Genomic DNA, 115,343 nt, shown 5'->3' on the forward strand with positions numbered 1-115,343 from the left:
CACGAGGCCCTCCGGGATGAAGCGGAACGTGAGGTGATCGAGCGTCGGCGCCGCCCCCTCGAACTCGCGGGTGTGGCGGATCGCGCCGGTCGACTCCGTCTTGCACGCCTCGACGCACAGGCCGCAGTACATGCACTTGCCCATGTCGATGTCGAAGCGGCTCATCGCCTGCTTCTTCGTCGCCGGGTCCTTCTCCAGATCGATGGCGATGCACTCGATGGGGCACGCGCGCTCGCAGCGCTTGCAGCCGGTGCAGATGTCCATCTGCACCTCCAGGAAGCCGCGGTACCGCGGGGGGAGCATCTCGCTGACGGGGCGGTCCGTCTTGTCGGGGTACTGGACGGTGATGGGCTCCCGGAACAGATGGGAGAACGTGACCGCCATCCCCTCCAGGATGGTATTGGCCGCGCTGGAGATGCTCTTGATGTACTGGGCGAGATCCATGGCCGGTGCCTCTCAGGGACCTGACGCGCTCGGGCAAATCCCCCGAAGGAGCGAGGCGCTACACCGCGGACGATAGCAGACGCGGACCTGCCCTGGAGCGTCCAGCCCGCTCCCCGCGGGGCCCGCCGGCCCGCGCCATACAAGCCCCGCGGGCTCCCGCCAGCCCGCCCCAAGGCCGCGTCCGTGCGGCGTCGCCCCGCGCGGAAACCAGCGGAGAGCGGGGAGTGCGCGGCGAACCTGTCCTCTCCTGTTGACGCGCACCCGGGGTGGCGATCATGGTCGTCTGATGTCGCAGCTCCCCTTGTCGGGAACGTTCACCGCCCTCGTCACGCCATTCACGCCCGATGGCGAAGCCGTCGACTTCGACGCGCTCGACGCGCTCGTCGAGGCGCAGATCGCGGGCGGCGTCAGCGGGCTCGTGCCGTGCGGGACCACGGGCGAGTCGCCGACCCTCAGCGAAGCCGAGACGACCGCGGTCATCCGGCGCGTCGTCGAGGCGGCGCGCGGCCGCGTGCCGGTGATCGCGGGGACGGGCTCGTTCTCCACGAAGAAGACGATCGAGGCCTCGCGCGCCGCGCTCGCCGCTGGCGCGGCGGGCGTGATGATCGTGATGCCGTACTACAGCAAGCCCTCGCAGGACGGGCTCCGCGAGCACACGTTGGCCGTGGCCAGGGCCGTCCCGGCGCCGATCGTGCTCTACAACATCCCGGGTCGGACGGTGGTCGACCTCTCCGCCGAGACGACCGAGCGCATCTGCGCCGCCGCGCCGAACGTCGTCGCCATCAAGGACGCCTCGGGCAACGTGTTCCGCTGCCAGGAGCTCGTGCGGCGCCTCGGCGACCGGCTCGCGATCCTGAGCGGCGACGACGCGCTGACGCTCGCGATGATGGCGCTCGGCGCGCAGGGCGTCATCAGCGTCACGTCGAACGTGCTGCCGCGCGAGACCAGCGCGGTGACCCGGCGGTTCCTGGCCGGCGACCTCGCGGGCGCGCGCGCAGCCCACCTCGCGCTCCTCGAGCTGCACGGGCTCCTGTTCGTCGAGCCGAACCCCGCCCCCGCGAAGGGCGCGCTCGCCGCCCTGGGCCGCATGAGCGCCGCGGTCCGGCTGCCCCTCGTACCGGCCGGAGAGGCGACCCGGCAGCAGATCGCCGAGGCGATGAGGCGGCTCGAGGCGAGGCGCGAGGCGTCGTGAAATCGAACGGAGATCATCGAGGCGTGCCGATGAGCGCGCTCGTGGGGCCCCCCCAGGGCGACGACGCCCGGCTGCTGAAGGTCGCGATCCACGGCGCGAGCGGCAAGATGGGGCAGGCCATCGTCCGGCTCGCGGCGAACGAGCGAGCCCAGGTCGTGGGCGCGATCGTGTCGCGCGGCTCCTCCCGCATCGGCCGTGACGTCGGCGAGCTCGCGGGGACAGGCACCGTCGGCGTCGCGATGAGCGACGACACCAGCGCCGGGCTGCTCGGCGCTGACGTGGTCATCGACTTCTCGAGGCCCGAGGCGCTCCCCCGTCTCCTGCACCTCGCGATGCGCGCCAAGGTCGCCGTGGTCAGCGGCACGACGCGCCTCGACGGCACGTGCGAGCGGCTGCTCGACGAGACGGCGCAGCACGTCCCGGTCCTCTGGTCGCCGAACACGAGCATCGGCATCCACGTGCTCGCAGAGATCGCGGCGAGCGCGGCGCGGCGGCTCGGGCCCGGCTACGACGTCGAGATCGTGGAGGTGCACCACCGCGCCAAGGTGGACGCGCCGAGCGGCACGGCCGTGCGGCTCGCCGACGCCGTACGCGCGGCCCTCGAGCCGGCCGGGACGCTCGCCGACGTGCACGGCCGCGAAGGCAACGTCGGCCCGCGCAAGCCGAACGAGCTCGGGATCTTCGCCGTGCGCGGCGGCGACGTCATCGGCGACCACACGGTCCACCTGCTCGGCCCCGGCGAACGCCTCGAGCTCACGCACCGCGCGACCAGCCGCGATCTCTTCGCGCGCGGGGCGCTGCGCGCGGCGTGGCACCTGCACGGGAAGCCGCCCGGCCGATACACGATGGCCGACGTGATCGGCGGCTGACCGCGGCGCTCCAGGGCCAGACGCGGGCGATCCGCGATCCGGCGTGCCGCGAGAGAGCCACAATGTGGTCAGCGGCGGTTCGCCGCACTACGCTGCGGCGCTCGTATGGAGACGCTCGCTGCGAGGATCGCACGCGCCGGTCCGTTGCCGGACAGGGACGCGGTCGGCTGGGTCGTCCGCCTGGCGAAGCGCGTCGAGAGCCTGCACGCGCGCGGGACGGTGCACGGCCGCCTGTCGGCCGCGTGCGTGGTCATGGAGGGCGAGCCGTGCACGTCGACGGGGTGGCTCTCGGATCCGCTCGCCACGCCCGCCTTCGTGGGTTACCGGTCGCCGGAGCGGGCCGCGGGTGAGGGGCCGTCGCGCCGGGACGACACGTGGGCGCTCGCGGTCACCCTGTACACGGCGCTGTCGGGAGCGCTCCCGTTCCCCGCCGAGAGCGACCAGGAGCTCCGCCGCAAGCAAGGCGCCGGCGCCGCGCCGCGGGTAACGCCGCCCGGCGAGGCGGGCGACGCGCTGTGGCGCGTGCTGGACCAGGCGCTCGCGCGCCGCGCTGAGCAGCGGATCACCGAGGTCGCGGCGCTCCGTCGCGCGCTGGAGGCCGCGCGGCCGGGCGAAGGCCTGGAGGAGCTGCCGCCGCTCGATGAGCACGCGCTCGCGGCGCCGGCGAGGACCATTCCAGCGCCGCGCCCGTCGAGCAGCGGGGTGCGGGGGACGTCGAGCTCGCAGCCGCCCCGCAAGAGCGCGCCGCCGCGCGAGGGCACCGGCTCGCAGCCGCCCCGCAAGAGCGCGCCGCCGCGCGAGGGCACCGGCTCGCAGCCGCCCCGCAAGAGCGCGCCGCCGCATGGCCACTCGAGCTCGCAGCCGCCGCCCATCGCGAGCGCCTCGGCCCGCCGGACGCCGTTGCCGCTCCACGGGCTCGCGAGCCTGGGGCTCCGGTCGACCATCGGCGTGCCGACCACCCCGCCTCCGGAGGCGCCAGACCGTGCCTCAAAGGCGCAGACCGCGTTGCCTGCCGCATCGCCGCGGCTCGCCGGCGCAGCGACGGAGGACCGCTCGCGCGCGGGCGCCGTGGCTGCCCCGACCGCGCACGTGCAGCCACCGCCGCAGCCGCCCGTCGTGCCCGCAGCGACCGCGCAGCCGCCCGTCGTGCCCGCAGCGACCGCGCAGCCGCCCGTCGTGCCCGCAGCGACCGCGAAGCCGCCCTTCTCCCCCAGCGCGGTGCCTCTCTTCGACGCGGATGCCCCGGCGAGCCCGCGAATGGTCGACGACCTCCCCTGGCTGGGCGAGCACGACACGCACGAGCCGTCGCACCCCTTCCCGATGGCGCCCGGCAGCGTCGCCGTGCGCTTCGGCGCGCCCGGGCCCGGCGCGCCGACGCCCCACGTCCCGGCCGTCGATCTCCCCTGGCTGGGCGAAGACGACACGCACGAGCCGTCGCACCCCTTCCCGATGGCGCCCGGCGGCGTCGCCGCGCGCGGCGGCGCGTCCGGGCTCGTCGCGCCGCCGCTCCGGGCGCGGGCGCCGGCGCCAGCGTCCGGAGCGAGCCGCGAGACGCCGTCCCCGGCGCGCCGGTGGGTCACGCTGGCCCTGGGGGTCGTGGCCATCGCGGGCGCCGCGGGGGGAGCCTGGTTCTGGCTTCGCCACCGCGACGCCGCGCCGCCGTCCCTCCCGGCGCCGCCGTCTGCGGACGCTGCGCCCGCCGCATGCGCCGCCCCCGCAGAGCCGAGCGCCCCGGCGCCCGGTGACGCGGGCGCGGAACAGGCACGCACGGCGGCGCCGGCGGACGCAGGCACCGCAAGCACAGCGCCGGATCCTGCGGCCACGGCGGACTTCGCCACATGCGCGATGCCGCTCTTTCCCGGCAAGAGCGTCGACGCCGCCATCGCGGGCCAGCTGTCGTTCGTCTGCGCCGAGACCGACCCGATGAAGGGCGTCGCGGCGCTCAAGAGCCACCTCGCCCAGGCAGCTGGGCCCAAGGGCGTCTCGGACGCCACGAAGGAATGGGCCGTGCTCGGCTGGCACGACATGGCGACCGTCGCGACCCTGCGCGCCCGCTGCTGCCACGCCCCGCCCCCCCTCGAGCTGCCCCCCACGCCCGAGGGCTGCGCGCCGCTCGATGAGGCCCTGAACGAGCTCGGCGCGGCCGTCGCGTCGGCGTCTGCTCCGGGCGATCGGGCGGTCGCGAAGGCGGCGCGGCGGTACATGCGCGCGGCCCAGTGCGTCGCCCGGGTCGGCGCGGCGACCCGTTACGGGCGCAAGAGCAAGCCCAACGGAGGCGAGGCGACCGCGTTCAAGAAGGTGCTCTCGCGCGCGCTCCGGAGCGCGGCACAGGCGCGCTGAGCCGCGCGAACGTCACGTCGCCCGTGGCGCGCGCCCATGGTGCGCGCCGTGCCACGGCGTGACGTCGCGAGCGACGCGGACGGCGCAAATGGCGTGAACGAACGTGAACAGGCGTGAACGGGCGTAAACAGCGCGGATCGATCGCTCGACCACCTCGCCGAACGAGCGGTTCTGGGGTAGCGTCCGCGGTCCCATGTCCAACGAAGCGAGCGATCTCCTGCTCGAAATCGGCGTCGAGGAGCTCCCCTCGTCGTTTGTCGAGGCCGCGCTCCGCGCGCTCCCGGATCTCGCGACGAAGCGCCTCGCGGAGCTCAGGCTCCGCCACGGCGCGGTGCGCGCGCTCGGCACCCCGCGTCGGCTCGCGCTGCTCGTCTCCGGGGTCGCGGCGCGCCAGCCGGACCTCGAGGAGGAGGTCACCGGCCCGCCGGTCAAGGCGGCCTTCAAGGACGGCGCGCCCACGAAGGCGGCCGAGGCGTTCGCGCAGAAGCTCGGCTGTACCGTCGCGGATCTGCGCCGCGTCGAGGGGCCGAAGGGCGAGTACCTCGCGGGCACCCGCCGCGAGGCCGGCAAGCCCGCGGCCGAGCTCCTCCCGGAGGTCCTGGCGTCGCTCGTCGCGGCCATCCCCTTCCGCAAGTCGATGCGCTGGGGGCAGGGAGATTTCGCGTTCGGCCGCCCCATCCAGTGGCTGGTCGCGCTCTCCGGCGGCGAGGTCATCCCCGTCGAGATCGCCGGCATCCGCAGCGGGCGCACGAGCCGCGGCCACCGCTTCCTCGGGCGGGCCGAGATCGCGATCGGCGCCGCGAAGGACTACGTCGAGGCGATGCGCGCGGCGCACGTGCTCGTCGACCCCGAGGCGCGCGCGAAGCTCATGCGCGAGCGCCTGCTCGCCGCGGCTCGGGACGCGGGCGGCGTGCTGATCGAGGACGACTTCCTGATCGGCGAGAACCTCTCCCTCGTGGAGGAGCCGCACGTCATCGTCGGCAGCTTCGAGGAGCGGTTCCTCGAGCTGCCGGAGCGGGTGATCCTCGAGGTCGCGCGCGGCCACCAGCGCTACTTCGGCGTCCGCGACGCGAGGACGGGGGCGCTGCTCCCGAGGTACCTGGCGGTCGTGAACACCGCGGAGGCGCCCGAGAAGATCAAGCGCGGCAACGACAACACGATGCGCTCGCGCCTGTCGGACGCGCAGTTCTTCTACCGGGAAGACGTCAAGATCCCGCTCGCGAACCGCCGCGAGAAGCTCGGCGGGATCGTGTTCCAGAAGCGGCTCGGCAGCGTGCTGGCGAAGGCCGAGCGCGTCGAGCGGCTCGCCCGCGAGCTCGGCCTGCTCCTGATGCTGCCCGAGCAGACGCTGGTGGCGGCGGCCTCGGGGGCGCACCTCGCGAAGTGCGATCTCGTCGCGCTGATGGTGGGCGAGTTCCCCGAGCTCCAGGGCGAGATGGGGCGGGCGTACGCGCTCGCCCAGGGGGTCAGCCCGGAGGTGGCCGACGTCATCCGCGATCATTACCTGCCCAAGGGCGCCGCGGACGCGACGGCGCCGACGAACGCCGGCGCGCTGGTCGCGATGGCCGATCGGCTCGACACGCTGGTCGGCTGCTTCGCGATCGGGCTCGTCCCCACGAGCACCGCCGACCCGTACGGGCTGCGCCGCGCGTGCCTCGGCGTGCTGCGCACGCTCCTGGATCGCGATCTCGATCTGCGCCTCGGCGCCGCGTTCGGGGCCGCCTACGACGGCTACGCCGGGGTGGAGCTCAACGTCTCGCGCGAGGAGCTCGCGACCCGCCTCGGCGAGTTCTTCTCCGAGCGGCTGCGGGGCCTGCTGTCCGACCGGCTCCCGCAGGACGCGGTCCTCGCGTGCCTGCGCGTCGCCGCGGATCGCCCGCTCGATCTCAGGGCCCGCGTGCGCGCGATCGACGCGCTGAGCCCGGAGGTGCGGGCGCGGGTGGGCGAGGTCTTCAAGCGGGCCACGAACATCGCCGACAAGGCGCCTGCCGGCGAGCCGGTGGCGCCGTTCGGGCAGGACGTGCACCCGAGCGAAACGGCGCTGTTCGCGGGGTACCTCAAGCTGCGCGAGCAGATCGCGTCGGACGTCCGGAGCGGCTCGTACGACACCGCGTTCAGGGCGGTGGCGGACTTCGCCCCGCTCTTGCACCAGTACTTCATCGACGTGTTCGTGATGACCGACGACGCGGCCGTGCGGGACAACCGCCTGCGGCTGATGCGCGCCCTGTCGGAGACCTGCGGGAGCCTGGCCAGGCTGGAGCTCCTCGGCGAGGCGCCGCGCGCGGCGTCGTGACGCGACGGGCGCGGCGCCTCGGCGGCGCGCCCGACGCCACGCTACCTTTTCAGCTCAGATGGGCGCTCCCGCGGGCGCCTCGGCCGGCGGCTCTCCTGGAACTGGCTTTGCGGGCGCGGCGATGCGCTCTCAGCATGACAAGAGGAGGGTGTTCGGCGCCGTCGAGCAAACATGGTCGATCGAGGACGTGATCGCCGAAGGGGACAAGGTGGTCGTGCGCGCGAAGAACACGTGCGCACAAGCGAGCTTCCTGGGCATCCCGAGCCACGGACGGCAGCAGACGTTCACCGCGATGTTCATTCACCACATCGTTGACGGCAAGATCGTCGAGACATGGCGGAACGCCGACGATCTCGGCCGGCTCCTGCAGCTCGGCGCGCGGTTTGAGCCAGGGATGCCCCAGGCTCCGACGTGAGCAGGCTGGCCGCGTCTGGCGTCGATCTTCGCCTGGTCAGCGCTGCTGTCGAGTTGAACAGCACTCCATCCGGGCCACCTCGATGGATCATGCAACGGCGACTCCGAAAGCGCCGTGAAACCACGTCCATGCACCTCACTTCGCGGAACCAATAAGCAACCAATAAGCCCGCTGGGGACGATGAGCAGCGCCTCCGGCGCCTCGCCGAGCCGCCGGGCGTCTGGACCTGCACGCTCGCCATGAGCTGCTGTACCGTTCGCCCCCATGCCGGGATCTCCGCCCTATCCGTTCGCGTTCTTCGGGGCAGCGCCGAGCGACTGGTTCGACCTCGAAGGGGACCTGTTCTCCTATGAGCTCTGCTTCGTGGCGCCCCCGGACGCGGCGGCGCGGCGCGCCGTCGGCGAGGCGTGGGAGCGGGCGCTCGACGCGCGCGCGGTGGAGCACTGCGAGCCCTTCCAGTGGGCCGATCGCTGGGCGCTCGTGCGGGTGCGGCCGGCGGGGTGGAGCAAGGCGTGCGTCGCCGACATGGCGCGCGCGGTCCAGCAGGCCCTCACGGCGGTGCACGGCGCGCGCCCGATCGAGGTGGCCTCCCTGGCCGAGGCGATCGAGAGCGACAGCGACTGGGACGCCTGGTCCGCCGAGCAACGACCCGAGCCCCCGACGGGCCCGAGGTGGCCCGTCGAGCTGCCCCGCTTCGGCGGAAGCGAGCGCTTCGAGGCCGCGTGCGCGGTGGATCCGGCGGTCGAAGCCGCGCGCGAGGCGGCGCGCGCCGCGGCCCCCGAGGAGGAGCGCTCGTCGGAGCGCGCGGCAGGCGACGACCACGACGCGGACGAGGCGGACGCCAGCGACGATGACGACAAGCCCAGGGTCATCTCTGGCGGGCTCCGGCTGGAGCTCGTGCCGGGCTACAAGGCGCCCGGGCCCTCCGACGAGCAACAGAGGCTCTTCGGGCGGAGCGGCGAGGTGCTGATCGCGCCGAACGGCCTCGTCTTCGGCGTCGCCAAGCCGAAGCGAAAGCCGCCTGTCCCCGCGTGGATCGAGAACGGCGAGCTCCGCACCGCTCAGGGCGATCCGCTTGCCACCACGACCGGCGCTCACCTCGCCGCGCGCGACGACGGCGGCGCGGCGCTGATCGGGGAGGATTCGGAGGCCGTATGGGAGGTCGTGTTCGCGGAAGGCTCCGTGCGGCGCCTCATCCAGCACGACGAGCCCTTCTCCGACGTCGCCTACGGCCCGGAGGGCCGGGTGCTCGTGCTCGCGAGCTCGATCGACGTCTATCGGCGGGAGGGTTCGGGCGCCGCGCTCGAGGGGCGCTGGGACCTCGACGGCTACGGGATGCACTCGGTCTTCGGCGGACGCCTGCTCCTCTTGAAGTGCTTCGACGACGAGGACGAGAGCGCGGACGGCGTAACGATCCTCGGCTACGACGGATCCACGATGCGCCGGCTGGCCCGCGTGCGCATCTCGATCGGCGACATCGTGATCGACGGCGCCCGCGTCATCGTGGAGGACGGCAGCGAGTACTACGAGCTGCTCGGCCTTGATGTGCTCGCCGCGCGCTTCTCCGCGCAGCCGGACTCCTTCCCCGAGCTGAAGAAGCACGAACCCGGCAACGAGGACGAAGACGAAGACGAGAGCGCGTCCGACGAGGGCGAGAGCACGTCCGGCGACGGCGACGACGAGGACTCCCGGCCAGAGGTGCTCGAGGGGGCGCTCCGCGTGGAGCGGCGGAGGTCGCGCGAGGTGCCCCCGGAGCCCGAGATCGAGCGCGCGGAGCGCGAGCTGTTCGGGTCGACCTCCTGCGTCGCGGTGGCGCCCGGCGATCGCGTCTACGGCATCGCGAAGCTCCGGCGCAAGCCGGCGACGGCCGCCTGGATCGAGGGCGGGGAGCTCAAGCGCGCCGAGGGCGAGGCGCTGCCCAGCCCCCACGGCTACATCGCGGCGCGGGAGGACGGCGGCGCGGTGCTGTACGGGTTCGACGACAAGCTCGTCGCCGAGCTCTCCTTCGCGGACGGCAAGCTGCGCCGCCTCTTCGAGCACGAGGCGTCGATCTCCGACATCGCCTACGGCCCGGAGGACCGCGTCATCCTCGCCACGGGCGAGTCCCTCGACGTCTACCGCCGCGAGGGAGAGGGCGCCGTCCTCGAGCAGCGCTGGGACGTGGGCGGTTACGGCCTGACCCCCGCCCTCGGCGGCCGGCTGCTCCTCGTCAAGAGCTACGAGGGCGAGGATTCCGAGGACGGGCTGACCATCGTCGGCTTCGACGGGAGCAAGCTGCGCCGCGTGGCCCGCGTGAAGGCCTCCGTGGGTGAGGTCCGGATCGCCGAGGGCCGGGCCTTCATGGATCACGTCGGCGACACCTACGAGCTGCTCGGCCTCGACGCGCTGTTCGAGCGGCTCGCCACGAACCCCGACGCGTTCCCCGAGGTCGCCGTGTACACGCCGTCCGAGGAGAACGATGACGACGACGAGGCGCCGGAGTCAGGCCCGAGGAAGGCGCCCGAGGAGTACGCCATCGAGCCCGCCCCGGGCCGCGTCGGCGTGCGCTACCTGGGCAAGCAGCGCCCGCTGCCGGAGGACGAGGAGGACGTCCCGAAGGACGTGCGCGCGCGTTTCGGAGCGGGCGCGCGGGAGCTCGAGCGCTACCGCCCCGCCGACGTGTACATCGGGTGGAAGAAGGAAGCCCGGCGCTCTTTCGTCTTCGCCGTGCTGAAGGACGGGGAGCTCATCGAGACCGCGGTGAAGGCGAGCTCCCCCTCGTCGACGGGCCTGGTGAACGCGGATCGGAGCGCCGCCCTCGTGGCGACCGACGGCGACGCCAAGCTCTGGTGGGTGGACCTCCCGCACGGCAAGCCGGTCCTCGTGCACGACTTCACCAAGGAGGAGAGCGAGGACGAGATCTACACGCTCGAGGCGCTCGCCTCCGGGCGGGTGATCGTCGGCACCTCGTCGGAGACCTGGATCTTCTCGGTCAGCGGCGGCGCCTCCAGGCTGGAGGCGCGAGGCGACCTGGATCTGCGCGTCGTGGAGAGCGCCGCGGGGGGCCGCGTGGCCGTGCTGGAGGTCTCCGAGGGCAAGCCTATCCGGGTCTGGGGCGTCTACGACGATGGCGTCCGCACGCTCGCCGAGCTCGAGCCGGAGCCCCTCAGCTTCGAGCCGAGCGCTGATGACAAGTTCTTCTTCGAGGCCGTGAATCGCCTTGGCTGGTATGAGCTCGTCAACCTCGAGGACGCCTGGGAGGCCGGGCGCCGTGACACCTCTGGCGAGCGCTACCCGCGCGTGGCGCTCGCGCCGAAGCCCCCCGACCAAGACGAGGACGACGGCGAGGAGAGCGAGGACGGTGACAGCGACGACGACGAGGAGCCGCAGTCCGTGGAGTGAAGGCGGCCGCTGCCCGCCATCAGGCCATCACCCTCGAAAAACCCCGCGCCGTCCGGCCGCTCGACGCCATCGAGAGCAGCCGGCTCACGCGCTCCTCGGTCGTCGGGTGCGTCGAGAACCACTTCAGCACCGAGCCAGCCCCGGCGAGCGGGTTGACGATGAAGAGGCTGGCCGTCGCCGGTCGCGCCGCCTCGGGGGGCACGAGCGCCACGCCGTGCTCCAGCTTGGACAGGGCGCTGGCGAGCGCCTCCGGGTCCCCGGACAGCCTGGCGCCGAGCTCGTCCGCCATGTACTCGCGCGACCGCGAGATGCCGAGCTGCACGAGGGTCGCCGCGATCGGCGCCACGATCGCGAGGGCCAGCCCGCCGAGCGGGCTCGCGCCTTCCTCATCGTCCGACGATCCGCCGAATATCCCGGCAAAGCTCACGGCATGGGCCACCCACGTGATGCCCGAGGCGAACGCCGCCGCGATCGTCGACACCAGGATATCGCGGTTCTTGATGTGCGCGATCTCGTGCGCCAGCACGCCGCGCAGCTCACGCTCGCTCAGGAGCTGCATGATGCCCTCGGTCACCGCCACGACGCCGTGCTCCGGGTTGCGCCCCGTGGCAAAGGCGTTCGGCTGCGCGTCCGGGATGACATAGACGCGGGGCTTCGGGATCCCCGCCCGACTCGAGAGCTCCTCCACCATCCGGTGCAGCCCCGGGGCCTCGGAGGGCGAGACCTCGGCGGCCCGGTGCACCGCGAGCACGATGCGGTCGGACATGAAATACGCACCCAGGTTCATCGCGAGCGCGAGCACGCCGAACAAGACGAGGTACCCGGGCCCCAGCGCCCCGCCGATGGACACCAGGATTGCCGACATGACGCCGAGCAACAGGATCGTCTTGATCTGATTCTTCATGAACTTCGTATCCTCCTCGAAGCGGAGCGCTGCAAGAGCCGCTCCCCGGAGATCGATGTGTCGCGCGTCGTCGCATTGCAATCCCCCGCGCACCCGATCAGCAGACGTCGTGTCCGGCGGATTCCCGCCTGTGGCTCTCCTGACCGCCACCCCTGCTGGCTCGCCCCATTTCGCCCCACCGCCCCATTTCGCCTCGCGGCCCATTCCACCTCTGACACCGCATCGTCAGGCTCATCCTTCGTCTGCAAATGCCGTGAGCCCTCGGCGCCCGTGGTCGTCGCGCGGCGCTGGGAGGGCTGATGTCCGAGCCCATTTGACGTCATTCCTCTGGCGCTGCCGGAGGAGTCACGTCTCAGGCGAGTTCAGCTCTCCCTGCGCCGCGCGACGACCACGCTCCGAGGGCCGGTCAGCTCGGCAAGACCTCCCGGCACCGCGACGCGCGAGCTCAGCGTGGAATACGCCCGCCAGCGCGCCTCACGCCTGCCAGATCGCCAGGAGCCACACCGCGACGCCCGCCGCGCACACCGCGAGCCCCGGCGCCGCCAGCGGCCACACCCACTGCCCCGTCACCGTGACCCCGCGCCGCACCACCCAGACGGCGCCCGCGACCCACGCCGCGAACGCCCCGACGAGGGCGACCACCCAGCCGACCCGCGGCGCGTCGTCGCGCGCGAGCGCCGCGAGGTGCTGCCGCTCGACCGCCGCGGCAGGCTCGGTCCGGGTGCCCGGCGGGCGCGGCGCGGCCGCCGAGAGGCGGGCGATGGCCGCGTTGGCCAGCTCTAGGTCCTCCGCGTGCGGCGTCGTGAGCCACCGCGTCTCCAGGGCGGCCGTGCGCACCGCGCGCCACGCGAAGAGCGCCGTGTCGGCCCGACCGAGGCCCTCCGCGGCCGTCGCGAGCGCGATCAGCCGCTCGTACGCCACGCGGACGTGCGGCGCCCCGGGGGCGTACCAGCCCGCCGCCCGCCGCGCGTGGAGCGCCGCCGCGTGCGCGTCGCCGGCGCGCAGGGCGTCCGTGCTCTCCGCGATCTCCCGCTCGCCCGCGGCCACCACCCGCAGCGACGCCGCGCCGACGAGGAAGCCGGCGACCGCGAGGCCGCGCAGCACGCCGAGCACGACCGAGCGCCTCACAGAAAGTCGCGTCTCTTGAAGACGAACGCCGCCACCAGCAGGAGAATGAGCGCCCACCCCGCGCACGTGATCGCCGCCCAGCCGAGGTACACGAGGAGGTTCGCGTCAGCGACCTCGCCCGCGAGCAACGGGCGCGGCGGCACGTAGATCTGAAGGTTCGGGACCACCTTGGAGAAGGCGTGCGCCGCGGCGCTGATCTGGGGGCCGAAGTACTTCACAGGCAGCCGGGCGAGCGAGTCCGCGTTGCGCCCGATGAGGAAGACGCCCAGCGTGAGCAGCGAGGACAGGAACGGCGTCGAGAACGACGAGAACAGCGTCGCCACCGCGGCGACGATGCCGACCTCGAGGAACGCGAGCGCGCTGCCCGCGAGCACGACGCGGCGCTCGGTCGGCGCGCCGTCCGAGAAGAGCACGCCGAGCACGAGGAAGACCGCCGCCCAGGGGATGAACCCGTACGTGCGCGCCAGCGGCGAGCGCCACGCCACGAGCCCGAGCGCCGCGAGCGAGGCGGCCCCGGCGCCCGCCACGAGGGCCAGCGAGCGGCCGGCCAGCACGGCGCTGATCTGCAGCACGAGCCCGGCGTCGGCCAGGATGAACACCCCGAGCGTGAGCAACGTGCCGAGGTACTTGCCGACGAGGTACTCGCCGCGGCGCACCGGGCGGGCCAGGATCGGGAAGATCGTCTTCTGCTCGAGCTCGCGGTACAGCGACGTCGCGCCGATGATGACCGCGACCGCGATGCTGAAGAGCGAGATCGACGCGACGCCGAGGTCGCTCACGACCCGCGCCCCGTTGCGGAGCGTGTAGGCGCCGACGATGATCGAGTAGAACGCGACGGCGAAGGCGACGCCCGCGAGGCCGATGAGGATGCGCGCCCGAAGCGATTCCCGGTAGGTGTTGAGGGCGATCGCAGAGATGCGGCCGAACATCGGGGCGACGTTAGCAAGGGACGGGGGGAGCTTGAAAGGGCCGCCGGTCAGGGGGCGGCGCCGTCCCCGGGGTCGACGACCCGCACGTCCAGGAACCAGAGGCCGTGCGCGAGCGCGTGGCCGTCGATCTGGAGGTGATACACGCCAGGATCGAGCACGAGATCGAGGAAGCTCCGCTGGGGATCCGCACCGATCGTGCAGGAAAGCGGCATTTCGACGCCGGGACAGCCCGGGCCGCGGCGGACCGAGAGCAGCGTGTCGTAGCTCGAGCCGGCCATGTCGAGCACGACGCGCCTGCGCGCGGTGAGCGTGAGCCGGAGGAGCTGGTCCCGGGCGCCGCCCTCCTCCGTGCCGGCGCGGTCGCAGCCGGCGTCGAAGTCCGCGGCGGCGTTGGCCGTGTTGCCCTGGAAGAAGCCGCCGCTCTCCGGGATCTCCAGCGCCCCCTCGCACGCGTCGGAGAAGGGCACCAGCGTGGGCGGCACCGCCGGCCGGACGAACGCCGTCACGCTCACGGGCTGGCCGAGCTGCGCCTCGGCCACGACCCGGTACGACCCGGGCGCGACGTTGCGCCGCGCGCTCCGGAGCGGCGTGACCTCCCCCTCGCCGCACGCGAGCCGATCGCCCTCGCCGCCGCACGCCGGCGCGGACAGGGCGATCGCGCCGGCGTCGCCGGCCGACAGCTTCTCGACGAGCAGCACGTCGGACGCGACCGGCAGCTCGAGCGTGTACACGGCGTCGACGGCCGCCGGGCCGCAGCCGAGATCCACGTCGTCCTGGTGGCCGAGCAGCGACACGGAGACCGTCCGGTTCGGCGCGAGCTCGGCCGCCCCTTCGCACCCCTCGTCCGGCGGCGGCTCGGTCGGCGGCGAGAGCTCCAGCGTGACGAGCACCGAGGTCGGCGCCGTCGCGGAGACCGCGACGGCGTACACCCCCGCAGGCAGCGCGCGCCGGAAGAGGTGCGGCGCCGCCGCCGTCTGGCAGGCGAGCTCGTCCTCCGGCAGCGCGCACGCGGCGCTCCGCAGCGAGAGCGAGGGATCGCCGTCGCCGTCGGTCGAGATCGCGTAGAGGTCGACGTCCTGGGGCTCGGCGAGCTCGAACGTGTACACGAGCTCCCCGAGCCCGGTCTCGCACGCGGTCCCGAGATCCAGGGCGGCGTCGAGGATCGTCGCCAGCGCCGGCGCGCCCGGCGAGAGGGGCGCCGCCGTGCCGCACGTCTCGTTCTCCGGCGCCGGCGCCGGCGGCAGGAACGCCACGTCGACGATGACCGGCGCGCCGACCTTCGTCGTCACGTAGAGCGGCAGCGCCGTCGCCCGCTCAGGATCGCCGAGGCCGCGGGCCCGGAGCTTCGCGAGCTTGCCGCCGTCCGCCGTCTCGTGGGGCCCCCCGCACGCGAGCTCGGTCGCGGCGTCGCCACACTGGCCGGCGAGCGTCACGGCGACGTCGGGGGCCTCCGTCTCGTCGTCGGGGGCCTCCGTCCGCGCGGTCACCTCGACGTCGACCGGCGGCCCCGGCGGCAAGATCACCGCGGCCACGACGTCGTGCGTGCTCGCAGGGCGGGGCAGGCCGCACGAGCTCGCGTAGTGGAAGCCCGCGCCCGCCGTCGTCATCGCGTACGAGCCCGGCGCGGAGATCTCCAGCGCGTCCAGGCACGTGTCGTGCTCCGGAGACACGCAGCCGCCCTCGTCGGCGCGCCCGTTGCAGTCGTCGTCCCGATCGTTGCCGCAGACCTCGGGCTGCGCCGACGACACCGTGGGATCGGCGTCGTCGCAGTCGCCCCCGCCGCAGTGCTCGTCAGGATCGCCGTCGAGATCGGCGTCGCGCGGCGCGCTCGAGCACGTCTTGGTCGCCTCGTCGCAGGCGTCGATCGTGCATGTGCTCTGATCGTCACACGCGACCGGCGCGCCGGGCACGCAGCCGAGCCGCGGGTTGCAGCGCTCGACGCCGTCGCAGTGGACGTCGTTCTGGCAGGCGCTGTCGTCCGGCGTGAAACGGCACCGCCCGAGGGCGGTGTCGCACGCATCGAAGGTGCAGGGAAATCCGTCCTCGCACTGATCGTCGTCGACGCACGGGCCGCCCAGCGTCGGGTCCGCTGGAGCCTGCTCGCCGCCGGCGCCGCCGGCGCCGCCCTCACCGCCCGCCCCGCCGTTCGACGGGAAGGGGCTCGGGGCGCTCGAGGCGCAGGCAGCGCCGGAGAGCGCCGCCGCGGCGACCGCTCCGCAGAGGAGAGCGAGACGCGTCAAGGAGGAAGGCATCGAGAAGGAGGAAGTGTGAGTCCGCATCGAACGAGGTGAGCGGCAATGAGCGTAGCAGGGCACCGCCACGTCTGGCATCATGGCGCGCGATTCCGCAGAGCGTCGCGGATAGAGGGAAAAACAGGGTGACCAGCGACAGATTGACCCGACCCGAGCTGACGTGGCTGCTGGCGCAGGAGGCGCGGAGCGCCGCTCAGAAGCTCCGCCAGGGCGTGGGGATGATCGCGACCGAGAGCGCGCCGCCGCCGACGCCATCGCCGGACGACGCCTCGGGCGGCGGCGTCGAGAGCACGCTCAACCGGCTCGACGAGGCGGTGAGCATGCTCGCCTCGCTCCACGGCCGCCCCCTGCCGCGCGGGCGGCGCGGCCGCGTCGACCTGACGGCGCTCCTCTGGGAGGTCGCGCCCGAGGCGCGCGTGCAGATCGAGATGGGCGAAGGGACCACCGTGTTCGGCGACGAGACCGAGCTCCGGCGGATGCTCCAGGTGCTCATCGCGCAGGGCGGCGACCCCTCGAGCCTGACCGGGGCGCCCGACGTCAGCATCCACCGCGTCGGCGACGAGGTCAGCGTCCGGGTCAACCTCGGCCCGGAGACGCCCGTGAACTTCGAGACCGAGCGGGTGTGGCTGTCGCGCATGGCGCTGCGCTACGGCGGCCGGCTCGAGCTCGACGGCCAGATGCAGACGCTGACGCTGCCCGCCGAGGTCGATCTCCAGCGCCTCGAGGTCGAGAGCCTCAAGAAGGAGCTCGCCGCCGCGCAGGCCCAGGGCGAGGCTTACGCGCGCGAGCTCGCCGCGGTCTTCTCGCGGGCCGAGGGCGAGCGCGAGCGCGGGTCGCTGTCCGGCGTCATCTCGCGGCTCGGCGGCAGCGAGCCGGTGTCTCACCTGCCGCCGAGCGGCGACAGCCTCGCGGTGCTCGTCGCCGCGGTGCGCGTGCTCGGCACGCAGCTGCGCGGCATCCTGTCGGCGATCGGCCGCGACATCGCGCCGCTCCGGACCCACGGCGGCGACGCGGGCGAGACGGCCTCGTCGGTGGGGCGCCACGTGACGGCGGCGTCAGAAATCGTCAGTGATCTCGCCAGGTTGGGGGCGTGTCCGCTCCACGAGTTCCCGCGCCACTGCGACGTCGCCGACGTGCTGCGCGACGTCGTGAAGGACGATCTCGCGCGCGCGGCCCGCCACGACGTGCGCGTGGTGGTCGAGGCGCCGGAGACCGCGCAGGAGGTGGTGCCGCAGGGCGCGCTGACGGTGCTGCTGCACGCGCTGCTCGATCACGCCATCAGCGCGTCGCCGCCGGGCAGCGAGGTGCTCGTCTCCCTCTCCGAGGGCCCGAGCGGGGTCGAGATCACCTTCGACGACGCCGGGCCGCCGCTCCCGGCCGCGGCGCGGAGCGTCGTGCTGAGCCGCGACTTCGAGGCGGTCGCGCAGGGCCGTCCGCCGGCGCTGCCGCTCATCGCGGCGCACGCGATCGCCGCCCACACGAACTACGGTATCGCCATCGAGGACGGGCCGCGGGGGGAGACGCGGGTGCGGCTCACGATCCCGCGCTCGGGCTGACGCCTCGTCGTCCACATCCAATGGAGCGACCTGCTAGCGCAGGAACGAGCTCGGCGGGAAATCGACGTCGAGGTTGAGCGTGGCGCCGCGCACGATATTGATGTCCTCCACCTGCAGCGTCGTGGTGACGGGGCGGTCGTTGCCACGCTCCACGAGCGTCGCCGTGGCCGTGTATTCATCGGGCGGGAGATCCACGGTGATGCTGAAGTCGTCGCAGCGCGCGTAGTCTCTCGCCACCTCGCGGCTGCCCCGGTAAACGATCAGCTCGAAATCCGCTCCTCCGCGGCTGTGCTGGGAGCACGCCCGCGAATCGATCCGGTTGGCCACGGTCCACTCCATCGTCAGGCTCCCGACGGCCTGCACGGGCCGCGGCCGGCGCTGGGAGCTGGGCTCCACGTCGACGATGCACCCCAGGGCCAGGAAGCTCGATAACGCGAGGCCGCAGAGGGGAAAGACGCTCTTCTCCTGATTCATCCTCGTACCCGTCCTTTCGCTGCTGCCCCGCTGTCAACGCGGTGTGTAGTAACGGCGCCCCCGCTCGCGCGGATAGCTCAGCTCGCGCTCCGGCACGTACCGCGGCGACGTCCGGTACGTCTGCCTGTAGTGCTCGAGCTCCGTGGGCTCCTCCTCGAAGATGACCCAGCCGCGGTTCGTCGGGTAATACCAGCGGCCGTCGACCAGGTACGCATACGTCCCGCGGAAATAGACGCGAGGATACGCGGCGATCTCCACCGGGACGACCTCGGCGCGCACCGCCGGAACGCCGGACACGACGAACCCCCCTTCGGTCCCGACCGTGCCCATACACCCCATGAGCAGCGAGGCGCCGACCGCGAGCGCAGCCGCGGCGAGCGAGGCCCTCGTCACACCGAGAGATCTGGACCGCCCTCGCACGGGCGGAGTCACGTTGTTGCTCTGCTTCACGTCATTGCTCCTCGGAGCGCAACTCAGCAACGCGAGTGCCAGCGCGGCGCGACTCGAGATCTCCGGATCTCCGCCGGCGCGCCGCTCACCGGGCCGCGCGGAGCGCGCCGGCGAGCGCGAGCGCGCGCTGGATCTCCGCCGACGTCACCAGGCCGATCACGCGCTCGCCCTCGTCGAGCACCGCGATCACGCTCGCCTCGCCGCTCGCCAGCGCGTCGAACGAGCGGGACGCGTCGTCGTCCGCGTGCGCCCTCGGCACATCCACGGGCATCACCGCGCCGACCGTCGCCGGCGCGGCGCCGCCCTGCAGCTGGCGCGCGAGATCCCAGACCGTGACGACGCCGATCTCGCGGCGCCCCGCGCCGTCCCGGGGATCGTCGATGACCCGCGCGCCGACCAGGTTGTGGCGCAAGAGCCGCTCGGCCACCGCGCGAGGGCTCTCGTCCGCATACGCCTCGCCGAGCCGATCGGTCATGAACCGCGCGACCGGGATGCCGCGGAGGAGCTCGTTCGTGCTGGAGCGCGCCTGCTCGGCCGACGCCCCCATGTAGACGAACACCGCGATGAGCACCAGGATCAGGTTCCACGAGAGCAAGCCGAAGAGCCCGAAGGCCACCGCCATCACCTTGCCTGTCGCCGTGGCGATGCGCGTCGCGCGGGTCCGCCCGAGACGGCGCAGGAGCAGCCCGCGCAGCACCCGGCCGCCATCCATCGGGAAGGCCGGCAGCAGGTTGAACGCGCCGAGGAGAGCGTTCGTGATCGCGAAGGCCACGAGCGCGGCGCCGATCTCCGCCGGCGCCGGGAGCAGCCGATACGCGACGTAGCTGGCGAGCGCGATAACGAAGCTCACGAGCGGCCCGGCGAACGCCATCCACGCCTCGTGCTCGGGATCGTCGCGCTCCATCTGCGAGACGCCGCCCAGCATCATCAGCGTGATCGCGCGCACCCGGATCCCGTTCTTGAGCGCGACGAACGAGTGGGCCAGCTCGTGCACGAGCACCGCCACGAACAGCCCGACAGCCAGGATCGCCCCCCAGGCGAGCGGCGGCAGGCGCATCTCCTCGCGCGGAATCCCGAGCGACGACGCGATCACCGAGAACTGCGACGACGCCGCCCACGCCACGTACGGCAGGAAAATCAGCAATGTGATGTGCAGCCGTACCGGGATTCCACGGATCCGCAGGACTGTCAGCCCCTGGTCGAACATGTGCCTCCTGATCCACAGGTACAGATGGGGCCGACAAGCACCTTCGCAAGCCGCCGAGACAGCGCCAATGCGCGGAAGACCAGGGCAGCCGCGCGGCGCCGCCACGCAATGCAGAGAGGCGCGCGGCGCTGCGAGGGCCCCAGCGCGCGTCCGTCCCAGGCGGGAATCACGGGGAGGGGAGCGTGTTCGGAGGCGCGCGGCGCAGCGCGGCGCCCACGCGGCGCGCGGATTGGCGTAGCGTGGTGTGACCGAGGTCATCATGCGCCAGCGCGTCCCCGATGCATTGATGGCTGCGAGCACGGAAGAGCTGACGAAGGTCGAGCTCGCGGTCCTGGAGTCATCCCACGCGGGCGGCGTGCCGAGGGACCTCACGGGCCACGTGTTCGCGATCGGGCCCGTCGGCTCGGTGGACGGCGACCTGCCCAGAGCGGACGGCGCGCCGATCCTCAATGGCAATGGGATGATCTACCGCCTCGACTTCGGCCGCGGCGGGGCGGTCCGGCTGACCTCGAGGATCGCGCGCACGCCCTGTTATCACGCGGACGCCGCCTCGCGCCCCGGCACGCGCTTCGAGGCGCTGGGCTTCCGTGACGCGGGGCTGCTCCGCTTCTCGCCGCACCTCGGCCTGCGGAACCACCTCAACACCGCGTTCGTGCCCATGCACGCGCCGCGCGCGCCGGCGCGCCTGCTCGTCACGAGCGACGCGGGCAGGCCCTACGAGATCGACCCGGCCACGCTGGAGCTCGTCACGCCGGTCGGGCGCAACAGCACGTGGTACCCGGCCGCGCCCGTCGATCACCCCTTTCCGATGACGCTCTCGAGCGCGCACCCATGCTTCGACGCGGAGCGGGGCGAGCTCCTCACCGTCAACTACGGCCGCTCGCTCCTCCACCTGTTCGTCGCGTCGCTGCCGCGGCTCGACGAGCTCGGCGCGCTCCCGCGCTCCTGGGATCGGCTCGCCGCGGCGGCCGCGTCGATGATCGAGCAGCAGCTCGTCCGCCCGAGGGCGGACCGGATCGAGGCGTTCGCCAAGCGGGCGCTCGAGCTCCTGCCCGCGCGCCTCCGCCCGAGCGCGCCGTCTGGGCCGGGCGACCTCCTCGCGCGGCAGGCGGCGCGCTTCGGCGGCGTGGCGCTCGACGAGCCGGCGGGCGACTTCGTGCATCTCTTGCGATGGGACGGCCACAACGAGCCCGAGCGGCACGCGCTGGTCCTGCCGAGCGGCGCGCCGGTGCGCATCGAGCAGAGCGTGCACCAGATCGGCCTGTCGCGGCGCTGGGTCGTGCTCGCGGACACGGCGTTCAGGATCGGCCTGGAGAGCGTGGCGTTCCGGGGCTCCAGGGAGAGCCCCGGGGTCGAGCGCCTCGTCCGATCGCTCCTCACGATGCCCCACGAGCCGAGCACGACGTTCTACCTGGTCCGGAGGGACGCGCTGCGGCCGGGCGGCGGGCCGGTCGTGGTGAAGCGGGTCGTCGTCCCGCTGGAGACTCTCCATTTCCTCGTCGACTACGAGGACGCGGGGGACCGCATCACCGTGCACGCGGCGCACAACTGCGCGACCGATCATGGGGAGTGGCTCCGGCCCTGCGATCGGCACGCCGCCGACAAGACGCCGGCGCCGCCGCGCCTGCGCGGCCTGTTCCCGCTCGGGCAGGCGGACGTGAACCGGATCGGCCGGTATACCCTCGACGCGGCGGCCGAGCGCGTCGTGGACCAGGCGGTGTTCGCCGATGCCGCGCGGGCGCTCGGCGTCGGCCTCTATGCGTACCGGGAGACGGGCGCGTCGTGGATGCCGCCCGATCGCCTCGAGAACGTCTACTGGCGCGGCGGCGGGATATGGGATGAGCTGTCGACCGAGTTCATCGACCGGCTCTATGCGGCGCACCCGCACAGGTCGCTCCCCCTCCCGGCGCTCCGCCGGATGCGCGCGGAGGGCGGCCACCCCGACAGCCTGTTCCGGTTCAACCACCGCGCGATGCGGATCGAGGATCGCTACGAGTTCCCGCGGCGCGCCGTGGGGACCTGGCTCAGCTCGCTGCAGTTCGTCCCGCGGCGCGGCGGCAGCGGGGCCGACACGGACGGCTACGTCGTGGCGATCGTCGCGACGCCGTGCCGCGCGGAGGTCTGGATCTTCGACGCGACGAACCTGGCGCGAGGGCCGCTCTGCAAGCTGGGACACCCGACGTTCCGGCCGGGGCTGACCCTCCACACGGCGTGGCTCAACTCGGTCGCGCCGTGGAGGGGTGGATACAGGGTGCCGGTGCGGGAGGATTACGAGGAGTTCGTGGCAGAGGCCCCCGGGGACCAGGTGAAGGCGCTCTTCGAGGAGGAGGTCTATCCGCGGTTCGCGTGAGCCGCGGAGAGGAAAGGCTGGGAGCCGCGGGACGAGGGCGGCTCGGCGCAGCGCGGGGGGACCTCGGCCCCGAGGCCGTCGACTCGCTCGAGCAGCACGCCCGTGGCGCCATCTCCCAGGATCTCCGTGATCTGGTGGTTGCCCCACGGCTGCCCCTCGCGCAGGCGCCGCGACCGCACGTCGCTCGCCACGATGAGCACGCGCCGACACCCCCTGTCGAGGTGCCGATTCGCCAGCTCGACGGCCGCGGCAAAACCGCCCTGAGCGGGCGTGAGATCGATCGTCAGCGCGGGCACGAGGCCGGCCATGCACGCGGCGAAGGCCGCCCCGCCGGCGTCCCCGCCGTCGTCGCCCGTCATGATGAGGACATCGACGAAGGGATCGCGGAGCCGCCCCACCTCGATGAGCTCCCGCAGCACCGCCGCGGCCATGGAAAGCGTGGTCTCCGTCGCGCCGGCGAAGCGCCGCTCCGCGACCCCCGTCGCCTCGTGCAGCCAGTCCGCAGCGTGAGGGAGACCGTAGCTGGTGATGAGCTCCTGGTTCGTGACGACGCGCTCCGGCAGATAGGCGGCGACGGCCGCGATGCGACGCTGGACCATGTTTCTGCTCTGTTACGGCGCCGCGACCGATGCGCGCCGATGCTGCAAACCTTGGCCAGGGCAGCTCGATCCGGCGCGCCACCACCGCCGTTCGGCCAACGCCGAGCACGCTGGAGAGCCAGCGTCCCGGACGACATGAGACAACCCGCCACCGAGTCGTCGAGAGCCGTGGGGCAGACTACACAATCAGATGCTCCCTCCCCGTCACCGACATCTTCCACTGGACCATTTACAGAACGTCCTGCGCAAGTGGGAATAACAGCCGATTCGACTCCGTCCGCCGCCGGAGCAGGAAAGCGGCGCAGCGGGAGTGGCTTGTTGCGACGCGGGCGGTCTCGTCGCCCGCTCGCCGCGTCGCGTCGCGCTCCAGCGGCCGATTCCGACCGGAAGCGACAATTCCGCTCTCACGGGCAGAGGGATGCACAAACGTGTCGGAACGCGAGGCGCTGAGCAGGCGGGGCGCAGGGCGCATGTCTCGCCTGGACGGCGCCATCGAATTCGCCCGATCACGTCCGGTTGTGTCCGATCCCATCCGCCTGCGTCCGATCACATCCGATCACGTCCGTTTGGGTTCGATCACGTCCGTTGACGTCCCGTGATGTCGACGCGTCGTGAGCCCGCTCTTTTCTGGATCCGGAGGGAGGTTCACCCTGTTTTGAGGACACCTCCGCTCGCCACGGCCACCGCGCGGGAGCGCGCGATCCGCGCCGCGGGGCGCCGCGCTCGCGTCTTCCTTCCTCCCGCGCGGCCCCGCGGCGCGGGGCGGGGCGCCTTCTATCCTATCCATCGTCATCGCGACGCCGCTCCAGCGATCGCCGCGCTCGCCCGGATCCACCGCGATTGAATCGCGGAGAAATCCCAGGGGAGCGCAGATGCGAGGAGCGCCTGATTCGCGGGCGCCATCCCGCGAATCCATGCTGTGCGAAGCGGCAGCCTCTGCACAGAAGAGCGAGGCACACAGCCTGCTCTTGGGTGCACCAAGGTGTTCGGGGGCCGCAAGGCTCATCAGGGACACCGGGGAGGACCAATGATCTCGATGCACAAGACGATGGGTTTCGCGATGATGCTGGCGCTCGGTGCCGGGTGCGCGGTCGGCGCGGACGACGACTTCGATATGGATGACGAGAGCGTCGACTCCGCGAACAGCGCGCTGGAGGCGGACGAGCGCGGCGGGTACGCGACCCAGTCGCAGGCGCAGGCTCAGGTCGGCCAGATGGGGCCCAGCAAGCTCGGTCTGCCCCCCAGCAAGGGTCTGCCCTCGAAGGGCGAGCCGATGCTCCCCAGCAAGGGCGAGCTGCCCAGCAAGGGCGGGCTCCTTCCCAGCAAGGGCGAGTTTCCGACCAAGGGCCTCCCGAGCAAGGGCGGCTACCCGACCAAGGGCGGATACGCGCAGCAAGGCCCGGCGCAGCTCGGCCAGGCGTCCGATCTCTCGCAGGCTCAGATCGGCCAGGCGGGCCCGGCGCAGATTGGCCAGGCGGGACCGGCGCAGATCGGCCAGGCGGGCCCGGCGCAGCTCGGCCAGGCCGGCCTGGGGCAGACGGGCGTGGTCGGGCAGGAGACCGGGCAGCGTGAGGGCGAGCGCTTCTTCGGCGGCTGCGGCGGCTTCGGCGGCTGGGGCGGCTTCGGCTGGGGCGGCTTCGGCCTCGGCGGCTTCGGCGGCGGCTGCGGTCTGACGGCGATCACGACGTCGATCACCAGCTTCGTGCCGGCCTTCAACCCCTGCTTCAGCCCCTGCGGCATCGGCGGCTGGTGAGCTGACCCCACCCTGCTGGCCGGCGCCAGGGACTCCACGTCGCAGGATCCCTCGGCGCCGCGCCAGTCCCCTCCTTTGACGAGGCTCGCGGGCGCCGGCCGCCCGGGGTTGGATATCCCGGGCTGCCGGTAGCCGCTCTCTCCCTCCCACCGCTCGCGCAGGAGCCGCGCCCCGCCGGTCGCCGGCGGGAAACGCGCGAGGACCCAGATCCGACCTTCAGCCGCCCTGACCGAGCGCGCGATCCAGGTAGAACGCCGCGCTGACCAGGCCGAGGTGGGTGAACGCCTGGGGGAAGTTGCCGAGCAGCTCTCCGCTCGGCCCGATCTGCTCGGAGTAGAGCCCGAGGTGGTTGGCGTACGTCAGCATCTTCTCGAAGATGAAGCGCGCGTCGTCGAGGCGGCCAGCGCGCGCGAGGGCCTCGACGAGCCAGAAGGTGCAGATGCTGAACGTGCCCTCCCTGCCGGTCAGGCCGTCGCCCGCGCCCTTGCCGAGCTCGTAGCGGTGGACGAGCGTGTCGCTCGCGAGCTCCTCGAGCGTGCGGTCGAGCGTGCCGAGCATGCGCGGATCGGTGGGGGAGATGAAGCGCATGAGCGGCATGAGCAGGTTGCTCGCGTCGAGCGCGCTCGAGCCGAAGGCCTGCACGAACGTCCTCCGCTGCGCGTCCCAGCCGCGCGCCATGATCGCCTCGTAGATGTCGTCGCGCGCGCGCGCGACGCGCTGCCGGTCGAGCGGCAGAGAGCGCTTGTCGCTGAGCCGCAGCGTCCGGTCGAGCGCGACCCAGCACTGGAGCTTCGAGTAGACGAACTGCTGCTTGCCGCCGCGCACCTCCCAGATGCTCTCGTCCGCCTGCTCCCAGCTCTGACATACCCAGGTTGCCATGCGCCGGAGCTCGCGCCAGAAATCATAAGAGATGGGAGATCCGTATTTGTCGAAGAGATATACCGAGTCGATGAGCTCGCCGTAGATGTCGAGCTGGAGCTGCGTCGTCGCCCCGTTGCCGACGCGGACCGGCCGCGACCCGCGGTAGCCGTCGAGGTGGGTGAGCGCGACCTCGGGCAGCTCGTGGCGTCCGTCGATGCCGTACATGAGCTGCAGCGGCCCGGTGGGGCCGTCCTCCTCGGAGACGCGGGCGCTCAGCCATTCCATGAAGCGCGCGGCCTCCTCGGTGTAACCGAGCCGGAGGAAGCCGTAGAGCGTGAACGCGGCGTCGCGCACCCAGACGTAGCGATAGTCCCAGTTGCGGACCCCGCCGATCTCCTCGGGCAGGCTGGTCGTCGCCGCGGCGACGATCGCGCCGGTCGGCTCGAACGTGAGCAGCTTGAGGACGAGCGCCGAACGATCGACCATCTCGCGCCAGCGCCCCTTGTAGCGCGAGCGGGCGAGCCACGACCGCCAGAAGGCGACCGTGCGCCGGAGGGCGTCGTCGCCGTCGATCGGCCTGGCGAGCAGATCGGCGCTCTCCGTCCAGTCCTCGACCTGGCGCAGCGAGAACGTGGCCGACTCGCCGGGCTGGAGCACGAAGTCGGCGGTGACGCCGCCGGCGCCGTCGCTCGACAGGGGGACCGGGCTGATGAGCGCCAGGTCGACTCCATCGGAGTCGAAGACGGCGCCGCGCGGGTCGTCGAGGATCAGGCGGTGGGGGCGGCGGGCGAAGTCGATCGCGGGGCGGCAGGCGAGCCGGAAGCGCACCGCGCCGCGGACGGCCCGCGCGACGCGGACGATCTGGTGCATCCCGCGGCGGTAGGCGCCGTACGTGTCCCGGTGGATCGGCATGAAATCGCAGACCTCGCCGACGCCGTCCACGTCGAGGAAGCGCGTGAGCAGGACGTTGGTGTCGGGCATGTACATCTGCTTGTTGCGCGACGCGCCGTTCGCCGCGGAGAGCGCGAAGCGGCCGCCGCGCTCGTCGTCCAGGATGGCCGCGAACACGCTCGGGGAGTCGAAATGAGGGAGGCAGCACCAGTCGATGGATCCATCCATCCCGACCAGCGCGACGGAGTGCATGTCGCCGATGACGCCGTAGGACTCGATGGGTTTGTAGGGCATGGCCTCTCCATAGGGCCCGCTCGACCGAGCGGAACCGCCTCTCGTGGATCCTCCCCGCCACGCCCTCACGATCTCGGCGGCAGGCGCGAGAGCTTCCGCTGGAGCGAGCGGCGGTGCATCCTGAGCTTGCGCGCCGCCTCCGAGATGTTCCCCTCGCAGTCCGCGAGCACGCGCTGGAGGTACTCCCACTCCACCCGATCGAGCGACGGCAGGTCCTCGTCGTCATCGCCGCGCGCGGCCGGGGCGACGCCGAGCAGCGACCGCGCGCACTGGGCGGCGTCCACCGGCTTGGTCAGGTAGTCGACCGCCCCGGCCCGGATCGCCGCCACGGCGTTCGCGATGGTGCCGTATCCGGTGAACACCACGATACGGATGCCGTCATCCATGCTCCGCAGCGTCCCCACGAGGTCGATCCCGCTCTGCCCTGGCATCCGGACGTCCACGAGCGCGTACTCGAACACGTGCCCTCGCGCCATCGCCGCGGCCTCCTCGGCGCTGGCGGCGAGGGACACCGCGAACCCGCTCTTGCCGAGGGCTTGCCCGAGCGCGGTCCGGAAGGTCGCGTCGTCGTCGACGATGAGCAGCGTCGGCTCGCCGGCGGCCTCGGAGCTCATGAGTCCACCGGCGCGAGGCGCAGGGCGACGCGCGTGCCGCGCGCGCCGCGCTCGTCAGGCCCCTGCCTCGGCGACACGGTGAGGCAGCCACCGACCTGCTCGATGAGCGTCCGCACGAGGTAGAGCCCGAGGCCCATGCCCTCGCCGGGCGCCTTGGTCGTCACGAACGGCTCGCCGAGCCGCCCCTCCAGGCCGGGCGCGACGCCCGCGCCGCCGTCCTCGACGCTGATCACCGGCGCGCCGCCCTCGTCCCCGACGGTGACCACGATCGGCTCCGCGGCCGCGGGGCTCGGCCCGAGCGCCTCGAGCGCGTTGTCGAGCAGCGCGAACAGGGCCGCCTCGACGTCGGCCGCGTCGAGCGGCACCGTGCGGCGCGGCGCGAGATCGCCGCGCACCTCGACCGCGACGCCGGGGTGCGCCGCCTGCCACGCCTGCACGCCGCGCCGGGCCGCCTCGCCGACCTCGACGCCGGCGCGCAGGTCGTTCGCCCGGACGTCCGCCCGCATGCGCGCGATCACCACGCGGCAGCGCTCGACCTGCTCCGCGATCGTCCGGGCGCGGCGCTGCGCGGCGTCGCTCGATCCGGGGTCGCGGAGGCTCTCCCCGGCGAGCACCGCGATCGTGCCGAGGGGGGTGCCGAGCTCGTGGGCGGTGCCGGCCGCGAGCGTGCCGAGCGCCTGGAAGCGGGACGCCTCCTCCGCGCGCCGGCGCAGCGCCGCGTTCTCGGCCGCGCTCTCGTCGAGCGCGCGGCGGATCTTCAGGAGGACGTGGGCGACGAGCGCCGCGCTCAGCACGAAGGCGAGGAGCATCCCGTAGAGGTGGGTGGAGAACGCGCCGTGCTCCGGGTGGCTCGGGCAACACGCGCCGGCGGGGAGCGCGAAGAGCGCGGCGAAGAGGCAGGCCGCGAGCGCCGCGAGCGCGAAGGTCGTCCGCGGCGGCAGGAGCGCCGCGGCGAGGGCGACGTGCACGAAGAAGAGGGCGCTGAACGGGTTGCCCGCGCCGCCCGACGCGGCGAGGACCCCGGCGATCGCGACGAGATCGAGCGCCACGACGCCGGCGACGAGGGCCGTCTGCGCGCCCCGCTGCGACCGCACCCGCCGGTCGAGGGCGAGGTTGAGCCCGGCGGCCAGCGCCAGGATGGGCACGGCGATGCCGTACCGGACGTGATAGCCGAACAGCGCCTCGTCGACGGCCAGGGTCGCCGCGAGCAGCGCGAACACCGCCCAGCGCAGTCCGACGAGCCACCGGAGGACGATCCCGCCCGCCGGCGCCCGCTCCAGGGAAGCTTCGTGCGTCACGGCGGGATCATAGCGCGAACGCCGCGGGGGCCGCGCTCACCGCGGCGAGGACACGGCACGAACACGGGCGATCCTCCCGTGCGACGGCGCGCCACCCGGCCCGCGCCGGTCCGCGCCGAGCGGCGGATTGCGATGCCGAGCCCCGCGTCATCGTATAGGAAAGGGAGCCCATGGCGACGTGTCCCCACCTCCGACGCGCGCGCGCGGCCGCGCTGCCGGCGCTCCTTGGCCTCAGCCTGCTCCCCGCCGCCGCCGCGGCGCAGCCGGCGGCGTCCGGAGAGACGCCCGCCGACCCGCTGTTCGCGCCCAGATCAGCCGTGCGGCGCAGCGGGCTCGCCGCGGGCATCGCCGGAGGCCTGGCGCTCGGGAGCGCCGCCGGCTTCCAGAACGACGTCCAGAAGATCGGATTCCAGCGTCATTACACCGAGACCGGCGTCGGGATCGGCGCCGGAGGCTATGTCTGGATCGGCGGCGCGCTCGCGGACTGGCTCACGTTCGGCGCGGCCTTCGGCGGACACGGCCTGAGCGCGGCGGAGCACGCCTCCCTCGCCGGCGGGTTCATGCTCCACACCGAGGTCTTCCCGCTCTTCTCGCTCGCGGATCGGTGGAGGGACGTCGGCGTCACCTTCGACGCCGGCACGGGCGTCGCGTACACGACCGCCGACGCCGACGGCGCCGAGGTCATCGACGGCGCCCTGCCGGCCCGCATCGGAGGCGGCGTGTTCTACGAGGGGATCCGGCTCTGGAAGGTGGCGATGGGCCCATGGCTCTACGCCGACTACACCTGGAGCACGTCCGTCCGCCAGCCAGGGTTCTACCTGGGGTGGCGCACCGCCCTCTACACCGGGCCCTGACCGGACGGCGGCCTGGTCCTCGACGCCGCGGCGCTGAGCTCGAGCGGGCTCCGCCGCGCCTGCGCGTCCCCCTCCGGGAGCGCCAGCGTGAGCCGGACGCCGCGCCGGATGAGCTGCATCGCCACGTACGACGCCATGCCCACCAGGATCCTCCGGCCGATCTCGCGGGACACGCTCGGCTTGCCGCGCGGCGCCACCCACTCCGGGTGCCGCCAGAAGCGCACGAGCGCGCGGAGGCGCTCGCCGCCCAGCCGCTCGCTACGCGCGCGCGCCTCCTTGATCAGCGCGATCGCCGCCGCGCCGCCCGCGATCGCGAGCAGGAGCCCGCCGGCGAGCACCTCGGGGCCGTGCCGGCGCACCCGCGACCGCACGTCGACGAGCGCGTGGCGCCGCCGATCGAGCGCCTCGATCGTGTGCATCAGCCGATCGCGCAGCTCGTCCGCCCTGCGCTCGAAGTCCGCGCGTTGACCGTTCAGCCCCTTCATACGAGCTCCCGGACCAGCCGGACGTCCGCCCCGAGGCGGCCCCGGGTCCTCTCGAGCGGCCTCCTCGGCGCGCGCTGGTAGCCGACCACGCCCACCACGATCGCCAGCGCGATGAACGCGAGCCCGATCAGCAGCGCCGGCAGCGGCTCCGGCGCGATCGCCAGCGCGATCGCGACGAGCACCAGCGCGACCCCGAGGAGCGCCGCGGCCGCCGCGGCGCCGAGAGCGACGCACGACGCCTTCGCCCGCGCGATCTCCTCGTTCATCTCGTCGCGCGCCAGCGCGACCTCGACCTGCATCAGCTCCCTGGCCTCGGCGATCGCCTCCTTCACGAGATCTGCCGTCGAGCTCTCCGGCCTGGGATCCACCTGCCTCATGGGACACCTCTTCGCCTCGCGGCGTGAACGCGCTCGGGGGCGGCGCAGGCAGCCAGCGGCGCGCGGGTCACCACCGAGCCCCCGCCACCGACTGCGCCACGCCACCCTCGCCGTGCGTCGCTGTGCATACAGCGCGCCAGCCCCATCCTCGCGGAGGCACGGGCGCTGCGCGGCCCTCGCGGACGCGCGCGGCGCGGCCGCGGCGGCCGCCCGTCCCCCCGGGCGGCGGGCGATCAGGGCAGGACGCCGGAGACCACGCGCTCGTGCCCGCCGTAGTCGAGGTGCCTCGAGACGCCGCCGAACCCCGCCGCGGCGAAGAGCTCTGCCACCGCGCCCGCCTTGCCGGCCTCGACCTCCATGGCCAGCACCCCGCCGGCGGCGAGCAAGGCCGGCGCGCCCGCGACGATCCGGCGCGCGAAGACGAGGCCGTCCGGGCCCCCCGCGAGCGCGAGGTGGGGCTCGTAGCCGCGGATGTCGATCTGCAGCGCGGCGACGTCCTCGTCCGGAATGTACGGTGGGTTCGCGGTGATCAGGTCGTAGCGAAGGCCGGACGGCACGCCGTCGAAGAGATCCGAGCGCAGGAACCCCGCGTTGACCGCGCCGAGGCGGAGCGCGTTCTCGCGGGCGACGGCGAGCGCGCCGTCCGAGATGTCGACGCCGAGGACGCGGCTGGTCGGCCGCTCGCACGCGAGGCTGATAGCGACGCAGCCGGACCCGGTGCACAGGTCGAGCACGCGCGCGGAGAGGGCGAGGTGCCTCGTCCGGGCGAGGCCGACCTCGACAAGGATCTCGGTGTCGGGGCGGGGGATGAGCACGCGCGGATCGACGCGGAACGGGCGGCCGTAGAACTCCCGCACACCGAGGAGATAGGCGACCGGCTCGCCGGCGCGGCGGCGCTGGTGCAGCTCGCGGTAGGCGGCGAGCTCGGCCCGGTCGAGCGGCCGCTCGGCGTCGATGAGCAGCCCGACGCGATCGATGCCCAGCACCTTGCCGAGCAGGAGCTCGGCGTCGAGGCGCGCCGAGGACGCGCCGCGCTTCTTCAGGTCGCCCGTGGCCCAGGTGATCACGCGCCGGATCGTCCAGGCCTCGCTCTGCTGCTCGCCTTCGGACATGGTCACGGGAGCGGGGCGGCGGCGACGGCGTCGCGGACGGCGGCGGTGACGACGGCCTCGACCTCGGCGCGGGCCGCGTCGCGGTCCGCGACGGACCGCCCCTCGAACCGCAGCACCAGGATCGGGCCGGTGTTGGAGGCGCGGCAGAGGCCCCAGGCCCCGCCGCCGAAGTCGATGCGCGCGCCGTCGATGTCCACGACCGGACGGGCGCGGCGGAAGTGCTCGGTCACGCGGCGGACGACCTCGAACTTCACGGCGTCGGGGCAGTCGACGCGGATCTCGGGGGTGGCGAAGGTCTCCGGCACGTCGGCGAGCAGCTCGCCGAGGGGCCGTCGCGCCCGGGCGACGATCTCGAGCAGGCGGACCGTCGCGTAGATCGCGTCGTCGAACCCGAACCACCGATCGGCGAAGAACATGTGCCCGCTCATCTCGCCGGCGAGCAGGGCGCCCTCCTCTTTCATCTTGGTCTTGATGAGCGAGTGGCCCGTCTTCCAGAGGATGGGGCGCCCGCCGCGCGCGGCGATGTCGGCGTAGAGCGTCTCGGAGCACTTCACCTCCCCGAGCACGGCCGAGCCGGGGCGCTCCGCGAGGAGCGCGCGCGCGAACAGGAGCAGCAGCTTGTCCCCCCAGAGCACCTCGCCGCGCTCGTCGACCACGCCGATCCGATCGCCGTCGCCGTCCCACGCGACGCCGAGCGCGGCGCCGGTCGCGAGCACGCGGGCGCGGAGCGCCTCGAGGTTCTCGGGCACGGTCGGGTCCGGGTGGTGGTTCGGGAAGAGGCCGTCGATGTCGCAGAAGAGCGCGTCCGGCGCGAAGCCGAGCGCCTCGAGCGTCCGGACGCCGAGCGGGCCGGCCGCGCCGTTGCCGGCGTCGATCACGAAGCGGACGTCGGTGCCGGGCAGGCGGGCCGCGGCGCGCACCGCCGCGATGTAGTCCTCCGTGAGCTCGACCTCGGTGAGCGCGCCCCGCGCCGCCGCGGCGCTCCGGCCATCGGCGCCCCCCTCCTCGATGAGGTCGGCGAGCGCCTGGATGTCCTCGCCGAAGAACGAGGCCTTGCCGCGCATGAGCTTGAACCCGTTGTCCGGCGCCGGGTTGTGGCTCGCCGTGATCATGATCGCGCCGTCCGCGTGGAGGTGGTGCGCCGCGAAGTAGAGCAGCGGCGTCGGCCCGACCCCCGCGGAGATCACGTCGGCGCCGCCCGCGAGCAGGCCCTCCGTGAGGGCGGAGAACAGCCGGTCGCTGGAGAGGCGGCCGTCCCGGCAGACCGCCACCTCCGGCCGAGCCCGGCGAGGAGGCGCCCCCGCGGCGAGCTCGCGGCCGAGGAGCAGGGCGAACGCGGCGCCGAGCTCGCGCGCGAGCTCGCTCGTGAGGTCGCGCTCGGCGGCGCCGCGGATGTCGTACTCGCGGAAGATGTGTCGGGGGACCTTCATGGACCAGGCAGAGGAGCGCGCGGCGCCCGCGCTGCAAGGCGGGCCGGCGCCTACGACGCTCTGACACGGCGCAATCGTGGGCGAAACGAAAAACGCCGCCCGCGCAGCGTGGGCTCGCCGGCTCGTCGTCGCGATCGCCGCGGCCTCGCCGCGCCGTCACCGCGATCACGCCCCCTCGCCTCGCCGACATCGCGATCGCGCCGCCGCGCCGCCGCCTCGCCGGCTCACGGATTGCCTTCCTGGCCGCCGGGCGGGTAACTTGGGCGCGTGGAGCCCAGGACCACATGATGACGCGCGCACAGAGGACCGGTCTCGCTGCCGTGGTGGCCCTCCTCGCCTGCAGCAACGCCGCCCGTGCGGCGGAGCCGTCGCCCACCGCCCTACCGATCACCGTCGTCGTCCTCCGGACAGACGACGCCTACGACCAGGCCGGCGCGCTGACCCAGGCGCTCCGCTCCGCCATCAAGGAGGCCCCGGGGTGGTCGGTCCGCGAGGAGGATTTCTCGCTCGAGGTCCTGACGCTCTCCCTCCAGTGCGACGATCGTCCCGACGCGGGCTGCCAGGCCCGCATCGCCGACCAGATCAAGAGCGACCGCTACATCTGGGGCATGCTCCGCAGGAGCGACACCGAGGTCGAGGGCGAGCTGCACCTCTGGACCCGCGGCAAGCCGGAATCGAGCGTGCCGGTGAAGTACAGCGCGAACCTCACCGAGGCCAACGACGAGCCGCTCCGCAAGATCGCCACGCAGGCGATCGCGACGCTGACCGGCGGGCCGCCGAGCGGGGCTCTCCGCGTGAGGACGGGCGCCGCGCAGGCGAGCGTCTTCATCGACGGAAAGCCCGCCGGCAACGTGCACAACGGCGAGGCGACCTTCACGGTCACCGCCGGGCCGCACGACGTGCGCGTCAAGTCGGCCGGCTTCCTCGATTCCCAGGCGTCGGTCGTGGTCCTGCCCGTCGCCACGACGGACGTCGCGCTCAGCCAGATGCCAGCCGAGTCGACGCAGACCAACTGGAAGCGCATGGGCGGGTTCATCGGCCTCGGCGCGGGGGCGGTGTTCGGCTCCGTCGCCGTCATCAGCTCCGTCCAGGTCGCGAGCATCCAGAGCGACGCGCGGTACGTGGCCTATCGAGGTCTGTTCACGGAGAACGTCGAGGACGTCTGCGCGCTCGAGAACCGCAGGGCCATCCAGGACGACTTCACCGCCGACGCGAAGACGGCCCGCAAGGGCATCGAGCTCTGCGAGAGGGCCGACACGTTCATGGCGCTCCAGTACGTCTTCTACCCGCTGGCGGTGGCGTCCGCGGGTGTCGGCGCGTACCTGCTCGTGACGAGCGACGGCCAGACCGCGGAGCGCGCCGGCTGGAGCGTGCAGCCCAGCGTCGGCCTCGGCGGCGGCGGCGTCGACGTGACGTACCGCTGGTGAGCTCTGCCTCGCTGCCCGCGATGACGGGGGGACGACCGTGCGGGTGATCGCCGGCCGGCTCGGCGGGCGGAGGCTCGCCGCGCCGCGCGGCGAGGGCACGCGGCCGACGGCGGACCGCGTGCGCGAGGCGCTCTTCTCCTCGCTCGGCGACGTCACCGGCGCGCTCGTCTGCGACCTGTACGCCGGCACCGGCGCGCTCGGCATCGAGGCGCTCTCGCGCGGCGCGCGGCGCGCGGTCTTCGTCGAGAGCGGCCGCCCCGCGCTCGCCGTGCTCCGCGAGAACCTCGCCGCGCTCGGCCTCGACGAGGCGGCGCGGGTCGTCCCGCTCCCCGTCGAGCGCGCGCTCGATCTGCTCCGCGACGAGGGCCCCTTCGACCTCGCGCTGCTCGATCCGCCCTACGCCGTCCTGGCCAAGGCCGCCGCGGCGGCCGCGCGCCTCGCCGGCCCGCTCGGCTTGCTCGCCCCGGAGGGGCGCCTCGTCCTCGAGCACGCGCGCCGCGATCCCTCCCCGGAGATCGCCGGGCTCACCTGCACCGCGAGCCGCGCCTACGGTGACACCGCGGTGTCGTTCTACGCGCGCTGAGCCGCCTGCGCGCGCCAGCCACGCGCGCTGAGCCGCCTGCGCGCCAGCCACGCGCGAGCAGCCCTCCGCGCGGCGCTGTCGTGTTCATCCGGGGCGCATCCAGTTTCCTGGCGCGCTTCCCTGCCCGCCCTTGTAGACTCGCCCCCGCCGGACGCGCCCGCGTCTCGGCTCCGGCGCACGACGGTCCCGCCGAAGCGGCCGGACCTCGCGCGTCTCTCCGGGAGGACTTCTCAACGTGTCCGCATCGATGCCTCCGTCATCCCAGCAGATCCCGGGAAAATCCGGCGGCCCTGGGCCTTACATCGCAGGAATGGTCGTCCTTGCTGCGCTCATGGCGGGCCTGCTCTACTGGAAGCTGCGCCCGGAGCCGGCCGCGCCGCCTGCCGCGCCGACCGCCGCTGTCCCCGCCGAGAAGAAGCCCGCGGAGCCTCCGCCGCTGTTCGCGCCCCCGCCGCCGCCGCCCGTCGAGGAGGTCGAGGACGCCGGCGTGGACGCCGGCAAGGTCGCGTCGGGGCAGGGCCCGGCCACCACCGGCAAGTCGCCTTGCTCCGGCAAGTGCGGCGACGGCGCGACCTCGCCCGCGCTCGACTCCGCCGTCCTGGGGCTCGCTCGCTCGGCGCAGGGTTGTTATAACCGCGCGCTGCGCACCTCGGAGGTCTCCGGCAAGCTGACGGTGAGCGTGCAGGTCGCCTCCAACGGCGCGGTGTGCAGCGCCTCGATCCTCAACGACACGGTGGGCTCGGGCGAGATTGCGTCTTGCGTCCTGGGACGTTTCCGCGGCAAATCACTGCCTCCGCCGCAGAGCGGATGCGTCGTGGTGAACGTTCCGATCAACTTCACCATCAAGCAATAGGAAGCAGCCGATGCGAACGCTCCCCCCCCGGATGGCCAGCTTGCTCCTCCTCGCGCTCGCGCCGCTCGTCCTGCAGAGCGCCGCGTGCCACGTCGATGAAGGAACCACGGCGCTCTGCGACAACAACCTCGACGCCGACCAGGGAATCGAGAACGATCCGGACGGTTGCTATCAGCTCCCGGCCTGCGTGGTGAATGGCCAGCTGGCGGCCCCTGAGGAGTGCTGCAAGAACGCGGAGGGCCTCGTCAACCCGGAGTGCGTCAAGGGGTATGCGTCGCGGACCTCCTCGGCCAGCACGGGCGGCGACGGCGGCTCGGACGGCGACGGGGGAGGCGGCGGTGCGGGTGGTGCCGGCGGCGCGGGTGGTGCCGGCGGCGCGGGCGGCTCGGGCGGCGCGGGCGGCGCCGGGGGGAGCGGCGGCTAGGCCGCGCGCGTCGATCGCGCCGTGGCGAGGAGCGCCGCTTCGAGCCGGGGGATCCTGCTCTCGGTCGCCTACGATGGGCGCCCGTTCGCGGGCTTCGCCCGCCAGCGCGACCAGCGCACGGTCTCGGGAGAGCTGCTCGGCGCGCTGCGCGTCATCGACCCCGGCATCCGCGAGATCCGCGGCGCGAGCCGCACCGACGCGGGCGTCCACGCGCGCGACCAGCGGGTCGCCTTCGACACGACGGCGCCGCTGCCGCCGCGCGGCTGGGTCCTCGCGACCGCGCGCCACCTCCCGGAAGAGATCGTGATCCGGCGCGCGGCCGTGGTGCGCCTCGGGTTCTCGCCGCGCTTCGAGAGCCTCCGCAAGCGCTACCGCTACCTGGTCCTCCGGGATCTGGTCCGCGACCCGTTCCTCAGCCGTCGCGCCTGGCGGGTCGAGGGCATCACGGACGAGGCGATCGAGCGGGCGCGCGCCGAGGCGCTCGCCGCGAAGGGCACCCACGACTTCGCCGCGTTCCGGACGAGCGCGGACGAGCGGACGACCACGGTGCGGACGCTGTACGGCGTCGAGCTGTCGCTCGATCCCGCGGACCCGCGCGTCGTGCGGATCGACGTCGAGGGGAACGCGTTCCTGCACAACATGGTGCGCATCCTGGTCGGCACCTTGATGGACGTGGCGCGCGGCCACCTCGCGCCCGGCGCGATCGCGCGCGCTCTCTCGTCGCTGGACCGGCGCGACGCAGGGATCACGGCGCCGCCGGACGGGCTCTATCTCGAGCGCATCCACCTGCGCGACGACGGGCAGGAGGCGTGGCCGGCGGGGCCTTCCGACGGAGGCTCGGCGGACGACGCCGCGCCGATGGACCTCGACGCGCTGGCGGAGAGCGCCCCCGAGGAGTGACGCCGCCCGTCGCCGCGCGTCACACAGAATCCACCGCGGACGCATGGACGGCACGCGCTCGCCTTGGTAGCACAGCGACGTGCACGTCGGACTGGACCGCCTCCCGGATCTTCCGCAGCTCCAGCGCCTCCGTTCGACTCGCCTGGGGGTCCTTGCGCACCCGGCGAGCGTCGATCGCGAGCTGACCCACATCGCCTTCGTCCTCGAGCGCCTCCGCGTGCGCCCGCGCCTCTTCTTCGGCCCGGAGCACGGCTATGGCGGCGAGGCGCAGGACATGGCGACGGTGATGAGCAGCGTCGACGCGCGCTCCGGCGCGGGCATCGTCAGCCTGTACGGCGAAAGCTTCGAGGATCTCTCGCCTTCCGCGGCGGATCTCGCGCAGATCGACGTGCTCCTCATCGATCTCGCCGACGTCGGCGCGCGGTACTACACGTTCGTCTGGACGGCGCTCCTCGCGCTGCGGGCGGCCCACGCGGCGGGCGTGCACGTCGTGCTGCTCGACCGGCCGAACCCCCTCGGGGGCGCGGCGGAGAGCGTCGAGGGCGCGACGCAGGCGCCGGGGTTCCTGTCGTTCGTGGGCCTGGAGCCGGTGCCCATCCGCCACTCGCTCACGGTGGGCGAGCTGGTCGCGCTCTTCGCGCGGCGCGAGGGCATCCCGCTCGGCGACGTCGCCTGCGGGCTGCAGGTCGTGGCGGTCGAGGGTCATCGCCGGGAGGCGCTCGCGTCCGGGTGGGATCGCCCGTTCGTCTTGCCGTCGCCCAACATGCCGACGACGGACACCGCGCTCGTCTACCCGGGCGGCTGCCTGCTGGAGGGGACGAACCTGTCGGAGGGCCGCGGCACGACGCGCCCGTTCGAGATCGTCGGCGCCCCCTGGCTCGACGGCCGCGATCTCGCCGCGCGCCTCGCGTCCACGGCGCTGCCGGGCTTCGTCGCGCGGCCGCTCACCTTCCGGCCCACCTTCCAGAAGCACGCGGGCAAGATCTGCGGCGGCGTCCAGATCCACGTCACCGATCCGCGCGCCTTCCGCCCTGTCGCGACGTACGTCGCGCTCATCGCGTTCGCCTGCAGGCAGCAGCCCGAGCAGTTCCGCTTCCGCACCGAGCGGTACGAGTACGTCGACACGATCCCGGCCTTCGATCTGCTCACCGGCTCCGCTGCCGCGCGCCTCGCCATCGCGGCCGGCGAGGATCCGCTGGCGATCGCCATGGAGGTGTCGCGCGCGGATCCGGCCTGGCCCGAGGTGATGCGGGAGGCGCAGGCGGCCGTCTCCGCCTGCTGAGCGCCGCCCGCGCGGCTCAGCGATCGTAGCGGTCGTACGGCTCCTGCCGGGAGGCGGCGCCGGTCGAGTACCTCGTGGTGAGGGCGACGAGCACGAGCGCGAGCCCGGTGACCACGAAGAAGGTCCGCGCCGGGAGCTCGGCGGAGAACCCGAACAGCCAGGGCGACGCGAGCAGCGCGGCGGCGAGGGAGGTCTCCAGCGCGCCGTGCACCGAAAACGGGATCATCCTGGCGGCGCCGAGCGGCTGATCGGACAGCAGCGTCACGACGAGGTGCGCCACGGCGGCGACGTAGCAGACCGCCGTGGGCACCGGATCGAGGCGGAGCGCGAGCGGCGCGAGCGCGAGCAGGACGACGACCGCGTAATCGACGTATCCATGATGGCGGGGAGATAGAAGCTTCATCGGTGCCTCCTTGGAGGAGCTCCCCTCACCCGGTGCATCGCATGTGCCGGTGAGCGGCTGTCGGCGCGCGCGCCCCGGCCGCTCCGGAACGCAGCGCCGGCCAGGATCAGGGTGGTTGTCGCTCGCCCGGGACGGGCAGGAGGGGTGCTCGTCGTGCTCACATGAAGGGAGCGGAGGGCGCGAGTGAACCCGATCCGGCACGGAGCGGGGCAGGGTGGCTCACGGGAGCGCTGGACCCTTCACGCTTGCTCTCACCGAGCGCGCAGCCCCGAGAGGGCCTCTCCGGAGTCCAGCGCGCGTCGCCGTCACCTCGCGCACGTTCGAGACACACCGTGTCTCCGAGGCCTCGATTTTCAGGATCTCCTGGCCGCGGGCGGAGCTCCGCTCGCCGCCGAGCCCGAGGCCCCGGAGCGCGTCGCCGAGCCCCCCGCGGATCCGGCGCTCAGCCCGTCGACAGGAGCTCATCGAGCACGGCCCCGTACTCGTCGAGCAGCGGGTGCGGCGGCAGGCCGCGGCACATCGCGCGCAGCTCTTCGAACCTCGCGATCTGCATGTCCCTGCCGCGCTTGAACATCGACCACGGATCGCCGTGCTCGCGCGCGCAGACGATGATCGACTGGAAGTTGTCTATCTTGTCAGCCAGCGTGATCGCCTGCGCTTCCCAGGGCTTCTTCGGGAACGCCTCGAGATAGAGCCGCTTGCGGTCTTCCCAGGGCAGCGCCCTGTCCTGCTCGGTCACGTGGCGGACGAGCGTGGCGACGCGATCACCGAAGCGCTGGCTCAGCTCGTCGAACGTGACGCCCTGGTCCTCCATGGCGTCGTGCAGCGCGCCGGCCGCGACGACCTCGTCGTCGAAGCCGTGGCGCGCGAGCAGGACCGCCACGCCGGCGAGGTGGCTGATGTAGGGGACGTCGGCGTTCGGATACTTGCGCTTCTGGGCTCGATGCCAGACCGCCGCCTGGTCGAGCGCACGCTTGAGGAGGGTGCCCATCGCGATGTCCCGCCAACCATAGCCGCTCGGCGTCCAGAGCGCAGGCGCCCGAGCGCCCCCTGTGCCGTCCAGCAGGTCCTCCGTCCGGATCGGACCCCGCGCCGTTCGAGGCTCGCCCTCGAAGGCCGCGGCGGTTCGAGCGCCCGGCGTGCCACGAGCTCGGTGAGCGGCGTGCGCCGAGCGCGCTCGCTGCGCGGCGGGCAGGCGCCACGAAGGGCGCGCCGGGCGAGGTGTGCGGCGCGCCGCCGCATCGCCGGCGATCCCGCGCTGCCGGCCCGGGCGCCCGCCTCGCGCCAGCGCGACGGGGCGCCGGAGCGGTCGCGCCGTCGCGCTGGCCATTCGCGAGGGTGGCTGGAGCGACCGACCCTGGAGTCGGACCGCATCGCGCCGGGGCCGCCGCGACGACATGGGTTCTCCCGGCCCTCTCTGCGGCTCGACGGTCCCTCTCTTTACAGTCGTCCGGCGGGCAGCGCGGGATATGCGCTCTTCGACGAGGTCGACTTCGCCCGCGCGGCACGGCCCGCTCGCGGCGGCGTCGCTGCGATGAAGCGCGCGCCGCCTGCGCGCGATCGCCTCTCGTTCGTTCAGCGGATCGGGAAATGCGCTGGGGGTGGCGCGGAATGGTCGGGGAAAATGGTCGGGGAATGGTCCGGGGAGGTGCGCGCAAGTCCTACGAACATGCGGACGACGTCGCTCGTTGTTCAAGACTCCGCACTTGCCGACCTGTATACTCATCCGCGACAGCGTCTTATATCGTCATGCGAAACCCGCCGATGCAGGGTGCCACCTCATGAGACTTTGGCCTCTCCGTTCGCTTGCCACCGCGCTGGCCGCCCTCGTCGTCGTCCCTCTCCTTCCCGCGCCTGCGCACGGGCAGGACGCGCCGGTCAACCCCGGAGGCATGGCCCTGAGCCGCTTCGTGCCGGCGCCGGCCGGGGACCGCATGTTCAGCGTGCCGTCGCCGTTCGTGGCAGGGCACCTCACACCGCACGTGATGCTGCTCGCCGATTACGCGAGCAACCCGCTGGTCCTGCGGCGCGAGCGCGACGGCGCCGAGATCGGCGCGGTCGTCAGCGATCAGCTCACGTTCCGCCTGGGCGCGTCGCTCCCGCTCTGGAACAAGCTGAGCGTCGACCTCGATGCGCCGCTCACCGCGCTGCAGTCCGGGGACAGCCCGAGCGGCGGCGGCCAGCAGTTCCCGTCGCCGAGCGGCGCGGCGCTCGGCGACGTGCGGCTCGGCGCGCGCTTGCAGCTCCATGGTGCGTACCATGACCCGTTCCAGCTCGCCGTCGGCGCCTACCTCTGGTTGCCGACCGGCGCGGACGACTCGTTCGTGAGCGACGGGAGCATCCGGGCGATGCCGTACGTCGCGGCCGGCGGCCGCATGGATCGGCTCGTCTGGTCGACCGCGCTGGGCACCGAGGTCCGGCGCTCCCAGTCGTTCGGCGGCGTGGCGCAGGGGACGATGCTCACGCTGGGCGGCGGCGTCGGGTTCCTCGCGCTGGACGGCCGGCTCCAGGTGGGGCCGGAGCTCAGCGCCGCGATGGTGCTCGAGGACATCAGCAGTCGCTCGACCAACGCGGAGCTCCTCCTCGACGCGAGGTATCGATTCCTGCCCTTCATGGAGGCGGGCATCGGCGTCGGGCCGGGGATCACCTCGGGCATCGGGACGCCGGACGTGCGCGCCGTCGCGATGGCCGCCTTCACGCCGGAGCAGCCGACCGACCAGGACAGGGACGGCATCGGCGACCCCGAAGACGCGTGCCCGAGCGTGCCGGGCGTGCGCAGCGGCGACCCGAAGAAGAACGGCTGCCCGCCGCCGCCGGACCGCGACGCCGACGGCATCGTCGACGCCGAGGACGCCTGCCCCGTCGTCGCCGGCGTGCGCAGCGACGACCCGAAGAAGAACGGCTGCCCGCCGCCGCCGGACCGCGACGCCGACGGCATCGTCGACGCCGAGGACGCCTGCCCCGCCATCGCCGGCGTGCGCAGCGACGACCCGAAGAAGAACGGCTGCCCGCCGGACCGGGACGACGACGGCGTGGCCGACGCCGAGGACGCCTGCCCCGACGTCAAGGGGGTCCGCTCGAAGGATCCGGCGAAGAACGGCTGCCCGCGCGACACCGACGGCGACACGTTCCGCGACGACACGGACGCCTGCCCGAGGGAGAAGGGCTTCGCGGATCCGGACCCGGAGAAGCACGGCTGCCCGAAGGCGGTGCGCGTGACCGAGAAGCACGTGGTGATCCTCCAGCAGGTGCAGTTCGACACGGACAAGGCCACCATCAAGCCGGTGAGCGATCCGCTGCTCGACGAGGTCGCCGAGGTGCTGAAGGAGCACCCGGAGATCGTGCTCATCGAGATCCAGGGTCACACCGACAACCGGGGCACGGTGGAGCACAACAGGATCCTGTCGCAGAACCGCGCCAACTCCGTCATGGCGGCGCTGGTCCGCCGCGGCATCGATTCGACGCGGCTGACGGCCCAGGGCTACGGCCGGGAGCAGCCCATCGACGACAACGCGACGGAAGCCGGGAGGCAGCGGAACCGGCGAGTCCAGTTCAACATCATCAAGAAGGCCGCGTACAAGCCGCAGGCAGAGACCGGAGAGGATTGATGAGAAAGCAGTTGAGCATCACGGGGCTCGCGTCCCTCACGCTGATCGGGCTCACGACCGCCAGCGCGACGGCCGAGCCCAAGCTGCGTGTACAGGTCGATCAGCAGGGCGACTTCGCCCTCATCGGGAGCTCGATCGGGCAGGAGTGCCGCTCCGCGACGCCGAGGCCCACGGAGGGCACGATGGGCGCCTGCGGCCAGTCGACCGTCGAGTCGGGGCCCGATCTCTTCTGGCGGTCCGACTCGCCTGCTGACGGCAGGGCGGAGGCGAGCCTCGATATCACCCCGGAGATGGCGCGCACGACCGCGGTGCTGACGCTGCCCGAGGGGGCGGCGGTGACCCACGCGTTCCTGTACTGGGCCGCGCGCAACACCGCCGGCGCCGATCCGGAGGTGGAGCTCCACCACGCGGGCGGCTACGACGGCACGGTGACCGCCATCGACTCGGTCGAGACGGTGATCAACCAGGGGAAACCCAACGAGTCGCACAACTACCAGTCCGTCGCCGACATCACCTCGATCGTGAAGGAGAGCGGCGCCGGGGCCTACCGGGTGGGCGGCGTGGACGTCGTCGACGTGAGGGACAGCGACGACGACGTGGTCTTCGTGGCGTGGTGGATGGTGGTGTTCTACGAGGCGCCGAGATCGCCGATGCGCAACCTCGCGCTGTTCGACGGGCTCGACCGGGTCTCCGACGTGGGCTGGCAGCAGGTCGAGCTCTCGGGCTTCAAGGTGCCCGACGCCGGCTTCGTGGCGAAGCTGGGCATCGTCGCGTTCGAGGGCGACAACTCGAACACCGGTGACAGCGTGTTCTTCAACCCCAAGAACCCGGGGAAGCCCGATCTGGCCGAGGCGCTGAGCGACGAGCTGAACCCCGCCGACAACTTCTTCAACAGCACCCGTTCGGCGCTCGGAAAGGCGGTGTCGGTGGAGGGCGATCTCCCGAGGATCCCGGGCACACCTCAGAGCATGTCGGGGGTCGACATCGACATCGTGGACGTCAGCGCGAAGCTCACGCCGGGGGACGATCGGGCCACGCTCGTCGCCACGAGCAGGGACGAGCTCTATTTCCTCGCGGGGTGGGTGACGTCGATCTCCAACTATGGGCCTGATTTCAGCAAATCGAGCAAGGTGGCCACGGACCTCGGCGGGCTGCCGACCTACCGCGGGGACGCCGTCGAATACCGCATCACGGCGACGAACACGGGCAATGACGAGGCCGTGGGCGCGGTGCTGACGGACGCGCTGCCTGCTGGGGTGACGTTCGTCCCCGGCTCGCTGTCGATCGTCGACGGGCCGAACGCCGGTCCCCAGACGGACGCGCCTGGCGACGACCTCGGGGAGTACGATCCCGCGACGCGGACCGTCACGTTCTGGCTCGGGAATGGGGCGGACGGCGCGCAGGGCGGGAGCATCCCTGTCGACGGCAGCGTCACGGTGCGCTTCGAGGTGACGGTCGACGCGGACGCGCCGGACCTCATCAAGAACCAGGCGAAGATCGCCGCGGCGGGCGCGTTCGGCGCGCCGGTCAGCGACGATCCGACGGACGGCAACGGCGACGCCCCGGGCGCGCCGCCGACCGAGGTCGCCGTGGTGCCGGAGTCTTTCTACGCGGCCGGCAGCGGCATGCTCGGCCCCTGCGCGGCCAGCCCGCGAGGCCGGGATGGGAGCGCCGGCTGGCTCGCGGGGCTCGCGCTGGCCGGTCTGCTCTGCCGGCGGCGCAGGGGGTAGACGTTCACCGCCGCGTCAGCGCTCGGCCAGCGCGTCGTCGAGCGTGGGCGCGGTGAGCACACGCTCGGTCCAGCCTTCGATCTGCGCGGCGTCGGCGGCGCGGATGCGCGCCTCGATCGGCTGCGGCAGCTCGCCGAAGCGCAGCCGGAGCTGCTTCAGCAACGTGCTCCGCTGCCCCTCGAGCCGGCCCTCTCGCTCGCCCGCCAGCCGGCCCTCCCGGCGCCCCTCCTCGCGAAGGTAATCTGCGATGGTCACGATCTCCTCCTCGGCATCCGGTCCCGCCGCCACGAGCAGCCTCGGCAGCAGCTTGTCGGGCTCGCGCGGGTCGGCGATGCTCAAGATATACCGCCACACGCGCACGAGCGCAGCCCCTCCGTCGGGCGCCCGACGCACCTCCTGGACCACGTCGCGCCACGCCGACAGGCGCTCCACCAGATCCTCGGGATCGCGCGCATGCCGGAAGCACCACAGCACCAGCCGCCCCAGCGCCGTCATCGCCCGCGCGCGCAGCGCCGCGTCCGTCTCCTGGCTGATGTCGTCCAGCACGAAGCGGAACTGCGGCACATACTCGGCCATCAGCGCCAGCGTTTCCGGCGGCACCTCCAGCAGATCCTGGAACGAGACCGCCGCGCTCCAGCCACCCTCGCTGTGATGCAGCACCACGGGCAGGATCGCCGGGAGGAGCGTCGCCCTCGGGTGGCGCTCCAGGTAACCTTGCCAGATCCGCACCATGTACGTGAGCAGCCGAAACGCCATCAGCGGGTGCGTCGTGCTCTGATGCTCGAAGAGCACGTAGATGAACAGCGACGCTCGCTCCAGCCTGACGGTGAAGAGCAGATCGCTGTGGCTCGCGGCGAGCGCCTCGTCGATGAAGCTGCCAGGTTGCAACGCCAGCGACGCGAAGTCGATGCGGGCCGCCAGGGCTGCAGGCAGCGCCTGGCGCAGCGCCCCGGCCGCGTGCTCCGGCTGGCTGAACGTGGACTTGAACAGGGCGTCATGAGGGGTGGGTGTCATCGTTCACCACCGCCGCCGGCGCGCACCTTGGCAGCGAGCTCGCCGAGCTCACGCATCTCCCGCTCGTCACGGCCGATGGCGATCGCATAGGCCCGGAGCTCCGCGTTCTCGAGAAAGGCACGGCAGACCTGCGACGCGTGCAGCTCGCTGGCGCGCATGCTGACGAGCGCGACCCACCACGCGATGACGTCTGCCTTGCTCTCTGCAAGGACACCATCCCACGCGTCCTCGGTGAGCACCGGGGATCCGTCGGCCAGCATCCGTACGAGCAGACGCTTCCCCTGTTCCGCGTCGTCGAGGGCCTCCGCGATCTTCGAGTTCCCGCCACGGAGGCCCGCGAGCACCGTCATCACACTCCACGCCATCGCCCGCACCCAGGTTCGCTGGTTCGGGCCCATCGCATCCGCAGAGCGGAGCACCGCACCCCCTCGATCGAGCGCCAGCCCCAACCCAGGAGGCGCGGCTGCCACGCCGAAAGGAGCGCGAGCGTCTCGTCGTAGGTGGCTGCCCACTCGGCCTCGTCGATGCCTCGCGGATCGATGTCGAGAATCACGTGCACGCCCATGGGTCGATCCTCCTGGCCGGCGGGTGCAACCGGCCGTCGTGATGGGGCAAGCGCCTCCGCGGCGCGGAAGGACAAGCATCGGTCTTGCACCGCCCGATACGGCGTCGGCGGCGCGCCGTCTCTGAGGCCGATTCGCTAGCAAGTCGCAGACAGGTTGACCATGAGAAAGAAATCTATTTTTGGACGCGATTCATGAGATGGCATCGAGCGGTGTCGCGCAATTACGACAAGGCAAACCATCTCATCTCTCAATCGTCCCTCACACGCGCCCGTGCTTCTGGCCCAACCTGGGTCGGTTGCCTCAGGCCAACGTTGCCGTCCCGCAGGCCAACGGAAGGAGTGGGTGCCATCGGGTGCCCCCGAAGACGCCGCACCGGCGACGTGGCTCCACCCATGAATTACGGGGATATCTGCCGAGTGATTTGGGATTGCGCCGAACAGGCGCTTTGCTCGCCATGCCCGGGAACCGTCCCCCTGGACCGCACCGTGGCTGCCGCCCGAGCCGCTCGGCCCTGGTCACGAGCACCGCCCATGTCGCCTCCTCCTCCCGGTGCAGACGATCTTCATCTCCCGCATCTCGGAGCTCATGGCTCTCCTCGAAGCCGCCCCCCCGGCTCACGGCTCTGCCACCGAGGCCATGCGAGCGCCGCGTGGAGTCTGGTGCCGCTCGGAGCCGACCTGGAACGCCAGCTCTGCGCGGCCCCGCTCCTCGCTGGCGATCACGAAAAAGACCGAAGCTCCGGGCGCGCATCGGAGGTCTTCCCGCGCCGCTGGCAGAGACCTTGGTGCGCGCGTCAGAAGCCTCCCGGCGCGCAACGCAGGCTCTGCGCGCGACAGGAGCCCTCGGCCCCGCTGCCGCGGGCCCTCGCGCTTGAAGAAAGCCCTCCAGCACGCCGCGAGGGCCACTCGCGGGAGCGCCCGTGCTCGGGCCGCGATCAGTTGATGGTGAAGGACTTGCTGACGGAGACCGAGCCCCCGCCGAAGGCAGGCACCCGCGCGCCGCGGAACAGCCTGGCGACGCAGCCGCCGACGCTGGTCCCGGCGAAAGGCGCCCCCTGGACTTCGGCCGACGTGACGCTGCCGCTCGGCGCGAAGGTGACCTTGACCCTGCCGGTCCCGGTCGGTCCGCCGGCCTTCTTGCAGCTCTTGGCGGAGCCAGCGGCCGCGCCGAGCGCCGAGCTCGCGGCGCCACGGTTGAACTCGGCGCCTCCGGACGCCGCCGGCTCCGGCTTCGATGCCGCCGGCTTCTCCGCCGCGGCGGCGGGCGCGGACGCCGGCTTCTCCGCCGCGGCGGGCGTCGCCGCGGCGGGCGCCGCGGCAGCGGGCGTCGCGGCGCTCGGGGCCTCGGCGCTGGCGGTGGGCTCCGCGGACGGCGCCGCCGTCTCCGCCGTGGACGGCGTTGCGGCCGCAGCGGTCTCGGCAGGCGGCGGCGCCGGCGTCGCCGTCTGCGCAGGGCTCGGCACCTCGGCGGGGGCGGTGTTCGCCTGCTCCGGCGTGACCGTCGACGCCTCTTGCGTCGGCGACTGCATGAAGAAGAAGGCGACGCCGCCAATCAGCACGACCGCGGCGATCGCGGCCGCGATCAGACCCGTGCGGCCCTTCTTGGTCGAGGCCTCCGGCGCCGTGAGCGGAGAGAGCGACGAGAGCGACGCGGGCGGCACCGACGCCTTGGACGGAAGCGACATCGAGGGAGGCGGCCGCGAGTCCGTCACCGGCGCCAGCAACGGCGGCGGCGCGAGCATCGGCGCGGAGGCGATGGCGCCGCCGCCGAGGTTCAGCAGGTCGTCATAGCCGGCTCGACCGTTGTTCTTCGAGGGGCGGTTCGAGGGACGCCGGCCCGACGGGAGCTCGTCTTCTTCCTTCTGCTTGGCCGCCGCCGCGTTCTCGGTCGCGGTGAGCGCCGAGAGCGAGAAGAGGACCGAGTTCTCGTTGCGCTCGCCCACCTGGCGATCGAGGCCCGGCGGCGGGGCGGACCCGGCGGGGTCCTCGGCGCGCTCCGCGGCGCTGAAGACGTCGACCGCGGCCCCCCGGGCCGCGCGACGCGCAGCCGCTGGCGCCGGTGCGCCGCCTGGGGCCGGCGCCGCGGCCGCTGGGCTCGCCGGCGCCGCAGCCGCTGGGCTCGCCGGCGCAGCAGCCGCTGGACTTGCCGGCGCAGCAGCCGCTGGACTTGCCGGCGCCGCAGCTTCCGGGACCTTCGCCGATGCGACGGCTGCAGGCGCCGGGGTCGCGGCCCCCGCTTGGTTCAGGGCGCGCCGCGAGTCCTTCATGACCACGGTCCCCTCGGGCCCGAACCTGAGCCCAGCAGGCGCCGGAGCCGTGGGGACCGGCACAGCTGCGGCGGCAGGCGCCGGAGCGGCGGCCGGCGCGGAGACCGCTGCGGGCGGAGGCGCCGCTGCGGCCGCCGGTGCAGCTGCAGCAGGGACGGCCGCGGCAGCGGGCGCAGCGGCAGCGGGCATGGGCGTCGCGATCGCGGGCGCAGCGGCAGCGGGCGCCGCCGCGGCGACGGCTGCTGCGGGCGCGGGCGCCGCGTCTTCCTGCGAGGAGAATCGCTCCTTGAGCTCCGGGACGCTGGCGATCGGCAGCCAGTCGCCCATCCCGTCCTTCCACACGTACGTGTCGTTGCTCAGGCCTCCGCGCGCGTACTCGGCCACGAGCTCGGCGGTCGTCATGGTCCGCTCGTCGCCCTCGGCGACGTTGACGGTCCACGTGTCGGGCGCCGCCGCCGCGGGCGCGCCGCCCACGTCGGCCACGAGCTTCGCCTCGGCGTCATCCGACAGGTCGCCCTGCTGCTCCACGGTCGCGTCCTGCGGTGCGGCCGGGGCAGCCTCATTCGCGCCGTGGACCACCATCGAGTGGTTGCACTTCTTGCATTTGATCTTGACCGTCTTGCCGGCGACTTTCTCGTCGGCAATCGTGTACTTGGCCTGGCACGACTCACACGTAATCTTCATGCGACTGTCGCCCTTCCCGTTCCGGCATGCGGGCATGGGTTCAACGACCACACACGCGCACGATCACGCGGCCCGGTCGGTCGACGCAGAATAGCGGGACGGCGCGAGGCCGATCAAGGCGGCGACTTCTTTTATGATCGCCGCCGGCGCAGCGCCGCGCGATGACGCAGCGCGCGTCCACGTCCTCGCGCAGCGCGCGCAGTGTGGCGCGATCAATTGAGCAGCAGCAGCTGCGTGCCGTCCTTCCCGCAGAACATCGCCTCGCTCGGATAGCGGTCGCCGCAGGTTGGGCAGATCTTTCCACGAGCCCGCAGCGTCGGCCGGACCGGCGCCGCGGCTGGCCCTGCGGCGCCCGCGAGCGAGGCCCCCGAGGGCGCCGGCGCGCCCTCGGCGCCTGCGCTGTCGCGCTCGCCGGCGGCGCCGGCCGTGGAGGCCGGGCCTTCCACGTCGCTTCCTGTCCGCCGGCGGCCTCGGCGGAGCAGGATCAACCCGGCAAATCCGAGGCAGGCCGCGACCCCGCCCACGATGGCCACGAACAGGTTCTTGCGCTGGCGTCCCAGGTCCTCGCCCGAGGTCGTGCGCCCGCCGATGGTGCCGGCCGCGATCACCACGACGGCGGCCTGCTCGCTCTCGCCGGCATCGTTGAGCCCGCTCGCCGCGAGGAGCGCGTCGTAACGATCGGGGCTCGTCACCTCGATCGCGACGGTCACCCCCTTGCCGGCGACGGACGCGACGAGGCCGAGCGCCCCCTCGCCCGCACCGGCGCCGAGCGAGAGGGCGCCTGTCGCGTCGACCGCCGCAGCGGAAGCGAGCGGCCCCGGCGCGATCGACCACGTGGGCCTCGTCGGGAGCGCGCACCCCTCCGCATCCATGACCAGCGCGCGGAACTGAAAGCGTTCGCCCGGCCGCATGAGCTTGCGCGACGGCGTGACCTCGAGGCGGGCCGGGTCGCCGGGGGCGTCGCAGGTGCGCGACGCCGCGGGCTTCTTCTCGGCTGCGGCGGGCGCCGCGGGCGGAGCGCTCACGACCGGCGGCGGAGCGCTCGCCACCGGCGGCGGGGCGCTCGCCGCGGGGGGCGCTTCGCCCTCGCGCCGGACGAGCGAGTAGGTCCGCGTCCTCGTGACGGACGCGCTGCAGGTCGTGTCCTGGATGATGAACTGGTACTGCCCCGTCTCCACCATGTTGATGCTGGCGTCGGTCGCCTGGGTCGTGGTGGTGACCACGGCCCGGCGGGGATCGCTGGCCGGCGTCGTGCAGCGGGTCTGCCAGGAGCGCGCGTTGCCAGACGCCGAGTGCTTGCTCCGCGCGAGCCCGGGCATCTGCTCCCAGCACTCGGCGGTGCTCCACGACCGTCCGGCGCCCGAGATCGAGAGCTCCGAGCCGTGCTGCTGGATCTGCACGGCGCCGCCCGGGGCACCCTGCGGGCGAGGCCTGGGCCCGCACGCCTGCCCCCAGGCGGAGACCGACCACTGTTCAGTGAGGGCGCTCGCGGTCCAGGACCCGCTCAGCGTCGGCAGGTCCTGCGCGGCGCCGGCGCGAGGGATGGCGACGGCGAGAGCAATGGACGCGAGCGACGCGAGCGACGCGAGCGACGCACGGCGAAGCGCGTGGAGCAGGGCCGACGAGGCGAGCAGCGGGCGTCGCACAGGCGAACCGTAGCAGCGCCCGCGCGCGGGCGGCAGCCGGCAGGCTCGAAGCGCCGCCCGCGCGGTGCCGTGCGGCGCGAGCTGCGCGAGGTGCCAGACCGCACAGCGAGCGGCGGCGCGGCCCGCTCGTTCAGCCACCGCGTCCCGCGCCCGACCATCGACCAACCACCGCGTCCAGGGCGGCGGGGCGCCCGCGGGCCCGAGGCGCAGGTCCCCGGCGTGCGTGAGCGACGAGCAAACGAGCAAACAAGCAACGCGTGACACGCAACCGCCCGGGGCCACCCTCACAAGCGCCCGAGAGCAAGAGCCGTACAAAATGCTCACGCCGCGAAAAAGGATCTGGACAGGCAAAATAAAGATTCGTTACATTGAAAAATGGTCCCGTGCGCATTCTGCATCAAATCTCGTCAGGCACTCCCGCGTACCTGATCCGATCCTGCTCGTCCCTCGACCCCTGCGACGGGTCGGAGAGGGCCGCTGAGCGTCGCCGCACGCCGCCGAACGTCCAAGCGCGCCCCAAGCGAACCGCGAGCTGCGCGCCGACCGTCGAGCCGGCGAGTGCTCTGGCCATCGAACTCGATGCGCCAGACTGCGCTCGTCTTCGCGGACCGCGAGCAGACCGTGAGCAGCCCAAAAGCGTCACCGCACGACCCAAAATTGTCACCGTGCAACTCGACACTTTTCTCGCACCTATCGCCAAAAAGATCTGGACACCTCCAGCTCTGAGTTGCTAACTTACACACTGTTACCTTGCGCATCCGCTCTCCGATCGAAGCACAAGCACCCGCGTACTTGATCCGATCCTGATCAGCCCGCGGGGGCTCATTCCGACCGGAGCCCGCGAAACCGACCTCGCCTGACCCGTGTGTCATGGTGCCTTCTATTCGGATGACGCTCCAGCAATGGTTCACCCGTGAGGACCTCGAGGAGCTACCAATGAAGCAGTTCGCAATCGCATCTTCTGTCGCGCTCGCCACGCTGTTCATCACCGCCACCAGCCTCGCCAACACCACCGCTCCGTCGCCCACCTGCACCGTGATCAAGCGGGGTGTCCTCGGCGACATCTACAACGCCGAGATCTGGAGCCTCGCCCCGAGCTACCACGTCCCGACCCCGTTCGAGGTCAACACCGGGTACTCCAGCTCGGTCGGAGAGAAGCGCGCATTATTCCGCTTCGATCTCAGCCCCATCCCCGCCGGCTCTCTCGTCACGTCGGCCACGTTCTACGCCCAGACGTACACGAGCACCGCGCAGACCGTGTACGTCCACCAGGTGCTCGCCCCCTGGAGCGAGGAGCTCGTCACGTGGAACAACTTCGGCGGCATGGACCCCGCCGCGTTCACCTCGTTCGTGCCCAACGTCACCGGATGGAGCTCGGTCGATCTCACCGGGATCGTGCAGGACTGGGTGGACGGGACGGCGCCGAGCCACGGGATCCTCCTCGAGGAGGGCGCCAGCGGGAAGACGTCGTACAAGGGCAGCGCCCACACCGATGAGTCTTACCGGCCTCTCCTCGAGGTCTGTTACACGGCGCCGAAGGGCTCGATCGGCGACAAGGTGTGGTTCGACGCCAACGCGGACGGCATCGAGGACGCCTCGGAGCTCGGCATCTCCGGCGTCGTCGTCGACCTCTTCGGCGACGCGAACTGCGACGGCGTCGCCGACGGCGCCCTGCTCCAGACGGCCGTGACCGGCGCGAACGGCGTCTACCGCTTCACCGAGCTCGAGGCGGGCTGTTACGTCGTCGACGTCGACGACGCGACGCTCCCGCTCGGCCATATCCTGACCAGCGACGACGAGCCGCTCGGCGTGTCCCTCGACCCGGGTGAGAACGTGGCCAACGCCGACTTCGGCTACGTGACGTACTCGTCGATCGGCGACACGGTGTGGCTCGACAGCGACGCCGACGGGCTCTACGAGCCGGAGACCGGCGAGCTCGGCGTCAATGGCGTCCGTGTCGAGCTGTTCCAGGGGGCCCAGCTGATCGACTTCACGATCACCGGCACGAGCCCCTACACCGGCCAGCCCGGCTTCTACCTCTTCGACACGCTCCCGGCGGGCGCCTACTCGGTGGTCGTCACGTCCGACAACTTCATGACGAGCGGTCCGCTCGCTGGACAGGAGCCGACGGCCGACCCCGACGGCGGGCTCGACAACGTGGGCGCGGTCTCGCTCGGCTGGGCACAGGACCTGCTCGACGCGGACTTCGGTTACCAGCTCTCCTGCGGCAACGGCGTCTGCGGCGGTGACGAGAGCTGTTCCAGCTGCGCCGTCGACTGCGGCACCTGCCCGCCGGTCTGCGGCAACGGCACCTGCGAGAGCGGCGAGGACTGCGGGAGCTGCAGCGCCGACTGCGACGTCTGCCCGCCCGCCTGCGGCGACGGCACCTGCGACGCCAGCGAGAGCTGCAGCACCTGCGCGGCCGACTGCGGCACCTGCCCGCCGGTCTGCGGCAACGGCACCTGCGAGGCCGGCGAGGACTGCGGCACCTGCTCGGACGATTGCGGCGCCTGCCCCGCGGTCTGCGGCAACAACGTCTGCGAGAACGGCGAGGACTGCTCGAACTGCACCGGCGACTGCGGCGCTTGCCCCGCGGTCTGCGGCAACAACGTCATCGAGCCCGGCGAGAACTGCCTCGAGTGCCCGAGCGACGTCGGCGTCTGCCCGCCGGTCTGCGGCAGCGGCGTCTGCGAGGCCGGTGAGACCTGCTCGAGCTGCGCGGCCGACTGCGGCGCCTGCCCGCCGGTCTGCGGCGATGGGGTCTGCAAGGCGGGCGTCGAGAACTGCTCGAGCTGCGCGGCCGACTGCGGCGTCTGCAAGTGCTCATCCCCCGGCACCGGCTCCCCCGGCTACTGGAAGAGCCACCCGAGCGCCTGGAAGATCACGAAGCTGACCATCGGCGGCAAGACCTATACGAAGTCCCAGCTCCTCGACATCATCAGCCGTCCGACGCGGGGCGACGTCACGTACATCATCGCGAAGCACCTCATCGTCGCCAAGCTCAACGTCGGTATCGGCAACCGGTCGAGCTGCATCGAGGACACCATCGCCAAGGCCGACGCCTGGCTCAAGAAGTACCCGCTCGGCAGCAACGTGAAGGACAATTGCAGCAGGAACGCGCCGTGGGTGACCGGCAAGCCACTGTCCGAGATGCTCGACAAGTACAACAACGGCTATCTCTGCGCCCCCCATCGCGACGACCTTGACTGCGAGGACAACCGCAACGATCGCGACCATCACCGCGGCTGCGGCCGCTGAGACGTAGACGCGAGCGCCCCCGGGCCAGCGCCCGCTCCAAGCGACCAGCCTGGAGAGCCGCCGTAGCTGGCCCAGCCCCTCCCCGCCTCCCCCTCCCCCCCGCCATCGCTCTCCTCACCCCCTAGCAAGGGGGCCGCCTCGTTCTCGGGACGGAACGTCCCTCGACGCCCGTGGGCACCCCCACACCCCGCATGGGCGTGATCTGCCCCTTGCGCGGCAAATTGCCCCTACCGCCCCGAAGGGGGCCCCTGCCGGCGCCGCCTACGCCTCGAACAGCGCCCCGCCAACGAGCGGGGTCGAGCCCGTCGAGACCGCTCCACCGCAAGACAGGACAGCATGGCACGGGCGCTGCAAATCCTGCGGGGCTGAGCTCCGAGGACCGCAGTAGACGGTCCAACGACGCAGCGTTGGCGGGCCCAAAGAAGGAGAAGTTGCCATGAACCTGACGGAAAGCTGGATTGGCGATAAGCCCTTGGTCCCGCCTTGCGGCTTGTTCGGCAAAGGTCAGCATATCGTCCTGGCTGAAGACGACGAGGATTTCCGGTCCACGATCGCCATGGCGCTCCGCAGCGACGGGTTCGAGGTGTCCGAGGCGCGAAACGGCCTCGAGCTGCTCGACAAAGTGGCGCCCTGCCTCGGTGGGAACGAGCCCCCGAAGCCGATCGACGCGATCGTCAGCGATATCCAGATGCCCTGCTTCTCGGGGATGGAGATCCTGGAGGGCCTCGCCGAGGTGAGGCGGCGGCCGCCGGTCATCCTGATCACGGCGTTCGGCCACCCGCACCTCCACGCGACCGCGCGCAGCCTGGGCGCCTCGGCCGTCTTCGAGAAGCCGTTCGATCTGGACGATCTCCGCAGCGTGCTGTTCAACCTGAAGGACGCGCCCGGCTTCGACGGCGGTTACTGACGAGGACTGACGAGGACCAGCGAGGACCGGCGAGGACCGACGAGGGAGCGCTCCTCCGCGCGCCTCGGCCGCCGCTCAGCCGTCCGGCCGCGGGAGGGGGGTCGCCGCCGCCCAGCGCGCGACACAGCCCCGCTCCTCCTCGGTCATCTCCAGCATGTCCGCCACCATCCCGTCCAGGTGGCGCCGGGCGTCGGCCGGCAGGCCCGCGTTCGCCGGGCCGAGCTCCCGTCCGAGCGCGTCGAGCGCCGCGATCAGGGCGGCTCCCGCCGGCGGGGGCGCAGGGATCGCACGCAGGTGCGCAATCTTCACCTGCGGCATGCCCTCGCGCGCGTCCCGGTGACGCGTGTAATGCCACCAGCGGACGGGAGAGGAATTGAGGTAACAGAGCAGCGCGAACTCGCTCCAGGTGGCGTCGGAGAAGCCGGCCAGGATCGAGTTGCGGAACGGGAGGCCGTCGCTCAGCGCGGCGATCGGATAGCGGGCGGTCTGGCGGATGAGCAGCCGCACCGCCTTCCAGTCCTCGTCCTTCCGGAAGCGGCCCTTCACGCCGGCGCGATCGACGTGGTGGCGCGGCGCGCGCGCGATCAGCTCGCCCACGTCGGCGCCCTCCCGGATGGGGCAGGTGTACGGCGGCTCCGGGGCGTTCGCGCGCCGGATGCGCTCGGCGTCCTCGGCCGTCGTCTGAAACCCGCGCTCGCCGAACAGGGCCGCCGGCAGCGGGGGCAGCGCGCCGAGCCGCTCGAGGAGCCGGCGGGACACGACGTCGAGATCCGAACGCGCGAGCGGCCACGAGGCGGCCTCAGCCGCCCGCGGGGCGGCGGGGGCGAGGCGGGTCGAGAGGAGGCCCATGCACGGCTGGAACACGCCGTCGAAGGCGTCGCTGCCGAAGCTCGGAAGATCGGAGTCCACGGCGCAGAGCGCGTCGTGCGCGCGGCGCGTCGGGCCGTATCCATCGAGATCCGACACCGACGTCGGGATGACGAGGCCGAGCCGCCCGCCCGGCCGCAGCAGCGACGCGGCCCGGTGCACGAACAGGCCGTGCAGCGAGCGGTAGCCATGGAACGCCGGGTTCCTCCGGAGGTGGAGGTGGAAGACCTCGGGCGCGATCGGCTGCGCCGCGCGGCCGACGTAGGCGACCCAGGGCGGATTGCCGATCACGGCGTCGAAGCCCGGCTCGGGGCGATCGAAGACGCCGGGGAACGCGAGCTCCCAGTGCAGGAACCGGCGCTCCTCGGCGATACGCCGCGACAGCGCCGCCCGCGGATCGGCCGGCTCGCGCGCGGCGGCCATGTAGCGCGCGAACGTGGCTGGCGCCGGCGCCAGGGCCGCGAGCTCGCCCGCCGGCGGCCAGAACCACAGGGCCATCCAGGCGTCGAGCGCCGCCTGATCCGCTCCCTCGGCGCCCTCGGGCCCGTCGCGGGGCGCTCCGTCGGCGCTCTCCGGCGGCGCGCCCTCCGGCCGCGGGGGCGCAGGAGCCTGCCGCAGCAGGGCCCGCCGCGTTTGCCGCTCCCCGGGGCCGCCCGGCAGCCGCGCGGCGGACGGGAAGCCGCCGACCTCCGCGCGCTCGGCGCCGATGAGGCTATCGCCGCAGCGGAGCTTGCCGTCGAGGAAGCTCAGCGGGAGGCGCGCGTCCTGCACGACGAGCCACAGCGAGAGCCTGGCGAGGTCGACCGCGAGCGGGTCGAGGTCGACGCCGTGCAGACAGCGCTCCGCCACGAGCGCCATGGCGCGAGGGAGCGGCGGCTCGCCGGGGGCGAGGGGCGGCGCCGCGCCGGCGCGCTGCCATGCGTCGACGAGGCGCGCGGCGAGCTGGCGGCATGCCTCCACCAGGAACGCGCCGGACCCCATCGCGGGATCACACACGGCGAGCGCGAGGGCATCCGCGGGCGCCGCCGGCCCGCCGTCCCTGTCGAGCAGCGGCGACAGCGTGCGCTCGACGACATGCGACGTGATCTCCCGCGGCGTGTAGTACGAGCCCGCGCGCCGCCGGAGCTGCCCCGGCTGGAGGTAGAGCGCTCCCCGCGCGATCCGGTCCGGCTGCCGCGGGGACGCGCGGCGCGCGAGCGCCTGCGACAGCTCGGCCACGCTGCCGGCCGCGGCGACGCGCGCTGCAGGCCGCGCGCCGAGCTTCAGGTCCGCCACCTCCTCGAGCCGCGCGAGCCGGTCACGGCCGGGGAGGGCGAGGAGCGCCTCCAGATCCACGACGACGTGCGACGGCAAGAGCGCCATCGACTCGCCCTCGGCGATCTCGAGGTCGAAGGCGAGGAGGCCCTCGTAAAGCGTGCCGAGGTGCTCGACCTCGAGCTCGCCGTAGCGCAACGGCACGCCGTCATGCACGAGGAGCGCCGAGAGCACCCGGTGGAGCGCGCCGTCGCTGAGCCACGGTCTCCCCTCCAGGAAGGGATGGGCGTCCGGATCGCACAGGCCGCCGCGCGCGCCCCCGGGGCCGCGATCGCGGAGCGCGCGGAAGAGCGCCGCGATCCTCGCCCACGCGCCGTGGCGGCGCTCGAGGTCGTCTCCCTGCCGTCGCCGTTCTTCCTCGAGATCCGCGAAGAGCCGGGCGAGCGGCGCGCCGCCGTCTTCCACGCCGGCGAGCAGGCCGCGCGCCTCGGCGTAGAGGAGGAAGATGAGCCGCATCAACGCGGACACGAGGCCGGCGCGGAGGCGCCGCCGCCCTTCGGCGGAGCCGGCGCACGCGACGTCGCCGCCCTGCGGATCCGCCGCCTGAAAGCCGCGGAGGACCTCGCCGAGCGCGCCCTGCGCCTGCTCGCGGAGCTGCCGCGCCACGCCGTCGGCGGACGGCGCGGATCCATCGAGGGACGCGCCCGCTCGCTTCGCGGCGCCGCGCGGGGCGAAGGCGCCGCCCCGTTCACGGTCGCGGCCCAGGGCGGCGCTGAGCTGAGGGCATTCCGAGGACACGAAGGTTCCGCAACAGCATTGCGGATGGGACGGGGTGCAGGCAAGCGCCCCGGCGCGGCGTCGCGCCGGCCCGCGCCGCCGCGCGAATCGCCGCGGCGGGAGGAACGCCGAGAGAAGACCTCCATGTCCTGACCCCTTCCGGCGGTCTCGGCGCTTGCCGGTGTCGCTCCTCGCGCCGCGCGGCGCCCTGGAGAGGAGTCCTTCCTCGCCTGGAGGTCCTCACCCAGCACGGTTTACCGAGATCCTCGTGAAAGCATCTCTCACACGCGGCCCCATCGAGGTACGGTTCGTGCCGCATGCTCGAGAATGAATCCTGAGCTGTTCGAACCATACGCACTCGCTCATTCACGCAATTCACGCTCTGGCTCGGTGGCGCGGCGCGGCGCCCTGCTCGCCGCGCTCCTGCTCGGGATCTCGGCGTGCCACGACGCCGGCGAGACGCCGGTGCAGGAGCAGGAGCCCACCGGCGCGGTCACGGGCGGGATTGACCTCTATTCCGGCATTCCCCAGGACGGCATCGTCCTCGGGGAGCCGAGCGCGCCGATCACGCTTGTCGAGTTCTCGGATCTGCGTTGCTCGCATTGCCGGGATTACGGGCTCGAGATCTTGCCGGTGATCCTCGAACGCCATGTCAGGACGAAGCAGGTGAAGCTCGTATTCCGGAATCTCGCGTTCCTCGGTCCGAGTTCCGTGCAGGCCGCGCGCATGGCTGCCGCGGTCGGGATGCAGGATCGGCTCTTTGATTTCGTCGACCGCTTCTTCCGGCTCCAGGCGCGCGAGCGCCCGGCGATCACGGACGAGCTCCTGTTGCGCGTCGCCTCCGAGGTGCCGGGCGTGGACGCAGAGCAGGCGATGGCGCAGCGCGACAGCCCGGAGGTCCTGCAGCAGCTCGAGGCCGCGCGGGCCGAGGCGGCGGCTCTCCAGGTCCGGGGCGTGCCGGCGCTGTTCCTGATCCGGGAGGGGCAGGAGCCCCTCCGGCTCCGCCTCACCTCGATGTCGCCGGAGCCGATCTCCCGCGCGATAGAGCAGATCATGCTCGAGCCGCAGCCGCCCGGGTGAACCGCCGCGACCGCCGCAACCGCCCGGGTGAACCGCCGCGACCGCCGCGCCGAGCGCCGGCGCCTCGCGCGCTTTTTGGTACGCTCGCGCGGGGATGACCGCATCGCCGCTCGTGTTCCCTCCCCGCCCCCCCTCGCTGCGCGGCCGTCGCCGCGAGCTCGCGACGCTCCTGGCGACGGTTCGCGCGTCGCGCCCGACCCGCGTCGCGCTCGTCGGCACCGGCGGCAGCGGCAAGTCGACGCTCGCGTGCGCGCTCGGGCACAAGCTCGCGCGCGAGCTCCCCGGCGGGATCCACTGGTTCCGGGTCGGCGCATGGGACGCGCGCACGCTGCGCGGCATGCTGTCGCTCCGCTTCGGGGCAGGGCCGTCGCCGTCGCTGCCTGCGCTGCGGAGCCGCCTGCGGGCGCTCGGGGAGATGCTGATCGTGCTCGACAACCACGAGCACGACCGCGCCGTCGCCGAGCTGCTCGACGACCTCCGCGACGAGGCGGTGACCTGGGTCATCACGGCGCGGCGCTGCCTCGTCGCCGGCGTCTCCATCTTTCCGGTCATCGCGCCGCTCGTGACCTCGGGGCGGAGCCCCTTCCCTGCGGTCGCCTCGCTGACCCGCCTGCTCCGCTGGAACCCGGTCTCCCTCGAGCTCGCCGACGCGATCGTCGGCAGCGGCGCGGCCGACGTCGCCGAGCTCCACCGGTGGCTCGTGGCGGGCGGCGTCGACCGCGTGCGGGTCATCGATCACGAGGACGACCTCCCCGAGGTCGGCCTGCTCGTCGCGTGGGCTTTCCGCGGGCTCTCGCCGCCGGCGCGGCGGATGCTCGCGGTGCTGGCGCACTCGAACGGCGACCACATCGACGAGGGCTCCCTCGCCGAGCTCGCGCGGGCCGGGCGGCGCGCCGGCGACGCGCTGGCCTCGCTGCGCCGCTTCCGGCTGGTGCAGGAGCCGTTCGCGGACCGCTTCGCGCTGCACGCGACGGTGCGCCACGCCGTGCTGAAGCGCACGCAGATGGATCAGCGTCGCTTCTTCGAGCACTACATGGCGCTCCTCGAGCGCTCTCCGGAGCGGCTCGACCTCGAGCAGACCCACCTGTTCGCGGCCATGGACTTCGCGCACGACGCCGGGAGCGTCGCGGCCGCGCTCCGCGTGAACGATCTGCTGTCGCGGCTCTCGCTCTGACACCGGCGCCGGCTCCGGGAGCCCGGTGCGAGCGCGCGCGTGGATGGGCGCGCGCTCGCCGCTCCTCCCTGCTCGACCCCGCTCGACGTCAGGTCACCGCGGCGCTTCCGGGCCCCCCACGTGCTGGCGGCAGAGCTCGACGAGGCGCTTCAGCACCCACTGCCCCGCGGGCCCCTGCACGAGGCCCGGCCTGTGGACCACGGCGAGCGGCAGGACGTGCTCGTCGTCCCCCCACGCCGCCGGCCAGATCCGGACCAGGCGCCCGGCGTTGAGGTCGTCGCGGATCATGTGCTCTGGCAGGTTCCCCCAGCCGAGCCCCGCGCACAGGAGCTCTCGCTTGGTCTGGAGATCCACGACGCGCCAGGTGCGGGGGGACAGGACGGCCTGCTCCGGCGAGCGCGCTCCGCCGCGCTCGCTCAGCACGATCTGCACGTGCTCGCGCAGCTGCTCGGTCGCGACGCGCGCGCCGCGCGGATCGGCGGCGGCGAGCGGGTGTGTCTTGCCGACGACAGGCACCATGCGCACCGAGGTGAGGTGCTGGCGCTCGAGCCCCTGGGCCGTCGCCGTCGGCCCCACGACGCCGAGCTGGCATGTCCCGTCGAGGACGCGATCGGCGACGGCGGCCATGGTCTCGGTGTGGACGACGAGCTCCACGGTGGGGTAGACGCGCGCGAACTCGACGCAGAGATCGACGAGCGCGGACAGCGGAAAAATGGCGTCGACGCACAGCGAGACGAGCGGGTCGAGGCCACCGGCGAGCCGCTGCGCCGCGCTGCTGAGGGCGTCCGCGTCGGCGCACACCCGCCGCGCGGCGCCGAGCAGGACGCGGCCGTGCTCCGTGAGCGCCGGGATCCTCGTCGACCGGTCCCAGAGGGCGATCCCGAGCTGGCTCTCCAGGTTGGCCATCGCGTGGCTCACGGCCGACTGGACGCGCCGGAGCTTCCTTGCCGCGGCCGAGAAGCTGCCCTCGTCGGCGACCGCGATGAACGTGCGCAGCTGTTCGAGCGTGATGGAGTCGTGCACCGCGCTTCACCATGCCACGGCGCGGCGCGGCGCAGTGCGGTTCGGTCGTAGGGGTGCGTGCGTGCGCAGGCGCCAGAGGTCGCGGGCCCTCTGCGCTGCTGATGTCCCTGAAAGCGGCGCGGCGGCCAGGACAGGCGAGGAGCGTTTTCCCAAGGGGTCTACCCTCCAGCGGGCCCGCGTCGTCCGCGGGAAGGTAGACCCCTTTTTCTCACGCTCCTCGCCTGCCCCGGCCGCCGGCCGCGCGCTCAGCCGAGCGCGCTCGTCACAGCTTGAAGCAGGCCGACCCGCCCGTCAAAGCGCCGGCTTGGCGTTCTTCACGCACTCCACGAAGTAGTCGTGGAACCACTGCCCCGCCTGCGGCGCGCGCGTGTCCGCGTTCTCCTTGCCGCAGAACAGGTCGTAGCGCGGCTGGCCCTCCTGGCCCACGCCGTCGGAGTCACCCGGCGGCTTGACCCACACGAAGGCGTCGAGGTTCGTCGCGCCGCCCGGGCTGGCCTTGGGCCGCTCGCCCATGCCCGCGCCCTTGTTGTTGCACCAGTAACCCCAGTCCGCTCGGATGTTGCCGACGCCGTTGCGGCTCGTGTCGATGATGAAGTGCTTGTCGCCGAGGCCCTCGGCCGAGAGCGCCGAGGCCATGGCATCGACGTAGTCGAACTCGCCGAAGCAGGGATTGTCCTGCTGATCGTAGCTCTCCGAGCTGTAGCTGAGCTGCGTGTAGTTCGCGACGTTGGTCGCGAAGCCGCGGACGCTGGCCGGGCTGCCAGCGGCCTTGATGACCTCGGCGAAGATCTGCGCGCCCTTCTTCTGGTTGTCCGGCCAGCCGAGCCAGCCCGAGTGCGCCGCGTCGATGTACTGGTACACGTGCGGCATGTTGAGCTCCTTGAGCGTATGCGCGACGTTGTCCCGGTAGGACTGCGCCGTCTCCTCGGTGCATCGCTTCCCGCCCAGGTTCGTCGCGATGTTGGGGAGCGAGTCGGGCTCGATGACCGCGGCGATGCGCTGACCCGAGTGAGCAGCGAGGATCTGCTTGATCGGGGCGATGTACTCTTCCCGGTACCGCTGGGTGCCGTTTTGATCGAGGTGGAGCTCACCGTTCGACGCCTCGGCGAAGCAATCGCGGTTCGGAAGGTCGTACACGACGATGAGCGCAGTGACCGGCTCGCAGAGCTCGTTCTGGAGCTTGAGCGCCGCGTCGAGGTAGGCCGGGAGCTCCTTGATCGCCTCGATCCGGTCGAGCCAGAACGCTGTCTGGATCTGCTTGACCTTCTCCATCTTCGCCTTCAGGGCCGTATCGGTCACCTGCGCGATCGACGAGTCGACCTTCTTGACGTAACCGGGGTCCACGAAAAGGTGCGCGTCCGCGAACGGGTTGCCGTTCGGAGCCGCGATGTCGACCGCAGGCGAGCAGTTGCCGCCGCCCGAAGCCGCGCTGGTCGTCGGGTCGACGGTGCCGCTGCTCGTCGTCGTCGGGTCGACGGTGCCGCTGCTCGTCGTCGTCGGGTCGACGGTGCCGTTGCTCGTCGTCGTCGGGTCGACGTTGCCGCTGCTCGTCGGGGTGCCCGCGCCCACGCCGCTGCTCGTCGGGGTGCCCGCGCCCACGCCGCTGCTGCCCCCGCCCGTCCCGCTGGTGTCACCGCCCCCGCCGTCCCCGCACGCCGTGAGCGCGAGGATGACCGCAACCGACGTTGCCAACCCCAGCTGATGCGTCTTCCTTCTCAGCATATTAAGCCTCTCATCACTTCAATGAAGAAACCAGGCCAATTCAACGCGTCAAATAGCGGGCCGAATTTAGACCAATGGCCTCTCTCGGGCAAGGACAAACGACGGCTATCCCGCGCCAACGCGGCTGCGTCGTAGTACGCCATGTAGGTATTTTTCCACGAACGCTGGAACGATCGACACCTCTCGACGCGCGTCACGCGTGCGTGCGTCTTACCCGACCCGCGCGCGGCCGCGATGAAGCTGCAGCGGTTCTGCAAGGGGAGAACGCACCGGCGGGGGCGAGCGCGATCCGCTCAACGCAACGCGCAACCACCACGACTCTGCAGTTGCGAGCGCGGCTGGGCCCGGATGTGACACGGCAGACGGATAAAAGGGTTTCAGTTCTATTTCCAAGGTTGTCAGCGACGACAAACTCCGCCTCTCCGGGCGATAACACACACCAGGGCTGCTCGGAGCGCTGCGCCTGGCGTCATGCGAGGAGGCGACGCACGGCGCCATGGAGCGTCGGAGGTCGAGGGGCCGAGTGCGCCGCTCGCCTGCGGGCTGCGTGTGGACCTTCTTCCCAGCCAGGCGCTCATGACGTGACAGCGAGGGAGATCGCACGCGACGTCCGCGTGTCGCGGCATCCGTCGCAGCGCGTTGCCGTCATCGGGCCGTCACGGGGCGCTTTCTGGCCGACCGCCGCCGATCGGTTAGGCTTCCGTCCCCCCTTTCGCGCAGAGCTTCCCATGCGTTTCGTCGCGTTCTGGCTGATCATCGTCCTCGTCCTCAGCGTCCAGGGCCTGTACGTGCATCGGCGCGCCTCCAGGCTGCTCGGCCTGGGTGTGCGCGCCCGGCGCGCGCTCGCGTGCCTGCTGGCCGCCGGGATTGTCGGCATGACGGCCGCGCGGCTCGGGCGCGGCGCGCTGCCCGACGGGGTGCTCCGCGGGATGGGGCTCGCCGGCAGCACGCTCTCGCTCGGCGTCCTGATCTCCGCGGTCCTGCTCGCCGTCGTGGACCTCGGTCGGTTGATCGCCCGGCTCGGGGGCGTCGCGCTCCGGCGCGCGACGGCGGCCGCACGCGCGGAAGGCCGGACCAGCCGCCCTGCCGACGCGGCGCCCAGCCCCGCGGAGCGAGGGGCGCAGGAGGACGGCGGCCCCGCGGCCCTGCCGCTCCCGCCGCCGGTCGAGCTGCCGACGCTCGCCCGCCGCGACTTCCTCGCGACAGGGGCCGCTGGCTCCGCCTTCCTCATCGGCGGCGGCAGCGCTGTGTATGGCGCGCTGCTCGGGCGACACGACTACACCCTTGAAGAGGTCGCCATCCCGATACCGGGCCTGCCGCGGAGCCTGGACGGGTTCGCCATCGTGCAGCTGTCCGACATCCACCTCGGGCTGTTCGTCGGCGAGCCGGAGATGCGCGCCGCCGAGGATCTCGTGCGCAAGGCCCGCGGCGATCTCGTCGTCATGACGGGTGATCTCGTCGATTTCGATCCGAGGTACGCCGAGCACCTCGGGCGCCTCACGCGGAGGCTCGGTCTGCTCGCCCGGCATGGCGTCGCGGCGATCCCGGGCAACCACGACCACTTCGCCGGCATCGACGCGGCGCTGGGCGCGCTGGAGCGCGGCGGCGCCCGGGTGCTGAGCAACCGCGGGTGCGTCGTGGGTGGGCCCGGCGGCGCCTTCGCGCTGCTCGGCGTCGACGATGTGTGGGCGCGAGGGCGAGTCCCCGGCGGCGGTCCGGACCTCGGCCGCGCGATCGCGGACGTGCCCCGCGATCTGCCGCGCGTGCTGCTCTGCCACAACCCCGTGTTCTTCCCGGACGCAGCCGGAGAGGTCGCCCTGCAGCTCAGCGGCCACACCCACGGAGGCCAGATCAACCTCCTCGTGCGGCCCGCCGATCTGGTGCTCCCCCACGGCTACGTCGCCGGGCTCTACCAGCGCGGCGGTTCGCATCTCTACATCAACCGCGGCTTCGGCACCGCCGGGCCGCCCGCCCGCGTCGGAGCGCCGCCCGAGGTGAGCCGTATCGTCCTCGTCGCCGCCTGACGTCACGCCCGACGCGGTCCCCGTCGAGCTCGCATGGCGCTGACGAGCGGACGGTCGACCCCGGCGTCGATCCGCGGAGAGCCGCCGCGATCTCCCGGGCGCTCGGCGGTCTCCGGGAGTGGCGTGTTCTCCGGTTCTTGATTCCCGTGCTGAGGGTGTTCACCCTCCGATGTGCGATGAGCGCAACACGTGCGGCCCGTAGGACACGCGCGAACCGTGAGCCACGCGCGGTGCGCGCGGCAGGTGCGGCACGTCGACACGCGCTGACCGCCCCGGGCCCCCGGCGGGCGCTCCTCCTCGGGATCGCGCTCGCTGTCGGCGCCGAGGGGTGCGCGCGAGCGCCGCTCGCCGCGCCTCTCGGCCGTGTCGGCCGCAGCGATCCGCCCGCCGCCCGGCAGGAGCGCGGGCGCGGGTTGGAGAGCGCACCTCGGCCTGCGCCAGCGCCTCCGCCGCCCGCGGACGAGCCCGAGCTCATCGCGCTCGAGGTCCCGGACTTCGGCCCCGCGGTGGTCGTGACGCCGCGAGGCAAGGGGCCGCGGCCCCTGCTCGTGGTCGCGCATGGCGCGGGCGATCGGCCCGAATGGCACTGCGACATCTGGCGCGGGATCGTGAGGGGGGCCGGGTTCGTGCTCTGCCCGCGCGGCAAGCCGATCGACGTCCGGGCGCCGGACGCCGGGCGGATCTTCTACTACCCGGACCATCACGCGCTGAGCCGCGAGGTCGCCGCGGCGGTCTCGGCGCTGTCGGCGCGCTTCGGGGATCGGGTGGATCTCCGCGACCCGATCTATGCGGGGTACTCGCAGGGGGCGATCATGGGCGCGCTGCTCCTGCCCGGGCATCCCGCCCGCTTCGCGCGGGCGGCGCTGATCGAGGGTGGATACGGCAGCTTCGACGAGTGGACGCCCGGCGCCGCCCGGCGCTTTCGCGGCGGCGGCGGGGCGCGGGTGCTGCTCGCGTGCGGGCGGGCCGACTGCGCGGCGCAGGCGCGCAAGACGCGGGAGGTGCTCGAGCGCGGCGGCGTCACGGCGCGCGTCGTCCACGCCGTGGGCGCCGGCCACAGCTATGGCGGCCTGATGGAACGCGCGCTCCACGAGGCGTACCCGTGGGTCGTCGAGGGCGATCCCCGCTGGCTCGACGGCGGGCCCGCGCCGACCGGCGAGGCCGCGCCGCCCGCGGACGCTTCCGCGCCGACCGGCAAGGCCGGCGCCCGCTCAGCAGGACGCGGCGGCGATGCTGCGCGCGCGCTCGGCCAGCCCCTGGACGACGGAGTGGAAGCTCCGCAGCTGCCTCACCTTGCCCTCGCCGAAGCGCCGCTCGATGCCGCGCCGGAGCGCCGGCACCCTGGCGGTCCCGCCCGTGCAGCACACGACGTCGATGCCGTCGAACGACAGGCCCGCGTCCGCCACCGTCCGGTCGAGCGCGCCGAGGATGGCGTCGATCTGCCGCTCGCTCCCGGCCTCGAACTCCTCCCGGGCGATGCGCTCGCGGATGTGCATCGACGGGTAATCGAAGCGGAACTCCGTGGCCGCCTCGCCGGACAGCGCGCACTTGCTGCGCTCGATCTCCTCGAAGAGCCGGAATGCCAGCGAGTCCTCCACGAGGCAGAGCAGGTGGTCCATGCGCTGCCGATCCTCCGGCCCGAGGGACCACGCCTTCACGTCGCGGAGGAAGGTGAGGACGTCGCGGTGCTGGAGCACCGTCATGTCGGCCGGTGAGCAGAGCTTCTCGGCGATGGATCGCGGCATGGTCAGCTGGTTCGAGCCGAGCGGGACGCGGTAGGTGACCTCCGCGCCGAAGTGGCGGGCGATCTTGTGGCGCATGAGGCTGCCGTCGAGCGCGTCCCCCGCGACCGAGACGCCGCCGAGCGACAGCACGTCGGACGGCGAGAACCCCTCCGGCCGCATCCGGACGATCGTGTAATCCGACGTCCCGCCGCCGAAATCGGCGACGAGGACGACGGCCCCGCGGTCGAGCTCCAGGTGGAAGTCGTGCGCGGCGGCGACCGGCTCGGGGCAGAACGAGACCTCGCGGAAGCCGGCGATGCGCGCCGCCCGCTCGAGGCGCTCCTCCGCGAGCCGATCGTCGGCCGGTTCGGCCGAGAACTTCGCCGGCCTGCCCAGCACGACGCGCGCGACGTCGGCGTCGAAGTGGCGGTTCGCCTGCTCGCGCATCTCCCGGAGGAAGCGGCCGATCAGGTCCTCGATGGTCACGACCCGGTGCCCGATCTGCGTGCCGGAGAAGCTGCGATCGGGGAGGTATTTCTTGATCGAGCGGATGAAGCGGCCCTGCATGCCGTTCGCGACGAAGTCGCTGATCGCCGCCGCGCCGCAGGAGAACCGCTCCTGCCCGAAGAACAAGAGGCTCCGGAGGACGGTCGGATCGGCCGCCGCGGCGTCGAGCGGGATGGGCGGGCAGGTCGCCTCCGCGCTGGCCGCCGAGAGCAGCGAGTTGGAGGTACCGAAATCGACGGCATACACCTCGGGCCTGAATCGTGCGGACATGATCTCGCCTCCTCGTGGGGTGCTTCGCGGGCACGCGGATCTGGCCGAGAGAGCCACCTATTTACAAGCTATCGAATGCATGAGAGAATGGTGACGGGCTCGCGGGATGAGCAGAATTTGCGAGCCCCGCCCGCGCCGCTACGACACGCGGGTCACGCGCCGCAGCGCCACGGTGAGCGCGACGAGCGCGATCAGGGTCGGCACGGCGATCACGCCGACGTCGACCCAGCCGAGCCACTCGGCCGGGTCGAGGCCCAGGGTGGGGATCGGCAGCGCGAACGCGTTGTACGCGGCGGCGCCGAGCGCGAGGACGCCGCACGAGACGAACAGCCACACGAGCGCGCCCAGGAGGCCGTGGCCGAGGCGCTCCATGGCCGGCGCGCTCCGCCAGCGGCCGACGAGGACCCGGAGGGTGGCGACGAAGGCGATGAAGGCCAGCGCTCCCGCGGCGCCCGCGGCGAGGAGGACCTCGCTCTGGCTGAGCGCCCGCCGCTCGGTGATGCCGTAGACCCTGCGGAGGACCATCGCAGCGCTGGTGAAGACGGCCGCGCCCGCGGCGAGGCTCACGGCGATGGACAGCAGCGACGCGACGGGGCGAGCGCGCCGCGCCTTGCGCGTCACGTCGTCCGCGCTCTGGCCCTGGGCGTTCGGGATGACGACCGTGGCCCGCTCGTCGTTCGGGGCGCCGTCGGTCACCGCGACGCCCACGCCGAGCGCGCGGGAAGGCGCGAGCGGATCCTGCAGATCGAAGTCCGCGAGCAGGCGATCGAGCTCCTGGGCGGACGGCGGCCGGTCCTCGCGCGCCCGGGCCATGGCGCGCTGGATCAGCGCCTCGAGCCCCTCGGGGATGGTCTTGTCGATGTCGCGCGGGCGCCGAGGATCCTCGGTGAGCAGGCGGAGCATGGTCCGCGTCGGCTCCTCCTCGGGGAAGGGCCGCTCGCCGGTCAGCATGCGGTACAGCACGGCGCCGACCGCGTAGATGTCCGCGCGCGAGTCGACGTCGGCCGAGCCGCGCGCCTGCTCCGGCGCCATGTACTGGGGCGTGCCGACCACCGAGCCGGTGCGCGTGAGGTCGGCGCCGTCGAGCACCTTGGCGACCCCGAAATCGAGGATCTTCACGTGGACGCTGCCCCCTTCGCGCCGGACGAGGAACAGGTTCGACGGCTTGAGGTCGCGGTGGACGACGCCGGTCGCGTGGGCCGCGGCCAGGCCGCGGCATACCTGGCGCGAGATCGTGATGGCGGTGGGGAGCGGCAGCTTGCCGACCTGGTCGAGGAGGCCGCCGAGGTCCTCGCCCTTGAGCAGCTCGGTCACCATGCACGGGCGCCCGTCCTTGAGGCGGACGATGTCGACGACGTCGATCACGTGCTCGTTGCCCACGCGCGCGATCGTCTGCGCCTCGCGCTCGAAGCGCGCCATCGCCTCCCGGTGGCTGGCGAAGTGCTCGTGCGGCACCTTGACGGCGAAGCGCTTCGGCAGGCGGATGTGCTCGGCGACGTAGACGCGGCCCATGCCGCCGGCGCCGATCACGCCGGTGATGCAGAAGCTCCCCGCGAGCAGCTCGCCGACCATCGGGTCGGTCGCGGTCACGCCCTGGAGCTCCAGGGCCGTCGCGTCGATGGGGCAGACGAGGAAGTCGAGCGGGTACCGGACGCCGCACACGGGACAGCGTCGGGTGGGCCTCTCCGGGGGTACCTGCTGCCGTGCCTGGTCCGGGGCGGCTTGCCTGGCTAGGTCGGCCATCGACGGCGAGTCTAATCGAGAAGCGGGTTCCGGGCGCGACGGATCGGCCCCGGGGCTGACGCAGGGCGACGCCGGAGAGGCCCGCCGGCTTCCGCGCGGCGGCCTGGCGGCTTCCGCGGCGCGTCCCGGTGTCACGCGGGCATGGGCTGGAGGCCCACCTGGCCGGGCCTCGTCACGTCGATGCCCACCCGTGGGGAGCTGTCGCCTTCGCTGGCTGCGCCGATGGGCGGGTCGTCCCGGACCAGCGAGCGACAGCGGAGCTCCGTGCCCACACGACACGCGCCGCGATCTGCGCGTGTTCCGAGGGGACCTGATCTCCGTGAAAGTGGAAGTCTTCAACGACCTCCCTGTTCTCCTCCTGAGGGCATCCTGGCTCGCGGACACCGGTGGACACGCAACCTCACGACGTCCGTTCGAGCCGGCAAGAAGGGGAATCGCGACACGGAGGACGGGTATCGAGCAGGCCGCCTCGGAGCTCAGGCAGGGCCCGAGCCCTCCGCGGGCGCGGCTTCACCGCGCGCATAACGCGACGGACGCGACGGACGCGACGGACGCGACGGACGCGACGAAGGGAGCTCGAGGAGCGAGCGTTGTGCGGATGGGCCCGCTGGGGTATAGCGAGCTTCGATGGCATCTTATCACGGCGCCCCGACCGACGTCGCATCGGTCCTCCGCCAGGTTCGCAGGCCCAGGCGGGCGGTCGTCACCGCAGGCATGCCCTACGCCAACGGGATGTTGCACCTTGGGCACCTCGCGGGGGCGCACGTCCCTGCGGACATCCACGCGCGGTGGCTGGGCCTGGTGATCGGCCGCGAGAACGTCCTCTTCGTCTGCGGCACCGATGATCACGGCTCCGCCAGCCAGATCGCGGCGCGGCAGGCCGGTGTGTCGATACGCGAGTTCATCGACGGCATCCACGAGAAGCAGCACGCGAGCCTCCGGCGGTATGACATCGATCTCGACGTCTACTCGGGGACCTCGCGGCCGGAGTGCCTCCCGATTCAGCAGGAGCTCGCGCACCGCTTCCTGAGGCGCCTGCACGAGAACGGCCTGCTGGAGAAGCGCACGAGCAGCCAGTGGTTCGATCCGGAGCTCCAGTGCTTCCTCCCCGACCGCTTCGTGCGCGGGCGCTGCCCCAACCCGAAGTGCGACAACGCGGACGCGTACAGCGATGAGTGCGATCGCTGCGGTCACCAGCACTCGCCCTCACAGCTCGGCAGTCCGCGCAGCGCGCTCAGCGACGCCACGCCGGTGATGCGCGACACCGCGCACTGGTGGCTCGACATGTGGGCCGTGTCCGAGGCGCTCCGGGGCTGGATCCAGGGCAAGCAGGGCGCGTGGCGCCCGGCGGTGCTCGCGGACGTGCTGAACACCGTGATGCCTTCGCTCCGCTTCGAGGCCGACCTCGCCCCAGCGTACAAGGAGATCAAGGCGTCGCTGCCGAAGCACAAGGCGAAGTTCACGCAGGATCGCAAGGTCCTGCTGCAGCTCGGCAGCAAGCCGGAGATGGAGGAGGCGCGCGCCGCCCTTTCGCGCCACGGCGTCCCCAGCGAGCCCGTCGAGGACTGGGCTCACCGCGCCATCACCCGCGACGTCGCCTGGGGGCTCTCCTTGCCGGTGGATCTCGATCCGGAGCTCTGCGGCAAGACGCTCTATGTCTGGCCCGACTCGCTGATCGCGCCCATCGCCTTCTCGCAGGTCGCGCTCGCCCGGAGGGGCGTCGATCCGGCCCGGTACGTGGACTTCTGGTGCGATCCGGAGGCCAGGATCTACCAGTTCCTCGGCCAGGATAACGTCTTCTTCTACGTGCTCATGCAGGGCGCGATGTGGCTCGGTACGCAGCCCGATCCGCGCCGGCTGCCGGCGGCCGGCGAGCTGCAGCTCACCGACGTCCTCGGGTGCTTCCACCTGCTCGTCGGGGGCGAGAAGATGAGCAAGTCGCGCGGAAACTTCTTCACCGCCGATCAGCTCCTCGACGAGAAGGGGTATTCAGCGGACCAGATCCGTTATTATCTGGCGCTGCTCGGCCTCGCGGAGAAGCCGTCGAACTTCGATTTCGCCAAGCTCGACGAGCGCAACCGGTTCCTCGCCGGGCCGCTCAACGCGGCGTTCGAGCGGCCGATCTCCGCGGCGCACTCGAAGTTCGATGGGCGCGTGCCCCACGGCGCGCTGCTCGACAAGGTCGCCTCGGACACCCTGCGCATCGTCCAGCGCTACGTGCGCGCGATGGATCGCGCCGACTACCCGACGCTGCTCTTCGAGATCGAGAACTACGCGCGCGTCATCAACAGCCTCTTCGCGCAGTTCAAGCCGCACGACGATCGGCACCCGGAGGAGGGCCGCCGCGACGCCCTCTTCTCCTCGTTCTACGTGCTCAAGAACCTGATGATCATGCTCTACCCGTTCGTCCCGGCCACGATGGATCGGCTGCGGGAGTCGCTCCGGCTCCCACCGGAGGTCTTCCGCCTCGAGGAGCTCGGCACCCCGATCCCCGCCGGGCACGCCATCGGTCCCAAGCAGGTCTACTTCGCGCCGGTACCGCAGGAGTAGCGGCGCGAGAGGTCAGGGAGCCATCGCCACGCCTACCTGCACGATCCGGTCTCGATCGAGCGCGGGCGCACCGAGGTGTTCTGGATGCTGTTCGGATCGGTCACCGCGACCTCGCGACCCCAGCCGGTGAGCCCCGCGAAGGTCCCGTTGCTCGTCATGTCGAACGGCCCGTCGCTCTGACAGTCGCTGTTCTTGACGGCGCCCCACGACCAGGCGAGCCACCCCACCTCGAGCTCGACGCTCCTGGCCAGGAGCGTCTTGTAATCGAACGGGTGCTTGCCGCACTCGTACACGGCGTGCTGCGCGAACTCACCGACCATCAAAGGCAGGTTCAGCGCCACGGACTCCTGCAGCTCTTTCGTGATCGTGGCCCCGCTGCCGTCCGTCCACCACATGTGGACGCTGAGCAGGATGTTCGGGTCGTGCTTCACGAGCGCGGGGCCGACGGCCTGCAGCTGGTCGATGTTCTGCCCCCACTTGGAGGCGTCGATCACGAGCGGGACCGTGATGCCGGCGCCGCGCATCCGGGTGATGGCCTGCTTGTAGCCCGCCTCCCACGCCGCGTTGTCCACCTGGTCCCCGACCTCGTTGCCGATGTTGACGAGCAAATTCTGCTCGTGCTTCTTGATCACGGCGACGACATCCGCTCTCGTCCAGTAGTCGACGAGGCTCGGCAGGAGATCCCATTTCCCCGTGGCGTCGTGGAGCTCGACGATCGGAATGAGCTTCTGCGCGAGCGCGTTCGTGATGGCCTGATCGAGGCCCGCCGCGGACTCCGTGGCGAGCCAGACGATCCGCACCGCGTTGGCGCCGGTCTTCGCGATCTCCGCGAACTCCGGCAGGCCGTCGGGCCCCGACGACAGCCACACGACCATCTCGTTGATGCCCCGGAGCAGCACCTTCTCTCCGCAGCGGTCGTAGAGGAAGCGGCCGCGCACCGAGAACCCCGTCGACTCCTGGTCACCCCCGCCGGCGCCCGCGCCCGAGGTGGCGCCGCCAGCGCCGGATGTGGCGCCGCTGCTCGAGGCGGCGCCGCCGGCGCCGGACGTGGCCCCGCTGCCCGAGGCGGCGCCGCCGGCGCCGGACGTGGCGCCGCTGCTCGACGTGGTGCCATCGGCGCCGGACGTGGCTCCGGTGGCCCCCCCGCCCGCGCCCGATGCGCCGCCACCCGCTCCGGTCGTCTCCTGCCCCGAGCCCTGAGGGTCGTCCGAGTCGTCTCCGCATCCCGCGGAGAGGCCCAGCGCCATGAGGGCTGCTCCGGTCCAACCAGCCAAAGACCCGTGAAGAACGCGCATCGTGATCTCCTTCTGCCTCTCCCCTGATTGCACCTGGCGACGTCCGGCTTCGACCCTGCGTGACCGCACGGTGAACCCTTCTCGTTCTGCAGGTCGAACAGGTCCTGCACGCCGCGCAGCGGCGCGGGCAGCGCGCCAATGACGCCCTGCATGGCCAGGCCTGGGAGGAACCCGCGGCGAGGAGAGGACCTATTCCGTCCGCGGGCCCACGAGAATGAAGAAACCAAGAAACCGCGGACCGGGGCTCACAACCGACGCCTACGACATGGCCCGAGGCACGCGGGAAGCGCGGACAGGAAACCACTTAATCGGTTCATTGTCCAGCGACTCGATGGGCGCCACGGGGCCGAGATGTCCGAGGGGCGAGCGCGCTTCGAAGCTCGTGGGGACGGCCACATGCGCGCGCTGGCCCCCGCTTGAATTAACCGGTAAATATTTCACTGCAGCGTCGAGCGCGGCATGGGAGATCTCATGGCGCGATGCGCTGTCACGAGACAACGCGCCGGGGGCGCTGCGCGCGTTCAGGCGGCGCGCGGGCGCACGCCGTAGCCAGCCCCGCGCACGGCCTCGACGAGGGCGGGAACGGGCGCGCTCGCCGGATCGTGCTGCACCACGACGGTGCCCTCGCGCAGGCGCACGTCGACCTTGGCCACGCCGCCGAGCTCGCGAAGCGCGCTGTCGATGTGGCGGACGCAGGACGGGCAGCTCATCCCGTCCACCTGGAGCATGGTCTCTTTCATGGCGTCTTCCTTTCGGCGACCCGCGGGCCGCTCACCTTCGGAGACGCAGCCATCGGGGTTCATTACACCCCGAGCAGCGGCGGGTCTGCTATGGAGGACCGCGAGGCGCTCGCGTCCCGCACCCATGGTAGAAGGGGCCCCTGGAGGACAATCCGCGGACCGCCATCGCTCTGGCCGAGGCTCCGCCGCTGCCCGGTGAATCGGATGGCTCGCTCGACCCGAATGCCTCGCGCGCTCCCCTCCGCGGCCTCGGCCAACGCGCGGCGACCGCTCGCCGGAGAGCGGATCGAGGGTGTGCCGGGCTCCAGAGCGAGGAGCGGCGCGGCTATCTCCAGGACCTGGAAGGGCTGGCCCCCTGGGCAGGAACAGGAGAACAGGCGTCGCGGCCACGCCAGAGCGGCCAGTCGCCACGGCAGCGGGTCGAGAGACGCTCGACATCCCGGCCGAACCCGTTCACAATGGTATCAGATTTGAAATTGATTTTCAAAATCTGGCAGGACCCATGGTTTCCAGCGTTCCTCCCCAACTTGACGTGACCTTCCCCGACGTGGACTCGGCCGGCCGCGTGGCCGGCACGGATACCCCGGCGCACGCCGGCGCCGCAGCTCCCGCGGGTCCGCTCTCGGAGGTGCGCGCCGGTGAGCGCGTGGTCGTTGTCGAGGTCGGCCTCGACGCCGAGCTCGCCGGGTGGCTCGGCGCGATGGGGCTCGGCCCCGGCCAGACGCTCACGTCGATCCGGCGCGCGGCGTTCGGCGGGCCGCTCCACGTGCGCACCGGGTCGGGCGGGGAGCTCGCGATCAACGCGACGCTCGCGCGCTCGATCCTGGTGGCGCCCCTGCCCTCGCAGAGGCGGGTCGGATGACCGCCTGCCATGCAGGCACGGAGCGCCTCCCGACGTCGACAGAGCGGCCGCTCATCGCGCTGCTCGGGCGGCCGAATTCGGGCAAATCGTCGCTGTTCAACCGGCTGACCGGCGGCAGCGCGCACGTCGGCAACTTCCCGGGGATCACGGTCGACATCCTCACGGCCGACGTCCGCCTCGCGGGCGGGGCCGTCGCGACGATCGCGGATCTCCCCGGGCTCTACTCGATCGAGGCCGTCGTCGATCCGGCGACGGACGAGGGCGTCGCGCGCCGCTTCCTCGACCGCACCGGCGAGGGCGAGCGGCCGCGCCTCGTCGTCCAGGTGGTGGACGCCACGCAGCTCGCGCTCGGCCTGCGGCTCACGCGCGAGCTCGTGCGGCGCGGGCTCGCCCCGCTCGTCGTCGCCACGCAGCGCGACGTGCTCGAGGGCGAGGGGCGCGGGCTCGACGTCGGCGCCCTCGAGCGCGCCATCGGCCTGCCCGTGCTGCTCGTGAGCGCGAGGGACCCGGCCGCGCGGGGCGTGGTGCTCGACGCGGCGGCCGCGCGGCTCGACGCGATCGCGTCGGGCGCCGTGGAGCCCCCCGGCGCCGCGGCGTGGGATCCGGATGAGGTCGCGCGCGGCGCGTACGTCGAGCCGCCGCGCCGCGACGCCGCCGCGGAGCGACGGAGGACGTTCACCGCGCGCGCGGACGCCGTGCTGCTCCACCCGGCGGCCGGCCCGGTGCTGTTCCTCGGGCTCATGGCGCTCCTGTTCGCCGCCGTGTTCCTCGTGGCCACCCCGGTCACCGAGGCGCTCGACGCGGCGATCGGTGAGCTCGGCAGCCTCGTGTCCCGCGCCCTCGGCGGGGGGCTCGCCGCCTCGTTCGTCGTCGACGGCCTGCTCGGCGGGGCGGGGACGGTGCTCGCCTTCATGCCGCAGATCGTGATCCTCACGATCGCCATGGAGCTGCTCGAGGCGAGCGGGTACCTCGCGCGCGGCGCCTTCCTCGTCGACCGCCTGCTCCAGCTGATGGGGCTCAGCGGCCGGGCGTTCCTCCCGCTGCTGATGGGGCACGCGTGCGCGGTGCCCGCCGTGCACGCCACGCGCATCCTGCGCGACCCGCGCGAGCGGCTCACGGCGATCCTCGTCCTGCCGCTCATGGCCTGCTCGGCGCGGATCCCGACCTACGCGCTCCTCCTGACGACCTTCTTCGCGGCCCACGGCGCCTGGGTGCAGGCGCTGCTCTTCGTCGCGCTCTACGTCTCCGGCATCTTCTCCGGGCTCGTCGCCTCGCTCTTGCTACGGCGCACGGCGACCCGCGGGCGCTCGCTCCCGATGGTGCTCGAGATGCCGGCGTACCGCAGCCCCGAGCCGCGGCTCGTGGTCCGCAAGGCGGGCCAGGCGGCGTGGCGGTTCACGCGCGACGTCGGGACCGTGATCCTGGCCGTCTCGGCCGTGCTGTGGGTGCTCTTGAAGGTCCCCATGCCGGGCGCCGCGCCGCACGAGCCTCCGGCCGCCGCGGCCGAGAGCGCGGCGACATCGCTCGAGGCGAGCATCGCCGGCAGCGTGGGGCGCGCGCTCGAGCCGGTGACCGCGCCGCTCGGGTTCGACTGGCGCATCAACGTCGGCCTCATCGGCTCGTTCGGCGCGCGCGAGGTCATGGTCGGGACGATGGGGGTCATCTTCGGCGTCGAGGACGCCGACGACGAGCCCGCGCCGCTCGCCGAGCAGATCCGCGAGGCGAGGCGCCCGGACGGGGCGCTCGCGTACTCGTCGCGCACCGGGCTCGCGCTGCTCGCGTTCTTCGTCCTGGCCTGCCAGTGCATGAGCACCGTGGCGGCGATCCGGCGCGAGACGAAGTCGTGGCGCTGGCCCGCGTTCGTCCTCGCCTACACTTACGCGGCGGCGTACGTCGCGGCGCTCGTCGTCTACCAGGGGAGCGGGCTGCTCGGGATGCCGTGAGGCGGCGCCGCGGAGGGAGCGGCGCGCGCCGGCGCTCCTGGCCCTGGCGAGCAGGAACAGATCGGCATCCGAGGAAGTCATGCCGAGGGACCTGACCGCGTCGACCCTTCAGGCGGCGCGCCTCTCGTGCAACAATGGGTCGATTCCGGTGGGGGTCACGTTATCGGCAGAAGAGATCGAGGCGTCGATCGGCCGCGACGAGGAGGTCGCCTGCACGGCCTCTCTCAGCCCATGCGCTCGCCGCGAGGTTTACCCGGCGCCGGGCGAGCTCATGGCGCGCGCGGCGCCCCGCATCGCGCGCGTGGCCGATCTCGACGAGCTCGCTGCGCTCCTGCTCGACCAGGCGATGGAGCTCGGCGCTCGCGCTGCCTACTTGCTTCTGACCTCCGAGGACACCGGCGAGCTCGGGCTCCATTCCCACCGCCACGTGCCCGCCGACATCCGCCTCTGCCTCGCGCGGGTGGCGCGGGGCGCGCCGCTGCTCGATGAATGGGCGGCGAGCTCGGGTCGGGTTCAGGTGATGAGCGATGCGCGCTCGCTCGATCCGGGTCCGTCCATGACGCGAGAGCTCTGCGCGCGGACCGACGCACAGAGCGCGGTCTCGATGCCCCTCCGCGTCCGCGATCGCTGCCTTGGTGTCCTCTCGTTTTGCCTGCCCCGCCCTTACCCTTGCGCCGGCGTCGATCTCGGCGCGCTCGCCGCGCTCTTCGCGATCGGCCTGGACAGCGCCCTCGCGCGCGAGGGGAGCGCGCGGACCTCAGACCGCGTGGCCCAGGAGCTCCGACGCGCGAGTCACCTGGAGAGGGCGCTCCGGGAGAGAGAGGAGCGCTTTCGGGCGATCTTCGACGGGGCCCTCCAGTTTGTCGGCCTGCTCTCGCCGGAGGGCATCGTCCTGGAGAACAACCGCACCGCTCTCGAGTTCTGCAGGGCCACGGAGGCAGAGACGATCGGCCGGCCGTTCTGGGAGCTGACGGGGTGGCATCCCGAGCACAGGGAGCGCGTCCGCGCCGCCGTCGCCGAGGCCGCGACGGGCCGGCTCGTGCGGGACGAGATCGACGTGATCGGAGCGACCGGGCGGCGCTGGATCGATTTCTCCATCAAGCCCATCACCGACGACCGCGGCAGGGTCGTGATGCTCATCCCCGAGGGGCGCGACATGACCGAGCGCAAGCAGATGGAGCAGGCGCTGCGCGAGAGCGAGGAGGGCTTCCGGCTCACCTTCGAGAACGCGCCCATCGGCATGGCCATCGTCGGGCTCGATGGAGGGTTCATCCGCGTCAACCGCGCCTACTGCGAGATCGTGGGCTACTCGGCGGAAGCGCTCTCGAAGCTCCGCTTCCAGGACATCACCCACCCCGACGACGTGGACACCGACGTCGGCCTGGTCGAGCGGCTGAGGCGCGGCGAGATCCCGCGCTATCAGCTCGCCAAACGTTACATCCACGAGGATGGAAGGGTCATCCCCGTCATCCTGCACGTGTCCGTCGTGCACGGGGCGGACGGCGCGCCCATTCACTACATCGCCCAGGTGGAGGACGTGACGGCGCGCAAGCAGGCCGAGGAGGAGCGGGAGCGCCTGCTCGCGCAGCTGGACGCCGAGCGGAGGACGCTGCAAACGGTCTTCGACAGCGCGCCCATCCCGCTCCTGCTCATCGATCGAAACGACCCAGAGCGCCTGATCGCCAACCCGCACGGGCGAGATCTCACGGGGGGCGCGGAGGAGCGGAGTGAGTGCGTCGGTCGCGTGCGGCACCCGGACGGCACCGCCTTGACGCTGGACGAGCTGCCGTCGAGCCGGGCGCTGCGCGGCGAGACGATCACCGGGGAGGAGCTCATCGTCGCCAGGAAGGACGGCTCGTGCCGGACATTCTTCGTCGCCGCCGCGCCCCTCCGCGACAGCGCGGGGAAGATCACCGGGGCCATCGTCGCCGCCGAGGACATCAGCCCGTTGAAGGAGCTCGCGCGGATGCGCGAGGAGTGGACCAGCATCATCGCCCATGACCTGCGTCAGCCGATCACCACGATCGTCCTCAAGGCCACCATGCTCTCGAAGCAATCGCAGTCCAGCGACAAGGCACAGCACATCCTGGCCAGCGCGACGCAGCTCAACCGGATGATCGACGATCTGCTCGACGTCTCCCGCCTCGAGTCGCACCGGCTGGATCTCAAGCACGCCGAGGTCGATCTCCCGGCGCTCATCCGGGCGACGGTGGAGCGGACGGCGGACGCGATGAGGGGACATCGGGTCGACGTCGAGGTGCTGGACGGGGTCCCGCCGCTCCTGGCCGATCCCGGGCGCCTGGAGCAGGTGCTCACCAACCTGCTGTCCAACGCGGCCAAGTACGGCGCGCCCGAGACGCCGATCAGGATCGCGGTGGAGCGGCGGAGCGGCGCGGTGCTCGTGGCCGTCGAGAACGAGGGGAATGGCATCGCGCCGGACGATGTGCCGAGACTCTTCACCCGCTATTACCGGACGCGCGAGGCGAAGGCAGGAGGCGCCGCCGGGCTGGGCCTCGGGCTCTACATCGTGCGGGGGCTCGTCGAGGCCCACGGGGGGCGGATCTGGGCGGAGAGCGCGCCCGGGAGGACGACCTTCCAGTTCACGCTGCCGCTGCCGTAGCGACGAAGCGCGGACCTGACGCTCCGCCGTGCCGCTCGAGACAGCCATCAGGAGAGATCGCGACGTCCTGGTGCCTCTCCTTGACAAATGCCACTGAGTCGCACATTCTTTCCCTGTCGCGGCTCCCCGCCGATGGGAGCGATCTTGGGCGGAGGAGCGCGCCTTCCCAGGTACGGAGTCCATCCATCGCCGTCGCCTCGAGCGACGACCGAGGCCTCGGCGCGGCCGTCGCGCACAGGGGCCCTCGCGCGCGGGCGCATCGCGGGAGGCCGCTTTGCAGCGATACCGATATTTCGGCGCGCCCGCGGTCGGATCGAGCGATCGGCGCGCCCACGGCCGTTGTCCGTCGGAGGATGCGGGGGAGGCGGCCCTCACAGGATCCACGAGAAACACCATGGAACACGACAAGGTCGCGCTCATCACGGGCGCAAACCACGGTATTGGGCTCGAGCTCACGCGTCGTCTGCTGTCGGAGGGCTTTCAGGTCATCGCGCTGAACCGCTCGGGGTTCCCCGAGGACGATCCGCTGATCCGGGAGGGCATCGAGCGCCGGAGGCTCCGTGTCCACAAGGCGGATCTGTCCGATTTCGAGGGCCTCAGGCGGGTGCTCGGCGCGATCAAGGCGAGCGAAGAGAAGATCGACGTGCTGTTCAACAACGCTGGCGGCAGCGTCCCGGAGCTGACCTTCTCCAGGCAAGGCCGAGAGCTGCACTTCGAGCTCCAGGCGGTGGTGCCGTATGTCATCGCGATGGAGCTCAGAGGGCTGCTGCGGAGAGGGGACTTGAAGACGGTCGTGAACACCTCCTCCAATGCGTTCAAGATGACGAGGCGCTTCGACCCGGACGCCCTGGAGCGCCCGGCGTCGTTCAAGCAGCTCTTTGGTCCCTACGCGACCTCCAAGCTCGCGCTCTCCCTCTGGACGCGTGAGGTGGCGCCGCTGCTCGCGGGGGATGGGATCAAGATCCGGAGCGTGGATCCTGGGCCCAACAACACGCTGAGGAAGGGAAAGCGGTCGGGGCTGCCGTTTTACGTGGAGCCGCTGATGAGGTTCCTGTTCCCGCCCCCGAGCGAGGGGGCTTCGCGGCTTTACGAGGCGGCGTTCGGCGCGAACCGGGACCTCTCGGGCGTCTATTTGAAGAAGGACCGCGCGATGGATCTCCCGTTCCGAGAGCATGGCCCGAGGGTGCTGGAGAAGGTGCGATCCATCCACGAGCGGGAGTTCGCCGCCCGCTGAGGTTCTCGAGACAGCCGCGCCTCGCTGACACACGTCTCCTCTCGCCACGCGGGCGCGCATCACATCTCCTCGAGCTCCTTGCCCTTCGTCTCGGGGATGAAGGCGACGACGAACACCAGCGAGGCCGCCGCGGCGGCGGTGTAGAGCCCGTAGGCGATGCCCAGGCCGGTCGCCTTGAGCGCGGGGAAGGTCGCGCTCACGAGGAAGTTCGCCAGCCATTGCGCGGCGGCCGCGATCGAGAGGGCGAGGGCGCGGATGCGGTTCTCGAACATCTCGCCGAGCAGCACCCAGGTCACCGGCCCCCAGGACGCCCCGAAGCAGAAGACATACAGGTTGGCGGCGAGCAGCGCGGCGGGGCCGGCGGCGCCCGTCAGGGCGGGGTTGCCCGCGGCGTCCTCGCCCGCGGCGCCGAACACGGCCGCCATGGCGCCGAGCGTCAGCGTCATGCCGATGGATCCCGCGATGAGCAGCGGCCTGCGCCCGAGGCGGTCGACGGTCGCGATGGCGACGAGGGTGGTCACGATGTTCGTGACGCCGGTGACGACCGTGATGGCAAGCGAGCTTCGCTCGGAGAACCCGACCGCCTGCCAGAGGACGCTCGAGTAATAGAAGATGACGTTGATGCCCACGAGCTGCTGGAACGCCGAGAGGCCGATGCCGATCCAGACGATGCGGAGCAACCCAGCGCGCCCCCGCAGGTCCGCGAGCCTGGGCCGACGCTCGGACGAGAGCGTCCTCTGGATCTCGACGAGCTTCGTCCGGGCGGACGCGCCGAGGAGGCCACGGAGCACGGCGAGCGCCTCGTCCACACGCCCCCTCGCCACGAGGTGGCGCGGGGACTCGGGGATCAGCAGCGCGCCGAGCCCGTAGAGGAGCGCCGGTGGGATGGCGCTCCAGAACATCCATCGCCAGGCCTGTGCCCCGAGCCAGAACGGGCTCGTCGCCGAGCCCGCGGACGTCGCGATGGCGTAATCGCCGAGCAGGGCGACGAAGATGCCGAGCACGATCGCGAGCTGCTGGAGCGATCCGAGGCGGCCGCGCAGGTGGGCCGGGGCGATCTCCGCGATGTAGGCGGGAGCGACGACGCTGGCCGCCCCGATGGCCATGCCGCCGAGCACCCTCCACGCGCTGAAGTCCCAGGGCGAGATCGCCGCCCCCGAGCCCGCCGCGCTGACGACGAACAGCAGGGAGGTCGCGATCATCGTCCGCGTCCGGCCGTAACGGTCGGCCAGCTTGCCCGCGAGCACCGCGCCGGCAGCCGCGCCGAGCAGCGCCGAGGACACGGACAGGCCCACGGTCCCCGGGTGCGCTGTGAATACCCTCTCCAGCGCGCCGACGGCGCCGTTGATCACGGCGGTGTCGAACCCGAACAGGAAGCCTCCCAGCGCGGCGACGGACGCGATCAGGGCGATCCGTACCGTCGAGAGGGGCCTCTCGCCGCGTCCATCCCCCTGCTGCGCCGCGGGCTCTGCCATGCCCCCCGGTGAACCACGAACCGTGCCGCCGGCCGCCCCGGCGCGTCGACGAGCGCCGGCATGACCAGCTACGGCGCCGCCGTCGGCGCCGCCACGATCGCTTCGAGGCGGCCGAGCACCACCTCGAGCCGCTCGATCATCGCCTTCAGGTCCGCCCGGTACGCTCGATCGTCGGTGTGGACCAGCTCGTCTCGCATCCCCACGAGCCGGGTCGAGAGGGCCGTCCTTGTGTCATCCGCTTCGCGCTCGCTGAGCTCGAGATGCAGCATGCTCATATCTCCTCCTGACGCGGGGCATGTACCTCGGACGAGCGTTCGTTCACGGGCGCTCCCGCGCGGCTGTTCGGGCCGCCGGCCGGCGCCTCTCGTCTGCTCGCTCGCCTGGCGTTCGCCGCTGCTCCTTTCGACAGCGCATGAGGTTTGCGCTGCCCGAGGGCCGCGAGGGAACATGGTGACGCGACGCCTCGCTGTCATCGGCCGCGGCGATCGAGCGGCGCTCCGGCCCGTTCGACACGCGGCGAGAGACCGATGAGCCCGTGGACCCGGATCGCCTCGACGACCTGCAGCGGGGCGCAGAACATGCAAGCCAGAGGCGCGTGGCCGCGGCGAGGCCACGCCACAAAACGGGGGAACCATGCAGACGCCAGGACCCGAGGAACGTGAACGGTTTACACAGCAGGAGAGCCCGATCGCGCCGATATCGGGCGCGCGGCGCAGGCCGGAGGAGGAGAGGGAGGCGCCGCGGATCGTGCTCGGCGGCTCGCTCGCCGAGGTGGTGTGCGGCGCGGGGACGATCGTCCTCGCCATCCTGGGACTGACGGGGTTCATGCCGGGAGAGCTCACCTCGATCGCCACGATCGTCTTCGGCGCCGCGCTGATCGCGCACGGCGGCGCGATCGCCTCGCGCTTCGGCGCCTTGACGCGCACCACGGCGCCCGTCGAGTGGGACACGCGCGCCGAGCTCGGCGGCGGCATGGGCGCGGAGCTCGTCGGCGGCGCGGCGGGCATCGTGCTCGGCATCCTCGCGCTCCTCGGGCTCGCCCCCGGGGCGCTGACGTCGGTCGCGGTGATCGTCTTTGGCGGCGCGCTGCTGCTCAGCGGCGGTACAACCGCGGACCTCGGCGCGCTCGACGTGCGCGGCGCGCACCAGCACCTCGCCCACGTCGCTCGTCAGGCGGCGATGGCCGCCGCCGGCTTGCAGTCGCTCGTCGGCGCCGGAGCGGTCGTGCTCGGCATCCTGGCGCTGGTCGGCATCCATCCCATGGTGCTCACGCTCGTCGCCCTGCTCGCGCTGGGGTCGGCGATCGTCACGAGCGGCTCGGCCGTCTCGGGGCGCGCGGCGGCGGCGCTTCGGCGCTGAGCCCGGGCCTCGCAGAGGAGGCCGCGAGCGGCCTCTCCCTCTCCACGCGCGTGTCATGGCCCCGCGCGCTTCTCGATCGACCTGGCCTCGACATCGATGTGCTTCACATCGGGTCGCTGGCTGTCGCTGGAGGCGCGCGCAGGGTTGATGTAGAAGGCCGTCGAGGCAGGGGGCTGGGGGCTGCTGGCTACCCGACCGATGTCGGCCCGATGACGGCGGCAGACGATGGGGATCGGGGGCTGCTCTGCTTCTCGACGGTGATGAGCAGCTCGAAGTCGGCGTGCGGCACGGTCATCCCGGCCAGCTTGCCTCTCCGGCTTTCAGCATTGTAGTCGAGCACTCCGACCCGTCGCCACGGGGACTCGGAGCTCGGGCGCTGCCAGACGACGAAGTGCGTGCTGCCGGCCTCGATCCGCTCGGGCGGCGAGAGGTGAACGACGTTCACCAGCAGCCGTGTGGTCGCGGCGTCGGAGTCGATGTCGGCGGTGATGTGCGCGTCGGCGCCGGGCGCGAGCCGCGTGCCCTGAATGGTTTGCTCGCTCGGGCCGCCACAGCCCGCGAGCGCCATGCTCGCGAGAAGACCGAGCGTGAGCCCTAGCCGGCCGTCGATCCGTCGTCCCATGTCAACGTGCTTCATATCGCCACCTCGATCGCCTCTCTGCTTCACGGCGAACCCGCTGTCCCCATCGGGCGTCGCGTCCGGGCTGGCCGGTGCCACAGCCTCTCGGCCGCATCGTGGCAATTTGAGCAAGCGTCGTGCCGAGGTGGGATGTGCATCGGCGGATGGCGGAGAGACGAGCGCATCCACGACCGCGCCACCGCGTTGTTCCAGGAGGATGTCCGGCGGCCCGGACGCGCGGCACGAGGGCGCCGGAGGTCGCTCGGCGCGCGCGCAGCTGATATAGCTCCGCCCAGGACATCGCAATGAGTGCCACCACGACGGCTCAGCCTCCCATCGTCTTCATCACCGGTGCCTCCTCCGGCTTCGGCGCCGCCATCGCCCGACGCTTCGCCGGCCTGGGCGCGCGCCTGGTCCTCGCCGCCCGCCGCTACGAGCGCCTGGAGGCGCTCGCGGCGGAGCTCTCGGACAGCCGCATCCCCGGCCCGGCTGGCGCGCGCGCGCCGGCGATCCACCTGATCCGGCTGGACGTCCGCGACCGCGGCGCGGTCGACAAGGCCATCGCCGAGCTCCCGCCCGAGTTCTCCGAGGTGGCCGTTCTGGTCAACAACGCAGGCGGCGCGCTCGGGCTGTCGCCGGCGCACCAGGCGAATCTGGACGACTGGGAGGAGATGATCGACACCAACGTCAAAGGCTTGCTTTACTGCACCCGGGCGCTGCTGCCCGGCATGGTGGCGCGCGACCGCGGGCACATCATCAACATCGGCTCGGTCGCCGCGGAGACGCCGTACCCCGGGAGCAACGTCTACGGCGCGTGCAAGGCGTTCGTCGCGCAGTTCTCGCTGAACCTGCGCTCCGACATCCTCGGCAGTCGGGTGCGCGTCACCGACATCGAGCCTGGCATGGCGGAGACGGAGTTCTCGGTGGTGCGCTTCAAGGGAGACCAGGAGAAGGCCGCCGCCGTGTACCGCGGCGTGAAGCCGCTCTCGGCCGACGACATCGCCGAGTCCGTCGTGTGGTGCGCGATGCTCCCGGAGCACGTCAACGTGAACCGGCTGGAGCTGATGCCCGTGATGCAGGCGTTCGCCGGCTTCGCCGTCAAGAGGAGCTGAGGCGCGCGGCGCACAGGCTCACGCCGGCTCGATCCCCGCACGCGCCAAAGCACGACGAGATCGTCTTCAACGCCGGCCGGCTGGATCGCTCCATCTTCATCCAGCGGACGCGTACGTGAGAGCGACGAGCCCTAGGCTCGCCGCCGTCGCCACCCGATAGCGACTCGCCGTGACCCTGGGACAACGGTCATCGTGAGACGCCTCGCATGTCACGCTACATCCGCCAACTCAACCGCGCAGAACAATCGCTCACAAGAGACACTGCTTCCAGCGCTGAGAAGTATCTTCGCGAGCATGAGAAGCTGCGGTTGAATTCATCGTGTTCTTGTTATGCTCTTCGTCAGAAGGCCGCCGAGCCATCCGGCCCGTGTTCCCACGAAGAGCCAGAAATTCGAGGCGTACCTCTACCCGGACGAGCTCCTCCGGCTCGCGCCGTGCGAGCGCGGCCCGACCTGTTCGCGAACGACAGATCGCGGAAGCCGATCACGTTCGACGACCTGCGCGCGACGGGATCACCTGGATGGTCGTGCGCGGGGACGACTGCTCAAGCTCAAGAGCCGGGACGGCCACACGTCGTTCACGACGACGGAGGGCCACATCCGCGGGCCGAGCAGGTACGCGACGGCGTCGGCGAGAGGTGTTTCCTCGATTGCCGACCGGGCTGGTCCGTCCGCTCGGCGAATCGTCCACGAATCGCCCAGCGGAGCAGCTCGGTCTTGATGAGGATCGCGAAATCCTCATCGTATCCTTGGTGGGCCATGAAGGACTTGAACCTTCAGCCAATGGATTAAGAGTCCACTGCTCTACCAATTGAGCTAATGGCCCGAGTGAATTGTCAAACTGACTGAACCTGGAACGGCTCCCGGGATCTCGCCGGAACGCTTGAGTCGCCCGTTGAGCCCGGCACGCCCGGCCTGATTCGAACAGGCGACTTTCGGATTCGAAGTCCGACGCTCTATCCAGCTGAGCTACGGGCGCTCCTGCTCGCCCCTCGGCGGGGCTCGCGGAACGCTTCTAACCGCACCGGCGGCGATATGTCAAGACGTTGTAGCAACTTGGTGCGCAATTTTTAGGCCGCCACCTTCGCCGAGCCCGGACGGACGCGCTCGACGGGCGCATCCCGTGACTCCCTCGGTCGGCAGCGCACCGTCCACCGGCACCGGCCGCGGGCAGCGCAGCGCCCTCGGGGCGCGCGCCTGGCCCGACACGGCGGCGTTTGGCCCGGCCCGGCACGGCCGCACCGGGCCCCGCGCGGCTGCGAAAGAAGTTCTCTGTCCGCGGCGCCGCAAGGTAGGGTCCGCTCCGCCATGCCGCTGCTCCGCCCGCTCTCCCGGCGCTGCCTTGCGTCCCGAGGCCCCATCGCCGCGCTCCTGCTCGCCCTCTCGCTCGCTGCGCCGGCCCAGGGCGCTCCCGCCGCGGGCGCGCAGCCGGCCGCGGCCGAGCAGCAGCCGGGCAAGAGCCCGCAGAACAAGCGCCGCGCCGCGCGGCGGAGCTCGGCCGACGGCGAAGGTGACGCGCGGGCGGCGCGCAGCGCCCGATCCAAGGAGAAGGCCCAGGAGCGCGCCGGCAAGAAGCGCGCGGCGAAGCGAGACGACGCGTCCCGCGCGGAGCGCGGCGGCACCGCCGAGGACGCCGACGAGCGGAAGCTGCTGTCGAAGGGCGCTCCCAACCGTGGACGGCTGACCGGCGCCGTGCGGCTTCGATCGTCGAGGCACCTCAAGACGCGCGAGGGCGCCAGGACATGGGGGCTGCCCGTGCTCGTGAAGACCCTGCGGCGCGCCGCCTTCCAGGTGGCCAAGAAGCACGGCGACTCCGCGCTGCTCGTCGGCGACCTCTCGGCCAGGACGGGCGGCGCGCTCGACGGGCACAACTCCCACCAGACAGGGCGCGACGCCGACGTCGGTTTCTACGTCGTCAACTCGAAGGGCAAGAACCTCCGCACGGACCGGTTCGTGGCGTTCGACGACGAGGGCAACGCCATCGGCCTCCCCGGCGCGCGGTTCGACGACGCGCGCAACTGGGCGCTCGTCCAGGCGCTGCTCGAGGATCGGCAGGCGGGCGTCAAATACCTCTTCGTGACCGACGCGCTGCGGGCGCGGCTGCTCGCCCACGCCGCGAAGAAGCGCGTCCCGGCAGATCTCCGGGCCCGGGCCGCGGCCGCGATGATGAGCCCGAGGGACGCCGACCTGCACAACGACCACTTCCACATCCGCGTGATGTGCCCCCCGTCGATGCGCGGCGCCTGCATCGAGGAGTCGCTGGCCCGCCCCGCGTGCGCCGCCGATGAAGCGAAGCAGCCGCTCGCCACCGCGGCGCCCGCGGCGACGGACACGGACATCTACGGCGTGCCTTCCACGGCGGCGCCGACGGTGACCGACGGAGCGCGCACTGCAGCCGCGCCGGCGGCCGCGAACGCGCCCGCCACAGCCGCGCCGGCGGCCGCGAACGCGTCGCCCGGCGCGGCCTCAGGCGGTCGCTCGATCGCCCCGCCCGCGCCCCGCTGACGTCCGCCCGCGCTCAGGCCGCCGGCACAGCGCCGGGCGGCGCGTCGCCGTCCGCGATCTCCACAACGACCGGCGCGTGATCCGACGGGCGCTGCAGCTCCCGCGGGCGCGTGTCGATCGACACATCGGTGCACCGCGCGGCGAGCGGGCGCGTCACGAGCGCGAGATCGATGCGGAGGCCCTTGTTGCGCCTGAACGCGCCCATCCGGTAATCCCACCAGCTGTACGCCTCCTTGGCGGGGTGGCAGGCGCGGAACGCGTCCACGAGCCCCCATTCCAGCAAGCGGCCCAGCGCGGCCCGCTCGTCCGGATGGAAGAGCACCTGCCCCTCCCACTTCTTCGGCTCGGCGACGTCGATCGCCTCGGGAGCGACGTTGAAATCGCCGCAGATCACGATCTGCTGATCCGGGCGGTAGCGGGCCTCGAGCTCGCTCCGCAGCCGCCCCAGCCACGCGAGCTTGTAGGCGAAGGCCGGCGTGCCCACCGCCTGCCCGTTGGGCACGTAGACGTTGATGACCCGGATCCCCTCGATCGTCGCCGCCAGCATCCGCCGGGCGACGTCCTGCTCATCGCCGTCGAGGCCCTTCTTCACGTCGTCGACCGAGAGGCCGAAGCGCGTGGCGATCGCGACCCCGTTGTAGGACTTCTGGCCGAAGATGACCGAGCGATAGCCCACCTCGGAGAGCGCGGCCTCGGGGAAGCTGCCGTCCTCGACCTTCGTCTCCTGCATGCAAACGACGTCGGGCGCGGCGCGGACCAGCCAGCTCGTGAGCTGCTCGAGCCGCGTGCGGATGGAGTTCACGTTCCAGGACGCGATGCGCATAGGTCCTCCGGGCGATAGCGGATGAAGAGCCGGGCGGGAAGCCTGGTCCAGGGGCACGCGCGGGGTCCACGGCGCCCGATCACAAGGCCGCCCGGATCACGTCGAAGAGGCCCTCCGGATCGTCGACGTGGAGCCAGTGGCCGGCGCGCGGGAGGACGTGGACCGAGAGCCAGGGCGCGCGCGCCGCGAGCGCCTCGAAGCGGTCGCGCGAGGCCGGCGAGATCGACTTGGACTTGCCGCCGAGCACGACATGGATGCGCCGCTGCTCCACGCCCGGCACGCCCGGGCCGGCCGGCGCCGGCGGGTCCTCCAGGACGTGCCACAGATCGCGGGCGAAATAGTCGGTGAGCAGCGCGTCCAGGATGTCGAGGTCGAGCCGGATGCGAAAGCCGTCGCCCTCGCGGCGGACGTTCATCGCCAGCCAGTCCGCGATGCCGCGGCTGAACCCGGCGGCGTGCACCGCCTCGAGGAACGCCTCGCGCGACGGGATCGGCTGCGGGATCGCGCGGAGCATCTCGAGCACGCCGGGGCTCTCCGATCCGCTCTCGCCGGCGGGCCTCGCGCTCGGATCGGCGTCGAGGATGAAGCCGCGCTCGATCCCCGTCGGCCGGCGCTCGAGGTAGGCGAGCGCCACCTTGCCGCCGAACGAATGGCCCATCACGCCGCGGATATCGAGGCCGAGGCGGTCGCCCAGCCGGAGCAGATCCTCCGCGGCCGCCGCGATGGTGTGGGGCGCAGGCGGGCTCTGCGACATGCCGTGGGCCCGCAGGTCGACCAGGATGAAGCCCCACGGCCGGGCGGCTGCGCCTGGCGCGCCCTCGGCGGATTGCGCCTCGGCGAGGCGTCGGATGAAGGTGCGCCAGTTGGCGCCCGAGCCGAAGATGCCGTGCAGCACGAGCATCCAGCGGGCAGGCGCCGCGGAGGGGGCGGAGACGAGGGCGTGGTGGGGCACGAAGCCGGCGTGTGCGTTCATGGCTCTCCGGACCGCGCGAGCGCGCGGCCTGCGCCTAGCGCTAGCATGGCCCCATGGCCAAGAAGCCCCCCATCGCGCCGCCGAGCGCGGACGCCGCAGAAGACGAGGGCACCCAGCCGGCGAAGCCCGCGCGGTTTCACGGCGCGGCGCTCGCCGGGGCCAGCTTCGACGACGTCGACCTTCGCGACGCGCGCCTGCACAACGCCTCGCTCGCGGGGGCCGAGCTCGACGACGTCGACCTTCGCGACGCGCGCCTGCACAACGTCTCGCTCGCGGAGGCCGAGCTCGACGACGTCGACCTGCGCGGCGCGCGCCTGCACAACGCGACCCTCGCCGGCGCCTCGCTCGACGACATCTCGCTCGCCGGCGCGCGTTTCAACGACGCCGACGCCGCCGCGACCCGCTGGTCCGACGCGAGCCTGCGCCGCGCTCGCTTCGAGGGGTCGGACCTCCGCGAGGTCGAGATCGTCGGCTGCGCGATCGACGGGCTCACCATCGACGGCGTGCGGATCGATCGCCTGCTCGAGGAGGCGAAGGATCGATCACGCGCGGGCCAGGCCCCGAAGGCCACCGAGAAGGAAATGCCGCCGAAGAAGCCGAGAAAGGGGCGGAAACCGTAGCGCCTCACCCGCGGAGCGAGCGGGCAGCGCCCCGCGCGACCGCGGGCGGTTACGCCTCGATGAGCCCGGTGCGGACCGCGATGCGGGTCAGCTCGACCGCGCTCTTGCACCCGAGCTTCGCGTAGATGCGCACGCGGTGGGTCTCCACCGTCTTCGGGCTGATCGTCAGCCGCGCGGCCGTCTCGCGCGTCGACACGCCGGCCGCGAGCAGCCGCAGGACCTGGCGCTCGCGCGGCGTCAGCGCGTCGAGACCACCGGAGCCCTCGCTCGCCGGCTTGCGCATCGCGCGCACCACGGCCCCCGCGATGCTCGAGGAGAGCGGCGCTCCCCCGGTCGCGATCCGGCGGATGCCCTCGATGACCTCCTCGAGCTTCGAGGTCTTCACGAGATACCCCTGCGCGCCCGCGCGGAGCGCCTCGGCGACGCGGAACTCGTCGTCATAGCCGCTCAACACGAGGAGCTTCGCCTGCGGCAGCTGCGCTCTCAGCGCCCCGAGGAGCTCGATGCCGTCCCGGTCGGGGATGTTGAGATCGACGAGCACGACGTCCGGCTTGCAGCTCGCCGTCTCGCGCAGGGCGTCGGCCGCCGTCCCGGCCTGGCCCACGACGACCATGTCGGGCTCGTCCGAGAGCGCTCGAGCGAAGCCTTCGCGAACGACGGGGTGATCGTCGATCAGATAGATGTGCAGCTTGCTAGCAGGGGTTTCCGCCATGGTGACCGCAGGGGGATTGGAGTGTCCTTCAGACCACAATTCGATACCCATGAGCAGTTCAAGTCAAGCTGCTCGGGTCGTCCTGGGAGGAACCTTACAGGGGTATCAGGTGCTCAACGATCTGCAAGGAGCGGCGCGGCGGCAAGCCCAATTGGTGAGGAAAACTCCGTCCTGAGCGAGTTTCGGAGCTCGACGGAGATCCGCGCGACGTGGAATGCGCAACGGTGGACGTGACGGACGGTGCAACGATGCGTCCAGAGCGGCCTGCGCATGCGGTCGCGGCAACCGTCTGGTATTCTTCGCGCGCCTCATGCGCCGGAATGGCCAGCGATCCAGGGAAATACGATGAGCTCGCCGGTCCCCGCTCCCGGCCCGGCCGCCACCTCGCCGCGCGCGCCCGCGGAGATCTTCGTCGTCGATGACGACCCCGCGCTCGTCGAGTCGCTGCTCGACCTGCTCTCCGACGAGGGCTACCGGGTTCAGGGCTTCACGCGGCCGCTGGAAGCGCTCGATCGCCTCGCCCGCGGCGCGCGGCCGCGGGCGGTCCTGCTCGACTACGTGATGCCCGAGATGACCGGCGAGGAGTTCCTCGCCGCGCTCGCCGCCGCGGGCATCGAGGTGCCCGTCCTCCTGCTCTCCGGCGTGAACGAGCCCAACATCCGCGGCGTCGTGGCCGGCGTGCTGGCGAAGCCCTTCGACGTCGACCGGCTCCTCGCCGTGCTCGATCGCCTGACCGGCGCCGTGCAACGCTAGCGCACCGACGCCGCCCCCCGATCCCGGCTCGCACAGGCGCGGCGGCACGCTCCTCGCGTTCCCTGGCCCCCAGGAGAAGCCGAGGATGTCGTCGCTCGTAGACAGCGCCACCGGGCCAGCCATCCTCGCGCGAGGCGGATCGAGCAGCCCCGCCAGCGCGAACGCGCCGGCGGCCGCGATCAAGCTGCCGGCCGAGCTGCACCACCGCTTCCGCTTCATCGCTATCGACGCGGGCCTCCTCGCCGAGGCGGCCGACGGCGCCGCGGCGCTGCTCGACGTGCTGCTCGCGATGGGGGTGCGCGTGGCGCTCTTCGCCGGCGAGGCCGTGCCCCACCTCGCGCGGCGGCTCGAGCGCGGCGTGCGCGCCGAGAACCGCAGGCGGCTCTTCCTCGGCGCGCTCGACGGCGCGGAGCTCCACGGCTTCGATCGCCGCGGCGCCGCGGTCGCGCTCGTCGCCCGCGCGGAGCCGGACGGGCGCTCCGCCATCGCCGCGCTGCTCGATCAGGTGATCGCGCCGCTCCGCATCGAGCCGCACGATCGGCTCGCGATCTCGCCGGAATCGAGGGAATCGAGGGAATCGAGCGACGGCGCGCCGGCCGGAGGGGCGCGCGGGCTCCGCGACGCGCCGGAGCTCGCGGGCGCCGTCCACGCGACGGCCGGCGCGCAGCGGCTGTCCGAGATCCTCGCGCTCCAGCGGGATCTCGACCGTGAGCTCGGCCCGCTCGCGGCGCCCCGCGACGCCGCGTGGATCATCGAGGAGCCGGGGTTCGACGTCGCGCGCGAGCACGAGATCGAGTCGCTGCTCGCGATCGCCAACGGCTACCTCGGCTCGCGCGCGTCGCTGCCGGAGGGGTCGAGGGTGTCGCGGCCGGCCACGTTCATCGCGGGCGCGTTCGAGCCCTCGGCCGACGTGAGCCGCGTGCCGGAGCTCGTCATCGCCCCCGACTGGGGCCGGCTGAACGTCGCCATCGAGGGCGAGCCGTTCTCCGCGGAGACGAGCGGCGTGCTGCACCACCACCGCGCCCTCGACATGCGGCGCGGCGTGCTGCTACGCGAGGTCCTGCGGCGCGACGAGGGAGGGCACCTCATACACCTGCACACGCTCCACGCGGCGTCCCTCGCGAACCGCCACGTCCTCATGGAGGCGCTCAGCATCGCCCCCCTCAACTTCACCGGGACGATCCGCGTCGACGCGATCCTGAGCGGCGACGTGAAGAGCGCGAGCGGCGCGGCGCACTGGGCCGGCTTCGCGGCGGACGCGAGCGCGAAGAGCCTGCTCCTCGTCGGGCACACGCACGGCGGGCTCGTGACCGCGATGACCTCGCACCTGCGAGAGCTCCCGGAGCAGGCCGCGGAGTGCTCGTCCCCGCCCGAGCTCCTCGAGGGCGCGCGCTGCGAGCGCACCACAGGCGCGCGATCGATCGCCGAGCGCTGCGACGTCGGCGTCCGCGTCGCCGAGCCGCGCCGCCTCTTCCGGACGACGACGCTGCACACGTCGCGCGACACGCCCGCGCCGCGCGAGGCGGGAGAGGCGCTCCAGGCCGAGCTGTCGAGCCGCACCACGGCCGGCCTGCTCGGCGAGCACACGCGGGCGTGGGCGGAGCGCTGGCGCCACGCCGACGTCGAGATCGACGGCGCTCCCAGGATCGAGCGGGCGCTCCGGTTCGCCCTGTACCACCTCATCGGCGCGGCGAACCCGGACGACCCGCGCTGCTCCATCGGCGCGCGCGGGCTCAGCGGGGAGGCGTACCGCGGCCACGTCTTCTGGGATACCGAGACCTTCCTCGTCCCGTTCTACACGCACTGTTACCCCGAGGCCGCCCGCGCGCTGCTGCTCTACAGGCACCGCACCCTCGCCGGCGCGCGCCGCAAGGCGAAGGCGCTCGGCTACGAGGGCGCGCTCTACGCGTGGGAGTCGGCGGACACGGGCGACGAGACGACGCCGCCGCTGGTCGTCACGCCGTTCGGCGAGGTGGTCCGGGTGCTCTCCGGCGAGCAGGAGCACCACATCAGCGCCGACATCGCGTACGCCGTGCACGCGTACGTCCGCGCGACCGGCGATCTCGACTTCCAGCGCGGCGAGGGGGCCGAGATCCTGATCGAGACGGCGCGCTTCTGGGCGAGCCGCGCCGAGCTCGGGCCGGATGGCCACGCCCACATCCGGCGGGTGATCGGGCCGGACGAGTACCACGAGACCGTGGACGACAACGCGTTCACGAACTGGATGGCGCGGCACAACCTCCGCGTCGCCGCCGCGATCGTCCGGCGCAACGTCGCGCGCGCGGACGTGCTCGCGCGGCTCGACCTCAGGCCCGACGAGCCCGACCGCTGGCGCGACGTCGCCGACCGCCTGCTCCTCGGGATCGACCCGCAGACCGGCCTGATCGAGCAGTTCGCGGGCTACTTCGGCCTCGCGCCGTTCTCCATCGCCGACTACGCCGTGCGCAGCGCGCCGGTCGACGTCTTGCTCGGGCGCGAGCGCACGCAGGCCTGCCAGGTGGTGAAGCAAGCGGACGTCGTGCAGCTCATCGCGCTGCTCTGGAGCGCGGTGCCCGCGGGCGCCCGGCGCGACAACTTCCTCTACTACGAGCCGCGCACCGCCCACGGCAGCTCGCTGAGCCCCAGCGCCCACGCGCTCGTCGCCGCCCGGCTCGATCTCCACGCCCACGCCGAGCGCTACTTCGAGCAGACCGCCGACATCGACCTCGGCAACACGATGGGCAACTCCGCGGGGGGCGTGCACATCGCCGCCATGGGCGGCCTCTGGCAAGCCGTCGCGTTCGGCGTGGCCGGCGTCACGCGCGTGCCGCGGAGCGCGCTCTCGGAGGCGCTCCTCCACGCGCCGCCGTGCCCCGACGAGGACGAGGCGATCGGGATCGAGCCACACCTCCTGCCGGGCTGGCGCCACCTCAAGATCCCGATCACCTGGAGAGGCCGCGCGCTCGAGATCCACGTGGAGGATGGGGCGGTCGAGGTCGCGCTGGAGGGGAGCGCGCCGCTGCCGATCTGCCTGCTCGACGCGGGCACGCCCGCCTGCGCTGTGCTGGCGGAGCCGGGTCGCCGCTATGCGACGCGGCGGCTGGGTGACCGCGTCACGCCATGGGAGGAGGTCACGACATGCTGAGCGCTGCGCGCGATGGGATCCTCGGCGAACGCGGAGCGATGTCCGAGCCGGCCTCGACGGCCGAGCCGCCCCCCGGAGCGCACGGGGGGGCGCGCGACGAGCGCGACGAGCCCGCGCCGGAGAGCGGCGCGCGGAGCAGGAACGTGCTCGTCGCGCTCCACGGCCGCCGCGGCCACCTCGGCGCCCTCGAGCTCGGGCGGCTCATCGCGGGGGCGTTCCGCGCGCCGCTGCACGGGCTCATCGTCGGCGCAGGCCCGATCGAGGCGAGCGAGGTGCCTGCCCACCTCGGGATCGCCGCGGAGGCGCTGCGGGGCGTGGTGCTGCACGTCGAGGCGAGCGAGGATCCCCCGGGCGCGCTCGCGTCGGCGACGAAGAGCCGCGGCGCCGCAGTCCTGGTCGTGGCGCCCGAGCCGGAGGAGCTCATGGACGAGCGCCTAGGCGTCGGCCGGCTCGCCGCGGGCGCGCTGGAGGCCGTCATGAGCGGCGTCGTCGTCGTCATCGCCCCGACGAACCGACCGGCGACTCGGCTACGGCGCATCCTGCTTCCGCTCGACGGCACCCCCAGCACGGCCGCCTCGATCACCCCCGCCGGAGAGCTCGCCCGCAGGCTCGGCGCGGAGCTCGACATCGTGATGGTCGGCTGCGCCTCGCGGCGGAAGGACGCGACGAACGACGGACCGCCCGTCTCGACGCCGGTGCCCATCGAGCCGGGCACGATGGTGGCGCCCCTCTACGTCGACCAGCCTCAGCACGAGTGGGCCGCGTTCACCGAGGAGTTCCTGGCCCGATTCCTGAGCGCGATCGGTCATTGCCCTCACGACGTCGCAACGCGGTTCTTCCTCGGCAAGGGCGAGCCGGCGGCGGAGATCCTGCGGTTCGCCGAGCAGCTGGCGAGCGATCTCGTGGTGCTGGTCTGGCACGGGCACCTCGAGGATCACCACGGCAGCGTCTTCCGCGACGTGCTGAGCGGCGCCCCGTGCCCGGTGATGGTCCTGCGCCGATAGAGCGCGCTCACCGGCGCGAATCCGCGTGAATCGACGTGAATCGACGTGAATCGACGTGAATCGGCGCAAATCCGCCCGTCGGCGAGCGCGCCGGCGAGCGGGCTCCACGCCAACGGCCGGCGAAAGGCGCTATGGTGCGCCGCCATGGTCTCCCGGAAGCTGCCCCCCAGCGAGTGCCGCAAGATCGTAGAGCCGCAGAGCTTCCGCTTCTCCACGACGGAGGAGGTCGCGCCGCTGTCGGCGGGCATCGGCTCGCAGGAGCGCGCCCTCGCCGCGCTCGCCTTCGGCCTCGACATCCGCCAGCCCCGCTTCCACGTCGTCGTCGTCGGCGCGCCCGGCACGGGCCGCACGTTCTGCGCGCGCGCCGTCGCGAAGCGGATCGCGGCGAGCCGCCCCACGCCCGACGACATCCTCCTCCTGCCGAACCCGCACCGCCCGAGCGAGCCGACGGTCCTGTCGCTGCCGCCGGGCGAGGGGCGCCCCTTCGTCGAGGCGATGGAGGAGCTCCACGAGAAGCTGGTCGACGCCCTGCGCGGCGCGACCGAGGGCGAGCGCTTCAAGCAGGCGCGCGGCAAGATCCAGCGCCGGGTGAACGCGGAGGAGCGGCGGCTCGAGGAGCAGCTCAAGTCCGCGGCGCGCGAGCTCGGCCTCGACCTCGTGCGCGGCGAGGACGAGGTGCAGATCACCTCGATCGAGGACGCCGCCAACGCGCCGGACGGCGAGGCCCTGCTCGCCATCGCCGGCTCCATCGAGGAGTTCGAGATGCGGCTCGCCACCGTGCAGGACGAGGCCGACGTCGAGCTGCGCGGCGTCGTGAAGCAGCTGCTCAGCGACGGGGTGAAGGGCTGCTTCCAGCCCGTGCGCGCGCGCTTCGAGGGGCGCAATGACATCAGCGCCTTCCTCGCGGACGTCGAGACGGTCGTGTCGAAGGAGTTCCGCCTGCTCGTCGACGAGGCGCGCGGCGAGGAGGGCGGCGCCACCCTCCCGCGCGGCGTGGTCGTCCCGACGCTCCTCACGGAGCACACGCCCGACTCCGGCGCCCCGGTCGTCGATGTCCCCTACCCCACGCTGACCGCCCTGTTCGGCCGCACCCACGCGCCGCCCGACTCCGGCTTCCCGCCGGAGCCCGGCTTCGCCGTCGCGGGCGCCCTCCACGAGGCGGCCGGCGGCTTCCTCATCCTGCCCGCGGGCGCGCTCCTCAAGAACGAGGCGCTCTACGAGCAGCTCAAGGCCTGCCTCCTCGCGGGCAAGTTCATCGTGCCCGAGCACAACCCGTCGTACTTCCGCGGCACCGCGGAGGAGCTGCTCTTCCCGCCGATCCCGATCGACGTGAAGGTCGTCCTCGTCACGAACCCGCAGCTCTACCAGGACCTGCACGACGCCGATCCGGAGTTCTCGCAGCTCTTCAAGGTGCAGGCGCGCTTCGAGACGACGATCTCGCTCGATCAGGCGCTCCTCACGTACCCCGCGTTCCTCGCCGGCTTCGCGCACGATCGCGGCCTCCCGCCGATCACGGCCGACGGCGTGACCGCGCTCCTCTTCCACGGCGGCCGCCTCGCGGAGAGCCAGACCAAGGTGAGCGCCCAGATCGGGCTCATCGCCGAGGTCGCGACCGAGGCCGGCTACCGGGCCCAGCGCCGCGGCCGCAAGGTGGTCGACGGCCCCGAGGTCAACGAGGCGCTCGAGGCGGCGCGGCGCCGCGGGAGCCATTTCCGCGACCATGTGCACGAGCTGCTCTCGGACGGGACGATCCGCATCGACGTGACCGGCCGGCGCGTCGGGCAGGTCAACGCCATCTCGGTCCTGTCCGACGGCCCGCAGACGTTCGGCCGCCCGTGCCGGGTGACGGCGGTCGTCTACCCGGGCCGCGAGGGCCCGGTGAACATCGCGCGCGAGGTCGAGATGTCCGGCCCGCTCCACAGCAAGGGTGTGATGGTCCTCACGGGCTTCCTCGCGGCCCGGTTCGCCCAGCACCGCCCGCTCTCGTTCGGCGCCTCGCTCGTCTTCGAGCAGACCTACGAGCCCATCGAGGGCGACAGCGCCTCGTCGAGCGAGCTGTACGCGCTCCTGTCCGCGCTCTCCGGCGTCCCGATCCGGCAGGAGCTCGCCGTGACGGGCAGCATCGATCAGCAGGGGAGCATCCAGCCCGTGGGCGGCATCAACGAGAAGATCGAGGCCTTCTTCGATCTGTGCGCCGCCAAGGGCCTGACGGGCGAGCAGGGCGTGCTGATCCCGAGCGCGAACCGCGACGCGCTCATGCTGCGGGGCGACGTCGTGACGTCGATCGAGGCCGGCCGCTTCCACGTGTTCGAGGTGAGCTCCGTCGAGGAGGGCATCGAGATCATCACCGGCGTCCCCGCGGGCGTCGCCGACGCGGACGGAAGGTACCCGGAGGGGACCGTGTTCCACGCGGCGGACCAGCGGCTCGAGCGCTTCCACCAGGCGATCGCCGACACGCTGAAGGGCGGGACGAGCGCGGATCCTCGAAGAATGCCCAGGGAGCGCTGAAGAGGACCGATGGCAGCGAAGCGCACGGCCGAACCCGCGCCGATCGGCGCCGGAGCCCGCCGGTGACGCGGCGGCCCGTCCTGCTCGCGGCGGCCGGCGCCGCGGCGCCGCTGCTGGCGTGGGGCGCGCTCGCGCGGTGGCGTGATGGGTCGCTCTCGCTCGGCGCCGCCTGCGCGGCCGCCGCCGCGATCGCGCTGCTGGTCCTCCTCGGCGGCGTCGTCCGGCGGCGCTTCGCCGCGAGGCCCGGTCGATCCTGGCGCCAGGCGCCCGCGGCGCCTCGGCTCCCGCGGACGGGGCAGCCGGCCGCGCGCCCCGCGGAGCGCGCCTCGACGCCGCCGACCGAGCTCGACGATCCGCGGAGCATCTACGCCTTTGCAGCCCAGGCCGTCGGTCAGTCGCTCGCCTGGGAGGGGAGCTACAAGGCGGCGGCCGCCTCGCTGCGCGACGTGCCTCGCGACTGGATACCTCCGCAGGTTCGGGTGCTCGTCATGAGCAACCTCGTCCAATGGCAGCTCTGCGCCGGCGACATCGAGTCCGCCCGGCGGCTCCTCCCGGATCTGGACGAGGAGCGCGCGCCGGCGTCGGTGCGGCCGCTCGTGCGGGGAGCGCGCGCCGCGGTGCTCGTCCGCACCGGCGACGTCGAGGGCGCGCTCTCCCTGATCGGCCTCCGCGATGGCGAGCGAGAAGAGCCGACCGAGGTGCGCCAGCGCTACCGCATCACCCGCGCGCACGCGTTCACCGCGCTCGGCGAGCCCGCCGCGGCGCGCGCGGAGCTCCGCCGGGTGGTCGATGACGTCGGCGTCGACGAGCTCTGCCGCTGGATTCCCGCGGGCGGTCCCGCCCGGGCCACGATGATCGAGCTCATCGACGAGGGCTGACGGATCCGCGCGTCTCCGATCTTCCGCGCCGCCCAGGCCTGGCTCCGCCGAGGAGCCAGCGTGGTGATGAGCTCCGCTCCTCGCCGCGCGCTCACGCCCTGCTCGACGCCGGCGCGCCGCCGCGAGGCCGCGACTCGCCAAGCGCTGATCTCGGGTCGCTCGAGTCACGGGCAACTCGGATCGTCACGCCGCTTGTCAAGCGTCATTTCCCTGGTTTGTCGCGCGGGAAGCCCCCCTCTGCCGGCGCCGGGCGCTCGAAGCCCACAGAGCGCATCGTGTGCGCTTCCCCGGTGATTCCGGTTCTCGGTGGGGGAAGCAACGTTGCGAGCGCCTGGCGGCTGGTAGAAAAAGGATGCTGTACGCAAAGTGCATCGGGCCAGGTAGCCTTTTCGCGTCGACCGGGGGAGAACGCATGCCAACCTGTATGGGTGGCCAATGAGGGTGGAGGCGCCACGGGGGGTGATCGGCGGGTGTTGCACCGGTTCAACCAGCCCTACGCGTCCCGTCCTGGCGACTCGCCTCGCTCACAGGAGCCCGCCCCGGAGGCTCCCGTGAACCGCCCAGCGGATACGCCGTCCCATCGCATCCTGATCGTGGACGACAGCCCCACGTACCTGAACCAGGTCGCGGCGGCGATGCGCGACGAAGGCTACTTGCCGGTGCTCGCCCACTCGGGGGAGGAGGCGCTCGCGCGGCTCACGGTGGCGCGCGTCGACGGCATTCTGCTCGACATGGTGATGCCGGGTCTGTCGGGCCCGGCCACGTGCCTCCGCATCAAGGCGAACGCCTCCTGGCGGCCGATCCCGCTGCTGATGCTCACCGGCCGCGACGACCACAAGGCGATCCTCGACGCCCTCTCGGCCGGCGCCGACGATTTCGTGACGAAGACGGGCGAGCTCACGGTGCTGAAGGCGCGCCTGCGCGCCCAGCTGCGCAGGAAGCATTACGAGGACGAGAACCGCAGGATGCGCGAGCTCCTCCTGCGCCGGGAGATGGAGGCGGCGGAGGCGCGCGCCGACCGGCGCCTCAAGCAGAGCGAGGAGCGGTTCCGACTCATCGTGGAGGGCGTCCAGGACTACGCCATCTTCATGCTCGACCCCGCCGGCCGCATCGCCAGCTGGAACCCGGGCGCCGAGCGCATCAACGGCTACCGCGCCGACGAGATCATCGGCTGCCACTGCTCGGTCCTCTTCCCGCCGGAGGACGTCGAGCTCGGCAGGCCCGCCGCGGAGCTCGATTCCACCGTGGAGACCGGCCGCTCGATCCAGGAGGGTTACCGCGTCCGCAAGGACGGCACCCGCTACTGGGCGAACGAGGTGATCAGCGTGCTCTTCGACGAGGCCGGGCAGCTGCGCGGCTTCGCGAAGGTCACCCGCGACGTGACGGAGCGCCGCCGCGTCCACGAGGCGCAGCGCATCCTCGTCTCCGCCGGGCAGATCCTCGGCGAGTCGCTCGACTTCGAGGAGACGCTGCGGCGCGTGGTCCGCGTCGCGCTCCCCGACTTCGCGTCGATCTGCGTGCTCCTGCTGCAGGACGAGTCCGGCGCGATCGATCGGCAGGTGACCGCCCACGCGGATCCGTCGATGGCGATGGCGACCGAGCTCCTCGGCAGGATCACGGCCGACTCTGCCGGGCGGGGCATCGGCAGGGTCCTGCGCACGGCGCAGCCGGAGCTCATCCCCAAGGTGACCGACTCCTTCGTCCGCGCGATCTCGTTCGATCAGGCGCACTACGAGGCGCTGCGCTCGCTCTCGCTCGCCTCGCACCTCACGGTCCCGCTGACGGCGCGCGGCCGCACGCTGGGCACGCTCTCGTTCGCCTCGACGCACCGGCGCTACGACGCGGTCGATCTCGACCTCGCGCAGGATCTCGCGCGGCGCGCGGCGCTCGCCGTCGACAACGCCCGGCTCTACCGGGAGGCGCAGCTCGCGGTGCGCGCGCGCGACGATTTCCTCACGATCGCCTCGCACGAGCTCCGCACGCCGCTCACGCCCATGCAGCTGCAGGTCGACGGCCTCCTGCGCGCCGGCAAGCGCGGCGGCCTGACCGCCGAGCGCGCCACGCCGCGGCTCGAGATGATCAAGCGCCAGGTCGAGCGGCTCGCCCGGCTCATCACGAACCTGCTCGACATCTCGCGCATCTCCGCGGGCCGCCTGCAGATCGAGCTCGAGGACGTCGATCTCGCGGCCACGGTGAACGAGGCGCTGGAGCGGTTCCGCGAGGAGCTCTGCGCCGCCGGCTGCCCCGTCAACCTGTCGGCCCCCGCCTCGATCGTCGGCCGGTGGGATCGCCTCCGGCTCGATCAGATCGTCACGAACCTCCTCTCGAACGCCGTCAAATACGGCGCCGGCAAGCCCATCGACGTCACGCTGGAGGACCTCGCGGACCGCGCCCGCCTGACGGTGCGGGATCGCGGCATCGGCATCGCCCCGGAGCAGCAGGCCCGCATCTTCGAGCGCTTCGAGCGCGCCGTCTCCAGCGAGAACTACAGCGGCTTCGGCATGGGGCTGTGGATCGTGCGGCAGATCGCCGACGCGCTCGGGGCGACGATCCAGGTCGACAGCCGGCCGGGCGAGGGGGCGACCTTCACCGTCGACCTGCCGAAAGAGCCTGCCTGACGCCCTCCGCGCCGCGCGGCTAGAGCGCCCGCCGCACCCGGCGGCGCTGCTCGATCATGTGCTGGGTGATCTGCTGCCTGCCCTCGGCGCGCTCCACCAGCGTCCACACGTTGTCGCCGCGCTCCCTGCCCGCGCAGTCGAGGAGCGCGTCGGCCGCCTGCTCGGCGGGGATGAGCCCGTCGTGTCGCCCCGGGAGCTCCACCACGGCGGCGCGCGTGCAGAGCCCGCCCATCGTGGCCAGCATCCGGCGCACGATCTCGCGGAAGACCGCCTCGTCGAACGCGTCGCGCTCGCCGGCGCCGAACAGGACGAGCTTGTCGAACGCCATGCGCGGCTTGCACGGGATCATGACGACCTCGCCGAGCTCGCCGGTGATCAGGCCCTGCCGCCTCAGCTCGGAGATCCGGCCGCCGAGCCGCCAGTCGCAGAGGCCGGCCACGCCGTGGGCCGGCCGCGCGTCGCTGAACGGGGCGCACGCGAGCACCTCCGAGTCGAGCTCGTCGAGGCTCTGCAGGTCGGGGGAGATGAACCGTAGCTCCACGTGGATCAGACGCTGATGGCGCCCTTGCGGAAGTCGCTCTTCGCGATCTTCACGTTGACGCAAGCGGGCCTGCCGCACCGGAACGCCTCGTCCAGCGCGGGCCCGAGCTCCTCGACGCGCTCCACGCAGGCCCCGAAGCCGCCCAGCGCCTCGACCACGCGGTCGTACCGGGTGAAGTCGAGCGACGTCGCCGGCGCGCGGCCCTCGCCGTAGAGCTCCACCTGCCCCCGGCGGATCTGCGTCCAGGCCGCGTCGTTCCCGATCACGCTCACGACGGGGATGCCCTGGCGCACCATCGCCTCGAACTCGAGCGCGTGGAAGCCGAACGACCCGTCGCCGTACACGAGGACCACGTTCGCCTCTGGCCGCGCGAGCTTGGCCGCCATCGCGTAGCCCGGCCCGACCCCGAGGGTCCCGAGCGGGCCGGGGTCCATCCAGAGCTGCGGCCACTCGAGCTTCAGCACGTTCGCGGCCGTGGCCACGAAGTCCCCTCCGTCGCCGATGACGATGTCATCCTTGCCGAGGCGCCTGCCGATCTCCGCGCAGACGCGCAGCGGGTTCGGCGGGTCGCCGTCGCTCGCGATCTCCGCCAGCATCTTCGCGCGCGATCGCTCCTCGGCCTCGCGCACGGCCGAGAGCCACGCCGCGGCCGTCTTGTCGGGCACCTCCGCGAGCAGCTGCTCCAGGACGACGCCGCTGTCCCCGTCGATCCCGACGTCGACGCGGCGGTTCCTGCCGAGCTCGCTCCCGTCGAGATCGATCTGGACGACCTTGGCCGCCGGGCTGATGGCGCGGCCGTACTCGAGGCGGAAGTCGAAGGGGGTCCCGAGCACCACGCAGAGGTCGGTCTGCGAGAGCGCGAAGCGGCGCGAGCGGCTCATGAGCCCCGGGTGCGCGTGGGGCAGGGCGCCGCGGGCCATGCCGTTCAGGTAGAAGGGCGCCTTCACCGCGTCGGCGAAGCGGCGCAGCGCGTCGCGCCGCGGCGACCACCGGAGCTGGCTCCCGACGATGAACATGGGCCGCTCGGCGTCCCTCAGCAGGGCCGCGGCCCGCGCGACGGCGGCCGGGTCTCCCCCGGGGCGAGGCGGGGCCGCGGGCGCCGTGGCGGGCGCGTCGTCGCCGGCGTAGTTCATCAGCAGGTCGAGCGGCATCTCGAGGAAGACCGGGCCTGGCACGTTCGCCTGGGCGATGCGGAAGGCCGAGTCCACGTACTCCTGGATGCGATCGGTCGAGGGGACGGAGACGCTCCACTTCGAGATGGGGCGCATCAGCTCGACGTGGTTCATGTCCTGCAGCGAGCCCATGTCGGCGAGGGCGCGCGGACCGGCGCCCCCGAGGACGACCATCGGGACGCCCGCGCGCTGGGCGTTGGCGACGGCCGTCACCACGTCCGTCACGCCCGGCCCCGCGGTGACGGCGCACACCCCCGGCCTCCCGGTCACCCGCGCGTACCCGTCCGCGGCGTGTCCGGCTGTCTGCTCGTGTCGCACGTCGACCACCCGGATGCCGTCATCCAGGCACCCGTCGTAGATCGCCTGGATGTGCCCGCCGCACAGGGTGAAGAGGTGCGTCACCCCGTGTCTCGCGAGGGCCTTCGAGACAAGCCTGCCGCCGTGCACCTGCGCCATGGGGCCGGCATATACCATGTGCGACCCAGCGTCCTGCCGGCGAGCGGTCGGCTCGCGCCGCCGCCCGTGCCGCGAGCGCGCCGCCCCGGCCACGTCGCCGGCCCGGGCCGCTCGGCGCCCCGAGCCGGCGCTCCGGGGACGGGCCCCGGGCCACGCGTCGACGGCCGCATGACCGTCGCGCTGCGGCGCCGCGTCGAGGTGTCCACTCCTCGAAACATCACCGGAGCTGGGGGGTCGTGTCCGCCTGAAACCCCCATTGTCCGGATGGTAGGCAAGTGTTCTTCCTAACCTCCCGACCTCGTCTGAGCTCTCTCGGGATCAGAGCACCACCCGCTTGCTGGCGCGCGCGCCGCCTCCCTGACCGGTGATTCACGCTATCGCCCGATCAGGTCGGCTATCCGACCGCCGAGAAGGATAACCCCCTTCGCAGAGCGTTGCTGTAAAAATACAGCTCCGCTACAGCGCCGACTCCGACCTTGGACGCGAGGTCGTCGCCTCACCGCGACGGCCGACGCCTTTGCGATCACAACCCCGACGCTGTTCTCTTCTATCCGGGCCACGAGATGATATAGTTGGAACCTTATTGCAGGTGCCAGCTCGACACCGCCACCTCTCTCGACCTCTCCCCGGTGCTCCTTCCCTGCAGCCACCGGCCTCGGAGAGGGTCCGGTTCTCTGCCGGCGGGGCCATCGCGCCGCCGGCGGCCGCCTCCGTCGTCGGCGCTCCCCGTAACCTGGCGGAAACATTTCGGAGGGGGCTGGGTGGGTGGCGCCCCCGAGCTTCTGTGAGGAACGTAACCGGTTCAGCGTCGATGCGGCGAGCGGCGGGCGCTGGGTGGTTGGGGGTCCGGCCGACGGCGGCGCTGGCGCGGCTCGCCTGCCGCGTGGCGATGACACACGATCTCCATTACGTGTGCTCGCCAACTCCTTTGCGGCGCACCGGCCTCGACGGGCTGGAGGCGTGGAGCCGCTGCGGCGATCTGGGCAGCGTCAGGGGTGAACACGAGCCATCTTGTGCGACGCTCTCGTGGACGCTGCCTTCACAACCTACGTCCCGAGCGGCGTCTACCACGTGTGCGCTGACTTCACCTGTCCGGGCGTTCCTGACACCCGATCGCCATGTTGCTTTCACTGGTGTGCGCCGAGACCTTCTCCGTCCATGGTGCATCATTTCATCAACGCGCGATCGCTCAGGGCATCACGCGCTCCTGTTGCAGCGCAAGGAGGGCCGAATTCTCGGCGATTTTGCGCGCGGTCCCGCGGGAGGTCTCGTGCGCTGGCGCCTCCCCCTCTCGCAGCGTTCATTTCAAATATCCTGCGCTCACAGAACGTTACCCAATACACCAAAATCACGCGTGACTGCTTACATGAGCTGGCGAGCTTGTTGTTTTCTATTTCGGGAAGGCTCTGTATCGGTTATGCGGGATAAGAGGACGCGCAATCGCGCTTCGCTGGAGTAGCATCTTCCTATGTCGGAGCCCCCTAGTAGCAGTCAGTTGATCCGGATACCCATGGTGCTGGCGCTCGACTGCAGCCCCCATTTTCTGGCTCGTTGCCGGAGGGTTGCAGCGCGGGCTCGTTTCCTCGTCCGCTCCTGCGATGCGGCCTCGGCGTGGGGGGTGGCCGTCCGCCTGCGCCCGCTGGCCATCGTCTTGCCGAGCCACTTGCACGATCGTGCGCCGAAGACCTTCGAGTTGCTCGCGGAGGACGCGGGAGCACGCCTCGTCGTCGTGGAGTCCGAGCAGCTGCCCGCGGGCGAGCTGGAGGGCCACATCACGCACGCGATCGGCGAAGCGAGCCGCGCGCGCGGCGCCTAGAGCGACGGTCACCCGCTTCGGATACGGGCCCACCTCGACGTTTTCGGTGCTCGGCGCACCGGAGTGCGCTGCGGGCTCGGCCGCCGGGCAGGCGTGGCCCGCGGCCGGGCGCCCCGGCCGCGGGCCTCAGTCGACGCGGACGCCCGCGGTGAAGTGGAAGCCCCATGTGTGGTCGAGCGGCGGGCCGAGCTCCTCGTCGAAGGGCAGCAGCAGGCCCGTCCGGAGGAACGCGAGGTTGCGCTCGATCGCGAGGAAAGGCTCGATGGCCAGGACGTAGAGATTGCGTGCGACGGCGTGCCGGATGCTCACGTTGTCGAACGTGGGCAGCGCCATCCCTTGCACGCGCACGCCGCCGCCGATCCCGTGGCCGATCTGGAGCTCGGCGGCGTGCTGGATCGCGACCTCGTACTCCTTGTTGCGGCCGAGCGGGATGTAGAGCACCGGCTCGAGCTGGAAGCGCCCGATCACCAGTGAGCCGACGTGGGCCTCGGCGCCGAGGCGCGCGTGGATGGGGAGGATGCTCGGGAAGAACTCGTGGAGATCCCAGTACGCCCGGCTGGCGCTGACGGGCTCGTAGCTGGCGTGGTGGTGGGTCTTGCCCGAGAGCGTCGCGAGCCCGACGTCGCCGCCCACCGTGAGCCAGAACGTCCGGCCGACGCGGGCGACGTGATGGGCGCCGAGCGTCACGTTGCCGAGCACGGCGTCGGTGCGCTCGGCCATCGCGAGCCCGAACGGGAGTCGGACATCGAGGAACGTGTGCTGGGCGAACGGCATGCGGGCGAAGAGGGCGACCGCAAGCCCGGAGACCTCGCCGTCGCCGCCGGTGAACGAGGAGGTCTCCAGGCCGATCGCGCCACGCCGGCTCAGCGGCACGGTCCCCTCGTCGATGGTTCTGCCGCCCGACGCGCGCGCGGGCGGCGGCCCCAGCTCGGTGTCCGAGAGGGACAGGGCCCAGGGCGCCGGCGTGCTGCCCTTGCGGCCCGCCTCCACCCCGCCCGGCTTCCGGTCAGACGGCGCCGGGTCCGAGGGCGGCCCGGCAGCCCCCGGCGCGGTTCGCGCCCCTTCCGGCGCGAGCGGCGAGGCGTCCGGCTCGGGTGCGCCCGCTTCGGGCGCGCCGAGCGCCGGGGGCTGCGGCGGCCCGCTGGGCAACGGCGCCGCGGGCGGCTGCGGTGTGCCCGGCGCCGGCGTCGTGGGCGGCTGCGGTGTGCCCGACGCCGGCGGCGGCGGTGCGCCCGGCGTCGCGGGCGGCTGCGGTGTGCCCGGCGTCGCGGGCGGCTGCGGTGTGCCCGGCGCCGGCGGCTGCGGTGTGCCCGGCGCCGGCGTCGCGGGCGGCTGCCGTGCACCAGGTGCCGGAGGCGTTCCCGCCGACGCGGCGGGCGCAGGGCTAGCTGCCGGGCGAGGCGTCGCGGGCTGCGCAGCGGAGGACGCGACCGCGAGGGTCGCCGCCAGCCAGGAAAGCGAGGACAAGACCAGGATTCGACGTGGCATCGTGTCTCCTTGGAGCGCGCATCCTATCGTCTCGGCGGGCGCGCGCGGTCTGCTCCGGCGAGCGCTGGACGCGCCTCGGGTGGCGCGACCGCCGCCCCGCAGCGCCAGCGCCATCCCGCAGCGCCAGCGCCATCCCGCAGCGACACGGGCACGGGCGACCCGGAGGCAGTGGCGAGCGCCGCGCGGCGCTTCGCCGCGGAGCAGCGGCGCGGGGCCGGGCCCTGCCGCGCGCCGCTACAGCAGCGCGGCGAGGGCGGCCGCGAGCCGCTCGTAGTGCGGCCTGTCGTTGTAGATCTGGGCCGAGATCCGGAGGTGCCGCCGGGGCGACGCGGGCCAGGCGAACACCGGCACCTCGATCCCCCATCGCTCGAGCAGCGCGTCCTGGAGCGGATCGAGGCGCAGCCGGGACGACGGCGCGTCGGGGAGCGGCACCGTCGCGAGCGCGCCGATCATCGCGTCGGGGCTCGGCGGCATGCAGCCGAGCGCCTCGCACAGGAGGTCGCGCGCGGCGAGCGCCGTCGCCCGGTTGTGCGCCTGGAGCGCGGGCCAGCCGCCGGGCATGAGCGCGGCCATGGCGCGGAGCGCGTCCGCGACGCAGAGCGCCGCGCTGGGGTCGGCCGTGCCGGTCCAGTCGAACTCGAGCAGGAAGCGCGACCTGTCGGTGCGCGGCGAGTTGGCGCCGTGGCTGATGGAGAGAGGGCGGACCGCGCCCTGCTTGTCCCGCCGCACGTGGAGGAACGCCGCGCCCTTCGGCGAACAGAGCCATTTGTGGCAGTTGCCGGTGTAATAAGCCGCCCCGAGGGCGCGGAGATCGAGCGGCACCATGCCGGGCGCGTGCGCGCCGTCGACCAGGACGTCGACGCCGCGCTCCGCGAGCGCGGCGATCAGCGAGGCGACCGGGAACACGAGCCCCGTCGGGCTCGTCACGTGGTCGACGAGGACGAGCCGGGTCCGCGGCCCCACGCGCGCGAGCACCGCGTCGACCACCTGCTCGGGCGCCTCGATGGGGAACGGCACCGGCGCGACCACGACGCGCGCACCAGCGCGGGCCGCGACCGCCTCGGCCGCGTTGTTGCAGGCGTTGTACCCGTGATCGGTGATGCAGAGCTCGTCGTCGGGTCGCAGCGAGAGCGACCGCAGCACCGTGTTGACCCCGACGGTCGCGTTGGGGACGAACACGAGGTCGGCGAGGTCAGCGCCGACGAAGGAGGCGAGCGCGCCTCGGGCCGCGTCGAGCAGCGGCTCCAGCTCGCGAAGGAAGAACCGGACGGGCTCGCGCTCGAGCTGCTCGCGGTAGCGCTGCTGCGCCTCGAGCACCGCGCGCGGGCAGGCGCCGTACGAGCCGTGGTTCAGGAAGGTGACGGCGGGGTCGAGCGACCAGAGCTCGCGCACGGCGGCGGCGCGCGACTCCGGGAAGGCGTTCGGGTTCATGGCGAGGAGCGGGCCCCGAGGAGGCGACGTGCCGGAGGGCCCGGAACAATGTCGCGCGGGCTCCGACCCGTGTCGAGGGCCCACGCGAGGAGCATCTACCAATCCATGATGGATTGCATCGTCAACGTTGATTCATGGATCAACCATGATCGGATGCCGCTGGTCATGCAGAGCCGGTCAACCCGTCCATGATGGACATCGCATCCGGTGTCCCATGACGGACATCGCATCTGCCCTCTCATGATGGACACCGCACCTGCCATCCCACGATGGACATCACATCTTCGGTCCCATGGCGGACACCGCACCTGCCCTCGCATGAGGGACGCCGCGCCCGCCCACCATGACGGCCCGTCATCGACGGGCAGGCATCAGCAGCGGGAAGGCGTCAGCGGCGACAGGCAGGCATCCGCAACGGCCAGGCGTCAGCGGTGACAGGCAGGCATCCGCAACGGGCAGGCGCCGGCAGCGCGCCTCGGCCACGGCGCCGGATCAGCGGCCCGACCAGACAGGGGAGGCGCTGTTCATCTCGAGCGCATCCATGCGCCGCGCCGCGGGTGAAGGCGGAGCCGCCGCGGCCGCGCGCGCGGTCTTCCGCGCGCTCGCGACCGCCGAGGCCGCCTGGACGGCGCGCTCCTTCTCCTTGTCCGACCGGGCGCGCGCCGCCTGCTGCCGGAGCCGGTCCTCCGCTGCCGCGAGCTTCGCCTCGGCCGCGCCGAAGTTTCCTGCGCTCACCTCCTGGGCCGCGTCGAGCTGCATCATGCCCGCGTCCATCACCGCGGCGATGGTCTGGGTCTTCTCGTTCTGGTGCGCGGCGACGAGGGCCGGATCGCTCGTCACATCGTAGCGGGCGACCACCTCCTGCACGCGCGGGAGATTGCCGCTCTCGGCGTCGCGGAAGTGGAGCCGCACGCTCGCCAGCGGGTGGGAGCCGGCCGCCGGCGCGGTGACCCGCGCCCGCACGAGCATCTCGCGGTGCTGCCCGCCGAACATCGTGCCGAGCAGCACCCGGAGCGCGTCCCCGGAGCGCTCGGTGCGCTCGTTGGGGACGTCGAGCAGCTCCACGCCGGGCGCCGGGACGATCTCGACGAACGCGCCCGTCGCCGCCGTCGTCTGGAGCAGGGCGAGCTCGCGCTCGAGGACGGAGGACATCTCCCGCGCCTCGGTGAGGTGGTACAGCCGGCCGCTGGAGCCGATGGCGAGCGCGTTGAGCGTACGCTCGTCGTAGTCGGCCCCCACCCCGATCGACGTGATCTGCACCCCGTGCGCGGCGCCGCGCTGGGCGAGCGCTCCGAGGATGTCGGGAGAGGAAGGCCCGATGTTCGCCTGGCCGTCCGAGATGAGCACCACGCGCCGGACGGCGTGCGTCGACGGCGCCGTGAGCGCGTGCTGCTCCGCGAGCTGGAGGCCAGCGAAGAGGTTGGTGCTGCCGTCGGGGCCGAGCGCGGCGATGGCGCGCGCCACCGCGGGGCGCGTCGACCGGCCGAGCACCGTCGGCGAGACGCGCGCCTGCGCGGTGTCGGCGAACGACGCGACCGAGACGAGGTCGCCGTCGGGGAGCCTGTCGACGAACGCCTGCGCCGCCGCGCGGGCGTTCTCCATCTTGGGGCCTTGCATCGAGCCGGAGGCGTCCACGAGCAGCACGACCGCCGCCGGCGCGCGCGGCTGTCCGCGGGCCGCGCGCGCCGCCGGGACATCGATCCACACGCCGAGCTGCGTCTCGCGCGTCCCCGGCAGCGCGAACGCGCTCGCGCCCGCGGCGCCGATCCAGACGCCCTGGTTCCCCGCGGGCGCCGGCTCCGGCCGGGACGACGGCGCCTCGGCCGCCGCCGCCGAGGGCTCGGCCGGCTCCGCCGGGGCCGCGGCCACGGCGACCGGCTTCGCCGCCTCCTCCCGCGCCGCTGCGCCCGGCGCGACCGCCGCGGCGGTCGCGCCAGGAGGCGCCGCCGCGCTGGCCGTGCAGCCCAGAGCCGCCCATCCCATCAGCAATCCAGCGAGCATCGTCCGCATCGAGAAGCTCCTTCCGCCGCAAGCCATGGCGCGGCCCACGGGGGGACCCGCGTCCCTCCGCCGCGATCTCCCGGGCTCCGCAGCGCGCGGCTTCTACGGACCGGGCCGAAAAAAGATCTCCGGGAGAGCCGGCGTCGGCATCACCGCCGCCGGCCCTCGCACCGGCGAAAGGCCGCCGCTCCGCGCCCGGAGCCCCCTCCGAGCACACATCCATGGGTCGTCCCTGCCTGACTCCAGGGCCCATCTCGAGATCTCGCGAGATCTGCGACTCCCGACGTCCCTCCGTCGGTGGTTCAGGTCTTGCTCATTCACGACCGTCGATGGGCGATCGCCGGACCGCGGCGCCCAGACACGATGCGCCGCACGGAGCGGCGATGCCGGAGGAGGTCGATCCGATGCAACTCGCGCGAAGCAAATCTCCAGCTCTTCTCGCCGCGTTCGCGGCTGTCTTCCTCGCTGTCGGGAGCCTCCTTGCTTTGCCGGGCTACACGCTCACCGGCACGGGCGTCCGCGTGAGGACCGTCGGCGTGCTCCACGTCGATGTCTATCGGATCAGCCATTATATGGAGCAGCTCCCTGCCACCAGGTCCAAGGACGCCGTCATCGACATGGACACGGGGAAGAAGTTCGTCTGGACGATGCTTCGCGACGTCGACCGCGCGAGCATCGTCAAGGCGCTGCGGGAGGCGTATGCGTTGAACCGATACACGGACACGCCGAAGATCGAGAGGTTCGTGGCGGCGTTCGAGGGAGACCTCAAGGCGGGAGCGGAGGTCACCATCACGTACGACCCGCGCGCGAAGGCGACCACCGTCACGGTCGCCGGCGGCGGGACGGCGACCGTGGCAGGCGTCGATTTCATGAAGGCCACCTGGCGGATCTGGCTGGGCAAGATCGATCAGCCCACGTTGAGCGACGAGCTCATCGCCAGGCTGCGCTGAGGCAGGCGAGCCGCTGTCAGTCCGACGGCTTGTCGCGCACCACGAGCACCGACCGGTTCGTGTGGTTCACGACCTTCGCCGCCGTCGTGCCGAGCACCTTGTCGATGCCCGAGTAGCCGTGCGACCCGATGACGATGAGATCCGCGTTCTCCTCGTCGGCCGTCCGGCAGATGACCTCCCAGGCGACGCCGACGTGGATCACGACCTTCGCGAGGAGCTCGGGCGGCACGTCGCGCGCGAGCTGCAAGAGCTCCTCGCGGTCGCTCCGCTCCAGGATCTCGGGGACGCGGGTCGGCGACTCGTTCAACGCTTCCGCGGGCAGGCTGTGGTGCAGCCCGATCCCGCGCACGAGCACGAGCTTGCCGCCGAGCTTCTGCGCGAGATCGACGCCCTCCGCGAGGACGAGCGACGCCTTGGGGGAGCTGTCCAGTGCAACGAGGATGGTCCGGGGGTGCTTGAGACTCATGGCGTCCGCCTTTCGTGCGGTGACGTACCGCACCTTCTTTAGCCGACCTGGCGCCGGACGCGCAGCGCATCGCTCGGCGGCGGCGCCCCACGCCTCCGCGCCGGCCCGGCCGCCCGCGCCGAGCACCGCGGACGGTGCGTCCAGCGTGGATCAGGCGCGGATCATCACGCCATGGCCTCGGTCGTCCGTGAGGATCTCGAACGCCGCGCGCCGCGCCGTCGTCAGGGTCTCGATCCCGACCTCGCGGCCCAGGCTCTTCCGCCGCAGGGTGACGGTGCAGGCCCCGATCTTGGTGTTCAGGCAATGCTTCACGCCGCCAGGAGGGTTCCTGTAGGCCAGGCCCACGAAATCGCCGGCGGACGCGGAGATCTCCCCCTCGACGCTCAGCCGATCGGTCTCCGTCCGGAAGCGCCAGGTGAAGTAGTCGAACGAGGCGTCGGCGCGGACCGACTGGACGAGCGAGCTGAGCGCGATCTCCTCGCCGCGGTGCCGGAGGACCAGCGGCGTCATGTTCGGCGTCCAGAACGGTCCTACCTTCAGTCGAGCCGTGGCGACCTCGAGGAAGCTGTCCGGGTGGCTGTCGAACCCGGCGACCTGCCCCCAGGCGTAGAGGTCCGTGTGCTTCGTCCCCCAGTTGTGGTTCTGGCTGCCCACCCAGCCCGAGACGCCCACTTCGCGCCCAGCGACGCGGAGGAGGCCGCTGTAGACGGCCATCGGCGCGCCGACCAGCGCCTTCGCCTTCGGCAGCGGGGCGCCGTAGAGGGCCGCTGGAAGCAGCAGCAGGGGCTCCCCGCCGCCCTCGTAGGCGAGGTCCCAGGTGATGGCGTGCTCCCCCTCGCCCGCCGCGCCGGTGAGCCTGCCAAGGCTCAGCCGGGCGCCGTCGATGGCGACCGCCAGGCTGTCGCGGGCGAACGAGCAGCGCCCGGCGAACGGGACCTCGCGCTTGGCGACGGCGTGGCGCCCCGACTCGCCGTCGAAGTAGACCGCCCAGAGCTCACCCTCCGCGGCCTCGGGCCGCCCGGCCGGGCTGAACAGCGTGTACCGGATCCAGAAGGCGAGCGGCCGCGTCGGGTGGTTCGCGCGCTGGAAGAAGCTCTCGTAGAAGCCGCCCCGCTGCCCCGGCCGGTAACGCGCGTGGTTCGCCTGCTCCCGGATCGTCCTCGCCTTCGCGACCGCCATCGAGCCCCCCGCTCCTCCAGCCTAGTGCCCCCGCTTCGACCCGCCGCTGAGAAGATCGGCGATGACCCGCTCCAGATCGTCGAGCGAGATCGGCTTCGCGATCTTCGGGTTGTCCACCCGCTCCACGAACTCGCGCGCGCTCGGCGTGAAGGCGCCGCCCGACATGAAGGCCATCTTCGGCAAGAGCTGCGGGAACCGCTCGGCGATCTCGTCGTACAGGGCCATCCCGCTCATCTGCGGCATCAGGAGATCGCAGACGATCGCGTCGATCCGGCCGCCGCGGTCCCGCAGGAGGTCGAGCGCCTCGTGCCCGCTCTTGGCCACGAGCACCTCGTGCCGCTCCTCGAACGCGCGCGCGAAGGCGTTGAGCAGCATCGGCTCGTCGTCGACGAACAGGATCGTCCCGCGCGACGACGCGCGCGGCGGCTCCGGCGGCGGCCGCGGCGCGGGAAGATCCGTGGGGTTGAGGCCGGTCAGGCGGATCGTGAAGACGGTCCCGACGCCGGGCGTGCTCGACACCGTCATCGTGCCGTGCTGCTCCTCGACGATGTTGCGCGACACCCAGAGCCCGATGCCCGGGCGCGCGCTCTCTTCCTTCGTCGTGAAGAACGGGTCGAAGATCCGCTCGACGACCTCCGGGGTCATCCCGCGCGCGTTGTCCTCCACCTCGACGTGGTGGACGCCGGCGTCGAAGCGCGTCGTCACGCGCACCATGTTCTCGTCGCGGGGGCGGTTCGGCATCGCTTGCGCCGCGTTGATGAACAGGTTCACGAACACCTGCGAGAGCTTGCCCGGATAGCCGACGAACGGCGGCATCTCGCCGTAGCTGCGCTCGATGCGGCAGAGCTGGCTGAGCTGCGGGCCCGTCATGCGCAGCGCGAGCTCGATCACGTCGACGAGATCGACCCGCTCGGGCTTGCGCTCGCTGCTGCTCGAGAAGAGGTTGAGGTCCGTCACGATGTCCCGCATCCGCTCGACGCCGGCGAGCGCCTCGTGGCACGAGCGATCGATGAGGTCGATGGCGCGCAGCAGGTCCTCGAACGAGCCCGAGGCGACCGGGCGCGCCGCCGAGACGAGCTTGTGCGCCCCGCTCCGGATCTGCTCCAGGTTCGCCATCACCCACGCCATGGGGTTGTTGAGCTCGTGCGCGACGCTCGCCGCGACCTGGCCGATCGAGGAGAGCTTCTCGCTGTGGAGGATCTGCGCGCGGCGCGCGACCTCCTCGGTGACGTCGCGCATGAGCGCGAGCGAGGCGTCCTCGCCGTAGAGCCGCGTGATCCGGACCGTCATCACCTTGGTCAGGCCGGCGCGCGTCCCGCAGCGGATGGTGGCCTCCCTCGGCGCCTCGGCCCGCGACGCGGACAGCACGAGCGTGCGCAGGGCCGGCACGTCCGCCGCGACCGCGAGCGCGGTGATCGGCCGGCCGATCCACGCCTGCCGCGAGTGCCCGAAGAGCGCCTCGAACCGCACGTTCAGCCGCGTCAGCATGCCCTCCTGGTCGATCGTCGCGAGGACGTCGGACGAGAGCTCGACGATCTCACGGTAGCGCTCCTCGGAGGCGAACAGCGAGCGCTGGGCGTACGCCTCGGCGAAGCGGTGCTCGAACTGGAGCAGCAGCGCGTCGACGGCGCGGAGCACGTCGATCGAGGACGAGCCGTCGGCCTCGGCGTCGTCGTGCGTCGTGTCGAGGACGCCCGCGACCGCGGTGCGGAACTCGGACGCGGCGATCAGCGGAGCGCTGATGGAGTACCCGGTCGCGTAGCGCTGCTCGACCAGGTGCGTGATGAACTCGTCGAGCAGCGTCTCGCTGCCATCCTCGAGGATCCTGGTGAACGCGGCGAGCCAGGAGCGCACGTTCTCCGTGACCTCGCCCACGGGCCGATCGGTGTACCGGCCCCGCTCCGGCGGCAGCGCCAGCACGTTCTCGATCCAGTCGTCGATGAGCTCGTCCTTGTGCCGCTTGCAGAGGTCGAGCAGCCGCCGGCGCGCGAGCGCCATCGACGTCTCCGCGTTGGTCGGCGGTCCATGGATCTGCGAGCGCCGCTCGCCGTCCCCCCCGCTGCGTCCGCCCCGCGACTCCGGGACCTGCGAGCGCCGCTCGCCGTCCCCTCCGCCGCGCGCGCCCCTCGACTCCGGGATCTGCGAGCGCCGCTCGCCGTCCCCTCCGTTATGCGCGCTCTTCGCTTCCGGAAGCTCACGCTTGGCTTCCTCGTCCGCTGCCATCGCTGTTACCTGCCGCGGAGGACCTCGCAGCCCATGAACGCACGGAGCGGCTCCGGCACGACCACCGTGCCGTCCGCCTGCTGGTACTGCTCGAGGATCGCGATGACCGTCCGCCCCACCGCGAGCGCCGACCCGTTCATCGTGTGGACCAGCCGCGGCTTCGCCTTCGGCTCCGGCCGGTAGCGGATCTGGGCGCGGCGCGCCTGGAAGTCGCCGAAGTTCGAGCAGCTCGAGATCTCGCGGTACACCCCCTGGCCGGGCAGCCACACCTCGAGATCGTACGTCTTCTGCGAGCCGAAGCCGAGATCGCCGGTGCAGAGCGCCGACACCCGGTAGTGCAGGCCGAGCCGCTTCAGGACCTCCTCCGCGTGCGTGGTGAGCAGCTCGTGCTGGCGGGCGGAGTCCTCTGGCGCCGAGAACCGCACGAGCTCGACCTTGTCGAACTGGTGCTGCCGGATGAGCCCGCGGACGTCGCGCCCGTGGCTGCCCGCCTCGCTGCGGAAGCACGGCGTGTAGGCCGCGTAGGCGATCGGGAGCGACGCGCCGTCCAGGATCTCGTCGGCGTGGAGGTTCGTGACCGGGACCTCGGCCGTCGGGATGAGGTACAGGTCGTACGCCCTCTCCGGGTCGCTCTTCTGCGTCTTGAACAGGTCCTCGGCGAACTTGGGCAGGTTGCCCGTGCCGAACAGCGCCGTGTCCTTGACGAGGAAGGGCGGCAGCACCTCGAGGTAGCCCTGCTCGCGCGTGTGCAGGTCGAGCATGAACGAGATGAGCGCCCGCTCGAGGCGGGCGGCGGCGCCCATCAGCACGGTGAAGCGCGCCCCCG

84 protein-coding genes and 2 tRNA genes (2 of these 86 only partly in view) are annotated in these 115,343 nt (G+C 72.4%); 40 read left to right on the plus strand and 46 right to left on the minus strand.

Features of this window, described 5'->3' with window-relative positions:
- A protein-coding gene (locus tag WME82_RS43105) for a NuoI/complex I 23 kDa subunit family protein (protein WP_437854284.1) crosses the window boundary here: on the minus strand, nt 1-444 show its 5' portion. Its footprint begins 189 nt before the window's first position; 444 of the gene's 633 nt are visible here — the first part of the coding sequence; it begins with the start codon at nt 442-444; its stop codon lies off the left edge, out of view.
- 286 nt (nt 445-730) lie between these two features.
- On the opposite strand from WME82_RS43105, the gene dapA reads away from it, so the two are divergent.
- From dapA to WME82_RS43135, 6 genes are all read left to right on the plus strand, one after another.
- On the plus strand, nt 731-1,636 hold the full coding sequence (dapA, locus tag WME82_RS43110; RefSeq protein ID WP_438040043.1) for a 4-hydroxy-tetrahydrodipicolinate synthase: 906 nt from the start codon (nt 731-733) through the stop codon (nt 1,634-1,636).
- Nucleotides 1,637-1,707: 71 nt separating this feature from the next.
- Nucleotides 1,708-2,505: a 4-hydroxy-tetrahydrodipicolinate reductase gene (gene dapB, locus WME82_RS43115; RefSeq protein WP_438044986.1), complete on the plus strand. Its 798-nt coding sequence runs from the start codon at nt 1,708-1,710 to the stop codon at nt 2,503-2,505.
- Between the two features lie 105 nt (nt 2,506-2,610).
- Nucleotides 2,611-4,845 (plus strand): hypothetical protein, encoded by a 2,235-nt coding sequence (locus WME82_RS43120; protein ID WP_438040044.1) that lies wholly within the window; start codon nt 2,611-2,613, stop codon nt 4,843-4,845.
- A 193-nt stretch (nt 4,846-5,038) separates the two neighbouring features.
- On the plus strand, nt 5,039-7,138 hold the full coding sequence (gene glyS / locus WME82_RS43125; RefSeq protein ID WP_438040045.1) for a glycine--tRNA ligase subunit beta: 2,100 nt from the start codon (nt 5,039-5,041) through the stop codon (nt 7,136-7,138).
- A 121-nt stretch (nt 7,139-7,259) separates the two neighbouring features.
- A complete protein-coding gene (locus tag WME82_RS43130) occupies nt 7,260-7,553 on the plus strand; it encodes an ester cyclase (protein ID WP_438040046.1) in 294 nt (97 codons plus the stop codon).
- A gap of 264 nt (nt 7,554-7,817) precedes the next feature.
- Nucleotides 7,818-10,934 (plus strand): hypothetical protein, encoded by a 3,117-nt coding sequence (locus WME82_RS43135; protein WP_438040047.1) that lies wholly within the window; start codon nt 7,818-7,820, stop codon nt 10,932-10,934.
- Between the two features lie 19 nt (nt 10,935-10,953).
- Here WME82_RS43135 and WME82_RS43140 read toward each other — a convergent pair whose 3' ends face one another.
- From WME82_RS43140 to WME82_RS43155, 4 genes are all read right to left on the minus strand, one after another.
- A complete protein-coding gene (locus WME82_RS43140; RefSeq protein WP_438040048.1) occupies nt 10,954-11,838 on the minus strand; it encodes a zinc metalloprotease HtpX in 885 nt (294 codons plus the stop codon).
- A gap of 474 nt (nt 11,839-12,312) precedes the next feature.
- On the minus strand, nt 12,313-12,966 hold the full coding sequence (locus tag WME82_RS43145; RefSeq protein ID WP_438040049.1) for a hypothetical protein: 654 nt from the start codon (nt 12,964-12,966) through the stop codon (nt 12,313-12,315).
- Nucleotides 12,963-13,895: an ABC transporter permease gene (locus WME82_RS43150; RefSeq protein WP_437742337.1), complete on the minus strand. Its 933-nt coding sequence runs from the start codon at nt 13,893-13,895 to the stop codon at nt 12,963-12,965. Before WME82_RS43150 ends, WME82_RS43145 begins: the two co-directional genes overlap by 4 nt.
- 47 nt (nt 13,896-13,942) lie before the next feature.
- Nucleotides 13,943-16,135 carry a MopE-related protein gene (locus WME82_RS43155; RefSeq protein ID WP_438040050.1) on the minus strand — a complete coding sequence of 731 codons (2,193 nt, stop codon included), beginning with the start codon at nt 16,133-16,135 and terminating at the stop codon, nt 13,943-13,945.
- A 152-nt stretch (nt 16,136-16,287) separates the two neighbouring features.
- On the opposite strand from WME82_RS43155, the gene WME82_RS43160 reads away from it, so the two are divergent.
- On the plus strand, nt 16,288-17,703 hold the full coding sequence (locus tag WME82_RS43160; RefSeq protein ID WP_438040051.1) for a sensor histidine kinase: 1,416 nt from the start codon (nt 16,288-16,290) through the stop codon (nt 17,701-17,703).
- 33 nt (nt 17,704-17,736) lie between these two features.
- Here WME82_RS43160 and WME82_RS43165 read toward each other — a convergent pair whose 3' ends face one another.
- The 3 genes from WME82_RS43165 to WME82_RS43175 all read right to left on the minus strand — a co-directional run bounded on the left by WME82_RS43165 (nt 17,737) and on the right by WME82_RS43175 (nt 19,834).
- Complete coding sequence (locus tag WME82_RS43165) at nt 17,737-18,177, minus strand: hypothetical protein (protein ID WP_438040052.1); 441 nt, start codon at nt 18,175-18,177, stop codon at nt 17,737-17,739.
- Nucleotides 18,178-18,210: 33 nt separating this feature from the next.
- Complete coding sequence (locus tag WME82_RS43170; protein WP_437913522.1) at nt 18,211-18,627, minus strand: hypothetical protein; 417 nt, start codon at nt 18,625-18,627, stop codon at nt 18,211-18,213.
- Nucleotides 18,628-18,712: 85 nt separating this feature from the next.
- The gene (locus WME82_RS43175; RefSeq protein WP_437854300.1) at nt 18,713-19,834 is read right to left on the minus strand and encodes a site-2 protease family protein; all 1,122 of its coding nucleotides are present in this window, start codon (nt 19,832-19,834) and stop codon (nt 18,713-18,715) included.
- Between the two features lie 244 nt (nt 19,835-20,078).
- Between WME82_RS43175 and WME82_RS43180 the strand changes: the two genes are divergently transcribed.
- Nucleotides 20,079-22,184: a carotenoid oxygenase family protein gene (locus WME82_RS43180; RefSeq protein ID WP_438040053.1), complete on the plus strand. Its 2,106-nt coding sequence runs from the start codon at nt 20,079-20,081 to the stop codon at nt 22,182-22,184.
- On the opposite strand, the gene WME82_RS43185 is transcribed toward WME82_RS43180, so the two are convergent.
- Nucleotides 22,166-22,783, minus strand: a complete 618-nt coding sequence (locus WME82_RS43185) for a hypothetical protein (RefSeq protein WP_438040054.1) — start codon at nt 22,781-22,783, stop codon at nt 22,166-22,168. The genes WME82_RS43180 and WME82_RS43185 overlap by 19 nt on opposite strands.
- Before the next feature lie 1,036 nt (nt 22,784-23,819).
- Here WME82_RS43185 and WME82_RS43190 point away from each other — a divergent pair.
- Nucleotides 23,820-24,536 (plus strand): hypothetical protein, encoded by a 717-nt coding sequence (locus WME82_RS43190; RefSeq protein ID WP_438040055.1) that lies wholly within the window; start codon nt 23,820-23,822, stop codon nt 24,534-24,536.
- Nucleotides 24,537-24,752: 216 nt separating this feature from the next.
- Here WME82_RS43190 and WME82_RS43195 read toward each other — a convergent pair whose 3' ends face one another.
- The 3 genes from WME82_RS43195 to WME82_RS43205 form a co-directional block, all read right to left on the minus strand.
- Complete coding sequence (locus WME82_RS43195; RefSeq protein ID WP_438040056.1) at nt 24,753-26,582, minus strand: glycoside hydrolase family 15 protein; 1,830 nt, start codon at nt 26,580-26,582, stop codon at nt 24,753-24,755.
- 65 nt (nt 26,583-26,647) lie between these two features.
- Nucleotides 26,648-27,196: a response regulator transcription factor gene (locus WME82_RS43200; RefSeq protein ID WP_437546700.1), complete on the minus strand. Its 549-nt coding sequence runs from the start codon at nt 27,194-27,196 to the stop codon at nt 26,648-26,650.
- The gene (locus WME82_RS43205) at nt 27,193-28,494 is read right to left on the minus strand and encodes a sensor histidine kinase (RefSeq protein ID WP_438040057.1); all 1,302 of its coding nucleotides are present in this window, start codon (nt 28,492-28,494) and stop codon (nt 27,193-27,195) included. The genes WME82_RS43200 and WME82_RS43205 overlap by 4 nt, the downstream gene beginning before the upstream one ends.
- Nucleotides 28,495-28,664: 170 nt before the next feature.
- Between WME82_RS43205 and WME82_RS43210 the strand changes: the two genes are divergently transcribed.
- The gene (locus WME82_RS43210) at nt 28,665-29,348 is read left to right on the plus strand and encodes a hypothetical protein (protein ID WP_438040058.1); all 684 of its coding nucleotides are present in this window, start codon (nt 28,665-28,667) and stop codon (nt 29,346-29,348) included.
- On the opposite strand, the gene WME82_RS43215 is transcribed toward WME82_RS43210, so the two are convergent.
- The 4 genes from WME82_RS43215 to WME82_RS43230 all read right to left on the minus strand — a co-directional run bounded on the left by WME82_RS43215 (nt 29,333) and on the right by WME82_RS43230 (nt 32,752).
- Complete coding sequence (locus WME82_RS43215) at nt 29,333-29,833, minus strand: hypothetical protein (RefSeq protein ID WP_438040059.1); 501 nt, start codon at nt 29,831-29,833, stop codon at nt 29,333-29,335. The two genes, WME82_RS43210 and WME82_RS43215, sit on opposite strands and share 16 nt — an antisense overlap.
- Nucleotides 29,830-30,210: a phage holin family protein gene (locus WME82_RS43220; protein ID WP_438040060.1), complete on the minus strand. Its 381-nt coding sequence runs from the start codon at nt 30,208-30,210 to the stop codon at nt 29,830-29,832. Before WME82_RS43220 ends, WME82_RS43215 begins: the two co-directional genes overlap by 4 nt.
- 233 nt (nt 30,211-30,443) lie before the next feature.
- A complete protein-coding gene (prmC, locus tag WME82_RS43225) occupies nt 30,444-31,322 on the minus strand; it encodes a peptide chain release factor N(5)-glutamine methyltransferase (RefSeq protein WP_437742351.1) in 879 nt (292 codons plus the stop codon).
- 2 nt (nt 31,323-31,324) lie between these two features.
- The gene (locus tag WME82_RS43230; protein WP_438040061.1) at nt 31,325-32,752 is read right to left on the minus strand and encodes a phosphomannomutase/phosphoglucomutase; all 1,428 of its coding nucleotides are present in this window, start codon (nt 32,750-32,752) and stop codon (nt 31,325-31,327) included.
- Nucleotides 32,753-33,036: 284 nt separating this feature from the next.
- On the opposite strand from WME82_RS43230, the gene WME82_RS43235 reads away from it, so the two are divergent.
- The 6 genes from WME82_RS43235 to WME82_RS43260 all read left to right on the plus strand — a co-directional run bounded on the left by WME82_RS43235 (nt 33,037) and on the right by WME82_RS43260 (nt 38,221).
- Complete coding sequence (locus WME82_RS43235) at nt 33,037-34,179, plus strand: hypothetical protein (RefSeq protein ID WP_438040062.1); 1,143 nt, start codon at nt 33,037-33,039, stop codon at nt 34,177-34,179.
- A 37-nt stretch (nt 34,180-34,216) separates the two neighbouring features.
- Nucleotides 34,217-34,762 (plus strand): 16S rRNA (guanine(966)-N(2))-methyltransferase RsmD, encoded by a 546-nt coding sequence (gene rsmD / locus WME82_RS43240; RefSeq protein WP_437742354.1) that lies wholly within the window; start codon nt 34,217-34,219, stop codon nt 34,760-34,762.
- A gap of 310 nt (nt 34,763-35,072) precedes the next feature.
- Nucleotides 35,073-35,615: an AgmX/PglI C-terminal domain-containing protein gene (locus WME82_RS43245; RefSeq protein ID WP_438040063.1), complete on the plus strand. Its 543-nt coding sequence runs from the start codon at nt 35,073-35,075 to the stop codon at nt 35,613-35,615.
- A 10-nt stretch (nt 35,616-35,625) separates the two neighbouring features.
- Entirely contained in the window at nt 35,626-36,039 is a 414-nt protein-coding gene (locus WME82_RS43250) for a hypothetical protein (RefSeq protein ID WP_438040064.1), read from the plus strand.
- 21 nt (nt 36,040-36,060) lie between these two features.
- Nucleotides 36,061-36,939, plus strand: a complete 879-nt coding sequence (truA, locus tag WME82_RS43255; protein WP_437854327.1) for a tRNA pseudouridine(38-40) synthase TruA — start codon at nt 36,061-36,063, stop codon at nt 36,937-36,939.
- A 79-nt stretch (nt 36,940-37,018) separates the two neighbouring features.
- Nucleotides 37,019-38,221, plus strand: a complete 1,203-nt coding sequence (locus WME82_RS43260) for an exo-beta-N-acetylmuramidase NamZ family protein (RefSeq protein ID WP_438040065.1) — start codon at nt 37,019-37,021, stop codon at nt 38,219-38,221.
- Between the two features lie 16 nt (nt 38,222-38,237).
- Here WME82_RS43260 and WME82_RS43265 read toward each other — a convergent pair whose 3' ends face one another.
- Nucleotides 38,238-38,624, minus strand: coding sequence for an SPW repeat domain-containing protein (locus WME82_RS43265; RefSeq protein WP_437854331.1), 387 nt, complete (start codon nt 38,622-38,624; stop codon nt 38,238-38,240).
- Between the two features lie 442 nt (nt 38,625-39,066).
- Entirely contained in the window at nt 39,067-39,615 is a 549-nt protein-coding gene (locus tag WME82_RS43270; RefSeq protein ID WP_272102011.1) for an HD domain-containing protein, read from the minus strand.
- A 790-nt stretch (nt 39,616-40,405) separates the two neighbouring features.
- Here WME82_RS43270 and WME82_RS43275 point away from each other — a divergent pair.
- Together WME82_RS43275 and WME82_RS43280 are read left to right on the plus strand one after the other, a co-directional pair.
- Nucleotides 40,406-42,232: an OmpA family protein gene (locus tag WME82_RS43275; protein WP_438040066.1), complete on the plus strand. Its 1,827-nt coding sequence runs from the start codon at nt 40,406-40,408 to the stop codon at nt 42,230-42,232.
- Nucleotides 42,232-43,962 (plus strand): DUF3344 domain-containing protein, encoded by a 1,731-nt coding sequence (locus WME82_RS43280; protein ID WP_438040067.1) that lies wholly within the window; start codon nt 42,232-42,234, stop codon nt 43,960-43,962. Before WME82_RS43275 ends, WME82_RS43280 begins: the two co-directional genes overlap by 1 nt.
- A 15-nt stretch (nt 43,963-43,977) precedes the next feature.
- Here WME82_RS43280 and WME82_RS43285 read toward each other — a convergent pair whose 3' ends face one another.
- From WME82_RS43285 to WME82_RS43300, 4 genes are all read right to left on the minus strand, one after another.
- Nucleotides 43,978-44,976: an Rpn family recombination-promoting nuclease/putative transposase gene (locus tag WME82_RS43285; RefSeq protein ID WP_438040068.1), complete on the minus strand. Its 999-nt coding sequence runs from the start codon at nt 44,974-44,976 to the stop codon at nt 43,978-43,980.
- Nucleotides 44,973-45,341 carry a hypothetical protein gene (locus WME82_RS43290; protein ID WP_438040069.1) on the minus strand — a complete coding sequence of 123 codons (369 nt, stop codon included), beginning with the start codon at nt 45,339-45,341 and terminating at the stop codon, nt 44,973-44,975. Before WME82_RS43290 ends, WME82_RS43285 begins: the two co-directional genes overlap by 4 nt.
- A gap of 1,135 nt (nt 45,342-46,476) precedes the next feature.
- Complete coding sequence (locus WME82_RS43295) at nt 46,477-48,492, minus strand: zinc-ribbon domain-containing protein (protein ID WP_438040070.1); 2,016 nt, start codon at nt 48,490-48,492, stop codon at nt 46,477-46,479.
- A 212-nt stretch (nt 48,493-48,704) separates the two neighbouring features.
- Nucleotides 48,705-50,138, minus strand: coding sequence for a hypothetical protein (locus WME82_RS43300; RefSeq protein WP_438040071.1), 1,434 nt, complete (start codon nt 50,136-50,138; stop codon nt 48,705-48,707).
- Nucleotides 50,139-51,074: 936 nt separating this feature from the next.
- Between WME82_RS43300 and WME82_RS43305 the strand changes: the two genes are divergently transcribed.
- Both WME82_RS43305 and WME82_RS43310 read left to right on the plus strand, forming a co-directional pair.
- Entirely contained in the window at nt 51,075-53,396 is a 2,322-nt protein-coding gene (locus WME82_RS43305) for an SdrD B-like domain-containing protein (protein ID WP_438040072.1), read from the plus strand.
- Between the two features lie 436 nt (nt 53,397-53,832).
- Nucleotides 53,833-54,303: a response regulator gene (locus WME82_RS43310; protein ID WP_437295895.1), complete on the plus strand. Its 471-nt coding sequence runs from the start codon at nt 53,833-53,835 to the stop codon at nt 54,301-54,303.
- 75 nt (nt 54,304-54,378) lie between these two features.
- On the opposite strand, the gene WME82_RS43315 is transcribed toward WME82_RS43310, so the two are convergent.
- Nucleotides 54,379-57,222, minus strand: a complete 2,844-nt coding sequence (locus WME82_RS43315; RefSeq protein ID WP_438040073.1) for an Eco57I restriction-modification methylase domain-containing protein — start codon at nt 57,220-57,222, stop codon at nt 54,379-54,381.
- A 306-nt stretch (nt 57,223-57,528) separates the two neighbouring features.
- Here WME82_RS43315 and WME82_RS43320 point away from each other — a divergent pair, with 306 nt between their 5' ends.
- Both WME82_RS43320 and WME82_RS43325 read left to right on the plus strand, forming a co-directional pair.
- Complete coding sequence (locus tag WME82_RS43320) at nt 57,529-58,281, plus strand: DsbA family protein (protein WP_438040074.1); 753 nt, start codon at nt 57,529-57,531, stop codon at nt 58,279-58,281.
- A 94-nt stretch (nt 58,282-58,375) separates the two neighbouring features.
- Complete coding sequence (locus tag WME82_RS43325) at nt 58,376-59,455, plus strand: hypothetical protein (protein WP_438040075.1); 1,080 nt, start codon at nt 58,376-58,378, stop codon at nt 59,453-59,455.
- Nucleotides 59,456-59,548: 93 nt separating this feature from the next.
- Here WME82_RS43325 and WME82_RS43330 read toward each other — a convergent pair whose 3' ends face one another.
- On the minus strand, nt 59,549-60,478 hold the full coding sequence (locus tag WME82_RS43330) for a LysR family transcriptional regulator (RefSeq protein WP_438040076.1): 930 nt from the start codon (nt 60,476-60,478) through the stop codon (nt 59,549-59,551).
- Nucleotides 60,479-60,769: 291 nt separating this feature from the next.
- Nucleotides 60,770-62,170: a glycoside hydrolase family 6 protein gene (locus WME82_RS43335; protein ID WP_438040077.1), complete on the minus strand. Its 1,401-nt coding sequence runs from the start codon at nt 62,168-62,170 to the stop codon at nt 60,770-60,772.
- A gap of 758 nt (nt 62,171-62,928) precedes the next feature.
- Here WME82_RS43335 and WME82_RS43340 point away from each other — a divergent pair.
- Nucleotides 62,929-64,224 (plus strand): metallophosphoesterase, encoded by a 1,296-nt coding sequence (locus tag WME82_RS43340; RefSeq protein WP_438040078.1) that lies wholly within the window; start codon nt 62,929-62,931, stop codon nt 64,222-64,224.
- A gap of 1,211 nt (nt 64,225-65,435) precedes the next feature.
- Here WME82_RS43340 and WME82_RS43345 read toward each other — a convergent pair.
- Entirely contained in the window at nt 65,436-66,725 is a 1,290-nt protein-coding gene (locus WME82_RS43345) for an Hsp70 family protein (RefSeq protein WP_437742374.1), read from the minus strand.
- Between the two features lie 138 nt (nt 66,726-66,863).
- Nucleotides 66,864-68,387 (minus strand): serine/threonine-protein kinase, encoded by a 1,524-nt coding sequence (locus WME82_RS43350; RefSeq protein ID WP_437742375.1) that lies wholly within the window; start codon nt 68,385-68,387, stop codon nt 66,864-66,866.
- Between the two features lie 708 nt (nt 68,388-69,095).
- Between WME82_RS43350 and WME82_RS43355 the strand changes: the two genes are divergently transcribed.
- Nucleotides 69,096-71,018, plus strand: coding sequence for a methionine--tRNA ligase (locus tag WME82_RS43355; RefSeq protein WP_438040079.1), 1,923 nt, complete (start codon nt 69,096-69,098; stop codon nt 71,016-71,018).
- 32 nt (nt 71,019-71,050) lie between these two features.
- Here WME82_RS43355 and WME82_RS43360 read toward each other — a convergent pair whose 3' ends face one another.
- Entirely contained in the window at nt 71,051-72,265 is a 1,215-nt protein-coding gene (locus WME82_RS43360) for a cellulase family glycosylhydrolase (RefSeq protein ID WP_438040080.1), read from the minus strand.
- 569 nt (nt 72,266-72,834) lie between these two features.
- Nucleotides 72,835-73,053, minus strand: coding sequence for a heavy-metal-associated domain-containing protein (locus WME82_RS43365; RefSeq protein ID WP_437854365.1), 219 nt, complete (start codon nt 73,051-73,053; stop codon nt 72,835-72,837).
- 502 nt (nt 73,054-73,555) lie between these two features.
- Between WME82_RS43365 and WME82_RS43370 the strand changes: the two genes are divergently transcribed.
- From WME82_RS43370 to WME82_RS43385, 4 genes are all read left to right on the plus strand, one after another.
- A complete protein-coding gene (locus WME82_RS43370) occupies nt 73,556-73,915 on the plus strand; it encodes a FeoA family protein (RefSeq protein ID WP_438040081.1) in 360 nt (119 codons plus the stop codon).
- A complete protein-coding gene (feoB, locus tag WME82_RS43375) occupies nt 73,912-75,858 on the plus strand; it encodes a ferrous iron transporter B (protein WP_438040082.1) in 1,947 nt (648 codons plus the stop codon). The genes WME82_RS43370 and feoB overlap by 4 nt, the downstream gene beginning before the upstream one ends.
- Nucleotides 75,859-75,937: 79 nt before the next feature.
- The gene (locus tag WME82_RS43380) at nt 75,938-78,478 is read left to right on the plus strand and encodes a PAS domain S-box protein (RefSeq protein ID WP_438040083.1); all 2,541 of its coding nucleotides are present in this window, start codon (nt 75,938-75,940) and stop codon (nt 78,476-78,478) included.
- Between the two features lie 394 nt (nt 78,479-78,872).
- Nucleotides 78,873-79,712 carry an SDR family NAD(P)-dependent oxidoreductase gene (locus tag WME82_RS43385; RefSeq protein ID WP_438040084.1) on the plus strand — a complete coding sequence of 280 codons (840 nt, stop codon included), beginning with the start codon at nt 78,873-78,875 and terminating at the stop codon, nt 79,710-79,712.
- A gap of 59 nt (nt 79,713-79,771) precedes the next feature.
- On the opposite strand, the gene WME82_RS43390 is transcribed toward WME82_RS43385, so the two are convergent.
- Nucleotides 79,772-81,187, minus strand: a complete 1,416-nt coding sequence (locus WME82_RS43390; RefSeq protein WP_438040085.1) for a sugar porter family MFS transporter — start codon at nt 81,185-81,187, stop codon at nt 79,772-79,774.
- A 68-nt stretch (nt 81,188-81,255) separates the two neighbouring features.
- A complete protein-coding gene (locus WME82_RS43395; RefSeq protein ID WP_437742384.1) occupies nt 81,256-81,462 on the minus strand; it encodes a hypothetical protein in 207 nt (68 codons plus the stop codon).
- A gap of 358 nt (nt 81,463-81,820) precedes the next feature.
- Between WME82_RS43395 and WME82_RS43400 the strand changes: the two genes are divergently transcribed.
- Complete coding sequence (locus WME82_RS43400; protein WP_438040086.1) at nt 81,821-82,546, plus strand: hypothetical protein; 726 nt, start codon at nt 81,821-81,823, stop codon at nt 82,544-82,546.
- Between the two features lie 187 nt (nt 82,547-82,733).
- On the opposite strand, the gene WME82_RS43405 is transcribed toward WME82_RS43400, so the two are convergent.
- Entirely contained in the window at nt 82,734-83,183 is a 450-nt protein-coding gene (locus tag WME82_RS43405) for a hypothetical protein (RefSeq protein WP_438040087.1), read from the minus strand.
- Between the two features lie 287 nt (nt 83,184-83,470).
- Between WME82_RS43405 and WME82_RS43410 the strand changes: the two genes are divergently transcribed.
- Entirely contained in the window at nt 83,471-84,277 is an 807-nt protein-coding gene (locus WME82_RS43410) for an SDR family oxidoreductase (protein ID WP_438040088.1), read from the plus strand.
- A 749-nt stretch (nt 84,278-85,026) separates the two neighbouring features.
- On the opposite strand, the gene WME82_RS43415 is transcribed toward WME82_RS43410, so the two are convergent.
- Together WME82_RS43415 and WME82_RS43420 are read right to left on the minus strand one after the other, a co-directional pair.
- Nucleotides 85,027-85,102 (minus strand) — tRNA-Lys (locus tag WME82_RS43415).
- Nucleotides 85,103-85,181: 79 nt separating this feature from the next.
- Nucleotides 85,182-85,255 (minus strand) — tRNA-Arg (locus tag WME82_RS43420).
- Nucleotides 85,256-85,584: 329 nt separating this feature from the next.
- Here WME82_RS43420 and WME82_RS43425 point away from each other — a divergent pair.
- Complete coding sequence (locus tag WME82_RS43425; protein ID WP_438040089.1) at nt 85,585-86,781, plus strand: penicillin-insensitive murein endopeptidase; 1,197 nt, start codon at nt 85,585-85,587, stop codon at nt 86,779-86,781.
- Nucleotides 86,782-86,794: 13 nt separating this feature from the next.
- Here WME82_RS43425 and xth read toward each other — a convergent pair whose 3' ends face one another.
- Both xth and WME82_RS43435 read right to left on the minus strand, forming a co-directional pair.
- A complete protein-coding gene (xth, locus tag WME82_RS43430; protein ID WP_438040090.1) occupies nt 86,795-87,604 on the minus strand; it encodes an exodeoxyribonuclease III in 810 nt (269 codons plus the stop codon).
- A gap of 79 nt (nt 87,605-87,683) precedes the next feature.
- The gene (locus WME82_RS43435) at nt 87,684-88,577 is read right to left on the minus strand and encodes an alpha/beta fold hydrolase (protein ID WP_438040091.1); all 894 of its coding nucleotides are present in this window, start codon (nt 88,575-88,577) and stop codon (nt 87,684-87,686) included.
- A 53-nt stretch (nt 88,578-88,630) separates the two neighbouring features.
- On the opposite strand from WME82_RS43435, the gene WME82_RS43440 reads away from it, so the two are divergent.
- Nucleotides 88,631-89,197 (plus strand): pentapeptide repeat-containing protein, encoded by a 567-nt coding sequence (locus WME82_RS43440; protein WP_438040092.1) that lies wholly within the window; start codon nt 88,631-88,633, stop codon nt 89,195-89,197.
- A 49-nt stretch (nt 89,198-89,246) separates the two neighbouring features.
- On the opposite strand, the gene WME82_RS43445 is transcribed toward WME82_RS43440, so the two are convergent.
- Complete coding sequence (locus WME82_RS43445; protein WP_044970202.1) at nt 89,247-89,909, minus strand: response regulator; 663 nt, start codon at nt 89,907-89,909, stop codon at nt 89,247-89,249.
- A gap of 345 nt (nt 89,910-90,254) precedes the next feature.
- Between WME82_RS43445 and WME82_RS43450 the strand changes: the two genes are divergently transcribed.
- The 6 genes from WME82_RS43450 (at nt 90,255) to WME82_RS43475 (ending at nt 100,794) form a co-directional block, all read left to right on the plus strand.
- Entirely contained in the window at nt 90,255-90,662 is a 408-nt protein-coding gene (locus tag WME82_RS43450; protein ID WP_438040093.1) for a response regulator, read from the plus strand.
- A gap of 85 nt (nt 90,663-90,747) precedes the next feature.
- Nucleotides 90,748-93,786: a glycoside hydrolase family 65 protein gene (locus WME82_RS43455; RefSeq protein WP_438040094.1), complete on the plus strand. Its 3,039-nt coding sequence runs from the start codon at nt 90,748-90,750 to the stop codon at nt 93,784-93,786.
- Entirely contained in the window at nt 93,780-94,790 is a 1,011-nt protein-coding gene (locus WME82_RS43460) for a universal stress protein (RefSeq protein ID WP_438040095.1), read from the plus strand. Before WME82_RS43455 ends, WME82_RS43460 begins: the two co-directional genes overlap by 7 nt.
- 144 nt (nt 94,791-94,934) lie before the next feature.
- The gene (locus WME82_RS43465; protein ID WP_438040096.1) at nt 94,935-97,298 is read left to right on the plus strand and encodes an AAA family ATPase; all 2,364 of its coding nucleotides are present in this window, start codon (nt 94,935-94,937) and stop codon (nt 97,296-97,298) included.
- 62 nt (nt 97,299-97,360) lie between these two features.
- Complete coding sequence (locus WME82_RS43470; RefSeq protein ID WP_438040097.1) at nt 97,361-98,176, plus strand: hypothetical protein; 816 nt, start codon at nt 97,361-97,363, stop codon at nt 98,174-98,176.
- Nucleotides 98,177-98,727: 551 nt separating this feature from the next.
- Nucleotides 98,728-100,794: an ATP-binding protein gene (locus WME82_RS43475; RefSeq protein ID WP_438040098.1), complete on the plus strand. Its 2,067-nt coding sequence runs from the start codon at nt 98,728-98,730 to the stop codon at nt 100,792-100,794.
- Between the two features lie 19 nt (nt 100,795-100,813).
- On the opposite strand, the gene WME82_RS43480 is transcribed toward WME82_RS43475, so the two are convergent.
- Both WME82_RS43480 and WME82_RS43485 read right to left on the minus strand, forming a co-directional pair.
- Nucleotides 100,814-101,335 carry a M17 family peptidase N-terminal domain-containing protein gene (locus WME82_RS43480; protein WP_437295943.1) on the minus strand — a complete coding sequence of 174 codons (522 nt, stop codon included), beginning with the start codon at nt 101,333-101,335 and terminating at the stop codon, nt 100,814-100,816.
- A 5-nt stretch (nt 101,336-101,340) separates the two neighbouring features.
- A complete protein-coding gene (locus WME82_RS43485) occupies nt 101,341-102,981 on the minus strand; it encodes a thiamine pyrophosphate-binding protein (protein ID WP_438040099.1) in 1,641 nt (546 codons plus the stop codon).
- A gap of 1,477 nt (nt 102,982-104,458) precedes the next feature.
- On the opposite strand from WME82_RS43485, the gene WME82_RS43490 reads away from it, so the two are divergent.
- Complete coding sequence (locus WME82_RS43490; RefSeq protein WP_272101952.1) at nt 104,459-104,779, plus strand: hypothetical protein; 321 nt, start codon at nt 104,459-104,461, stop codon at nt 104,777-104,779.
- Between the two features lie 126 nt (nt 104,780-104,905).
- Here the strand turns inward: WME82_RS43490 and WME82_RS43495 are convergent, their stop codons facing one another.
- The 3 genes from WME82_RS43495 to WME82_RS43505 all read right to left on the minus strand — a co-directional run bounded on the left by WME82_RS43495 (nt 104,906) and on the right by WME82_RS43505 (nt 109,708).
- Nucleotides 104,906-106,267, minus strand: a complete 1,362-nt coding sequence (locus WME82_RS43495) for a hypothetical protein (RefSeq protein WP_438040100.1) — start codon at nt 106,265-106,267, stop codon at nt 104,906-104,908.
- A 234-nt stretch (nt 106,268-106,501) separates the two neighbouring features.
- Complete coding sequence (locus WME82_RS43500; RefSeq protein ID WP_438040101.1) at nt 106,502-107,698, minus strand: aminotransferase class V-fold PLP-dependent enzyme; 1,197 nt, start codon at nt 107,696-107,698, stop codon at nt 106,502-106,504.
- Nucleotides 107,699-108,190: 492 nt separating this feature from the next.
- On the minus strand, nt 108,191-109,708 hold the full coding sequence (locus WME82_RS43505; RefSeq protein ID WP_438040102.1) for a vWA domain-containing protein: 1,518 nt from the start codon (nt 109,706-109,708) through the stop codon (nt 108,191-108,193).
- Nucleotides 109,709-110,103: 395 nt separating this feature from the next.
- Between WME82_RS43505 and WME82_RS43510 the strand changes: the two genes are divergently transcribed.
- A complete protein-coding gene (locus tag WME82_RS43510; protein WP_438040103.1) occupies nt 110,104-110,649 on the plus strand; it encodes a chalcone isomerase family protein in 546 nt (181 codons plus the stop codon).
- Between the two features lie 16 nt (nt 110,650-110,665).
- Here WME82_RS43510 and WME82_RS43515 read toward each other — a convergent pair whose 3' ends face one another.
- The 4 genes from WME82_RS43515 to serS all read right to left on the minus strand — a co-directional run.
- The gene (locus WME82_RS43515) at nt 110,666-111,115 is read right to left on the minus strand and encodes a universal stress protein (protein ID WP_437712908.1); all 450 of its coding nucleotides are present in this window, start codon (nt 111,113-111,115) and stop codon (nt 110,666-110,668) included.
- Nucleotides 111,116-111,265: 150 nt separating this feature from the next.
- Entirely contained in the window at nt 111,266-112,294 is a 1,029-nt protein-coding gene (locus tag WME82_RS43520; protein WP_438040104.1) for a hypothetical protein, read from the minus strand.
- Nucleotides 112,295-112,315: 21 nt separating this feature from the next.
- The gene (locus tag WME82_RS43525) at nt 112,316-114,517 is read right to left on the minus strand and encodes an ATP-binding protein (protein WP_438040105.1); all 2,202 of its coding nucleotides are present in this window, start codon (nt 114,515-114,517) and stop codon (nt 112,316-112,318) included.
- Nucleotides 114,518-114,522: 5 nt separating this feature from the next.
- Nucleotides 114,523-115,343: the 3' portion of a serine--tRNA ligase gene (serS, locus tag WME82_RS43530; protein ID WP_438040106.1), read on the minus strand. The gene runs 481 nt beyond the window's last position; 821 of the gene's 1,302 nt are visible here — the last part of the coding sequence; its start codon lies beyond the right edge, outside the window; the stop codon is at nt 114,523-114,525.

The organism is Sorangium sp. So ce128 (assembly GCF_051525245.1).
In the GTDB taxonomy this organism is placed as follows: Bacteria; Myxococcota_A; Polyangia; order Polyangiales; family Polyangiaceae; genus Sorangium; species Sorangium cellulosum_B.

Coding starts and splice junctions, on each gene's coding strand:
- dapA (WP_438040043.1), top strand. CDS start 731: ATGTCGCAGCTCCCCTTGTCGGGAACGTTCACCGCCCTCGTCACGCCA.
- WME82_RS43120 (WP_438040044.1), top strand. CDS start 2,611: ATGGAGACGCTCGCTGCGAGGATCGCACGCGCCGGTCCGTTGCCGGAC.
- glyS (WP_438040045.1), top strand. CDS start 5,039: ATGTCCAACGAAGCGAGCGATCTCCTGCTCGAAATCGGCGTCGAGGAG.
- WME82_RS43130 (WP_438040046.1), top strand. CDS start 7,260: ATGCGCTCTCAGCATGACAAGAGGAGGGTGTTCGGCGCCGTCGAGCAA.
- WME82_RS43135 (WP_438040047.1), top strand. CDS start 7,818: ATGCCGGGATCTCCGCCCTATCCGTTCGCGTTCTTCGGGGCAGCGCCG.
- WME82_RS43140 (WP_438040048.1), bottom strand. CDS start 11,838: ATGAAGAATCAGATCAAGACGATCCTGTTGCTCGGCGTCATGTCGGCA.
- WME82_RS43150 (WP_437742337.1), bottom strand. CDS start 13,895: ATGTTCGGCCGCATCTCTGCGATCGCCCTCAACACCTACCGGGAATCG.
- WME82_RS43165 (WP_438040052.1), bottom strand. CDS start 18,177: ATGAATCAGGAGAAGAGCGTCTTTCCCCTCTGCGGCCTCGCGTTATCG.
- WME82_RS43175 (WP_437854300.1), bottom strand. CDS start 19,834: ATGTTCGACCAGGGGCTGACAGTCCTGCGGATCCGTGGAATCCCGGTA.
- WME82_RS43185 (WP_438040054.1), bottom strand. CDS start 22,783: ATGGTCCAGCGTCGCATCGCGGCCGTCGCCGCCTATCTGCCGGAGCGC.
- WME82_RS43190 (WP_438040055.1), top strand. CDS start 23,820: ATGCACAAGACGATGGGTTTCGCGATGATGCTGGCGCTCGGTGCCGGG.
- WME82_RS43195 (WP_438040056.1), bottom strand. CDS start 26,582: ATGCCCTACAAACCCATCGAGTCCTACGGCGTCATCGGCGACATGCAC.
- WME82_RS43200 (WP_437546700.1), bottom strand. CDS start 27,196: ATGAGCTCCGAGGCCGCCGGCGAGCCGACGCTGCTCATCGTCGACGAC.
- WME82_RS43210 (WP_438040058.1), top strand. CDS start 28,665: ATGGCGACGTGTCCCCACCTCCGACGCGCGCGCGCGGCCGCGCTGCCG.
- WME82_RS43215 (WP_438040059.1), bottom strand. CDS start 29,833: ATGAAGGGGCTGAACGGTCAACGCGCGGACTTCGAGCGCAGGGCGGAC.
- WME82_RS43220 (WP_438040060.1), bottom strand. CDS start 30,210: ATGAGGCAGGTGGATCCCAGGCCGGAGAGCTCGACGGCAGATCTCGTG.
- prmC (WP_437742351.1), bottom strand. CDS start 31,322: ATGTCCGAAGGCGAGCAGCAGAGCGAGGCCTGGACGATCCGGCGCGTG.
- WME82_RS43230 (WP_438040061.1), bottom strand. CDS start 32,752: ATGAAGGTCCCCCGACACATCTTCCGCGAGTACGACATCCGCGGCGCC.
- WME82_RS43235 (WP_438040062.1), top strand. CDS start 33,037: ATGATGACGCGCGCACAGAGGACCGGTCTCGCTGCCGTGGTGGCCCTC.
- WME82_RS43245 (WP_438040063.1), top strand. CDS start 35,073: ATGGTCGTCCTTGCTGCGCTCATGGCGGGCCTGCTCTACTGGAAGCTG.
- WME82_RS43250 (WP_438040064.1), top strand. CDS start 35,626: ATGCGAACGCTCCCCCCCCGGATGGCCAGCTTGCTCCTCCTCGCGCTC.
- WME82_RS43265 (WP_437854331.1), bottom strand. CDS start 38,624: ATGAAGCTTCTATCTCCCCGCCATCATGGATACGTCGATTACGCGGTC.
- WME82_RS43270 (WP_272102011.1), bottom strand. CDS start 39,615: ATGGGCACCCTCCTCAAGCGTGCGCTCGACCAGGCGGCGGTCTGGCAT.
- WME82_RS43275 (WP_438040066.1), top strand. CDS start 40,406: ATGAGACTTTGGCCTCTCCGTTCGCTTGCCACCGCGCTGGCCGCCCTC.
- WME82_RS43280 (WP_438040067.1), top strand. CDS start 42,232: ATGAGAAAGCAGTTGAGCATCACGGGGCTCGCGTCCCTCACGCTGATC.
- WME82_RS43285 (WP_438040068.1), bottom strand. CDS start 44,976: ATGACACCCACCCCTCATGACGCCCTGTTCAAGTCCACGTTCAGCCAG.
- WME82_RS43290 (WP_438040069.1), bottom strand. CDS start 45,341: ATGGCGTGGAGTGTGATGACGGTGCTCGCGGGCCTCCGTGGCGGGAAC.
- WME82_RS43295 (WP_438040070.1), bottom strand. CDS start 48,492: ATGAAGATTACGTGTGAGTCGTGCCAGGCCAAGTACACGATTGCCGAC.
- WME82_RS43305 (WP_438040072.1), top strand. CDS start 51,075: ATGAAGCAGTTCGCAATCGCATCTTCTGTCGCGCTCGCCACGCTGTTC.
- WME82_RS43310 (WP_437295895.1), top strand. CDS start 53,833: ATGAACCTGACGGAAAGCTGGATTGGCGATAAGCCCTTGGTCCCGCCT.
- WME82_RS43320 (WP_438040074.1), top strand. CDS start 57,529: ATGAATCCTGAGCTGTTCGAACCATACGCACTCGCTCATTCACGCAAT.
- WME82_RS43325 (WP_438040075.1), top strand. CDS start 58,376: ATGACCGCATCGCCGCTCGTGTTCCCTCCCCGCCCCCCCTCGCTGCGC.
- WME82_RS43340 (WP_438040078.1), top strand. CDS start 62,929: ATGCGTTTCGTCGCGTTCTGGCTGATCATCGTCCTCGTCCTCAGCGTC.
- WME82_RS43345 (WP_437742374.1), bottom strand. CDS start 66,725: ATGTCCGCACGATTCAGGCCCGAGGTGTATGCCGTCGATTTCGGTACC.
- WME82_RS43355 (WP_438040079.1), top strand. CDS start 69,096: ATGGCATCTTATCACGGCGCCCCGACCGACGTCGCATCGGTCCTCCGC.
- WME82_RS43360 (WP_438040080.1), bottom strand. CDS start 72,265: ATGGCGCTGGGCCTCTCCGCGGGATGCGGAGACGACTCGGACGACCCT.
- WME82_RS43365 (WP_437854365.1), bottom strand. CDS start 73,053: ATGAAAGAGACCATGCTCCAGGTGGACGGGATGAGCTGCCCGTCCTGC.
- WME82_RS43370 (WP_438040081.1), top strand. CDS start 73,556: ATGGTTTCCAGCGTTCCTCCCCAACTTGACGTGACCTTCCCCGACGTG.
- feoB (WP_438040082.1), top strand. CDS start 73,912: ATGACCGCCTGCCATGCAGGCACGGAGCGCCTCCCGACGTCGACAGAG.
- WME82_RS43380 (WP_438040083.1), top strand. CDS start 75,938: ATGCCGAGGGACCTGACCGCGTCGACCCTTCAGGCGGCGCGCCTCTCG.
- WME82_RS43385 (WP_438040084.1), top strand. CDS start 78,873: ATGGAACACGACAAGGTCGCGCTCATCACGGGCGCAAACCACGGTATT.
- WME82_RS43390 (WP_438040085.1), bottom strand. CDS start 81,187: ATGGCAGAGCCCGCGGCGCAGCAGGGGGATGGACGCGGCGAGAGGCCC.
- WME82_RS43395 (WP_437742384.1), bottom strand. CDS start 81,462: ATGAGCATGCTGCATCTCGAGCTCAGCGAGCGCGAAGCGGATGACACA.
- WME82_RS43400 (WP_438040086.1), top strand. CDS start 81,821: ATGCAGACGCCAGGACCCGAGGAACGTGAACGGTTTACACAGCAGGAG.
- WME82_RS43405 (WP_438040087.1), bottom strand. CDS start 83,183: ATGAAGCACGTTGACATGGGACGACGGATCGACGGCCGGCTAGGGCTC.
- WME82_RS43410 (WP_438040088.1), top strand. CDS start 83,471: ATGAGTGCCACCACGACGGCTCAGCCTCCCATCGTCTTCATCACCGGT.
- WME82_RS43425 (WP_438040089.1), top strand. CDS start 85,585: ATGCCGCTGCTCCGCCCGCTCTCCCGGCGCTGCCTTGCGTCCCGAGGC.
- xth (WP_438040090.1), bottom strand. CDS start 87,604: ATGCGCATCGCGTCCTGGAACGTGAACTCCATCCGCACGCGGCTCGAG.
- WME82_RS43435 (WP_438040091.1), bottom strand. CDS start 88,577: ATGAACGCACACGCCGGCTTCGTGCCCCACCACGCCCTCGTCTCCGCC.
- WME82_RS43440 (WP_438040092.1), top strand. CDS start 88,631: ATGGCCAAGAAGCCCCCCATCGCGCCGCCGAGCGCGGACGCCGCAGAA.
- WME82_RS43445 (WP_044970202.1), bottom strand. CDS start 89,909: ATGGCGGAAACCCCTGCTAGCAAGCTGCACATCTATCTGATCGACGAT.
- WME82_RS43450 (WP_438040093.1), top strand. CDS start 90,255: ATGAGCTCGCCGGTCCCCGCTCCCGGCCCGGCCGCCACCTCGCCGCGC.
- WME82_RS43455 (WP_438040094.1), top strand. CDS start 90,748: ATGTCGTCGCTCGTAGACAGCGCCACCGGGCCAGCCATCCTCGCGCGA.
- WME82_RS43460 (WP_438040095.1), top strand. CDS start 93,780: ATGCTGAGCGCTGCGCGCGATGGGATCCTCGGCGAACGCGGAGCGATG.
- WME82_RS43465 (WP_438040096.1), top strand. CDS start 94,935: ATGGTCTCCCGGAAGCTGCCCCCCAGCGAGTGCCGCAAGATCGTAGAG.
- WME82_RS43485 (WP_438040099.1), bottom strand. CDS start 102,981: ATGGTATATGCCGGCCCCATGGCGCAGGTGCACGGCGGCAGGCTTGTC.
- WME82_RS43495 (WP_438040100.1), bottom strand. CDS start 106,267: ATGCCACGTCGAATCCTGGTCTTGTCCTCGCTTTCCTGGCTGGCGGCG.
- WME82_RS43500 (WP_438040101.1), bottom strand. CDS start 107,698: ATGAACCCGAACGCCTTCCCGGAGTCGCGCGCCGCCGCCGTGCGCGAG.
- WME82_RS43505 (WP_438040102.1), bottom strand. CDS start 109,708: ATGCGGACGATGCTCGCTGGATTGCTGATGGGATGGGCGGCTCTGGGC.
- WME82_RS43510 (WP_438040103.1), top strand. CDS start 110,104: ATGCAACTCGCGCGAAGCAAATCTCCAGCTCTTCTCGCCGCGTTCGCG.
- WME82_RS43515 (WP_437712908.1), bottom strand. CDS start 111,115: ATGAGTCTCAAGCACCCCCGGACCATCCTCGTTGCACTGGACAGCTCC.
- WME82_RS43520 (WP_438040104.1), bottom strand. CDS start 112,294: ATGGCGGTCGCGAAGGCGAGGACGATCCGGGAGCAGGCGAACCACGCG.
- WME82_RS43525 (WP_438040105.1), bottom strand. CDS start 114,517: ATGGCAGCGGACGAGGAAGCCAAGCGTGAGCTTCCGGAAGCGAAGAGC.